The following is a 115,343-nucleotide window of genomic DNA, read 5'->3' as shown; positions in this document are numbered from 1 at the left end:
ATTGATGTTGGAAAGATAACTATGGATGAGGAATACTTTTTTATTAACAATATGGGCGTTGGGTTTGATGCTTTGATATCTTATGAGGTAAACCGCTCTAAAGCGAAACGGATATTGAATAAGCTGTCATTGGGCCGGCTTGTTTATGTATACTTTCTTCTTAAAAAACTTGCCGGATATAAACGAGGGAATATCCAGCTTGAGATGGAGGGAAAGCATTATATTTTTGAGGATGCCTGGTTTGTGAGCGTTTCCAATCAGCCATATTACGGAGGAGGAATGAAAATTGCTCCTAATGCATCCACAGAGGATGGTTTATTTGATATAACAGCTGTACACAAGATATCAAAAATAAAGCTCTTGCTTGTATTTATAAGTGTGTTTTACGGAAAGCATATTTCTTTCAAAGGGGTTAGGACATTTAGAGGAAAAAAGGTATCAATAAGGTCTTCAATACCTCTTTTTGTACATGCTGACGGGGAACATATTGGCCAGACTCCCCTTACGATCGAACTCCTGCCGGGAGCTATCCGTGTGTTAACGAAAGCGTCAGAAACCAAGGATGAAAATTTAAAAGATTGGGGTGCAGAAAGTGGACTTTAAACGTGAATTTTTTGCTTATCTAGATGAAATGCAGAGGGTAACCATTTTACTACCCCTCACCTATCATAACGGAAATTCTTCTGCTTTTTCACTGCAATACGGCTCTTACGGCTTAGAACTGGAAGTAAAAGAAGTTTCGCAAATTGACCAGTATAGGAAATATATTTGTTCGGTCCCGGAGGAGGTAAGTCTGGGTGTTACCTCCTGGATTATTGATGAACATGGGGGAAGAACCGACTTGCAAACAGGTGCCGTTATCCGGACAGCCCGCTTTGAGGAGAAGTTTTATTACGATGGCATTGACCTTGGGGTCTCTATTAAACATGGAGAAACACAATTTAAACTTTGGGCCCCTACTGCTGTACAGGTGAAAATTAAATTATTGTCACCTGACAGCCCCTATTTTGAAATTGTAAAATTGCAAAGGGAAGACAGAGGGATTTGGTCTGCCTCCATTCCTCGCGATCTGGAAGGATTCCGCTATTCTTATTTATTATTAATTGATCAGGAATGGAACGAAGCTGTTGACCCATACGCAGTCTCAGCAACGCCGAATGGGGAGTTTGGCGTGATCGTCAATCTCGAAAAAACAAGAATCAGCCATTCTCCTTTGCCGGCCTTTAACAATCCGGTAGACGCTATTATCTATGAAACACATATTAGAGATTTTACAATACATCCAAGTAGTGGAGCTATGGAAAAAGGTAAATATTTAGGAGCTGCAGAAGCAGGGACATCAGATTTCCAGGGCAGACCAACTGGAATGTCCTATTTAAAGGATCTTGGGGTGACACATGTAGAATTTCTTCCGTTTAACGACTTTGCGGGAGTAGATGAACTTGATCCGGATCTCCAGTATAATTGGGGATATAATCCTCTCCACTTTAATGTACCTGAGGGAAGCTTTAGTTCCAATCCGGTTGATCCCTATTCGAGAATTAAGGAATTAAAAGAGATGATTCGCCGCTTCCATGAAAACGGATTAAGAGTGATTATGGATGCAGTGTATAACCATGTTTATATAAGGGAATCTTCTCCCTTTGAAAAAATAGTCCCTGGTTATTATTTCAGGCACGATGAATATGGCATGCCTTCTAACGGTACGGGGGTAGGAAATGATATTGCCTCCGAACGGCTGATGGCCAGGAAATTTATTCTTGATTCAGTCCGTTTTTGGATGGAGGAATATAGAATCGACGGTATTCGTTTTGATTTAATGGGTATCTTGGATGTCAATACGATGAATGAAATAAAAAAAGTAGCAGAAAGTATCAACCCTGAAGTGATCCTGTTTGGAGAAGGCTGGGATCTTAATACTCCTTTGGAGGCTGGCCAAAAGGCAATTATAAGAAATCAGTCGAAAATGATGGGGATTGGCCAATTTAATGACTTGTTCAGAGATACAATAAAGGGATGCACATTTAATTTATATGATAAAGGGTATGCCTTGGGAAATGAGCACTATTTCGACGCTGCTAAAGAGGTTTTAACAGGCAGTATAGGCTTTAAAAAGAAAGAAAAGGGACTGTTTAGTGAGCCTTCACAATCCGTCAATTATGTAGAAGCTCATGATAATAATACGCTTTGGGATAAACTGCTTGCCTGTTTTCCAGATACAGACACAAATGACCTAAGATTCTATCACCGGCTGGCCACTAGTCTTGTCTTCCTTTCGCAAGGGATTCCGTTTCTTCATAGCGGACAGGAGTTCTTTAGAACAAAGAAAGGCGTAGGAAACAGCTACCGATCTCCTGATGCTATTAATCAGCTGGATTGGGACAGACGGGCCGATTTTAATGAAAACGTGGAGTATATTAAGGGAATAATCAGCCTGAGAAAATTTTTCGGATGCTTCCGAATGAGGACAGCGGATGAAATACGACGTAGAATTACCCAGCTTGAATTACCTTCCCCGTTAATTGGCTTTCATTATAACTTGGTAAATGATGACAATGGGTGGTCAGAAGTACTTCTATTGGTAAACCCTACACTTTCGGCTGCTAAAATTAAGCTTCCTCCTGGGGAATGGACGATTTTTGCAGATAGAGTGCGTGCTGGATTAAATCCTTTATCTGCCTCTGCAAATGAAGATACAGAGCTTGATGCTGTAAGTATTAAAATTTTAGCAAAAAAATAACAGTCCTTTGCTTTTTGTTTATTCTCTGATGGGGTTGACGAAAAAAGCATTTTAAGGATAAAATTTATAAAGATGGCTATTGTGATCGATGGTTTCAATAGCTGTCTTTTTATTTTAATAAAACAATTTCTTTAAATAGATTAGCTAGCCTTTTCGGCTAAGCTGTTAAATTTAGATATATCCTTTATCACATATGATAATTGTTGAACAATTCCGATTTAAACGCCCGGAGGCCCAGATCGTAAAACAGGGAATACTGGCGTTTGAAGCAGGATTAAATGTAGGTGACCAATTTTGGAAGATTTATTAGGACAAGAGTGGGAAATTGTCCCTGCTGGCGGTGCCACTGGAGAGGCTTTCTTTGCTAGATGTGAAGATCAGGAACTGTTCTTAAAACGTAATTCTTCTCCTTTTCTTGCTGTTCTGTCAGCAGAAGGAATCGTCCCAAAGCTTGTTTGGACGAAAAGACTGGAAAACGGGGATGTAATCTCCGCACAGCAGTGGCTAACCGGGAGAGAGCTTAAAGCACCAGAGATGAACCAGGATCGTGTTGCAAAGCTTCTCAGGAAAATACACCGCTCCAAACCTATGCTCGGTATGCTTAGGAGACTTGGGAAAGTACCGCTTCAGCCAGAGAATTTGCTGGAAATGGCCACGACAGATCTGGATGCTGAAATTATCGCTCTTCCTGAGGTACAAAAGGCCCTGGCCTTTGTAAGGAAAGAGGCAGACAGCGTCCAAAGTGATGAGCAGGTTGTTTGTCATGGTGATTTGAACCATAACAACTGGCTGCTTGCAGAAAACAACCAGTTGTACCTAATAGATTGGGATGGTGCCATGGTCGCTGATCCGGCCATTGATTTAGGGCAAATGCTTTATTGGTATATTCCGGAGTCAGATTGGGATAGCTGGATGGACTTGTATGGGAAAAAGATAACCAGCCATCTCAAGCTTAGAATGAAATGGTATGTGACTCTTCAATCCCTTTCATCTATCCAATGGAATAAAAATAAAGGCCGTTTTCAAGAAATGGAACGGCTTATCGAGTTTTTAGCGGTAATTACCAATCATGAAAATTGATCGATACTGCTGACCCAATCAGAAAGGCGATCTTGGTTGGACGTAATATGCTGGTCCAAGTCGGCTGACTGGGCACCATGCTGTCCGTATTCATAGATCTCTTCAAGAATTATTTTTACATTTTGGTTTATCTGAGTATTAACCATAAGAGATTTGACCAAACGCTCCAATTGTTCGCATTCGGCGACGGAACCACAGCAGTCAGTTTGTTGATTGCTTAATATATCTTTTAACAAGTTAACTTGGTCATGATGACTTAAAGGCATGCAAGCACTTCCTTTCGGTTAATAAGGTGATTAAAAGGAATCCACAGATAGGTTGTGGATTCCTTTTGTCATTTATTCACAGACAAAGAATTCCAAATATAAAAGAGGCTTGCAAGGATAGTTTTTGTTTGGTATGTTTTGAACGATATTATTTTTTTGGGAGTTGTAGTTATGCGGCTAAGAAATAAGCCCTGGGCAAGTGAAAAAATAGAGCAGCATCCACAATATATTGTGCCCTCACCTGAAAACTTTAAAGGTAAATGGCACGAAGCTTTTGCTAAAAATCAGGCGCTTCATATTGAAATAGGGACCGGTAAAGGACGGTTTATCACAGAAATGGCCAAAGCGCACCCTGATATTAACTATATTGGGATAGAGATTTACGAAAGTATCATTGTTGCGGCACTTGATCGTTTAATCGAAGCAGATCTTCCCAATCTAAAGCTTTTGAATGTCAATGCCACTGATTTAAAAAACTTTTTTGAAAAAAATGATGTTGACCGGGTATACCTGAATTTTTCCGATCCCTGGCCAAAGGTTCGCCATGTGAAAAGGCGCCTTACCTATAAAGATTTCCTGAAAATATACGAGGATATTCTTGTGGATGGCGGAGAAATCCATTTTAAAACAGATAATCAGGGACTATTTGAATATTCATTAATGAGTTTCTCGGAATATGGACTGTTATTAAAATTCCTGAGCTTAGATCTCCATCAGAGCAATTATGAAGGAAATATAATGACGGAATACGAAGAGAAGTTTTCAAATAAAGGAAACAGAATATACAGATGTGAAGTTAAGTACAGATAGGAAGAAAAGGCCAGGTCATTCGACCAGGCCTTTCTTATTATTTTTAAATTACTAACCTGGATGCTAAAATGGGGAAAAAGGGGTTGAGGGTAGAAGTGGAGACATTAAAATTTGGTGAGGTAGCGCTTACATGGCTGCCTGGTGGTGTAACCAATCTTGATGGTGGAGCAATGTTTGGAGTAGTACCGAAACCATTGTGGGCGAAAAAGTATCCTTGTAATGAAAAGAATCAGATTGAGCTTCGGACTGATCCAATACTTCTTCAGGCACAAGGAAAAAACTTTTTAATCGAAACTGGCATAGGAAAAGGAAAATTAACCGAAAAGCAGTTAAGAAATTATGGGACTACTGAAGAGTCAGAGGTAGAGGAAGCATTATCAAAGCTTGGACTTTCAACTTTTGACATCGATTATATTTTAATGACCCATCTTCATTTTGACCATGCATGCGGTTTAACAAAAAAGGAAGAGGAAGGTTATTCTTCTGTTTTTCCAAATGCAAAAATAGTTGTATCACAGATCGAATGGGATGAAATGAGAACGCCTAATATTCGTTCGAGAAATACATATTGGAAGGAAAATTGGGAATCCATACAGGAGCAGGTAGAAACCTTTGAAGAAGAGTGGAGCCTTGGCCCTGTCAAAATGGTTCACACAGGCGGCCATAGTAATGGACATGCTATCATTGTTATTGAATCAGATGGTGAGACTGTTGTTCATATGGCCGATATTATGCCAACTCACGCCCATCAAAATGTCCTCTGGGTGCTTGCGTATGATGATTATCCAATGGACTCTATTTCGGGAAAACAAAAATGGCTGGAATATGGTAAAAAGAAAAATGCCTGGTTTACTTTCTATCATGATGCATATTATCGGGCAGTAAAGTGGGACGAGGATTGGAAAATAGGCAAGAGTGTAAAAAGAGAAAGATAGGGACAAAAAGTAAAGCAAGTACGAATTCGTACTTGCTTTACTTTTTTAGCTAATCAGAATTTATATCCCTAAATTCTGAACGCACGACGGACAGGAAGTCCTAGTCAGGCGAAAGGCACAGGATGTGCCGATTTGAGCGTGATAAGTAAAACTAGGGCATCCGCCAAAGGGACTTGGCGAATGCCAAGTTTTTCTAATCATTCACTTAGCGACTAATTACAGGATAGCAGCTTCCATAATCGTGCGCCTGTACTATTTTCTTACCATAAGAAAAATGGAATAACGAATCCTGCTGCAAATGGAATGAAAGCTCGAGGTCCCCAAAATGGTCTTGGGCGCAAAAAGCCATAGCCATAGCCATCCTGCCCATCGGACCCACCAAATTCTTCAATTTCCAGCCCGTCTTTTCGAACCTTGACGACCTTTCCGATTGCCCATTCTCCTTGGGCATTTTTATACTTTACCATTTGACCCTCTAAACGGCGTGCTTCTTCATAATTTAAAGACATCTAAATTCTCCTTTCCATTAGACTTGATATAGAATATGGAGAATTCGTAAAGTTGTATAGACAGACAAACTATACTCGTCTTTTTTTGAAATGAGATACAGCGCAAATTTATAAAAGCCAACACTGAGCAGGAAGGTGATAGCAGGTCTTTTAGGCCAAAACTAGGCGGATTCCAGGAGAAATGTCCTTGAACAGTCTCTCAAGGACAAGCCTGATTGTACGTAAAATGTCCATTAGCCGGTCTATTTCATGTCAGCGGATTAACTTCAAGGATTGTCCCGGTAGTTGCATCTGCAATAAACTCATACTGTTCCTGACTGCCCTGGGTAATTCCGCCTTTGTAGACCTTATATGTAAGCTGGTTTTTTACCAAAGGTTCCGCTTCCATATGAATCCAAGAACCGGTGACGGGTCCGATTACTTTAAATTGTTTTTTTACATGGTTAAGGACCTTTTCAGAAGAAATATTTGTTTTTTGGGATAGGGTCTCTTTTATTGCATAACCGCTTGCTATACCAAACGCTGTCCCGATAAAAAAAGATTTCCAATTCAAATTCATCTCAGCACCTCCAAAACTAAATAAATTAATATTTCAATTAACATAGCTATATATACCAACAGTATAACGTACAGGTGAAAAAGATGATAATAGTATTACCTGAGTTCTTAATCAATATGGTGGAAAGAATTCAGATGTTTCTGTAAAATGAATGTATACATATAAGCATTAAATGAAAAGGAGCCTGGACATGAACGAGAAAACATTAAAGCTTTTCCAAACACTTACAGAGCTTCCGGGAGTATCGGGAGATGAACATTTAGTCAGGAAATTTATGAGAGAGCAGCTTGAGCCATATGCAGATAAAATCATTCAGGATAATCTTGGAAGCATCTTTGGAGTAAAGAAAGGCTCTGAAAGTGGCCCTGTGGTTATGGTTGCAGGCCATATGGATGAAGTAGGCTTCATGGTTACTGCTATTACGGATAATGGAATGCTCCGTTTTCAGCCTCTGGGTGGCTGGTGGAGCCAGGTTCTTCTGGCACAAAGAGTACAAATTTTAACAAAAAATGGGCCTGTTACTGGTGTTATTGGTTCTATCCCTCCACATCTTCTCGATGAAGCAAAACGAAACAAGCCAATGGAAATCAAAAATATGCTGATAGATATTGGAGCAGATGACCGTGCAGATGCTGAAAGAATTGGAATTCGTCCGGGACAATCAATCGTGCCGATTTGCCCATTCACCCCAATGGCGAATGAGAAAAAAATTCTTGCTAAAGCATGGGATAACCGTTATGGCTGCGGACTGGCAATTGAACTACTGCAGGAACTAAGTGACGTTCAATTGCCAAATATTCTCTATTCCGGGGCCACTGTACAGGAAGAAGTAGGTTTAAGAGGAGCACAGACGGCTTCTAATATGATCAACCCTGATATCTTTTTTGCCTTGGATGCCAGCCCGGCCAATGATATGTCAGGAAGCAAAAATGAATTTGGCCAACTAGGAAAAGGTACTTTGCTGAGAATTCTCGACAGATCCATGGTAACACACAGGGGAATGCGTGAATTCGTTCTTGATACAGCAGAATCCAATAAGATCCCCTATCAATATTTTGTTTCCCAGGGTGGAACCGACGCAGGAAGAGTCCACACCTCCAATGAGGGAGTGCCGAGTGCTGTTATCGGTATTTGCTCTCGCTATATTCATACCAGCGGCTCTATCATTCATGTGGATGACTATGCGGCTGCAAAGGAATTATTGGTAAAGCTTGTTAAAGCTTGCGATAAAACGACGGTGGATACAATCAAATCTAACAGTTAAAAAATATATAGAAGCGGAGGAGGGCATTCACCATGCCCTCTTTTGCTGGATTTGACGAAAACGAGGTTATTGTTTTTTAAAGGAGAGAATCAGCATGAGAGTAGTCATTGGCTCAAAAAATCCTGCAAAAATTGAGGCAGTTAAAAATGCTTTTTTAAATCTACAGGCAGAGTTTATCTCTTTGGATGTTTCCTCTGGTGTTAATGCCATGCCTTTTTCTGATGAGGAAACAATAAAAGGTGCTGTTAATCGTGCTATGGCATCTTTGGAAAACGCTGATGGCGATTTTGGTATTGGCCTTGAAGGCGGGGTTCAGGAGACAAGCCACGGGCTGTTTTTATCAAACTGGGGAGCGCTTGCGGCAAAAGGGATTCCACCTATTATTGCAGGAGGAGCAAGAATATTGCTTCCGGAAGAAATCGCGGTTAGATTAAGGGACGGAGAAGAACTAGGGCCTGTAATGGATGACTATGCAAGAAAACAGAATGTACGAAAAAAAGAAGGCGCAATAGGTATCTTTACGAATGGGTTTATTGATAGAGCTGAAATGTTTACTCATATCATGAAACTGCTTTTAGGACAATATCAATTCCGTACTAAGTAGACCAAAGAATTTTGTTTTTATTGGAGCCCATGGGGGAAAGATAAAAATGGGTGAAGAGTCCGGTTCAAATATTAGACCCGATACCAAATAGACTGTTATGATGATAAAAAACGAGCGAACAGGAGGAATTGGGATGAAAGAATTAGAATCAATGGAACAATATGAGCAAATGAAAAACGAAGGCAAGTATTTATTTGTATTTTCTGCAGATTGGTGCCCTGACTGCAGGGTGATCGAACCTGTTTTACCTGATATTGAAAAACAATTTGAAGAATTCACTTTCATTCATGTAGATCGTGATAAGTTTATCGAGATTTGCCAAGAACTTGATGTTTATGGAATTCCGAGCTTTATCGGCTTTGAAAATGGAAAAGAGCTTGGCCGTTTCGTAAGTAAGGACAGAAAAACTCCTGAAGAAATTACAGGATTTTTAACGGGCTTGCAATAAACCGAAGCATCCCTCTCCATCTCATTTTGAGGTGGAGGTTTTTTATCGTTAGGTAATTTTAGATTTTTGCCTTGTATATAACTCCGAACTAGGTTATTGTAATCTAGCTCCAGCGCCCAATGTGGGTCAGGAAGGCGTTGCCACGGGACAAGGAAAGCTTCGTCAGCTTAATCATCGCACGAAGGAAAAGCACAGCTTTTTCGAGGACGTGGCGATTTAGCATCTTCCCAGGGCGCTTACGCCTTTTGTTAGCTAATCAGAATTTATATCCATAAATTCTGAACGCATAAGCAAAACTAAGGCATCCGCCAAAAAGGACTTGGCGAATGCCAAGTTTTTCTAATTGTAGAATTACTTCAGAGAAACGAGGGGTAGCAATGAAGATGGACAGTATTGTTATGAAAAAACTGCTGGAAGAGCGTCTTAAGCAGGAAGATAGAAAGATATCCTATGACAGGGAAAAGGACCAGCTAAGAATTGAGAGCAGAGAAACGGGAAAAGGGATTACTGTCTCACTTGGCGGGATTATTGCCAAATGGTACACACAGAAAGAAAAAGCCATTGATGAAGTGGTTTACTATATTAGTGAGGGACTTTCTGCAATGGAAGGGCAGATCCAGCTAACTGAGCATGAAAAAAAGATTTTTCCTGTTATCCGTTCTACCTCATTTCCAACTGAAGCAGAAGAAGGGGTTCCTTTTTTATTCGATGAACACACAGCCGAAACAAGAATTTTATACGCATATGACATGGGAAACACTTATCGCCTGATTGATTCCAGGATTATTAAAAAAGAAGGCTGGGACGAAGCAAGAATCAGGGAAATAGCCATGTTTAATGTCCGCTCTCTTCCTGTACCATTAAAAGAGGATCATGTAGCAGGAAATGTATTCTATTTCCTGAACTCCAAGGATGGGTATGATGCAAGCCGCATCTTGAACAAAGTGTTTCTAAATGAAATGCAAAAAAAGATAACCGGGACGATGGCTTTAGCTGTTCCCCATCAGGACGTCCTTATAATTGCTGATATTCAAAATGATACCGGTTATGACATTTTGGCTCAAATGACAATGGGGTTTTTCGCAAATGGTCCTGTGCCTGTGACTGCTTTGTCCTTTCTATATGAAAATGGAAGTCTTGAACCCATCTTTATTTTAGGGAAAAATCGAAAACGTTAATGAAAGCAGATCACTTTATAGGTGGTCTTTTTTCATTGTCTTATATAACAAAAATTACAGTTTGCAAGTATTTAGGCCTATTCTGCAGTTTTCTGTCGAATTTTTTCGAAATACTGCTAAAATAGAATGATATAGAGGAAAGAAGAAAGAGTGATAATGTTGAGTTGGATTCAAAATATTCTCCAAATGTTTAAAGGACATGAAGATTTGGAAGATGACATACATAGCCAAGCAGCCATCGAGCCTGTTGAGAAACAGGTCCCATTGAAACGCAGCCAAAAGGGTAAGGAAGTGGAAGCTAAGGTTGTTTATCAGTATCCAAAAGGAAACTTCCGATTTCCGCTTATTCCTGATGGAAAATCAAAAATAGTAAGCCAAAGAAGAAGCCGGGAGCCTGTAAAAGAAACGATAAAAGAAGAAAATACTAAAATCCCAAAAGTGCAAAGGCCAAGCCCGCCACCACCCGTTGTTAAAAAACAGGTGACTCCGCAAAAGACTGGACATCCATTTAGACCGACGGAAATTCCTTCTCCTGTTTTTGGATTTGCTAAGCCAAAGCCTATTGAGGTTGTAGAACATGAGCTCACCAACTTTAGCATGGGAGAGACGCTTCAAAATAAAATACCTGCGGTCAATGCAGTTGAAGAAAAAGCAATTCAATTAGTTGAAGAAAAAGTTCTTTCTCGAGAAAACATAGTTTCCGGGAAGGAGACTTATAAAGACATTGTGGAAAACGAAATGGAAACTAAAAGTTCCGTTAATGAGGATGAAGTAATTCAAGGCATAGTGAAATTTCCAACTGAGGAAGAAGCGCCCATTTTGTCTGATGATGAATTTAAAGATGAAGTAATCGAAGGCAAAATGCTCATTCCAACTGAGGAAGAAGCGCCTATCTTGTCGGATGATGAATTTAAAGATGAAGTAATCGAAGGCAATATGCTTATTCCAACCGAGGAAGAAGCGCCTATCTTGTCGGATGATGAATTTAAAGATGAAGTAATCGAAGGCAAAATGCTCATTCCAACTGAGGAAGAAGTGCCTATCTTGTCGGATGATGAATTTAAAGATGAAGTAATCGAAGGCAAAATGCTTATTCCAACTGTGGAAGAAGCGCTCATCTTGTCTGATGATGAATTTAAAAATGATGATAGAAAAATTTCCAGTCAGGTGATTGAAACACTCGTTATTAGGTCTAGTTCAGAGGACACCCCACCTCTATCTGAGAAAATTAATTATTCAGGAGACCAGTCAAATATATCAAAGCAGGATCAAGTCCTTGGAAATATGGAAAACATGGACATTTCGCTAAGCAACTCACTAAGCTTCGTGGAAGAGGAGACACTCAGCGGGGAAACGAAGGAAAATTTCATTCATGAAGAGCTCCCTGAAGAAGCTCAACAAGCAAAGGATGAAACTGTGCCTTCTGCCGCAGAGTTAAAGCCTGAAACTATTAATCAAGAAGCTAATGAAGATTTGCCAATAATAGAAACGGAAGCAAAACAGGAGACTGTTCAGGAACGTGAACAGCCACGACGAAGCCATTTGCCATTTAACGTTATGATGTTAAAGCAGGATAAACGCAAATGGGAACAAAAAAGTATCGGAAGAAGAGAAACCATTAAGCCATCAAAGGAGATTTTAAATAATAAATCTCCAGAAGTCCCAATGAAAACCGAAATGCCTTCTTCTAGTGAACCATTAAATAATGATTTTGAAGATGACAGTGACTTGATGCGATATCATTATCCGGAACGGAGCTTGTTAAATCCTCCTGTTTCAAATGCAATTGATAATGAGTGGCTTAAAAGCCAGGAAGATCTTTTAAATCAGACTCTTCACAATTTCAATGTTGGTGCTAAGGTAGTAAACGTAACTCAAGGGCCGTCAGTCACACGTTTTGAAGTACAGCCGGAGCCAGGAGTCAAAGTTAACAAGATTACAAATCTCTCAGATGACATTAAACTTAGCTTGGCTGCGAAGGATATAAGGATCGAAGCGCCCATACCAGGCAAGCATACGATCGGTATTGAAGTTCCCAACCAAATTTCAAGGCCTGTTCCAATCAGCGAAATTATCGAGACCAGCGTCTTTCGGGACAGCACATCTCCTTTGACAGCTGTATTGGGGCTGGATATCTCAGGCAAGCCAATCATCACTGATTTGAAAAAGATGCCTCATGGCCTGATTGCAGGTGCTACAGGCTCAGGTAAAAGTGTCTGTATTAATACCATTCTGATTAGTTTGTTGTATAAAGCGAGTCCTGAAGATCTTAAATTGCTTCTGATTGACCCCAAAATGGTGGAACTGGCTCCTTATAACCAAATCCCTCATTTAGTCAGCCCGGTTATTACAGATGTAAAAGCAGCTACGGCTGCACTAAAATGGGCAGTTGAGGAAATGGAACGCCGCTACGAGTTATTTGCCCATGCAGGAGTCCGGGATATTGGCAGGTTCAATGAATTAGCTTTACAGCATAAGAGATATTCGGAAAAGCTTCCATTCATTGTTATTGTTATTGATGAGCTGGCTGATTTGATGATGATGTCCCCGGCAGATGTTGAGGAAGCCATTTGCCGAATTGCCCAAAAAGCAAGGGCATGCGGTATTCACCTTATTATTGCTACCCAGAGGCCATCTGTTGACGTTATTACAGGATTAATTAAAGCGAATGTTCCAACAAGAATTGCATTTTCTGTCTCATCCCAAATTGATTCAAGGACGATTATAGATATTAGCGGTGCAGAGAAGCTTCTTGGCCGTGGAGATATGCTTTTCCTTGAAAATGGTTCTTCTAAGCCTGTCAGGCTGCAGGGAACTTTTGTATCAGATGAAGAAATTGATCTTGTTGTTGCCCACGCAAGAGAGCAGCAGGCACCGAATTATTTATTTGAACAAGAGGAACTGCTGAAAAAAGCCCAGATAACAGAAGAGGAAGATGAGTTGTTTTATGAAGCTTGCGAGTTTGTGATTGACCAGGGCGGTGCATCTACTTCCAGCCTGCAGCGACGCTTTAAAATTGGGTACAATCGGGCTGCCAGACTAGTGGATATGATGGAGAAGCAAGGGTATATTTCAGGAGCAAGAGGAAGCAAGCCAAGGGAAGTCCTAATTTCGGAGGCCGATTTGGAATCGATCCAGGAGGCAGGAGCCTTCTAGTAAATCCTTTTCCCTTTCGGTAAGGTGGATTCAAGTACTATCGCATTAATATAATAAGGGGTATCTTTTTCCAAAAAAGACAAATAATAAAAGAAAATATTTTGCCGAAAGAAAATAAAAAACCATCCTAAACCTTGCTGTATCAGTGTTTCGTATAAAAGCAGACAAGCAGCAGGTTTAGGAAAACGTAAAAGGGGGAATATGATTGTTTGCGCAGAATTCCCCGTATTTAAAAGGTTATGCTATAATATTTTAATATGTTAAACCTCATACGCCGAGTACATAACTCTGGTACAATGAGCAATTACAGATAGATGTCATATACTGTTTTACAGATAGACGTTGGTTGGAGGTTCTTTACATGACTACTCACCATTTCGTAGGTATTAAGGGGTCTGGAATGAGTGCGCTGGCACAAGTTCTGCACGACATGAAGTTCGACGTGCAAGGCTCCGATGTCGAAAAGCGCTTTTTTACTCAGCAGGCTCTTGAACAATCAGGAATAAAGATCCTTCCCTTTCAAAAAGAAAATATACAGCCGGGATTGACCATTATTGCGGGTAACGCTTTTCCAGATACGCATGAGGAAATTCAGGAGGCGATGAAGCTTGGCCTACCTGTCGTCCGCTATCACCGCTTTTTGGGAGACTTCATGCAAAACTTTACAAGTATCGCAGTAACGGGAGCACACGGAAAAACGTCCACAACTGGGTTACTTGCGCATGTTATGCAAGGGGTTAAGCCCACCTCTTTCCTGATCGGAGACGGAACAGGAAAAGGTGAGGAAGGTGCTGAATATTTTGTTTTCGAAGCATGTGAATATAGAAGACATTTCTTATCCTATTTTCCTGATTATACGATCATGACGAATATTGATTTTGACCATCCTGATTACTTTGCCAATGTTGAAGATGTGTTCTCTGCGTTTCAGGAAATGGCTCTTCAGGTAAAGAAGGGCATCATTGCTTGTGGTGACGATGAACAGCTTCAAAAAATCCAGGCTAAGGTTCCGGTATTATTTTATGGGCTTGGGGAAGAAAATGATTATCAGGCGAAAAATGTAGTGAATACACCAGAAGGAACTACTTTTGATGTTTTTATCAGAAATACGTTTTTTGATACTTTTTCTATTCCAACTTTCGGAACTCATAATGTTTTAAACTCACTGGCAGTTATAGCTCTTTGCCATTACGAGGAATTGGACACTGAAATTGTAAAAGAACGCCTTACAACATTTCAGGGTGTAAAAAGAAGATTCTCCGAAAAAACAATGGGCTCTCAAATTCTTATTGATGACTATGCGCATCACCCAACAGAAATTAAGGCTACACTCGATTCAGCAAGACAAAAATATCCTGATAGAGAGATTGTTGCGGTATTCCAGCCGCATACATTTACAAGGACCCAAACCTTCCTTCAGGACTTTGCTGATAGTTTGAATATTGCCGACAAGGTATATCTATGTGAAATTTTTGGCTCAGCCAGAGAAAATCATGGTAAATTGTCCATTAAGGATCTTCAGGATAAAGTTAACAATTCCGAAATTCTTAACGAAGAAAATACATCCATGCTCCAGCAACATGAAAACAGTGTCATTATTTTCATGGGAGCGGGAGATATCCAAAAGTTCCAGGAAGCATATGAAAAGTTATTAACAGTGTAAAAAAGAGGGTGTCCGAAAGGACACCCTCTTTTTGCGTTATTGGAGTAAAGAACGGCCAAGTAGTCTAAAAAGGGAAAAGGGGTACTCAGGCCAAACATAGTGCTCCTAAATGAAGTGAAAAGACCAAAAGCAATAACTAAAGCTGAACTTAGTAACTTAATTTAACCCAAAATAGAAGAAGGGGTAACTATAGATTCAATAGTTACCCCTTCTTCTATTATTTTACTTTAAGTTCTCCGGATTTAGTTTTTCTAATTCAGGAATCACAAAGCGGCCGTCCTTGCGGATTAGCACATCGTCAAAATAAATTTCCCCTCCGCCATACTCAGGGCGTTGGATATTAACCATATCCCAGTGAATATTGGAGTGGTTTCCATTAAATGCATCATCGTAACATTGGCCGGGAGTAAAGTGGAAGCTTCCATCAATTTTTTCATCGAAAAGGATGTCCTGCATTGGATTAAGAATATAAGGGTTTACACCAATGGCAAATTCACCGACATAGCGTGCACCTTCATCGGTATCAAAAATTTTGTTAATCCGTTCACTGTCATTTGCCTCAGCTTCAACTATTTTTCCATCTTTGAAGGTTAGCTTAACATTTTCAAAAGTGAAGCCCTGATACGGAGAAGGAGTATTGTAGGTAACAACTCCATTTACTGAATCACGGACTGGTGCTGTGTACACCTCTCCATCGGGAATATTGAGCTGTCCCGCACATTTAATGGCCGGAATGTCTTTAATGGAAAAAGTAAGATCGGTTCCCGGTCCGGTCAATCGGACTTTATCCGTACGATTCATTAGTTCTACTAAACTGTCCATCGCAGCACCCATCTTACCATAATCAAGATTACATACCTCGAAGTAAAAGTCTTCAAAAGCCTCTGTGCTCATTTTAGCAAGCTGGGCCATTGCAGAATTTGGATAACGAAGAACAACCCATTTGGTTTTTGGAACCCGGATATCCCTGTGCACTTTTTTACCAACAGTGGAACCATGTATTTTCATTTTCTCATCAGGAACATCAGCATGTTCGTTGATATTATCGCCTGAACGCAAGCCTATGTATGCATCCATTTTGCTCATAACCTGTGCTTCAAAATCAGCAATCATACTAAACTGCTCTTCCTGTGCGCCCATTAATAAAGAACGATCTACCTGCTGATCCTTTAATAGAACAAAAGGATAACCGCCAGCTTTGTAGGCTTCATTTACAAGCGCAGTCACAAGCTCGCGCTGAAGACCGAAGTTCTCAATCAGTACTTTTTCTCCTTTTTGCAATCGAACTGAATAGTTAATTAAATTTCTGGCCAATGTTTCAACTCTTGGGTCTCTCACTAAATATCTGCCTCCTGAAGTAAATATGTTATACATTACTATTGTAACCGAGTTTTAACATAATGTTTAATACATGGAACTCCATTAAAATGTTTTTTAGAAACCTCGGCAGGAAAATAGGCGAAGGTTATTGAAATAGTTTAAAATTAAAGGTAGCTTATTTGTTCTCTTGTTTCAGCTTAGTATATCGCCCGGTTTATTTCCTGCTTCTATGGGTAATACATAATTGTAGATATAATGGAGGTGCATGAGATGAAAATTATTTTATATTTAAGTGTAGCCCTTATTGCGGTTGCTTTTTTTGTACTTGTCATCTATTTATCAAAAACATTAAAGTCACTTCAGAAAACTCTTGAAAGTGTTTCATCAACTTTAATGGGACTTGAAGGTCAGCTTGACGGAGTTACAAAGGAGACAACAGCACTGCTACATAGGACCAACACGCTAGCTGATGATATAACTAAAAAATCAGAGAGTCTGAATACGGTGGTCGATGCTGTTAAAGATGTGGGAAAGGCAGTCCACAAATTTAACCATTCCATACAGAACATTGCCAATACGGTCGACAAGCAAATTGACCAGAACAAGGAGAAAATCTCCCAGGTAATGCAATGGAGCAATGTAGTCCTTGAGCTTAAGGATAAGTGGAAGTCAAGAAAAGAACAAAAGGTAATGGCCCTGCCAGAACCTGAGTTGACAGTGACAAAACGCGAAAAATTCCGTTCAAGAGAGCAATAGGAGGTTTTAAAATGGCAGGAAAAGACCACGAAACAAGAGAAAATAATAATCAAGTGAGAAACGAAAGCAGTATGGGATCAAGAGAATTCATGGTGGGAGCTGTTATTGGAGGTTTGGTTGGTGCTGCTGCTGCACTATTCCTTGCACCAAAGTCCGGCAGGGAACTCAGAGATACAATTAACCAGCAGGCAGGTTCTGTAAAAGAAAAAACAGTTCAGTTAAAAGATAATGTTGTAAGTAAAAGTACTGATATTGTTAATATGACAAAAGAAAAATCAGCTTCAATTACACAAACTGTTTCTCAACAAAAGGACAACCTGCTTAATAAGGCAAAGAGCCTCACAGGTTCCGAGGATTCTGAAACCAATCAGAAGGAAACTGAGTATATTTCCATTAATCCGGTTCCTGTTCAGGAAAGCACCTCTGCGGACTTTGATGACCTAACACTGGCAGACGATACGGATGTAAGAAGAAAGTTAGAAGAAGCAAAGAAAGCTTTGGATGAGGAAGAAAGCAAGCTGAATCGCTAAAGCTATTCATCGGATTGATCATTTGTATTAAATCCAATGACAGTGATATAGTAAATTTACAGGAAGTGGGGAGTTTCTCCCCGCTTTTTGTTAGTTTGTGTATGATTTATTTTTCAGGCTCCAGTATGGAGCTGTTAGGCCATTATGAATGGAGGAATCAATATGCTTGAAAAAATCGAGTCTGTAGAGGAATTGGATAATTTAATCAGCGATAAAAAAAGCTTTATGTTACTGAAACATAGCTCTACCTGTCCTATTAGTCATGCAGCCTACGAGGAATATCAGAAATTTGCTTCTGACAGTGAAGGGGCTCCTGCCTACTACTTAGTCGTACAAGAAGCACGCTCGCTTTCAAATCATATCGCCGAGAGATTTGGGATTAAACATGAGTCTCCTCAGGCTATCTTATTTTCCGATGAAGCACCTGCATGGAATGCCTCCCATTGGAAAATTACTAATAAAGCGCTTAAAGAAGCATTTAGTGCAAAATAAAACAAAACAGCCGAAGGGGAGTTTTACCCTTCGGCATTCTTATTGTTATGGAAGCTAGATTTAATCTTGTAGATAAACCCAAACAAGGTTTTTAGTGCTCTATTTCTAACCATTAGTGTTTATTAGTTTGTGGCCAGACAATTTCTAGATGATCCCCGGGGGCAAGTGTATCAAAAAATGCTGTTTCTTCCCCATTCTTCAAAAGCTTATAGCTTCCTTCTGCTTTTGCTGGATACTGTATCTCTACCTTATTGAAAAGATCCTGAAAAATAAACGGTTCGGGCTCTTTTTTTTCGAGTGTTAGATTGTCACCGTTAAAGACGATATCTTCCTCACTCAAAATGTGTCCATTTCTTAAAAGGCGAGCTGCAAATTTAGAAAGGACCACTTTTTGTCCATTGAAAAAAATGGGAATGGTTTCGTTTAGTATAATTCCCTGAGACTCTGCCAGTTCTCCTACATTACACTTACCAGCAGGAGAAATTTTAATATCGCTTAAATCCTCAAAGGTATGCTCCTTTGAGACCATTTTTCCATTACTTATAATCCTGCCTGAGAGGGAAGCGACTTTAATTCGTGTTCCATTTATTTTAACTTCAAAGGGTATCAGATCTAAAAGAAGTTTCTCTTTTTGAAGGAGTTTCATGGCCTTTTCAATTGTCTGAGTCTCTTCAATAATAACTTCATCACGGTCTTTTAATAGTCCTTCAGCAGAAGATTCGATGCCATTGCATATAATCCTTTGGCGTACTTCATACCTTTCCCCATTTATAAAAATAGTTTTGGATGGAAGGTGGTCAATCAGGTCTCCGATTTTCATTGGGGTTTCCTCTCCGTCTGTGCCTCTTTCTACACAAAGCTGGTCCCCATTTTCTACATTCTCATTGAGTGAACTTATTTTGCCATTTTTGTAAATGGATGGGGGATCGCCTAATTTCCCCGGAATAGTAATTACTTTTCCATTAAGTGAAACCAATTTGGCCAGCCCTGGTTTTCCGTATAACTGGTTCATTTTGATTCCCGCTGCAAGTAAACAATCACCAATCGTTAATTTTTGAATCTCAAATAAACGGACTGGCTGTCCATTCACATAAACAGATGCATACTGAACAGGGGCATTTTTTGCAGCTACTGCTATTCCAATAGGTGTTACAAGTTCGGGTCCTTTTTGAATGTGCTCAGCTACGGTTAATCCTGAAATTGCCTCTATTCCCCTTACCGCCACACGGTTTTCAGGAAGCTGAAGCTTTTTGGAGATCCTTAAAGGCAGATCAGGTGTAAGGCTGCCGCCTCCAACAAGCATTACGGCTTTTGGTGCCTTCTGATTATTTAATAAAAGAATTTCCTTGCATATTGCCTCTGCAAGCTGGTCCAGTGAGTCAGATATTGCCCTGACAAAATCTTCTTTTGTAATTTCTGCATCAAAACCAAGAATGTCAGTAATGTTGATCAGCTCTTTACTATGTACATCTCTTTTGGCTTTTTCGGCTAGTGGGAAATCCAGAAGAAATTGATCACTTATTGCTTCCGTTATTTCATCTCCCGCTACTGGCACCATTCCATATGCTATCACAGTTCCTTTATCCGTAATGGCGATATCGGAGGTTCCTGCACCAATATCAACTAGAGCAACATTTAGCCTTCGCATGGAAGGCGGAATTAGAACGTTAATGGCCGCAATAGGCTCAAGTGTTAAGGCCTCCATCTCAAGCCCAGCCCTGCTGAGAGCAGACATTAGTGATTCCACAACAACTCGAGGGAGGAAGGTTGCTATAATTTCTACAGAAGCTTCTTTTCCAGACTGGTCGATTAAGCTTCCAATCTCCTGGCCATCGAGACGGTAATAAAGGACGGAATAACCGACACAATAATAGTGTAAATGATTATTTTGTTCAGCTGCTAATGCCTGTGCATTCTGAACGGCGGTAAGCTCTAAATGCAAAATATCATCCCGAGTCATAATGGGTTTGCCATTAATTTCCACATCCACCTTGGCTGCTACAGTTTTAAGGGAGCGGCCAGCTGCTGCCACACATACCTTCTTAAGAGGTCCGTATTTTTTCTCGAGCTCGGACTTTAAATGGCTAATTATTTTGGAGACAGCCGGTATGTCATGAATTTGACCATCAAGCATGGCGCGTTCAGTGTGTTCCAAGGAGAGGATATCAATAACTTTAAAAATATTGCCATCCTTTTCAAGGATAATACCGACTACTGACCGAGTTCCTATATCCAAAGCAAATATTCTATCTGTATTTGTCAATATGTGTTCACCTTCTTTAATCTGAAAACATAAATTACTTTATTACTTAAAAGCGTTTAATTATTAAAGAAAAATGATGACAAATTAAAATGCTTCCTTTATAATAAAGCCTAATTCTAATAAAAATGGTACCACACTTTTATTGGGCATTAAAGAGGATTCAGAATTGAATGGTAAACCCTATCTTAGCATTTTTTTTACTTGTGAGTTAAAATGAATGAATACATTTAGGTAACTTTTAGGCTTTCAATAAAGAAAGGACGGGACGAATAGTGGGCACTAATAATTTGGAACAGCTGCGTACGCGTGTTGATGAATTAAATATGGAGCTATTAAGATTAATTAATGAGAGAGCACAAATCGTCCAGGAGATCGGGCGGGTTAAAGAGGGACAGGGTGAGAATCGCTACGATCCGGTCCGAGAACGTAAAATGCTTGATAAAATTAAAGAAAATAACGATGGTCCATTTGAGAATTCCACCATCGACCACATTTTCAAGGAGATTTTTAAAGCCGGCATGGACCTTCAAAAGGATGACCATGAACGTGCATTACTTGTTTCCAGAAAGAAAAAACCTGAAAACACGATTGTTGATTTAAAGGGCGAACTAATTGGCGATGGCAAGCCACACTTTGTTTTCGGTCCATGTTCGGTAGAGTCGTATGAACAAGTAGCTGCTGTAGCTAAAAATATGAAGGAAAAAGGATTGAAGCTTCTTCGCGGAGGAGCGTTTAAACCTAGAACTTCACCTTATGATTTCCAGGGCCTTGGTCTTGAAGGGCTGAAAATCTTAAAACAAATCGCTAAAGAATATGACATGGCTGTTATAAGTGAAATAGTAAATCCAGCCGATATTGAAACAGCAGTTGAATATTTAGATGTAATCCAGATTGGCGCCAGGAATATGCAAAACTTTGAACTGTTAAAAGCTGCTGGTGCAGTTAATAAACCCGTTCTTTTGAAGAGAGGAATTTCAGCTACAATTGAGGAGTTTATAAATGCTGCAGAATACATTATGTCCCAAGGAAATGGCCAGATTATTCTCTGTGAACGAGGAATCCGGACATATGAGAGGGCTACAAGAAATACTCTTGATATTACTGCCGTTCCAATACTAAAACAAGAAACTCACCTTCCTGTTATGGTCGATGTTACCCATTCAACTGGAAGACGCGATCTTCTTCTTCCAGCTGCTAAAGCTGCATTGGCCATTGGTGCAGACGGAGTTATGGCTGAAGTCCATCCGGATCCGGCCGTTGCTTTATCCGATTCAGCACAGCAAATGGATTTAAACCAGTTTGACAAGTTCTACCAGGAAATATCATCTTTAAATTACGCACGAATTTAAGCTTACTTGTAGCCTTCTGCATCATTAATGCGGGAGGCTTTTATTTAGACATTTGTGAAATTGATTTCTGCTTTTAACGTTTTATTTTTGAAAAAAGAAGTTGTTTATTGCGACTCGAGCCAGCTTGTCGTATCATAAGACATAATGAAGTTTGTTTAATATCTCACAATCTAAAAAAAGTAAATGACTAGGTAACTCCTGGTTGATATAAAATAAGAAAAAAGGTACCGCTTTTAAAGGAGTGTAGAACGTGAATATAACAATATATGATGTGGCCCGCGAAGCGAATGTTTCGATGGCAACGGTTTCACGTGTTGTAAACGGAAACCCGAATGTTAAACCTGCTACAAGGAAAAAGGTTGTAGAAGTAATCGATAGGCTTGGATACCGTCCTAATGCGGTAGCAAGGGGATTGGCCAGCAAAAAGACCACTACAGTGGGTGTTATCATACCCGATATCTCAAGTATTTTTTATGCAGAACTGGCTCGCGGAATTGAGGACATTGCTACAATGTACAAGTACAATATTATCCTTAGCAATTCTGACCAGAATAAAGAAAAGGAATTACACCTTTTAAATACCATGCTTAGCAAACAAGTAGATGGAATTGTATTCATGGGCGGAAATATCACTTCTGACCATGTTGAGGAGTTTGAAAAATCACCTGTACCAATTGTTCTGGCAGGCTCAATTGAGGAAACTGGAAAGGTTCCTTCAGTTAATATTGATTATGAGCAGGCAGCTTACGACTCAGTCAAAGAGTTTATTGAAAAAGGGCACAAACATGTTGCATTTGTGGTGGGTCCTCTTCACGAGCCTAAAAATTCTGAAAAGAAATTAAGAGGTTATAAAAGAGCACTTGAGGATGCAGGAATTGCTTTTGATGAAGAATTGGTGGCTGAAGGTGACTATACTTACGATTCAGGAATTGAAGCTTTTGAAAAACTTCTTGAGGCAAAAAATAAACCTACTGCTATCCTTGTCGGAGCAGACGAAATGGCTCTTGGGGTAGTACATGGCGCCGAGGATAAAGGCTATAGCATACCTGAGGACTTTGAAGTAATCAGTTCAGATAATACAAGGCTTTCCCTAATGGTCCGTCCGCAGCTTACAACGATAGTTCAGCCTTTATATGATATTGGGGCTGTTGCCATGCGTTTACTGACTAAATTAATGAATAAAGAAACGGTGGATGAGCAGACCGTCATTCTTCCGCACCGTCTTGAATACCGACAGTCAACTAAATAAAACAATTAAGCCAGGCCCCATTTTTAGGGGACCTGGCTTTTTTAATAGGGCTATGAACTCTTTATCCCAGTCTTTTTAAACAGACTCGCTTTTCGTCTGGCTTTTGAGAGGGTAGAGTGCTTTTTCAACTGTCCGCAAGTTTTTTTCTTCAATTTCTGCTTTGCGGGGAATGGGTTCGTACATATTTTCTGGATCATCCCAGTCAGTTGGGAGGGGAACTTGAGCAAGATGCTGCCATTCTTCCACCCACTCTTTTGGTAAACTGCCGAAAGAATTGGAGTTTTCAGTCATCTCCATCCAGATAAGTGCCCAGGCTCTTGGTACCACCCTCCATATATCATATCCACCCCCTCCAACTGCAATCCATCTTCCCTGGCAGTATTTGTGTGCTATCTCATGTGCAATCCGGGGAATTTCTCTATAGATTTTCATGGTTGCAGAGAGATGTGTTAATGGATCCAGATAATGTGCATCCGCCCCATTTTGAGTAAGTATGATATCAGGCTTAAAAAATTCAGCAATTTCGTAAATAGATTCTGAATAGGCATAAAGCCAGGAATCATCCTCGGTAAATGCATCAACAGGTATATTGAAGGAATAGCCATATCCTTTGCCTTGGCCTCTTTCATTTACATTTCCCGTGCCTGGAAATAAGTATCTTCCAGTTTCGTGGATTGACAGGGTGCACACATCGGGGTCATCATAAAAAGACCATTGTACACCGTCACCATGATGTGCATCGGTATCTATATAGAGGACGCGGGCATTATATTTTTTTTGTAAATATTTAATGGCAACAGAGCTGTCATTATAAATACAAAAGCCTGAAGCCTTTCCACGGAAGCCGTGATGGAGCCCTCCCCCGAGGTGGAGGGCATGAAGGGCCTGGCCAGACATTACCTGGTCAACTGCTTCCAAGGTTCCCCCAACCAAGAGTGAGCTAGCTTCATGCATTTTCTCGAATACAGGTGTATCCTCTGTTCCCAATCCGTAATTTTCTGCCTTTTCACGGGGCAGTGCATTCATGCCCGCTAGTTTTACGGCATTAATATAATCAGAGTCATGGATTAGGCAGAGTTCTTCTTCAGTAGCCATTCGGGGTGGAACAATCATTTTGTTGTCCAAAGCGTTTATTTTTTTTAAGAGATCAATAGTTAATTTCAGCCGAAATTGGTTAAAAGGATGATCATTGCTAAATTTGTATTTTAGCAGGTCTTCAGAGTAAATTAGAACACTTTTATCGGTCATGGAGCCATCCCCGGAAGATTTGGCCAAAGGACATGGTGGCCAGCACTTTTTAGATCCTGAACTAGACTTACAGGATTCATAGTTTGAACCCGGATTACTAGAACCTTAAAGTGTTCATCCTTTTTGTCCGGGTAAACAAGGATACTTTGAATATTGGCTTTCCGGTTCCTTATGATGGCTGCAATTTCACCAAGTATTCCTGTCTTGTTTGGTACCTTGACCTCAATCTGGGAGCCTGGCTGATTGGCCCCCGTTAATTCAACTAATGTCCTTAACAAATCTGTTTCTGTAACGATGCCTACCAATTTTTTATCCTTTGTGATAGGCATGCAGCTAATATGATGGTCATAAAAAACAGCTGCTGTTTCCTCCACAAAATCCAGTGGATGGCCAGTTATAATATCGGTTTTCATTATTTTTGACAGCGGCTGCTGTAAATCTTCCGATTGTTCCTCCGGATGAAAGATGGAGGGAGCGGCATCGCGTATGTCCCTATCTGAAACAATTCCCACAAGTTCAAACGCATCATTGACTATTGGAATATGCCGAATTTTATGGTCACCCATTAAAGCCAAAGCTTCTGCAATAGTGTTGGACGGACTAAGAGATGCTATAGATGTTTTCATTATTTCTTCCAAAATCATCAGAAAGCCCCCTAAAAATTTTAATACATAAATCGGTTCATGAAGCGAAGGCGGTCAAATTGCTGGATGGATTCGTTATCCACCCGTTTTCCCATACGTGCCATAAGACAGTTGGCTGGATGGGAACAAATTTCAGGATCATCCGTCGCATACCATTCCAACCCACCTGCATTCATCATTTTTTCCATTATCTTTCTATATTCCCATACATTAAGGCCTGTTCCCTTTAAGTCCCAATGCCAATAATATTCCGTTGTAATAATAATGAAGTCTTCCATTGCGTCATCCATCATTGAAACCTTTAGAAGATTCTTTCCGACAGAGCAGCCTCGGTACTTAGGGATAACTTCAATGGCCCCGAGTTCAATAAGGTTATCCATCTTTCCCTCTGACCAGCGTTCCAAAGGATCTGGATATAGATAGGTTACATACCCTACGATGGTATTCCTGTCCCGTGCAATAATAATCCGTCCATCTTCTAGCCCGGCTATTTCTACCAAGGCCTTATGTTGCTGTTCCGGAACACGGAATGCTACCAGTCCTTCATGAAACTCATAGCCTGCAAGTTTTTCAGAAGAAATAGGCCCTTCTATAATCAAACTCCCAAGAGGGGTTTTTAATTCTTTGGCGTTATATGTTTTTTTATGTTCCATTCAGTCACCACCAGGAAAAAGAATCTAGTTATACTCTATTATACATGAAATCTCGTTATTTAAAGCGCTTTCACTAAATTTTCAGTTTTATTTAGAAATATTTATGAATTTTTTTAATGTCTGCCATTAATATTTTTAAAATTGAGAATAAATATTTTTTATACTATAATAATATCATAAATAGGAAAAGGGGGAAAAAAGATGAAAGTGGAAGCGCTGCCAGTTATGCAGGGAGAGCATAATTTAAGTAATTATGAGGAACTGTACAGTCAATTTGACTGGAAGGAAGCTGAAAAGAACTTTACCTGGAGTGAAACCGGGCTTGTAAATATGGCCTATGAAGCAATTGACCGCCATGCTGATTCTTTCAGGAAAAACAAAGTTGCTCTCTATTATCGTGATCAGGAACGTGATGAAAAGTACACCTTTAAGGAAATGAAGGAGCTGTCAAACAAAGCAGCAAATGTCCTTAAAGCTTACGGTGACGTTGAAAAGGGTGACCGTGTTTTCATTTTCATGCCGCGTTCTCCTGAACTTTACTTTGCAGTTCTCGGAGCTGTTAAAATTGGGGCAATTGTTGGCCCTCTGTTCGAAGCATTTATGGAAGGTGCCGTCAGGGATCGTCTTCAGGACAGTGAAGCAAAGGTTCTTGTCACAACCCCTGAACTTTTGGACAGGGTTCCTGTAAGCGAACTGCCTTCATTAAAGCATATTTTCCTTATCGGCAATAATGTCCAGGAGGAAGGACAGTTAATTGACTTTAAGGAGAAGTTCAAGACGGCGAGTAAAGAATTCCAAATCGAATGGGTCGATAAAACTGATGGACTCATCCTTCACTACACTTCAGGATCTACTGGGAAGCCAAAGGGAGTTCTTCACGTTCATAATGCCATGATTCAGCACTATCAGACAGCGAAATGGGTCTTGGATCTTAAAGAAGAAGATGTTTACTGGTGTACAGCGGATCCAGGCTGGGTTACAGGAACTTCTTATGGAATTTTTGGGCCATGGCTTGCGGGAGCGTCAAACGTTATCGTTGGAGGCCGTTTTAGCCCTGAAAACTGGTATAAAATGATTGAAGAATTTGGTGTTACTGTCTGGTACAGTGCGCCTACTGCATTCCGTATGCTGATGGGTGCCGGAGATGAAGTGGTTAAAAAGTTCAATCTTAGCAGTCTTCGCCATATTCTAAGCGTTGGAGAACCGTTAAACCCAGAGGTAGTAAAATGGGGAGTAAAGGTCTTTAACCTGCGTATTCATGATACCTGGTGGATGACCGAAACAGGAGCACAGCTGATTTGTAATTACCCTTCCATGCAAATTAAGCCTGGGTCCATGGGTAAACCAATTCCAGGGGTAAAAGCAGCTATCGTGGATGATCAGGGAAATGAACTTCCACCTTATCGTATGGGCAACCTTGCGATTGAAAAGGGCTGGCCATCAATGATGCATACCATATGGAATAATCCGCAGAAGTATGAATCCTATTTCATGCCGGGGGGCTGGTATGTTTCAGGTGACTCCGCTTATATGGATGAGGAGGGCTACTTTTGGTTCCAGGGAAGAATTGATGATGTTATCATGACTTCCGGTGAGAGAGTTGGACCTTTTGAAGTAGAAAGCAAGCTTGTAGAGCATCCAGCAGTAGCAGAGGCAGGTGTCATCGGGAAACCGGATCCTGTGAGAGGCGAAATTATAAAAGCATTTGTTGCTTTAAGGGATGGCTTTGAAGCATCAGATGATTTGAAGGAAGAAATCAGGCAATTTGTTAAAAAGGGGCTGGCTGCTCATGCTGCACCGCGGGAAATCGAGTTCCGCGACAAGCTGCCAAAAACCCGAAGCGGTAAAATCATGAGACGTGTCCTTAAGGCATGGGAATTAAATCTCCCTGCAGGCGATCTATCCACTATGGAAGACTAATAGATTTCTAAAAAACCGTACTGTCTTTTCAGTGCGGTTTTTCATTTACTGGGAAGCTTTTAAATATTACTGATGATTATTATATAAAAGCAGAAGAGTGAGTCGGATGAAAAGCGGGTTGCCCCTTCATGTGTGCCTCCTTTCCGTGGACGAACCGGTCCTTCTTGCTCGTGCTCCTGTGAGGTCTTGCCAGCCCGTTTTCCCGGAGGATTTTGAAATAGTCCTCGAAAAAATGCCGCACGAAGAAATGCGAATGCAATTTCGATGAGAGTCGGAGATTCCCTTGTTATCAACAACATTGTTAAGAACCACTAGTAAAAAGAAAAGGGAAACGCCTTTGCGCTTCCCTTTTTCTAGCTCGTGCAGCTAACCGCTCTGCGTTCGCCAAGTTTTCTTTATTGTCCAATTTGTACTAGGTTAGAAGGAGCGGATTCTTTTCCGGCAATATCTACAGCCGTTACAAAATAGGATCCTGGGCCTCCAGTAAAGGATAGTCCTGCACCAGTTGGAATGCTTGCCACTTTGGAAATTCCTCCACCTGCCAGGTAAACACGGTACCCGACAAGATCCCTGTCAGGCGCGGCATTCCAGGAAAGTTTATTACCAGCAGCAGCTAGCGTTACCGGATCAGGAGATTTTCCGTTATCAACTAATTTTGCACTTGGTACAAGTATTTTTCCCCATCTGTCTTTTTTCGGAATTAATTGGCTCCAATCTCTAAAATTCTTGCCAACCATATTCGAGATGAAATCAGGGTTTAGCATCAGACCATGCTGTGCAAAGTCATCAGGGGTTGAGCTTAGTGCAAGATAATTGCGCCCTCCAATTTTCACAAACTTTCCGTCAACCAGATTATCATCAACTTTTGTTGGGGCGAATTTGGCATTATAAATATCACTCTGTACGAGACCTGCCTTCGAACATACACTTGAGGCCAATAAACCAGAAACAGCGCAATAGGATTTTCTTACAATTCCGCCTGGCATTTCAAAGTTGGTTTTTGGCGCAATAAGAGCAGGATTTATCTTATATGCTGCGTTCATTAAGTCAGCCCATAAGAAGTTCGTTCTCTGGCTGTAGGACAATCCCGATATTTTTAGAGATTTATTATGGTCATAGCCTGTCCATATTCCAAATGTTACATTTGGATTGGAGGCAACAAACCAGGAATCAAAGTATTGGTTTCCGGTTCCTGTTTTTCCTGCCCAGTCAGCACTAAAATTAAGTTTTCTTTTCACTCCAGCAGCGGTACCAATATTTATAACATCCCTCATCATATCAAGAGTTAAATAAGAAGTTTGCGGGGTAAAGACATCTACTGGCTTCACCTGATGCTGGTAAACAATCTTGCCGTCTTTATCAAGTATTTTATCAATAAGGTAAGCATCGATAAATTTCCCTTGATTTGCAAAAGTGGTAAAGGCATTTGTATTTTCTTCAATCGTAACTCCTACTCCTAAAGAACCAATTGCTGTAGCAGGATTCGTATAATCATCTGGCCGAAGAGAGGTAAAACCCATCTTTTCCAGATACTTGGCAGGCTGTTGCGGCAGGATGTCCTTATAAAGCTTTACAGCCGGTACATTATAAGACTTTGCAAGAGCATACCTCGCAGAAACAAGCCCACTGTATCGTCTATCGTAGTTGGTAGGCCATGGTCTGTTGACTGCCGGAGAAAGTCTCAGGGCAACATCTGGGAGGACCGTTCCCGGTGATGCTTTTCCAAGCTCTATAGCAGGACCGTATACAAGAAGCGGTTTCATGGTCGATCCGTTCTGTCTTAGAGCACTTGTGGCATGGTTTAACTGCTGGCGTTTATAATCCCGTCCGGGAACAAAACTGATAATTTTTCCGGTTTTGTTTTCAATCAGCATAGCGCCCACTTCAACAGGCTCCATAATTGTCTTGTTTCCGCCTGTTGCCGTGTCAGGAACTACCTGAGGTTTATCAGGACCAAAATAAGGGTATTTATCTTTTGCCTGCTCCATTGCATCATAAATATTTTTATCGATGGTCGTATAAATTTTATAGCCTTTTTGCCTTAAGTCACGGTTTGCCATCTCAATATAGCTGTTATTAAGATTTTTATCTTTTGCCAAATCTTTTGTTTCATAACCATCTTTTTTAGCGAGCATTTCTGCCAGGATTTTTATGGAACGCTTTTCTATTTCAAAGGTAAGCCAAGGGTATTTTTCAATCGTGCTCTCTCCAGGCGGTGCAAAGTCCTTTTTAACATCATAAGCAAGTGCCTGATTATATTGGTCTTTATTTATGTAACCGCCATCATACATCCGTTTTAAAACGGTTTTCATGCGGGTTAATCCCGGCTCCAGGTGCTGTTTGACTGTTCCATCCTGGGTAAAGGGAGTGTAGCCGAATGGGCTTTGCGGGAGACCGGCAATAAAAGCAGCCTCAGGAAGGTTTAATTCGCTTGCTTTTTTGCCAAAAATACCGCGTGCAGCTGCCTGTACGCCTGCAATATTGTGTCCAGAAGAATTTCTTCCAAAAGTAGCAACATTTAAATAAGCTTCAAGGATTTGTTTTTTATCAAAAAACTTTTCAAGCCTGAGAGCCAAAAGAATTTCATTGGCTTTTCTCTTAAAAGAAACATCGTTAGTTAGAATTTGATTTTTTATTAATTGCTGAGTAAGCGTACTGCCTCCGGATTGCACGGCAGAATGGGTGGCCTGCTGAAACATGGCACGGAAAATGGCTTTAGGAACAACACCATTGTGCCGGTAGAAGTATTCATCCTCCGTTGCTACAACGGCTTTAATCAGATTATCGGAAATATCATCAATCTTTACTTCTTCTCTTTCAAGATCAGATCGCATTTTGCCAAGGTATACGTCGTTGCCAAAATAAAGATCAGAGGTTTCGGTATAGTCATATATTTCTTTTTTCATGCTGTTGTATGATCTTATAGGCTCATCTTTTACCAGGGATGCAAAAAAACCTGCCCCTGCACCGGTAGCAAAAGCTCCTCCCAAAATAACAATAACGATAAATATAAGAAAGAGGTTCCACATTACGGAATAGGTTACGCGAGCCCCTTTAACGGCCTTCTTACCGGTATTGTGGCTATAGATGGATTGTATTTTTTCTTTCCACGTTCGCCATTTTTCCTTCATTCGCATCATTCCCCCCTAAAATTACATATTATTATACCATATCTCCATATTAGAAAAAGAAAAGCTTTCAGTATTTGACATTTGATAAGGATATATGGTAAAAAGAGCTATAGTTTAAATTTATATTTTATAAGCTGAGAAGAGAATCAGTAGTTTTTCTATCCCTGTTTTAGAGAGCCGGCGGCTGGTGTAAGCCGGTACAAATAGAAGGATGAATTACCTCTCGGAGCTTTCGCCATGAAACCTTGGTCAGTAGTGGCGGACGGAAGAAACCGTTAATTTTGTCGAGTTGGGGGAATTTTTTTCCTCAAGCCGGGTGGTACCGCGCATGTTAGCGTCCCTGCATTTTATGCAGGGACTTTTTTATTTTTGGCTGTGTTAAAGCATATTGTTGATTTTTTGACTATGTTGATTGGAGTGGAAGGCGCGAGACTCCGACGGGAAAAGCGGGCTGGGGGAGACCCCACAGGCGCAAAACGCCGAGGAGGCTCCCGGTTCGCCCGCGGAAAGTGAGCCAGTGAGCGAAAATCAACAGTCCAGTTTAACAGAGCCTTATTTTTAAAGGAGGAATGGGTATGGAACTGTTAGAGGATTTACAATGGAGAGGAATAGTATACCAACAGACAGATGAAGATGGAATTAAGGAAACACTATCTAATGAGAAAATATCTCTGTACTGCGGTGTCGATCCGACTGCTGATAGTATGCATATCGGTCATTTACTTCCATTTTTGACATTAAGAAGATTTCAGCAAAGTGGACATCGTCCTCTTGTATTGGTAGGCGGTGCTACAGGACTTATCGGAGATCCAAGTGGAAAGAGCGAAGAGAGGAAATTGCTTACACTTGAAACCGTTCAGGAAAACGTAAGAGGTCTCCAAAAGCAAATGGAGAAAATTTTCAGCTTCACCGGAGAGAATGCTGCCATTATGGTGAACAACTATGATTGGGCAGGTTCAATGGATATCGTTACATTCCTTCGTGATATCGGTAAGAACTTTGGTATTAACTACATGCTTGCGAAAGATACAATTTCTTCCCGTCTAGATACGGGTATTTCATTTACGGAGTTTACCTATACAATCCTTCAGGCTATGGATTTTCTGCATTTATACGAAAACCATCAGTGCAGGCTTCAAATCGGAGGCAGCGACCAGTGGGGCAACATTACTTCCGGACTTGAATTGATCCGTAAGTTAAATCCGGAAGGAAAGAAGGCTTTCGGTTTAACAATACCGCTTGTAACAAAAGCAGACGGAACTAAATTTGGAAAAACGGAAGGCGGCGCTGTATGGCTTGATCCTGAAAAAACAACTCCATACGAGTTTTATCAATTCTGGATTAACACTTCTGATGCTGACGTTGTAAAATACTTAAAGTTCTTCACTTTCCTTTCAAAAGAGGAAATAGAAGTGTTGGAAAAATCTGTACAGGAAGAGCCTCATCTTCGCAAAGCTCAAAAAGCTCTTGCAGAAGAAATGACCCGTTTAATTCATGGAGAGGAGTCTCTCGATCAGGCAATTAAGATTTCGGCTGCGTTATTCAGTGGCGAAGTAAAAGATCTTACTGCCAATGAAATTCTTCAGGGTTTTAAAGATGTTCCTTCTTACGAATTTGCTGGTGAAGAAAATCTGGTTGACCTTTTGGTTGCGGCGAAAATATCTCCATCAAAACGCCAGGCGCGCGAAGATATTGCAAATGGCGCTGTAACGGTCAATGGTGAACGTATAACTGACTCAGCTTATGAATTAAAAGATACTGACCGAGTGGAAGAGAAATTCACTATCATCCGCCGCGGTAAGAAAAAATACTTCCTTATTAAATACTAATTAAATTGAATTTATACCAGGGACCAGCGGATGATGCTGGTCCTTTTTACCTTAAAAGGAGTAGAAGTTTTGCGAAATGAAGTAGAAGTTTCCATCAAGCAGGCAGAAGTTTAGCGAAATGATGTAGAAGTTTCCTTCAAGCAGGTAGAAGTTTTTTTGAGGCATAAATTTTAGTAAGTATCCGCAGAAATGGGGAGAGAAGAACCGATTCTATTGCTATAAATAAAAAAAACCCTGCCAGGACGGCAGGGTTTTTGCGATAAACTCCCTATTAACGGGAATAGAATTCAACGATAAGAGCTTCGTTGATTTCAGCTGGAAGTTCAGAACGCTCAGGAAGACGAGTGAAAGTTCCTTCTAGCTTATCAGCGTCAAAAGTCAAATAGTCAGGTACGAAGTTGTTAACTTCGATAGCTTCCTTCACAACATCAAGGTTGCGTGACTTTTCACGAAGTGTGATTGTTTGGCCAGCTGCAACGCGGAATGATGGGATATCAACGCGTGAGCCGTTTACAAGAACGTGGCCATGGTTTACTAATTGACGAGCCTGACGGCGTGTACGTGCTAAGCCTAAACGGTAAACAACGTTGTCAAGACGTGATTCAAGAAGAACCATAAAGTTTTCACCGTGCTTACCAGCCATTTTGCCTGCTTTATCAAACAGGTTGCGGAACTGGCGCTCGGTTACTCCGTACATATGACGAAGCTTTTGTTTTTCCTGCAATTGCATTCCGTATTCAGAAAGCTTTTTGCGTTGGTTTGGACCATGTGGACCTGGAGCGTAAGGACGCTTTTCTAACTCTTTACCTGTACCGCTAAGAGAGATTCCTAGACGACGGGAAATTTTCCATGAAGGACCTGTATATCGAGCCATGAGAGACTCCTCCTAAGTGTTTTTATTTTGGTAAAATAAAAACTGTTGTGACGCTTCTTTAATGGACATTTTGTTTTCATGCACCTTCGCCCCAGCAGAATAGGGTTACAAGATGCACCATCAGCTTAGCCCGAGGAACAAAATGTAGACAATAAAGTGTTCACATAGTCTGCAATATTTTACACAAACGCTATTATATAATCTAAATGTACTAAAAGTCAAGTCCATGATGAGATATAAAAAGAATTCCTTTAAAATGTTGATGTTTTTAATTTACAGAAAACTATGCTGCCAATGGCTTATTGTGTGATATAATAAACTAGTTTAGTTATGTTCTTTAAAATAGGCTTTCTACTAAGAGATTGTTGCAATCTGAAGAAACTGTGAGAAAAATAGGTGAGACTCCTCGAAAATGAATCCACATTTTCTTCGAGGTGACGATCACCGATGCAATCTCAACGTTCTGCGGGAAAAGCAGGCCATGCGAGACCTCTCAGGTCGTTAACGGCCGAGGATGCGTGTTCCTTCCGCCAAAGAATATTCGAAGGACCTAACCTTCAGCTCGCCGCAAAGCTGCAAGCAGCTGTACATTGATGCTTATCACGAAATTATTTATAGGCAGTAGCTTGATTGCCCGCGGAAAGCAGTCTGTTTTTGTTTTTATAAACAACAAAGTATACAAAAAAAGTCTTAAAATAAAGCAGAGTTATAAATTCATGGGATTTTTTAAAGATAAATTGCTCGCAAAATTAGGTGATTAATGGGATGGAAAGAATTGAAAGTGATTTGGTTTTGCAGCTAAAAAGCTGTTTTTTTGATATTATTGCCACCCAGTCTGGACCCAACCTTCTCAAAGCAGCTTCAAGTGAAATGGCCAAAGCTGTTAGAAGAATCATTAATGCTGAAGAGTTAACCCTCTTTTGCAGCAATGCTTGGAAACAGCAATTTTATCATGAGATTACCATTTCGGAAAAAGAGCCGTCTATTTCCTCTTTATCAAAGGTAATTCCTTTTGAAGAACTTGAATCAGTATCAGATCTGCACAATATACATAAACAGCCTTTTCCGCTGGAGGGCTTTTCCGAATATGATTATATTGTACTGCTTAAACACGATGAAAGTATTCTTGGTTTTTTGCTGATTACTGAAAAGAAGCAGCTTGAAGCTCAAATCTTAGAGGAACTATCCAAAGAATGCGGAAACTTTTTGTTTAAGCTGGAGGGACTTTCGAAAAAAATTATGGAGGAGAAGCGATATAAGCTCCTTTTCCGGGTTACAGAAAAGTTTCACTCTACAATGGATATGAATGAGGTGCTTGGAGAGATTATTAAAACTCTACAAGAAGTGTATCCTGGTTTTTCTTATTATTTGCTGTTATCACAGGACAACCATAGCCATAGTGAGCTGCCAATTAAGGATCTTGAATACGATAGTGGGAATATTGCTGCCATGCAGGCCTATTTGACTGGAAACATTCAATTTGAAGATTCCGTTCAGGAAAGAAGATCCATTCTATATGCTCCCTTGAAAGGTAAGCAGGGAGTTTATGGTGTACTTCAGGTAGTTGCTCCCAATACACTTGTCTTTCCTAAAAATGAAGTGGAGTTTATTTCACTTTTGGCAGATACAGCAGGGACTGCAGTTGAAAATGCTCAGCTTTATCAGCAATCCAAGAGATTAATTTCTGATTTACAGCTAATCAATGAGACTTCCCATCGCCTAAATTCTAATTTACGGTTAAACGAAACGATCAATTACATGTGCGAGCAGATCATCCATTCGTTTGGAGCAAGTGAAGTAGGCTTTTTTATGGTTGATGGAAATGAATCAAATCCAGAGGTCCTTTCAGGTTCAACAATGTTTTTTCAAACCGATGAGTCTAAACCTTATATAGAATATTTAATGGACAAAATAAGGAAAGAAAATGATTCCCTTTTTATTGGGGATTTAGCTTTGCCGGAAAACGGCATGGAAAGGAAATACCGTTCTGTCTTGGCCGTTCCCATGATACAAAGCCAAACTCTTAAAGGGCTGGCAGTTGTCATTCACGGTGATCCATACTATTTTTCTTTTGATACTTTTAAGTTAATCCAGTCTTTGATTCATCATTCAACCCTAGCTTTTACAAACTCCATATTGAGGGAAGAACTTGAAAAAATGATCATAACAGACCATTTAACCAAACTTCACTCCCGGAATTATTTAGATGAGAAAATTCAGCGTTCTATGCTGGAGGATGAGCAGGGAACCTTTATCCTTATTGATATTGATGACTTTAAGGCAATCAATGATTCGTTTGGTCATCAAATTGGAGATGAAGTATTAATTCAGGTAGCTAATGTGATTAAAGCTAATATCCGCGGGTCCGATATTGGCGCGCGCTGGGGCGGTGAGGAACTGGCCATTTATCTGCCAAAGGTCACTCTCCACTCCGGATTGGCTATTGCTGAAAGGCTGGTTGAGAAGGTCGCGGAAAACTCAAGTCCGCATGTTACCATATCCTGCGGAGTTTCATATTGGAACCGTGACAGGGTGGACTCCTTTAAGTTTTTATTTAAACGTGCTGACGAAGCACTTTATTTTGCGAAAAATTCAGGGAAAAATAAAGTAATATCACAAGGCAATCCTATAAACATATTCTAGGCATTCCCATTTTGGGAATGCCTTTTGTTTAGCTAAACAGAATGTATATCCACAACTTCGCCGAAAAGCGCTAGCCTTTTCAAGATGTCTTAATCAGGCGAAAGGCACAGGATAAGTAAGGCATCGCCCAGTTTTGCCTCGCACGCAGAAAAAGCATAGCTTTTTCAAGAATATGCCGTTTTGATTGGGCTTCCACCAATGGGACTGTCAAGTTTCTCTAATGTCTTAATATAAATCTCTTCCCTTTATTCCAGGTTTATCATATTCTGAAAGATAGAGAGTTGAAAACGCTTACAAGAGGAGGACAGTTTATGAATCAAAAACCGTTTCATTTTGAAACCGAAGTTATTCATTCAGGATATTCGCCAGAAAAATATGAGGGCAGCCTGACACCCCCTTTGTTTCAAACGGCCACTTTCACCTTTGATAATGCTCTGCAAGGAGAAAAGAGATTTGCGGGAGAAGAGGAAGGCTTTATATATTCAAGGCTCGGCAATCCGACTGTAAAAATGCTAGAAGACCGAATGGCGGCCCTCGAAAAAGGAGAAGCAGGACTGGCTTTCTCATCTGGAATGGCGGCAGTTTCTGCTATTTTAGTAGCACTTACCAAGTCCGGTGATCATATTTTATGCTCCCAGGGAGTTTACGGCTGTACCTTTGGATTTCTGGAGTTATTGAAAGAAAAGTATGGAATCAGTCACCAATTTTCACTAATGGATTCAAGAGAAGAAATTGAAAAAAACATTCTGCCAAATACTGCATGCATTTATATTGAAACCCCAATTAATCCTACTATGAAACTAGTAGACCTGGCACTTGTTTCCGAAGTTGCACGTGAAAAAGGAATCCCCGTAGTTGTGGATAATACTTTTTCTTCCCCATATCTTCAGCAGCCAATTTTACTGGGCTGTGATGTAGTTATCCACAGTGCAACCAAATATATATGCGGACATGGAGATGTTATTGCTGGCATTGCAGTCGGTAAAAAGGATTTTATGAAAAAAGTAGCAATGACAACACAAAAAGACATTGGGGGGATTATGTCTCCTTTTGATGCCTGGCTCCTTCTGAGAGGATTAAAGACACTGGCTGTCAGGATGGACCGCCACTGTGAAAATACGAGTAAATTGTTTGGATTTTTAAAGAACCATCCTAAAGTGGAAACAATCTATTACCCTGGAGATGAAGGGCATCCAGACTTTCCGATTATGAAAAAGCAAATGAAGCAGGCTGGCGGGTTAATTTCTTTTTCTATAAAAGGGACAAAGGAAACAGCCCAGGAGTTTATGGATAAGTTAAATTTAATTAGGATAGCTGTTAGTCTAGGAGACGCAGAAACCCTCATTCAGCATCCTGCAACAATGACGCATGCTGTAATTCCAGCAGAGGAACGAGTGAAAATGGGAATTAGCGACACACTTCTGCGGCTTTCTGTTGGTTTGGAATCCTGGGAGGATTTGCAGGCCGATCTTGAGCAGGCGCTCAGTGAGATTTAGTTATAAAATTACTCCAAAAAAGGGAGTCCCAACTTGGGACTCCCTTTTTGGCTTATAGGGCTTCAACTATAACATTTACCATTTCCTCTAGTTTTTCCTGGTCAACTTCATCAAAACGATTTTTCTCAGGAGAATCAATATCCAAAACTCCTAATAGTTTTCCATCTTTTATCAACGGAATGACAATTTCAGATTGTGAAGCAGCATCACATGCAATATGGCCAGGAAATTGATGAACGTCCTCAACCCGAACTGTAACCCTTTCCTGTGCAGCTTTTCCGCAAACACCTTTTCCCAAAGGGATACGGACGCAGGCAGGAAGACCCTGAAATGGACCGAGCACTAATTCACTTTCACCATCCATAAGGTAAAAGCCTGCCCAATTGATACGATCAAGGAATTGATTAAAAAGAGCAGAAGCATTGCTAAGATTTGCAATTAGGTTTTTCTCATCATGGAGGAGAGCCTTTAGCTGGGAAGTTGCTAATTTATAGTTTTCTTCACGGGTTCCCTTATATAATTCGACGTTAAACATTACTTTTCACCTGACTCTCGGATTTTTTAACTCTTATTTTATCAAAAAAAGGAGGAAATGAGGAGAAAATGTCTACAAAAAGATAAAGGAACCCCCGTTCCTGGCAAAGAATTATTGTAATGGGAGAGTATGTATTCCCAAGCCATTGGCAAACAGGGGGAATTCAAAAATGGGAAAAAATTCGAAGGAAATGATTATCAATGCTGCAATTTCACTTTTTAATACAAGAGGATACTCAGGTACTTCTATTCGGGATATAGCCGGTATTGCCCATGTTAATTCGGCAAATATTGCGTATTACTTTCAAAATAAGCAAGGGCTGCTTGAGTATTGCTTTACATCATTCTTTGAGCAGTACATCTCTGAAATTGAAAAGGGTTATTCATTTCTAGAAGAAGGGGCAGAAGCCTGTTTAAAAAAGATTGCCTCCAACCTCCTATTCTTTCAATGCAAAAATATTCATTTGACAAGGCTAATTCTAAGAGAAATGTCACTTGACTCCCAGGTTGTCAGGGAAATTATGTCTACCTATTATCTTAAAGAAAAGTATCTAATCCAAACTGTTCTGGAAAAAGGCGAGGAGTGGGGAGAATTCCGCAGGCACTCGCATGATTATATGGTGATACAGCTAAAAGGAATGCTGACAATGCCTTTTTTGAATTCCCATTATATAACTGAAGTTCTTCATGTTTTTCCTCATGAACGTTATTTTGCTGATAAATATCTGCTTGAAATATATGCATGGATTGAAAGCTGCCTTTGTGTCATAGGGAAGAAGAATAAAATCCCGGCCCTTTTATAATAAGGGGGAAATCATCTCTTTTAGCCCCTGTCCCAAATCTTTACTTTGATGGGCATCTGAACCGTATACGAGAGGAATATTCAAGCGCAAGGCTTCTCTCACAATCCATTCAGGGGGATAGGGTTCACGGCATAAAGGCTTGGCGGTGCCCGCTCCATTATAATCAAGTTCGCAGTGACGTTTCTTCATGGCCAGCAGAATAGCCAATATTTCATCTCTATATTGCTTGCTTTGGGGGAATTTCTTATGAAACTTCCTGATAAGTGTTATATGGCCTATCCGTTTAGGTTTAAAGGCTCCTATATCAGCCATCACAGAAGCTAATACTGTACGAAAGTAATTTTTATAAAGCAAATCAATGGAACCATGTTCACGGATCATGCTTTCAAACAATGTAGGACTGTAATCTACACATTGATAATCCTTTCCGTGTTTAAGAAAGTGTACGGAGAGTACCGCATCATCGATTCTGTTTCCTGCAAAATTCAAAAAAGTTTTTGTTTCTTCCTCAAAACCCTCAATGAAATCAACTTCAAGGCCAGTGTTAATCTTTATTTTTCCCAAATATTGTTCCTTTAGCTTCTCAATGTCCTCAAAATATCCCTCTAAATCTTTTATGTCCATAGCACTGTCTTTTTCCGGAACTGTATCAATGAAACCCTTTGGAAGCGGAGCATGTTCCGTAAAAGAAATCTCCTCAAATCCCATAGATATAGCTTTTTCTATATATTCCTCGAACGAATCTTTTGTCCCGTGCGGGCAATAAGGAGTATGTATATGACCATCTTTCTTTACCATGGAATGACCTCCGCTTTCAGCTTATTAAAAAGAATTGCTTTGTACTTAGTCTGTTGCTTACTGTTTCAGGGACTCGCTTTCCGCGGGCAATTCGGAAGCTTCTCAAACTCCGGCGCTAGCCACTCAAGGTTACCTCAGTCCGGAACTTTTCCGCCATGTCCTCCAGCGCTTGTCGTGGCTGAACAATGCGCTTCCGTTCTAACAATATGAAAGGTTAAAGTCCCTGCATCATCGAAAAGCTGCGCTTTTCCTTCGTGCAATATTTAAGCGGCTGAAGCCTTTCCTGTCCATGTGGAAACGCGCTTCTAACCTTTAATAAAATTAATGTATTAAAAAGTTTTCAAACTCCTTAGAAAGACAAGACTCTTACGACTTTGTTTGTCAGGTAAATTTGTTTAAAAATGATTACTCTCATTACTTTCAATAAAATCTTAAAAAAATTGAAAATAATAGTCAAAAAATGTCGTTTACATGTTATCATAAAAGCATTGAATTTAATATCTAACAGTATATTTACTATAATTATGACGACTTGATAATAAAATATAGAATGTTGCCGGAAAACAGGGGGCTTACCATGGAATATATCATAGGGATTATTATCCTTTTATTTGCTTTGTTTTTAACTGGATATCTGATAAAGAAAAAGTACTATAAAGAAATGGACAGGCTTGAATCCTGGAAAATAGACCTAAACGACCGCCCAGTCCAGGAAGAAATGTCCAAGGTAAAACTGCTCAATATGACCGGCCAGACTGAGGAACTTTTTGAACGCTGGAGAAATGAATGGGATGAGATTGTTACAGTTAAGCTACCCAACCTGGAAGAGCTCTTGTTTGATGCGGAAGAGTATATAGACAAATACCGGTTCAGAAGAGCAAAGGAAGTTCAATTCGCCATTGAGCAAAAATTAAAGGAAATTGAGGAACGAATTAGTGCTATTCTGGAAGAATTGAACAGCCTAGTGGGCAGCGAAGAGAAGAATAGAATTGAAATTGAAGAATTAAGGGAATTATATCGGGAATCCAAAAAAACTCTTTTCGCTCACAGACTTAGTTTTGGAAAAGCGGAAAAGACTCTGGAATTGGGATTCAATGAAGTTTCTGAAAGGTTTCAGGATTTTGAAGAGAAAACGGAGAATGGCAATTACCTTGAAGCTAGAGAAGTTGTTTTAACTATTAAGGATCAGCTGGAAAATATTAAAAAGAAAATGGATTTGGTCCCTCAGCATTTAGTTGAATGTCAATCCATTTTACCGGGGCAGCTTGATGAATTAAATGACGGTTATAGGGAAATGGTCCGCCAGGGTTACTATCTGTCACATCTTCAATTTGAGTCAGAAATGGATAGGCTGAACAAAGAAATGGATTCAATGCTCGTGCTGCTTGAAGAAGCTGAAACTGATCAGCTTGAAAAAGCAATCGGGGAATTGAAAGAGTCTATCGATCAACTTTTTGACCTGCTTGAAAAAGAAGTTCATGCCAAACACCATATTGTACAGAATGAAAATCAAACAGCTTCTTTGCTAGAATCCATTTTTGATGAGAGTAAAGCCCTTCAGGATGAGGTTCTTCATATTCAGCAGAGCTATCATCTTCCTGAGAATGAATTGGATATGCAGCGCCAGCTTGAAAAACAGTTGGGATCCCTATATAAAAGATTTCATATTCTAACTGAAAAAATAAAATCCAATGAAACTCCTCAATCTTCGATGAGCGAGGAGCTTAAGCAAATAAAGGATGAACTTGATGCGGTTCGTGAAGAACAGCAAGGATTTGCTTCTAAACTTCAGGCGTTAAGAAAAGATGAAATTGATGCAAGAGAAAAGGTAAATGACCTTATTAAACGTCTGAATGAAACAGCAAGACTGGTAACTAGAAGTAATATTCCTGGTTTGCCTGAAGATTATAAGTATTTATTCGAAGATGGACACGAAAGTATTAATAATGTGAAGCAAAAACTTCAAGAAACACCACTTGATATTCCTTCTGTCCATCAGTACCTTGAAATTGCTGCATTGACGGTAGATAAATTAATTAATACAACAAACGAAATGATTGAAAATATAGTCTTGGCAGAAAAAATCATTCAATATGGAAATCGCTACCGAAGCAGATACCCATCGATTGCCAAAGGCTTACGTATTGCCGAAGAAGCATTCCGTAAGTACGATTATCGCGGGGCATTGGAGCAGGCTGCTACAACCATTGAAGAAATAGATCCTGGAGCGCTTAAGAAAATCGAATCTAATCTTACAAAAGAATAGTTAAAAGTACGAAACCGGTTCGCCTGCAGGCGGGTCGGTTTGTTTTTTTGCTACTCAGAATTTATCTCCATAAATTCTGAACGCATAAGGTCAACTACGGCTCTGCTCTCACCTAAAGGCTTGGCAGTCGCAGTTTTCTTTAGAAAACCTTTTATGGAATAATGGATAGAGGCCAATGTGAGTATTAAGCTGCGGATGTTTATAATTAAAAAGGTTTGTGTTAACATTTATTGCGGAAAAAAGGTTTTCGGTATGAAAGGAGAAGACCATGATTTATTTTGATAATAGTGCTACTACGAAGCCTTATAAGGAAGTATTGGAATCATATATAAAAGTTTCAAGTGACTTTTTTGGAAACCCTTCATCACTCCACGGTTTGGGGGGGCAGGCGGAAAAACTCTTGTCACAGGCAAGAATGCAAATAGCAAATTTGTTGAATATAAAGCCAGGAGAGTTATTTTTTACTTCTGGAGGAACGGAAAGCAATAATATGGCAGTTAAAGGTGCTGCCTTAATGTATAAAGGAAGAGGAAAACATTTAATAACAACGGAAATTGAACATCCTTCGATTATTGGAGCTATGGAACAGCTAAAGGAATTAGGGTTTGAGATTTCTTATTTGCCTGTAGACTCAACAGGCAGGGTTAAAGTAGAAGAATTAAAAAATGCAATTCGAGAGGATACCATACTTGTTTCAGTTATGCATGTAAATAACGAAGTAGGGACCATCCAGCCAATTAAAGAAATTGGCGAAGTGCTAAAGGAATATCCAAAAATTCTTTTTCATGTGGATCATGTTCAGGGAGTCGGTAAGGTACCACTTAATTTTCATGAATGCGGTATTGACCTATGCTCTATTTCGGGTCATAAATTTCATGGACTAAAAGGAACGGGTGCTCTATTTATTCGTGAAGGCCTAAAATTATCTCCTTTACTTTCAGGTGGCAATCAGGAAAACCGGCTGAGGAGCGGTACCGAAAATGTTCCAGGATTGGTTGCCATGGCTAAAGCTTTACGTTTAGAAATCTCGAACAAAACTCACTATCTAGATCAAATGCTTTCATGGAATGCTTATATCAGAAAAACTCTTGGAAAAATAGAGGGAGTTGCTATTCATACACCGGTTTCGGATTCGGCACCCCATATTATAAACTTTTCTATTTCAGGGATTAAAGCTGAAGTGTTTGTCCATTCTCTTGAAGAAAAGGATATTTTTGTTTCTACAACAAGTGCATGTTCTTCAAAAAAGAATACTCCAAGCAAAACATTGCTTGCGATGGGTGTGCCACGGCCAATGGCTGAGAGCGCTATCCGCATCAGTCTTTCTTTTGATAATACAGAAGAGGAAGCAAGCATTGCAGCAGCAGCCATAGAAGAAACAGCAAGAAAATTAGGAAGGATAATGAAAAAATGAATTATGATCGTATTTTAATCCGTTATGGTGAAATATCCACTAAAGGGAGAAACCGCAGTAAATTTGTCGAGAGACTGAGAAAAAGTATTGCAAGAGCACTTGGAGCTTTTCCTGAAATTAAAATTCAGGCAGACAGGGACAGAATGTATATCCTATTAAATGGTGCCAGTGGAGAAGAAGTTATTTCGATTTTGAAAAATATTTTTGGAATACAATCCTTCAGCCCTGCCATTAAAGTAGACAGGGATATTGAAAAAATAAAAGAGGCTGCACTCGGCCTCGTAAAAAGGTTATATAAAGAGGGAAATACATTCAAGGTTACAGGGAAAAGGGCAGATAAAACCTTTGAACTTAATACAGATGAAATTAATCATGAATTTGGCGGATACTTACTTAAAAATATTAACGGCCTAAAAGTAAATGTGAAAAATCCTGATATTAATCTTCAGATTGAGGTCAGAAGCGAAGCGGTTTATTTAACCTGCGAGAATTTTCCTGGGGCGGGTGGATTGCCAGTTGGCTCTGCGGGAAGAGCAATGCTAATGCTTTCAGGCGGAATTGACAGTCCTGTAGCCGGTTATATGTCTATGAAAAGAGGGGTGGAAATTGAAGCAGTACATTTCTTTAGCCCTCCTTTTACAAGTGAAAGATCAAAACAAAAAGTAATCGATCTTGCAAAGGTACTTTCAGGTATTAGTGGACAGTTATTGCTTCATGTTGTTCCCTTTACAGAAATTCAACAGATGATCAGGAAGCAGGTACCGGAGAATTACTCCATGACAACTACCAGACGGCTGATGCTGCGAATTACAGATGAAATCATGAAGCGGCGAAAAGGGCTTGCTATTATTACTGGTGAGAGTCTTGGCCAGGTTGCAAGCCAAACGCTTGAGAGCATGTATGCGATAAATGAAGTCACCAATACACCTGTATTAAGGCCATTAGTTGCAATGGACAAGTCGGATATTATAAAGCTATCTCAAGATATTGGTACGCACGATATTTCTATTCTTCCTTATGAAGATTGCTGCACCATTTTTGTGCCAGCATCACCAAAAACAAAACCGCGTCGGGAAAAGGTCGAGAGGTTTGAGAGCTTTGTTGACTTTGAACCCCTTATTCAAAAAGCGGTTGAGGGCATAGAAACCATCCAAGTCGGGCTTGATGCAAACAATACAAAAACTGAAATGGATGACCTTTTTTAATAATTTTTTTTAATACTATAAATATCCAATGTTTTTGTGAACAATTTCCAGTTAATTATTTGAATGATGCCATGTGATATTACACATTCTATACTCACAAGGAGGTGAAATCACATGGCAAACAACTCAAACAACTTACTTGTTCCTGGTGTTGAACAAGCTCTTGACCAAATGAAATATGAAATTGCTCAAGAATTTGGCGTTAACCTTGGTGCTGAAACTACTTCTCGTGCTAACGGTTCAGTAGGAGGAGAAATCACTAAGCGCTTGGTTTCTATGGCTCAACAACAATTAAGCGGTGGATTTTCTCGATAATAAAATATAACATGGCTACAGAGAGCGGGTGAAAACCCGCTCTCTTATTTTTGTGCAGAGAATTCTATTTATTATTTTAAATTTTAAAATAGTTCCGTATAATGGAATTATCTAGTAGTAAATGGAGGGATAGGATGAAACGCGAAGACTTGATAGCTCCAGTAAAGTATAATCTTGTTTCTGAAGTAGAACATTTTTCTTCTGATCCTGTACGGATAGCGCTTAAATGGCTAAATGAAGCGGGGGAAAGGGAAGAAATTACATACAGACAGTTAGTCAAAAAAGTAAATCAAACCGCTAATGTTTTTAAAGAAAATGGTCTGGAAAAAGGCGATGTTGTACTTGTAATGGTCCCAAGGTTAATTTCAGCTTATGTTGTATACTTAGCGGCCTTGAAATCGGGAATTGTGGTTATACCGAGTTCTGAACTTTTAAGGGAGAAGGATATCCAATATCGTCTATCACATGGTGATGTAAAAGGTATAGTCAGCTATTATCCTTTTATCAGCCAGTTTGAAAACATACCCGAAATCAACTCGACAAAAGCTTTTTCCATAGGCGGCAGCCATGGAAGTTGGATTGATCTCGATGAAAAAACAAGCAAGGCATCAGAAGAATTCGCTTTCGCTGACACAAACAGAGATGATATTGCATTTTTATCCTATACCTCCGGAACAACGGGAAATCCCAAAGGCGTAGTTCACACACATGGCTGGGCATATGCACATTTGCGTACTGCTGCCTCCACCTGGCTTGGAATTGAAGATGGAGATACAGTTTGGGCTACCGCTGGACCAGGGTGGCAAAAATGGATTTGGAGTCCTTTCCTTTCTGTTATGGGAACAGGGGCAACCGGTTTTGTCTATAATGGAAAATTTGATCCTGTTTCCTATTTAAAGCTTCTTGAAGAATATCAAATAAATGTTCTATGCTGCACACCAACAGAGTATAGAATGATGGCAAAAGCTGAGAACCTTGACCAATATAAACTTGATCATCTTCACAGCGCGGTCTCAGCAGGTGAGCCGTTAAACCGTGAAGTTATTGATACGTTTAAAAGGCATTTTAATGTTCAGGTGCGCGATGGTTATGGCCAGACAGAAAACACACTCCTCGTTGGGGTTACAAAAGGAATGGAACTGCGTCCTGGTTCAATGGGTAAACCAACACCTGGGAATAGAGTAGATATTATTAATGAATACGGTGAAATCTGCAAGCCTGGCGAGGTTGGGGATATTGCTGTCCATGTGGAAACTCCAGCCCTCTTTAAAAATTATTACAAGGATCCGGAGAGAACGGCAATGCAGTTCCGTGGAGAATATTATGTTACAGGAGACAAAGCAAAAAAGGACGAAGATGGATACTTTTGGTTCGAGGGACGTGGAGATGATATTATTATCAGCTCAGGTTACACTATTGGACCATTTGAAGTGGAAGATGCTCTTGTCAAACACCCTCAAGTAAAAGAATGTGCTGTAGTGGCGAGTCCGGATGAAATTAGAGGGCATATTGTCAAAGCTTTTGTCGTGCTAAGGGAAGGCGTAGATGCAAATGATTCCGGATTGGTAAAAAGGTTGCAGGACCATGTTAAAGAATTGACCGCACCTTATAAATATCCAAGGAATATTGAATTTTTAGAAGAACTGCCCAAAACAACATCCGGAAAAATACGCCGGATTGAACTTCGTCAAAAAGAAAATCAGTCAGTAAAGAATTAGACTTTTGTTAGTGCAGGCGGTTCTCCGCCTGCATTTTACATGAAAAGGAATATTTCTCAAGGAGAATGTGATTAATGGGGAAATTATGGTTTGGGACGATATATACAATGGAGAGGGAAGGACAAAAGGCTGAAGCCATTTATTCTGAAGGAGACCGAATTATCAGAGTTGGAGACAAGGCAGCCCTTGAGGAAGAATTTGCACACTTAATTGATGAGAAGATTGACTTAGAGGACAATGTTTTGTTTCCAGGGTTTATAGACAGTCATCTGCATTTAATAGGCCATGGAGAAAAACTTAATCGGCTTGATCTTTCGGGCTTAAGGTCAAAAGAGGCGGTTTTAGATAAGGTAAAAAGCCACTTGGAAAGTGTTCAGAGAGGCGAGTGGCTGATAGGTGAAGGCTGGAATGAGACCGTCTGGGAAACTGATGCAGTTATTCATCGTTCAGAAATTGATTTTGTTTCACCCGATAACCCGGTCATTTTGAAAAGGGTATGCCGACATGCTCTAATTGCCAACTCTGCCGCGTTAAAAAGGGCAGGAGTTAACGAAAATACGGAATGTCCTCCAGGTGGAGTTATTGCTTGTGATAATAACGGTGCTCTCAATGGACTGTTAAAAGATAAAGCGATGGATTTGGTTCTGTCGGCAGTTCCTCAGGTAACAGACGCCTATCTGGAAAGAGCAGTATCATCCTCTATTCAGGATCTTCAGCGGCTTGGCCTGACAGGTGGTCACACAGAGGATTTAAATTATTATGGTGGCTATAGAAGAACCATAAATGCTTTTAAAAATGTAATTGAACAGGAAGGTGTTAGATTCAGAGCGCATTTGCTTGTCCATTATGAAGCAGTCGATGAAATGGTTCAGGACGGGGGAAAATACCTTGGTGGTAATGAATGGATAGAGTTAGGAGCCATGAAAATATTTGCGGATGGTTCTCTTGGAGGAAGAACAGCACTTTTAAGCCACCCTTATAATGATTGTCCGGAAACCAGCGGAATTGCTATTTATACACAGGAGGAACTAAATGGACTCGTTAAACAAGCCCGAGATATTAGCATGCCTGTTGCCGTTCATGCAATAGGGGATCAGGCATTTGACATGATCTTAACTGCCATAGAAAATCATCCTTTGAAAGGAAATGGGAGAGATCGACTGATTCATGCTCAGATACTCAGAAAGGATCTAATAGAGCGAGTAAAAAGGCTGCCTGTTGTATTGGATATACAACCAGTATTCTTGGCATCCGATTATCCTTGGGTTTTGGACAGAATAGGCAAAGAAAATATGGAATATTGTTATGCATGGAGAACCCTGCTGGAGGAAGGATTACCATGTGCGGGAGGTTCGGATGCTCCTATTGAGGTTCCTGATCCGCTGTTTGGTATACATGCAGCTGTTACGAGAACTGCTAAAGAAGATCCGGCAGGCAGGGTCTATCAGCCGGAGCAATGCCTGTCTGTCTTTGAAGCTGTTAGCCTTTATACTTCGGGAAGTGCCTATGCAGCATGCCATGAGAACGACAGGGGGATTATTAAGGAAGGTTATTTAGCTGACTTTACGATTTTTGATTCGGACTTGTTTAAAATTAAGGTTTCTGAAATAACTAATGCATCTGTCCAAATGACCATTATTGGCGGGGAAATTGTTTTCAATAGAAAAAAGACTGGCGGAGGAATCTAATCCGAATTATAATAATATCTATTATTATTTCGAAATTAGAAAGAATAGGGGCTCGAAAAATGAAAAAGAATGATATACAGCTTGGAGCCACTTACGCCGGTTTCTCCTATTTTTTATGGGGACTTTTGCCGATATATTGGAAGTTTATTGATAATGTTCGTGCGGATGAAATCCTTGCCAACCGGATTCTTTGGTCATTTATCTTTATGGTGTTAGTACTGCTTTTCACCAACAAGTGGAGAGCATTTACCCAAACCTTAATAGGGCTGGGCCAAAGGAAAAGGCAACTTTACGCCTTAGTAATTGCTTCCATTCTAATTAGCATCAACTGGTTTATTTATATTTGGGCAGTAAATAGCGGCCAAATGATACAGGCGAGTCTTGGATATTATATAAACCCGCTTGTCAGTGTTCTGCTTGGAATGTTTGTTCTAAAGGAAAAACTATCTTTCATCCAGTACTTTTCCTTTTTGCTTGCCTTAATCGGGGTATTGATCATATCCCTTTCTTATGGTCATATTCCATGGATTTCCTTAGCCCTGGCTATTTCCTTCGGTTTATATGGTCTTGCGAAAAAGCTAATTACAGTAGAATCCTCTATTGGTCTAACGCTGGAAACACTAGTTATTACACCACTGGCAGCAATCTACATGGGTTATCTGTTTTATCATGGAGAGAACTCTTTGTTTTCATCAGATACAAAAACGAACTTATTCCTTATTGGAGCCGGCGCTGTTACAGCAGTACCACTTCTTTATTTTGCTAAAGGGGCACAGAAAATTCCTTTATCTATGCTGGGATTTCTGCAGTATATTGCACCAACATTAACTTTAATCCTAGGTGTGTTTGTTTATGAAGAACACTTCTCAGGTCTTGAACTGCTGGCATTTATATTTATATGGTCTGCTTTGACGGTATACTCTCTTTCAAAAACAAAGCTTTTTACTGCAAGAGGGAAAAAAGCCCGAACAAATTCCTAACCAAAAAATCCTTATCCGTAAAAACCGGATAAGGATTTTTTTGAGGAGAAAGATATTATAGAAATGTTCTTTTGACTTTTTCCCAGAAGGAGTTGTCCTTCAATTTTATGGTTTTAATTCGTTTTTCACTGAGTTTAATGTCTACTTTTTCTACATGGCGAATGCTGAGTGCTTCGTTATCCATTCCCATTGTTGGATGGTCATTGCCTTCAGCAGCAACCTTTAAAGTAAGATTTCGATCATTGCTTAAAATAAAGGACGCACCCAATGTTCGGTAACGGTTATTATTGACAGACGCAATTTCACTCACCTGCATGCAAGGCAGCAAAGGGTCTACAATTGAACCGCTCACCGACTTATTGTATGCGGTACTTCCAGTAGGTGTAGCCACAATCAAGCCATCGCCCCTAAAGGTTTCGAAGTGAAGTTCATCAATGAAAACATCAACAACTAGTGTTTTAATGATAGCCGAACGGAGACTGAATTCATTTAAACATTCAAAGGTAGTTTGTCCATCCACTGTTACCTCAATAACCGGGTAACGGCGCACTTCGATTTGCTGCTGATCAGAAGTACTGGAAGCGGCCTCAATCATTTTAGAAGTATCATCAATTTGGAAATCACAATACATGCTTAGGCTGTTGCCGGTTGATATTCCCGCATAGAGGCAGTCATCCCGAAAACCGGTTTTTCTTACTGCCTGAAGGAAGGTTCCGTCTCCGCCAATACTTGTAATTATGTTTGCCTCACGCGGGTCCTTAACAATCGTAAACCCATACCTTTGAGCCAGATCATATAAATCTTTTGCCTTACTAAGCATTTCCGGATCTTTTTTATGATATAAATACAAGTTACGGCGATTTGACATTCTGATTTCCTCCAATCAAATTTTCCATTAAAGTGGAATTGAACTTAACTTATTTTCAGGCTCATTTTTCGGCTCTTCACCATAGATCTGGTGATTTAAAGTTTTCATTCTTAGTTTTGTACAGCTTATTGTTGAGGCCGAAAGCGAGTCCATGAACGAAGGCTAGTAAAACGATAAACCACATTTTTTGGTGAAGTTCCCTTTTTTACAATATTTCCAAGTTTTTCTACTAAAATTAACAAGTATACAGTAAATTTTGTTAAAATATTGAATATCTATTATAAGTTTATCATTTTTTAAAAATATTTTGAAATTAAGAATACAGCCAAATTAATTAAGGGGGAGTTTGTGTGAGTGGAAAACGCTGGGCTGCACTTGGAATTGCAGCAGGCCTGTTCCTGGTTTCTATTTTAATTAATGTTTTATCGATCTTTGCTTTTAAGGGAGTTAAAGAGGATTTTGGCAGTATTTTTACTGCGGAAGAAGAGCCATTTTCAGAAGAGGTGGTTAAAGATGGAAGTGAAACGAAAAAAATTGCTATTCTCGATGTGAATGGAGTTATCCAGGATTCCGGAGAGGCAGAGTCCTTCTTTCAAAACTCTGGTTATAATCATCAATCTTTCTTAAAAAGGCTCGATTATTTAAAGGAAGATCATTCAGTAAAAGGAATTATTATACGAGTAAACTCACCTGGTGGCGGTGTCGTCGAAAGTGCAGAGATTCATAAAAAGATAAAGGATATTGAAAAGAGCACCAAGAAGCCTGTGTATGTATCCATGGGTTCAATGGCAGCGTCTGGCGGCTACTATATTTCAACGGCTGCAAATAAAATTTATGCCAGTCCTGAAACACTGACAGGTTCACTAGGAGTTATTATGGAGGGCGTAAATTATGGAGAGCTTGCTAAGAAGTATGGGGTAGATTTTGTAACGATTAAAAGCGGGCAATATAAAGATATAATGAGTCCAACAAGGAAAATGACTGAGGATGAACGTCAAATATTACAAAAGATGATTAACAATTCGTACGAAGGATTTGTAAAAGTCATTTCAGACGGGCGGCATATCCCTGCTGATCAGGTCAAAAAGATTGCAGATGGGCGTGTCTATGACGGCCGACAGGCAAAAGACTTAAAATTAATAGATGACTTTGGCTACCTGGATGATGTGATTAAAAAGATGAAAAAGAACGAAAGTCTTCAGGGTGCCAAAGTTATTCGCTATACAGATAATCTGGGCTTTGGATCTCTGTTTAATATGGGTGCACAAAAAATGATGGGAGAGAACCTGGAGATGTCCGGACTCATCAAAGTGCTGTCAAAGCCAGACTCTCCGCGCCTTATGTACTTATATGCTCAATAGGAGGGAAGCCGGATGGAAACAAATAACTTAATCAATGAGCCAGGTAAGGACTCTGAGGCTTTTGAAGAAAATAGCGGCATTTGGACTCCTAAAAATAGTGTCCCACCTCCTGCCCCCCCTTTGCGGTATGCGGGATTTTGGATGAGATTTTGGGCTTATCTTCTTGATTTAATAGTCATTGGCAGTGTGGAAAGGATTTTAATTAATCCTCTGTTTCGTGCTCTTCATCTTTCGCTGTCAGAATCAAAAATATTTGCTCCGGCAGCCATAGCTTCTGCTGTTATTTTTTATCTTTATTTTATTTTAATGACAAAGTTTTTTGGTCAGACGCTTGGAAAAATGGTATTCGGTCTAAAGGTTATTGAACGGGATAAAACGAATCTATCCTGGAACACTGTTCTGTTTCGTGAATGGATCGGCCGGTTCATCTCAGTGACATTAATAATTGGATACGCCTTAGTGGCCTTTTTACCTAAAAAACAAGGACTTCATGACCTCTTTGTAGACACTGCGGTTATTCATGTGGATAAATAATAATAGCTTCTGCAGACTTTAAGGGGTATAAATAAAAGAATGCACACTGAGACTTCAAATCTCGTGTGCGTTTTTTTTTCTATTCACATAGGGCTGGGAAAGGTAAAACCTTTTGGAAAGCATAAAAGCTATGAGGAAAAAGCCAGCTAAGAGAGTTAAGAAAGTGTCCTTCATTAAGGTGAAGTTAGTAGCAAGTTAAAAAACTTGGACCGAAGTATTGATTTTTCTCCTTAAATCATAAGTAACTAGTGTCAGCATGTTTATTTTTGTCCTTTTTGCCAATACTATTAGGCTGAAAGGTTGTGAGCGAAATTGAAATGGCTGCTTCTTGCCCTGCTGGTAATTTTGTTCCTTCTCGTTATCATTCTAATTACTAAAGTCTCGATATATTTTAATTACTGCCATTATAAAGATAATGATGATTTAAAAATTGAGGTAAGGTTTTGGTTTGGTTTAATAAAATTTAAGGTTAAGGTTCCGATGGTCAAAGTTGACGATGACTCTCCTTCACTCGTTGTAAAAGGGAACGCACAGGCTGGAGACCATGACCAAAAGGGTGGAGAAAAAACTAAACAGTTTACTCCCGATGATATACAGAATAGTCTGGATGACTGGAAAAACCTTCTGGGTCATATCTTTGGGCTCCATAAAATCATAAGAAACTTTCTAAAAAAAGTTACGATAAAAAATTGGCAATGGCAAACAGTGGTCGGGATAGGTGATGCGGCACATACTGGAATGCTGACAGGTGCAATATGGGCTTTAAAAGGAAGCATAATTGGGCTGGTCAGCCATTATGTAAAAATGAAAGAAACCCCAGTTGTCCAGGTAATTCCCTACTTTCAGCTGACTGTGGCCCAGACGCAAATCTCATGTATTTTTCAATTCCGAATCGGGCATGCTATTTTGGCAGGAATAAAACTGATTAAATTCTGGAAAGGCGGACGGCCCAAATTTAAATCAAAGCCGTTATCTGCATTGTCCGGCGATAAATCAAAATCTGTTTAATAGAGGAGGAAGCAGCAATGTCTGACCATCCAATACAGGGATTAATGACCACAGCCATGGAAAGCTTAAAGGAAATGATTGATGTTAATACAATCATAGGCGACCCCGTTGAAACTCCAGACGGCAGTGTGATACTCACAGTTTCAAAGGTAGGCTTTGGGTTTGCAGCAGGAGGCAGTGAATTCAAGCTTGAGGGATCTGGAGATGGACAGGGCCAGAGTTCTGGACAAAAAGGGCACCCCTTTGGCGGCGGAAGCGGCGGTGGTGTTTCTATTACTCCAATAGCCTTTTTAATTGTAAATTCACAGGGTGTTAAAATGCTTCACTTGGATGAAAGTACACACCTATATGAAAAGATTTTGGATTTGGCCCCTCAGGCAGTTGAAAAAATCCAAAGTATGCTTTCTAAGAAAGATCAGCAGCAAGGCGGCGGTCAAAAGCCTCAGCAATCCGATCAGCAGCAGCAATCTAATTATCCAAAACAAGATCTTGAATTTTAATGAATAAGGTTAATCTTCCGTGTTTGGGAGGTTAACTTTTTTCCTGTAAGGGACAGGGAATTTAATAAAAAGCGGGGCCTTTTTATAAATCCTATTAATTGCAAAAAAGATTCTGAAAAGATATAGTTATTTCGTGTACATAGAACAAAGGAGGAAGAAAAAATGGCAAATGTAACATTTAAGGGAAATCAAGTAACACTATTAGGTAATGAAGTAAAAGTAGGGGATAAAGCTCCAGATTTTAAGGTTCTTGCAAATGACCTTTCTGAGGTTTCTCTTGAAAATACAAAAGGACAAGTACGTTTAATTACTTCTGTTCCTTCTCTTGATACAGGTGTTTGTGATGCAGAAATTCGCCGTTTTAACCAGGAAGCTTCTCAGATTGACAATGTTAAAATTTTAACCGTCAGTGTAGACCTTCCATTTGCACAAAAACGCTGGTGCGCAGCAGCTGGCATTGAAAATGTTCAGACTTTGTCTGATCACCGTGACCTTTCTTTTGGTGAAGCTTATGGGGTAGCTATACAGGAGCTTCGTCTGTTGGCACGTGCAGTATTTGTTGTCGATTCAAGTGATACAGTTACTTATGTTGAATATGTAAGCGAAGCTACTGAACATCCAAATTACGAAGCAGCAATCGAAGCGGCTAAACAAGCAAAATAATATCGTTCTGCGAGGAAAAGGCTCTCTGCAAAGAGGGTCTTTTTTTGCTGTTAGACTGAGTGTCTAGGCACTCCAGTAATTAATGTGTTACCTGTAAACTTAATGCTGAGGTGAGTCCTGATTACTTGTTAAAGCAGATAATCATGGCTAAAATAGGTAAGAGAATTAAACGGGAGGAAACAGGATGAAAATCTCTCCGGTAGAAAAGTTATTTACCGCATTTAATGAAACAGCCCTTCTTTTACAGGAAGAGCTTTCTTGTACATTTCTGGAGGCGGTTGCTGAAACAGGAGAAAATTTATTTCAGCAGGCCATTCTTCAGGAGGAAATAAGTGAGCTTTCCGTCAGAAGGCTAAAAAAGGTTTATGAAGAAATTAACTTGGACAAGTTTTCAAATGAGGAAATAAGAAAAGCCTACCAGTTAGTTATCCTAAAAGGAATGAAAGAAAGTGTACAGCCAAATCATCAAATGACCCCTGATTCGGTTGGGATGCTTGTAGGTTATCTGGTAGAGAAATTTATTAAAGCGGCTTCCTATAGGATATTAGATCCGGCTGTCGGAACAGGAAATCTTTTAACAACGGTATTGAACCAGCAATCAAATAAAAAAATTGAATCTGTAGGGATTGAGATAGATGATATTTTAATCAGGCTTGCCTACGCAAACTCCAATTTACAGGAGCACTCCGTAGAACTTTTTAATCAGGATAGCCTTGAGCCTTTATTTATTGATCCTGTAGACGCTGTTATCAGTGACCTTCCTGTCGGGTATTATCCTAACGATTTGCGAGCTCAGGACTATCAGCTAAAGACAGAAGAAGGGCATTCCTATTCCCATCATTTATTTATCGAACAAAGCTTTAAGCATACAAAGCCAGGAGGATATTTATTTTTTATTATTCCAAATGGCCTTTTTGAAAGCCCACAGGCTCCCAAGCTCCGAGAATATTTGAAGGAAAATGCAGTCGTTCAGGGAATTGTCCAGCTTCCCCTTACTATGTTTAAGAATAAGAACTCCGCGAAGAGTATCTTTATTCTTCAAAAAAAGGGGGAGGATATTAAGATACCCAAACAAGCAATGCTTGTAAATATGCCGAGTTTCTCTAAGGCAGCAGAAATGGATAATGTTCTTCGGAAAATTGATAAATGGTTTTTGGAAAATAAAATGTGATTACACGCCGGCTTCTGCCGGTTTTCTTATGCTCTTTGGCTGGAAAATTTTAATTCCATTAACTTATGCTTTTATTAAGAGGGAATAAACATTGAAGGATTTTTAATTATGGCAAGTATCTGAAAAGATGTTTATTTCAGTGAAACCGTTAAAAATTTGTGAACTACCTTGAAATGAGCTCTGCACCGTGTTTTAATGAGTAAATTGAGAGATACTCAATTAGGCACCATAAAAGTTGTACTAGATAAAGACATCTTCCAATGATGTTGTGATATAGAAGGAGCGGTTGTTAAATGGCAAAAGTTATTGCAATCAATGCCGGCAGTTCATCATTAAAGTTTCAATTATTTGAAATGCCGGGTGAGGAAGTTATTACAAAAGGTTTAATTGAAAGAATTGGCTTAAATGATGCCATTTTTAATATTACGGTAAATGGGGAAAAAATTCAGGAGATTACTGACATTCCAAATCATGCTGTTGCTGTTAAGATGCTGCTTGATAAGTTAACCAAACTGGAAATTATTAAATCTCTTGATGAAATTGACGGTATTGGCCACAGGGTTGTTCACGGTGGTGAAGCCTTCAATGATTCTATTCTGATTGATGACGAAGTACTTAACAAGATTGAGGCTTTATCTGAGCTGGCTCCTCTTCATAATCCAGCAAACTTAACTGGAATCAAAGCTTTCCAGGACGTTCTCCCAAATGTACCTGCGGTTGCTGTATTCGATACAGCTTTCCACCAGACAATGCCGGAAAGTTCTTACCTATACAGCTTGCCATATGAATACTATGAGAAATATGGTATTCGTAAATACGGGTTCCACGGAACCTCCCATAAGTATGTTTCACAGCGTGCATCTGAGCTTCTGGGGCGTCCTGTCGAACAGCTTCGCCTCATTTCCTGCCACCTTGGTAACGGAGCAAGTATAGCTGCCATTGAAGGTGGAAAATCCATTGATACATCCATGGGCTTTACACCGCTGGCTGGTGTAACAATGGGAACACGTTCAGGAAATATCGACCCTGCATTAATTCCTTTTATTATGGAAAAAACCAATAAAACAGCTGAAGAAGTACTTGATGTTCTCAACAAAGAGAGCGGTATGCTTGGAGTATCCGGATTCTCAAGTGACTTAAGGGATATTGAAGTGCAGGCCAAGCAGGGAAATAACCGGGCAAAGCTGGCACTTGAGGTTTTTGCAAATCGTATCCATAAATATATCGGTTCCTATGCATCACGCATGTATGGTGTAGATGCTATTATTTTTACTGCTGGAATTGGTGAAAATAGCGATGTAATCAGGGAGAATGTTTTAAAGGGCCTTGAGTTCATGGGCGTATACTGGGATCCTGCTCTTAACAAGGTAAGAGGGGAAGAAGCTTTTATCAACTATCCTCATTCTCCCGTTAAAGTATTAATCATTCCTACAAACGAGGAAGTTATGATTGCAAGAGACGTTGTCCACTTTGGTAACATCAAGTAATTTTAAAAAAGCAAAAATCCGATTAGGATTTTTGCTTTTTTTTAGCTAACCAGAATATATATCCCTAAATTCTGAACGCACGACGGACACGATGTCCTAGTCAGGCGAAAGGCACACGATGTGCCGTTTTGAGCGTGATAAGTAAAACTAGGGCATCCGCCAAAGGGACTTGGCGAATGCCAAGTTTTTCTAATAAAACGGCTGCAGCATTTTGATTGGCTGGAATCATTTGCTATACTGAAAGAAAATATAATGCCTATGGATTGGGAGGATACCAGCCATGCAATTAACCAGTCGGGAACAATTGATTCTGCATGAAATTAAAGACTGGGAACAAAGGCTTCTAAGCTATGAGCCAAATGATTTCCAGCTAACATATGAAAAATATCTTGAACGGGGCTTTGCACTATTGCCTGAAAATATTCAACAGCAGTTTTTTTCAGTTATAGACACTTGGCTGTTTCATCTCCATGCTCTCATACAGGGTTCACAGCTTCAAATAGACGCCAAGGAAAGAATACTTTCGGCAGGGAGAGTTTTTAATAGCAGTCTTGAAAAAGTGGAGGATTTAAAATCTCTGGATATTGATCAGCTTCAATATATTGCGCAGCAGCAAATAGCCAGACACCGTTTATATTCTTTTGCTCAGGGTGGAATAGCTGGAACGGGAGGAACTTTGCTTCTTGGAACGGATATTCCTGCCATTGCCATTATTAACCTTAGGGCTGTCCAGTTAATTGCTATGACATACGGGGTAGAAGTGAATACTCCTTTTGAGATGATGACTTCATTAAAAGTATTCCATACTGCAACACTTCCAATAAGAATGCAGGGAGATGGATGGAGAAGTTTGGTGGAAGACACCAACCAAAGACACGAACGTTATTTTTATGAAGGCAACGAGGAATTAACGGATACAAGCTGGCTAGAACAGCCAATCCAGCAAATTTTTAAAGCTATGGTAATTGCCGTTTTTAAAAAGAAAATGATTCAGGGCATACCCCTTATTAGCATGGCAATTGGTGCAGGGGCGAATTATCAGCTTACCCGGAGGGTGACTGAATTCGCCCAAAAATATTACCAGCTCCGCTATTTAAGTGAAAAAGGAGATGATTTGGCTTGAGTCTCGAAGAGCACAAAAGAAAAGCTCCCCACTTGGTTAATTGCAAGATCATAACTGTCAGTGATACAAGGGATAAGCAAACTGATAAAAGCGGCCAGCTAATGATTGAACTGCTTGAAGCGGAAGGACACCACATTATCGACTATACTATCGTGAAAGATGATACGGTAGAAATTCAAGAAGAAATATTAAAAGGGTGCGAGATGCCAGAAATTGACGTAATCCTGACAAATGGTGGTACGGGTGTAGCCAAGCGCGATGTTACTATAGAAACAGTACAAAAACTTTTAGAAAAAGAAATGCCTGGGTTCGGAGAAATATTTAGAATGCTTAGCTATCAGGAGGATATTGGTTCGGCAGCCATTTTATCAAGAGCAATAGCAGGGGTTATCAAAAATAAAGCCATATTCTCTACGCCAGGGTCGAGTGGTGCAGTTAAGCTTGCTATGAAAAAACTGATTTTACCGGAAATGGGCCACGTAGTTAGAGAATTAAAAAAGGACTTATAAAAAAGAAGGAGGGGTGTCCGTGAAAATGGGACAACCCTCCTCTTCCTTTTTTTAACTTTAAAATTATTGTTTTTAGTGACCGCAAATGGGTTCTGAGAGCAAAAGGGATAACTAAACTGGTTACCGAAAAAGATTGTTACTACTTTTTTGATTACTGGTGCATTTTAGCGGATATTCCCTGATTGGTACGGTACCAGAGCCAAAGATCATTTATTACCGAGGCAAGATCGGCTATTTCTGAATTAAGTGCACAGGAACGCGGGAAATTACTTTCATTTGAAAGCTCGGTTTGTTTCTTGTTAATAACCTCTTCGAGGTCAGCAATTCGATCAGGAATTCCTCCGCGAATTTTCTCCCACTGAAACAGTAGCTCCTGCTGTGTTCGTTTGTTAAACTCTTCCCATTCCTTTTCTAAATCTGGAATTGGGATACCAAGCCTTTGATCAAAAATAAAGTAATTTTCCATTTTATCTTTATCCCCCAGGGTGTTAGTGGTTTTATTTTACTATAAAAATACCCATGTATATATTGAAAAGGTTTTTCGGACTAATTTAAAAGCACGCGTCCCAAACAGGAACACGTGCTAATATATTCAATTATTCATCTTTTTCAGTTCTGACGACAAGTACATCACAAGGAGCATAACGAGTAATATGTTCTGAAACACTTCCAATTAAAAATCGTTCTACCGCATTAAGTCCAGTCGCCCCGCAAATAATTAAGTCAACCTTATGTTTTCTGGCTAAATCCTTAGGAATCCTGACTTTAGGTGAACCAAATTCGAGTATATAGTCAATACTGCTAATTCCTGCCTCAATTGCTTGCTTTTTATATTTTTCAAGCAGTTCCACAGCATATTTATCTGCCCGTTCCGCAATAGTACGATCATAAGCCTCTACAGAAGCAAAAGTACGAGTGTCAATCACATGTGCCAGGAAAATCTTTGCATTGTTTCTTTTTGCAATCTCAATTGATTTTTTAAAAGCCCACTCCGCTTCCTTGGAACCATCCACGGCAACTAAAATATTTTGATATTTAAGTCCCATCGTCAATCCCTCCTTACCTAAATTATACAATAATTCGTCACACATAAATGTAACAATATATCGAAAAATAATAAGGTAATTAATCGAAGGGAGACAGGGAAATGAGTAAAAATGAACCTAAGAAACAAACGAATTATTTTGAAATGGATGAGCAGGGATTAAATGAGGTAAGCGAGCAGATTATGGGTGCTTATAATAGTGGTTTTATGGGAGAAGAAGAGGCGAAGCAAAAGGCTCAGCAAACTATAACTTCAGAAGACTTAACTTAACTTTGAAAAGCTGCGTAATTTGCAGCTTTTTTTTAGCTAATCAGAATTTATATCCCTAAATTCTGAACGCAAGACGGACAGGAAGTCCTAGTCAGGCGAAAGGCACAGGACAAGGAAAGCTTCGTCAGCTTTGCCTCGCACGAAGAAAAAGCATAACTTTTTCGAGGATGTGCCGATTTGAGAGTGATAAGTAAAACTAGGGCATCCGCCAAAGGGACTTGGCGAATGCCAAGTTTTTCTAATGTAGAAAAAAACATATATAGAAGGCATATAACCATAATTTTTGTGAAAAGTTGGGTTGTTACCCATACGGTGTTTTGAATTCTGCATATTCTTTAAGTGTAAATAAAAAATATGAGGAGGAAAAACATTGAGCCCAGAAATTCAGGCAATGCCTACTGAGGTTTATTATGATCATTCTTCAATAGATCCTAATGATGAAAGAATTCGTCCATTTGGATTTGGAGGGTTTGGCCGCCCAGGTTTTGGATTTGGAGGGTTTGGCCGCCCAGGTTTTGGATTTGGAGGGTTTGGCCGCCCAGGTTTTGGTTTCGGAGGTTTTGGACGTCCAGGCTTTGGATTTGGCGGTTTCGGTGGTCCATTTGGATTTGGCTTTGGACGTCCTTGGGGCTGGGGCTTTGGTGGACCATGGGGCTGGGGGCTGGGCGGGCTTGGATTAGGACTGCTTGCAGGAGCAGCCTTATCCCCTGCATTATATGGCGGCTACGGATATGGCTATGGTTACCCTTACTATTCGCCTTATTATCCTTACGGAGGTTTTGGGTATTAAAACTAGAAAAATGAAAGCTTCGCGTTTTATCGCGGAGCTTTTTTGGTTTTTATGAAATAGAACATGGCCAAATAAAAGCAGGATGTTAAAAGAAAGGAAACAAATCCAGGAGAAAAGTTTTTGGGAATAAGAAAAAAGAAACAAACACCTGCAGCGATTGCACAGAGGGCCTCCTTGTTTATACGATAACTGCCAGAAGAGATAGCAATCAAATCATTTTCGGATAAGGCTGCTTTTTTAATTACCAGGTAATCAATAATAATGACAGCGGAAAGAGGGATAATGAAGGTTCCCAAATACGAAATATATTTTTGTGCCCCATTTACTAGCTGTGGGAATCCACTCAGAATAATTGCCGCAACGCCAAAGATAAGGGAACTTTTTACTCGCCCTAATTGATGAAAGGTGTTTAACAAACTAAATCCCCCGGTATAAGCGTTATTCATATTAATCGATATCATGGATACACCAACACAAATCATTAAGATCACAAGTATCCACTTAGAATCAATTAGGGATGAGGCGCCGGCAAACGGGTTCCAATTACCAATGAGTGCTGCTGAAAAGGCTGCAAGCATGGAAGTTATTAAAAAACCTACCCCATTTCCTATTAGCAGTCCCCAAAAAGCCTCTTTAGGTGTTCTGCTATATCTTGCCATATCTGAAGAAGCACTTACACCAGATATGTATTGGACAAAGGCTAAGCTAGAATAAAGGAAAAAGTGTGAAGCCTTCCATTGATGGTTAAAAAGTGTTCCTGCTTCATGATGGACAGCTGCATAATGAACAAACAAATAAATCAAAATGAGCTGGCCGATAATTAGGACAGGCATAAATAATCGGGAAGCTTTTTTAACAGCCTCAAATCCAATTAGAGCTAGTAATGCCATAGTCAGTGCCAAAGAAAGAGAAATAGGCAGCAAGGAAAGCTTTGTTCCTGTAAGCTTTTTAACAATCTCAATAAGTGCTATTGTGCCTCCGATAGTTTGGACTGCAAACCAATATAAAGAGGTAATTACCCTGATAGGGGAGGCGATAAATCTGGTGAGGCCCGTTCCGAGAAGTCCGCGAATAGCATACTGTGCAGGAAGGCCGTATATAGCTCCAGGCATTGCCAGTGCAGAAACAAATATAAACGAAGCAATGGCCCCAGCCAAAGTTGCAGCAACTGCAGCGAAGAACGAGAGGTTACCGTTTAGTACTGCAAGGGCTGGAACAAGAAAGTTGCCTGAGTTCACTGAAAAGGAAAGCTGAAGGATAAAGTAATCGAACCAGCTGGTTTTTCTTAGTTCATTGGGAACAGACTCAAGCCCCCATTTTTCAATTTTTGCAGATTTGGATACTTGTACTGTCACGATTCTAATCCTTTCATAATGGATTTCCATTTATTATATTACAGATATTTTGATAATAGGGAGAAGATATTCCTTTTTACTATTAAAAAATGATAGGATAAGCAGCCCAGTTTCGTTAAAATGTAAGTGTTTTCATTTTTGTGCTTTAATATTAACATTTTTCACTTTATTCTCATGGATGAAGGTGTTATATTTAAAGCGGTTTATTCCATATAGATAGAAACATATTAATTGGAGGCATGCGTAATGCAGATCGGGGTACCTAGAGAAATAAAAAACAATGAAAACCGTGTAGCTATGACACCTGCTGGGGTTGTGAACCTTTTAAAGTTTGGCCATCAGGTTTATATTGAGAAAAGCGCCGGGCTCGGCTCAGGATTTACGGATGAGGATTATACAGCCGCTGGAGCAGTTATTGTTGAGACTGCGCAAGAAGCATGGTCCATGGAAATGGTTATGAAGGTAAAAGAGCCTCTTCCAGAAGAATATACTTATTTCCGTGAAGGATTAATTTTATTTACATATCTTCATTTAGCACCAGAACCAGAGCTTACAAAGGCTTTAATCGAAAATAAAGTTGTGGGTATTGCTTATGAAACAGTTCAGCTTCAAAATGGGTCACTTCCATTGCTAACTCCAATGAGCGAAGTAGCAGGAAGAATGGCTCCGCAAATTGGAGCACAATTTCTTGAAAAAGTAAATGGCGGGAAGGGAATCCTTCTTTCAGGCGTACCTGGTGTTCAAAGAGGAACAGTCACAATTGTCGGCGGTGGGGTAGCTGGTACCAATGCAGCTAAAATGGCAATCGGCCTTGGAGCAAAAGTAACTATTATTGATTTAAATCCTGATCGTTTACGCCAGCTTGACGATATTTTTGGAACGGATGTAACCACACTTATGTCCAACCCTTATAATATTGCGGAAGCAGTAAAGGAATCTGATTTGGTTATTGGCGCTGTTTTAATTCCTGGTGCCAAAGCTCCTAAATTGGTAACGGAAGAAATGATTCAGTCAATGTCTCCAGGAAGCGTAGTGGTTGATATTGCAATTGACCAGGGCGGTATTTTTGAAACAACTGACCGGATTACCACTCACGATAACCCAACTTATGTTAGACATGGTGTTGTTCATTATGCGGTTGCGAATATGCCAGGAGCAGTTCCGCGTACTTCTACTATTGCACTGACTAATGTTACAGTGCCTTATGCAATTCAAATTGCGAATAAGGGCTACAAACAATCGTGCCTAGATAATCCTGCTTTATTAAAAGGAATTAACACTTTGGATGGCTTTGTAACCTATGAAGCCGTTGCTGAAGCACACGGTGTTGAATTCTCAGATACAAGATCCCTTCTTGAAAAAATGTAATAAAAAAAATCCGGGATGATTATCCCGGATTTTTTCTCTTCATTTCATCTATACACTTGTAATTCCTTTGGAAACTTAGTTAAAATTTCAGCTCCGTTTGCTGTAATGACAACATCATCTTCAATTCGCACCCCTGCAACATCAGGAACATAAATGCCTGGCTCTATGGTATAGACCATTCCTTCCTGAAGAACAAGCTGGTTTGTTTCTGTCATAGAAGGATATTCGTGTACACTAATCCCAAGACCATGTCCAAGCCTGTGAGGGAAATATTCTCCATATCCGGCTTCTGAAATTATTTTTCGTGCAGTTAAATCAACTTCAGCACAAGTTGCACCAGGTTTGCTTGCTTCAACAGCAGCAAGCTGAGCTTTAAGAACTGTATCGTAAATTTCCTTTTGTTTTTCGTTAATATCTCCGTAAGCTACTGTTCGGGTAATATCGGAGCAATAACGATCAATAACTACCCCAAGATCAAAAAGAACTAAATCCCCTTTTTGAATTTTAGTTAGCCCTGGTGTTCCATGGGGAGATGCTGCGTTTGCACCGGTAAGTACCATAGTAGCAAATGACATCTCGGTAACTCCTTTTTTCTTTAACGCAAACTCAACTGCGGAAAGAATTTCAAGCTCAGTTTTTCCTTCTTTAATTTCCGCTGCACCGAATTCAACAGCATAGTCGGCAAGGGCACAAGCTTCTCTGATGATTTTTAATTCCTTTTCATCCTTGATCATTCGAATCACTCTTAATTTTTCCTCTGCTGAAACAAATTCTGCATTTGGAAAAAGAGATGAGATTTTTTCATAGCGTTCCACATTCATATGCTCTTTTTCTATCGCAACCTTTGAAGGACGCGAAACTCTTCCTGCAATGGACTTGTTAATTAATTCCCATGGATCTTGAATATCACTGTAGGCGATAATTTCCTGGCTCCAGCCAGTCCGTCTGACACTGTGCTTTTCCATTCCGGGACAAACAAGGAATGGCTCGCCTTCCTGAAATACAGCAAGCCCCAGCAAACGCTCATGTGGATCACTATAAAAGCCGCTTAAGTAAAAAACATTTTCAGAAGATGTCAGGAAAGTTACCTGAACATCGTTTTCCTTCATCCACGCTATTAAATTTTCTAATCGCTTGTTCATTTTTATGCCCCCCACTACTTAATATAAAAAGCTTAGCAAGTTAAAAAGAAAAGCGCAAGCGCCCGTTAACTGCCTCGAGCCCCTAGGCGTTGCAGAGGGACAACTCGTAGGAGCATAGCGGTTAGAAGTTTGGCTTATTATCGAGGATGGGATGGACACTAGCTGCATCAAGTATCCCCTTTCGGTATACATGTTGCAAGATACTCGGGAGGATGAAAACTCGCCGGGCGCTGGAGCTAGACAATAAAGTTTAATTTAAGATTTATTTTGAAATCTCATTTTTTGCTAATATAAAATGAACATGATAGTCTAAAACTATTCCGGGTGGTTAAAAGAAGACTCCCTGATTAAAAATTCCAATTGTTAATTCGAAAGGAGAAAAAGTATGAGAGTTTCCTATCATGGCCATTCAGTTGTGAAAATTGAAAGCAATGGAAAAACAATTTTTATTGATCCTTTTATCACAGGGAACGGGCAAACTGATTTAAAGGCAGATGATGTTAAACCTGACGTAATCCTGCTTACACATGCTCACGGAGATCATGTGGGTGATACTGTTGAATTGGCAAAGAAGCATGGATCCCTTGTGGTGGGCAATGCTGAAATTGCTGACTATCTCGGTAGTAAAGGGCTTAATACACATGCCATGCATATAGGGGGTTCCTATCAATTTGATTTTGGAAAGGTGAAATTAACCCAGGCTTTCCACGGATCAAGCTTTTCTACTGAAGATGGACAAATTATTTATGGCGGTATGCCAGCGGGAATTTTATTTATGAATGAAGGGAAAACGGTTTATCATGCCGGGGATACTGCATTATTCTCCGATATGAAATTAATAGGGGAACGTCACCCGATTGATTTGGCTCTTCTTCCAATTGGTGATAATTTCACCATGGGTCCCGAGGATGCCGCATATGCCGCAAAGCTTCTTAATGCAAAAATTGTTGTTCCGATCCACTATAATACCTTTCCTCCAATTAAGCAGGATCCTCAAAGATTCATTGAAATGCTTGATGGCCAGGAAGGAAGAGTGCTTCAGGCTGGGGAATCAATTGAACTTTAAAACTTTTAAAAATTATGTAAAAAGCCAAATTCATTTTGGCTTTTTTTTATTTTAGCTAATCAGATTTTACATCCATAAATTCTGAACGCACGACGGACAGGAAGTCCTAGTCAGGCGAAAGGCACAGGATGTGCCGTTTTGAGCGTGATAAGCAAAACTAGGGCATCCGCCAAAAAGGACTTGGCGAATGCCAAGTTTTTCAATTCAAATCTCCTAGACACGACTTTTTTCCCTTGCTAAAGCATAAAAATGAAACAAGCTTTGTTTTAAGGAGGTTCATATGAAGAAAAACCGTTATTTGCTTTGCCTTTTGGCGGCCGGATTTATGCTTTATTTTGCAATTCCAAGGATGAATTTTTCAGGTGGAGGCTCCCAGGCGTGGTTTGCTTATTCATGGATTTTACTAGCTTTGTGTGTGGCAGCCGGTAACCTTTCCGGATTGCTATACACACCTCGCAGCCGGAAAAATATCGAGGGCATGAACCGAAAACCGCAGAAAAAGGGAAGCCGATCATTTTTGGAATAAAGGGATAAGATGCCATCTTATCCTTTTTCCTTATACAGGCTTAGTTTACTCGAGACTTTTAACACCTTATAATAATAGATAGGAAGAATCTCCGTTGCCGGGGGTTTAGGAAATTGCGGATAAAAAAAGGGTGAGGGTCTTGGCTACAAAGCATGAACAAATTCTGCACTATATTGATGAACTCCCCATTGGAGAAAAAATATCAGTCAGGCAAATCGCAAAGGCGATGAGTGTGAGTGAGGGTACGGCTTACAGAGCAATTAAAGATGCTGAAAATAAAGGGTATGTAAGTACGATAGAAAGGGTCGGCACTATTCGTATTGAAAAAAAGAAAAAGGAAAATATAGAAAAGCTAACGTATGCCGAGGTGGTCAATATTGTTGATGGACAAGTTCTTGGCGGCAGGGCTGGATTGCATAAAACCCTTAATAAATTCGTCATCGGTGCTATGAAGCTTGAGGCTATGATGAGATATACGGGAGCAGACAATTTGCTAATTGTCGGAAATCGGATTAAAGCACATGAACACGCACTAAAAGCTGGGGCGGCAGTTTTGGTAACTGGAGGATTTGATACAGAAGACCATGTTAAAAAGCTTGCGGACAAATTGCAGCTTCCTGTTATTTCAACAAGCTATGATACGTTTACAGTAGCAACTATGATCAATCGCGCTATATATGACCAGTTAATAAAAAAGGAAATTATTTTAGTAGAGGATGTTCTTACCCCAATATCCTCAACTGTCTATTTAAAAACAACGGAAAAAATAGAAAAGTGGCATCTGCATAATCGGGAAACTCTTCACAGTAGATATCCGGTTGTGGATGATAATATGAAAATCCAGGGAATGGTTACTTCTAAGGATATAATGGGACAAGCTTTGGATACATCTATTGAAAAAGTTATGACCAAAAGTCCAATGGCTGTGAGCGGAAAAACAAGCATTGCCTCCGCCGCTCACATGATGGTCTGGGAAGGAATTGAGGTTCTTCCTGTTGTTGACGATTCGAATCGGCTTGAAGGTATTATCAGCCGTCAGGACGTATTAAAGGCACTGCAAATGAACCAAAGGCAGCCACAGGTTGGAGAGACAATTGATGACATTGTAACGAATCAGATGGTACTGACAAAAGGAAGACTAAAGGGTGAGGAGATTTACCGATGCGAGGTAACTCCGCAAATGACGAATTATCTCGGTACTATATCTTACGGTGTTTTTACAACTATAGTCTCAGAGGCAGCAAACCGGATTCTCCGCAGTTATAAGAAGGGTGACCTTGTAGTAGAGAACATGACTATTTATTTCATCAAACCTGTTCAAATTGATAGTGTTCTTGAAGTGGTTCCGAAAGTCCTTGAGGTGGGGAGAAAGTTTGGTAAAGTTGATGTAGAAGTTTTCAATGAAGGAACACTTGTCGGGAAAGCTATGATGATGTGCCAGTTAATTGACCGCGCTTGAGATTCCGGATATGGTATATACAATAAAAGAATAAAGCCGCTGTCCAGGTGCGGAAGCGGCTATATACTGCATAAATTATTTTAAATTCTTTGCTTCTTCAATAGCATATGGCTGATAATATTTATAAGCCTTTACTCCGTTCCAAATGCTTAAGCCGCCCATAATGACAAAAACAACGGCAATAATATAGGTCAGAGTGGTTTGGTAGAGGTAGATCTGGTTAAGGCCGAACAGCGTCACAAAAAGACCGAGTGCAATTGAAGATTTGGCAGACAGCCATTTTTTCTCAACAGGACGGTGGCTTCGTACAAATCTTATTTTATAAAATACATAGAAAACAAAAGAAAGAATAATAAAGAAAACAAACACTGGCATTTTAGTTCCTCCATATTTGGGCAATCTTCTTACATTTTACAACTTCATATCGTAAAATGCCATATATACCTTTTACCAGGTTTGTTCTTTGAATGATTTAAATAAAAATTCAAACAATCTAAGGAGAAAATATGAAAGAGAAAATACTAGAAACAATAAAAAAGTATGAAACAATAATTATCCACCGCCATGTCCGACCCGATCCGGATGCTTATGGATCCCAGGGTGGACTTGCTGAAGTCTTGAAAACGTCATTTCCGGAAAAAAATATCTACACGGTTGGTAAAGAAGAGTCCTCACTTAATTTCCTGAGAAGGCTTGACCAAATTGATGATGGGGTCTACGAGGGAGCGCTTGTCATTGTATGTGATACAGCCAATCAGGCAAGAATTGATGACAATCGGTATTCATCCGGAGATATGTTAATCAAGATTGACCATCATCCAAATGAAGATCCCTATGGAGACCTGCTATGGGTTGATACAGAGGCAAGCTCTGTAAGCGAAATGATTTATGAATTTTATTTATTTGGAAAAGATAAAGGCCTTAAAATGTCTGATGAGGCTGCAAGGCTTATATATGCGGGAATTGTCGGTGATACAGGTAGATTTCTCTTTCCAAGTACAACGGAAAGAACTTTTGCCTGCGCTGGCGAGTTAATTCATTACAATTTTTCAAGAACTGATATTTATAATAATTTGTACGAAATGGAACATAATCTTGTAAAGCTAAACGGTTATGTACTGCAAAACTTTAAGCTTCACGAGAATGGTGCTGCATCGGTTTCCCTGCCAAAAGAACTGCTTAAGCAATTTGACGCTGTGCCTTCCCAGGCATCCCTATTGGTAAGTGTATTGGGCGAGGTGAAGGGAATTAAAGCTTGGGTGTTTTTTATAGAAGAAGAAGACCAGATTAGGGTTCGCCTACGTTCAAAGGGGCCGGTTATTAATGGTCTTGCCCGCAAGTTTAATGGGGGAGGGCACCCGCTTGCTTCAGGTGCATCCATCTATTCATGGGAAGAGGCTGCCTCAGTGGTAGAGGAATTGGAAAGAGTCTGCCAAGGAGCAGAATAATAAAACTGCTGGAACATTTGGCTTCTTTGATGTTAAGAATTGGCCGCCGAAAGTGAGTCTATTTTGCTTTTAAAAACAACAAAGTTTAGGAAATGAACCTAAGAATAAAAGGGGCGGTTGAAAATTCCGCCCCAGTAAATAGATATAATACTAAAAATGCTTGCGCTTTTTCATTCAAGATGAAGATGGATCTGAATAGAAAGTGTGGTATAAATGACAATTTCTTTAACCTCGAGCCGATACCGCTTATCATTAAACTTAACTCCCCGGTTTTCAATTACCTTCTTCAATAGATCCCTGCTTTTAAAAACAGTATCAAGATCCTTGGCTTTCATCATGCCAATATCTTCTTTAATAGCATCTTCAAGCTCAAAAACACTAAAAGAATCAATTCCATATTTCTTATAATTTTCCCAGTTGGTAATCCTTACACTGATATCCTGAATTTTTAATAACTCAATATTCTTCTTGTTTAAAGCTTTGTATTCATCCTGCCAAATTTTAATATCCCCTGTTAAATCCCTAATTGTTTCTTCCTGCATTTCAAGCTTCTTCGTATTTTCTTCCTGAAGTACACCAAAAATATATAAAAAGATAACCCAGCTGATTAAACCGCCGATTACCATTCCTGCAAGCAATCGCTGCCAGGCAGGACTTTTGTATAAGGGAGGAATTCTCATGACGAGATATGCTCCTGTGTCAGCCAGTTAATAATTAAAGCCCCAGTTTGTGCGCCTCCTGTTGCTGACATGATTAACAAAAATTGCTTAAAAAGGTCTTTAGTATCCCCGTTAAACAATCCCCTTTCAAAGCTATAAAAGGTATCAAAGGTTCCGCCAATGGCTGCAACTATGGCCCAAATCCGCAATGAAGCAGACATACGATATATAGCTGTGAATGGGGGCTGTCCTGTTAAAAAAGAGGCAAGACCTCCAACTAAAGAACCTCCCAGGAGAACACCCAGCGCCATAAAGTAACTTTCAATAAACGACGGAAAAAATCCAATTTCCCGCATCACACCAACCGCCTCATTCTGATTTTATACCTCATACTTCATCATATGGACGGCCCCATGTATTTATGTTTTTAGAATGTTTCTTTGATCATAAAGTATATAAGCATTAATTAATGTCTAGCTTAAGGGAACCTTGGAGTATCTTTCATCAAGAATGACCGTTAGGTGATACCTGGTGCAGCTAGTGTGCATCCTGCTTCCCCTTAAGAGAAGTCAACTTCGAATCGTTTTAAGCTTCTGCCGCAACAAGTATTGGTAATGTGCTCCTGCTGCATAGACCATTCAGAGAAGCTTATGATCAGCTCCTCTCTGCTGCTTGATGAATATTTAAAGATGATGAAATCACAGAGTTACCTCGGGCAGTTGCTTCGCCAAACGGTCCCTTTCGCTTTTTAAGTAAAAATGAGAACATATTTTCTTTTTATGACCTTGAGCTCTATAATATAGTAAAGAGAAACAAAAGTAGGGGGTGAGCACAAGTGTCATTTATTCACCTGCAAGTATATAGTGCTTATAGTTTGCTAACTAGCACTGCCCGAGTGGAAGAGCTGGCGAGAGCGGCAAAAGATAGAGGGTTTTCAGCGATTGCCCTGACAGACAGAAATGTGATGTACGGCACCATCGCTTTTTATAAAGAATGTTTGAAGAATAATATAAAACCTATTTTGGGGCTTACTGTTGATGTAGCTAATGCTGAAAATGGCAGTTCTCCGCTTGTATTACTGGCTAAAAACCTTGAGGGCTTTCATAATCTTATAAAAATCTCAAGTGTTGTCCAAACAAAGTCCCCTGAAGGGATTCCATTAAAGTGGTTAAGGCACTATACAAATGGATTAATAGCCCTAACTCCGGGTAAGGATGGGGAAATTGAAAGGCTTCTTCTCCAAGGTGAGAAAGACAAAGCCAGAGAAACAGCGGAGCAATGGGGAAGTCTTTTTGGCAGGGAAAACTTTTATCTGTCCATTCAGGACCATTCCTTAGGGATCGAAAAGGCTCTTAACGAAAAAATATTTACCATTGGAAAGGAATTAGGAATTGGACTTGTAGCATCCAACCAGGTCCATTATCTAAACAAAGAAGATGCTTTTGCCCAGGAGTGTCTGCTGGCAATTAAAAATGGAGATAAGCTTCAGGATGACCACAGAGAAAAACTGGGCAGTGACCAATATTACTTAAAAACTGAAGCAGAAATGGTAAATTATATATCGGAATACCCCGACGCCATTAAGAATTCTGTTCACATTGCTGATAGCTGTAATGTGGTATTGGAACTTGGAAAAAAGCAGCTCCCTAAATACCCTGTTCCTAACGGCAGGAATGCAGAGGAATTTCTAGAAGAAATATGCTTAAGCGGAATGAAAACACGTTTTTCATCCTCTGGAAAGGAATACATTGACAGACTGAATTTTGAGCTAGATATTATTAAAAAAATGAAGTTCAGCGATTACTTTTTAATCGTTTGGGACTTTATGAAATACGCCCGAGAAAATAATATCCTAACAGGTCCAGGACGCGGTTCGGCAGCTGGCTCGCTGGTTGCTTATGTTTTGCAGATAACGGATGTAGATCCCATTGCCCACAATCTCTTGTTTGAACGGTTTCTAAATCCCGAACGGATTTCAATGCCTGATATTGATATTGATTTCCCAGATCACCGCCGCGATGAGGTTATTCAGTATGTTGCCCAAAAATATGGAGAACTGCATGTTGCCCAAATTACTACGTTTGGAACAATGGCGGCTAAAGCTGCTTTAAGGGATACCGGAAGGGCATTCGGTTTAAACCCTAAAGAATTGGACCAGTTGTCCAAGCTAGTTCCATCACGTCTTGGAATCAGTCTTAAAAACGCATTTTCAGAGTCTGAAGCATTACGAAGCTTTGTAAATGAAAGTCCCAACAATCAAAAGCTTTTTAAAACTGCCAGTATGCTTGAAGGACTGCCAAGGCATACATCTACCCATGCAGCTGGTGTTGTAATCAGCGAGTTTCCCCTTGTCGAAATGGTTCCCATTCAGAAAGGGCATGGCCAGGTCTATCTTACACAATATACAATGGAACATCTTGATGAAGTCGGCTTGCTAAAAATGGACTTTCTTGGTTTAAGAAATTTATCCCTCATCGAGTCAATTTTAATGTCAATCCAGCGTAAAGAAGGTAGAAAAATTGATATTAGAAGTCTTCCCTTAGACGACGAGGACACGTATGAACTGCTTGCCAGGGGAGAAACAACTGGAATTTTCCAGCTTGAATCCGAAGGGATGAGGAAAGTTTTAATGAGGCTTAAGCCTACAAGGTTTGAAGATATTGTAGCGGTCAACGCCCTTTATCGGCCAGGGCCGATGGAAAATATTCCTTTGTTTATTGGACGGAAACATGGCATTGACCAGGTGGAATATCCTCACCCTCATCTTAAGCCAATTCTATCCAATACATATGGCGTCATTGTATACCAGGAACAGATTAGTGTGACACGTTTCGCATAAGGAGATAATCCGAAAAGCGACATACTCCGAAAAGGAGTAGAGAACTTATAACTTGAAGTTGGGAATGATTGGGTAACGCCTTGAAACCAACTCCCTAATACTCCAACATGGAATAAAGTTTTAGGAAACTTTGTTTTATGAAGCTTGGTGAAGTCGGCAGAAGCAACCTAAGTCATTGAAAAATACAAGTATAGATTGGTACAAAAGTGGCCAGAGCCCGCCCGTCAGGAAAGTATTGAGTAAGAGATATGGTTTGTGATATGCCGGGGGTCTATAAAATACTCATGGTGAGAATGTTTATATAAAACTGACGAACTTCCGAATGTAAGTGTCTAAAGTTCTAGATAGTCGAAAGGCTATTACCACTTTTTATGTGGGGTTAGTGAGGTAGAGTAAAAGTTGATTTTATGAAATACCTTATAGTGTTACAGGCACTATAAAGCTAACAGGCGCAAAGGAAGCACCTAAAAGTATATGTAAAGATAAAGTTATAGGAACGTGGAAAGCTTAGAACGTGGAGAAAGCCTAATTTCATTGAAACGGTAATAAGGAAAGGCTTAAAGCTATAACTTATTTTTATCTAAGTGAGAGCAGTGCCACAGTACCAAGGAAACCATGATAATAAGTGGTGGAGGGAAAGGCACAAGTCAAGAGTTAAATTCAAAGTTTTAATAAGGTAATCAAAGGTTCGAGTAAGACTAAGAGAGGTAATCCACTTTGAGTAATAGCTCAAAGGAGGTACACCGACTTTGACAATGAATGAAGAAGCAAAGGCTTTAAAGAAGGGTCCACTTAGATTTAATGAGTACTATGATATCCAAAGTGTTTACGATAATCTTTATCATGATTCTCAGAAAAGTAAAGATTTCAAAGGACTAATGAAAATCATAACTAGCAGAGAAAACATTTTGGTTGCTTATAGGAAAATAAAATCAAATAAAGGAAGTCTAACAGCGGGTTGTAATAAGAAAACAATTAAAGACTTAACAAATTTTAATCCAGACGAAATTGTGGAATATGTTAGGAAAAGGCTTAATAACTACCATCCACATAAAGTAAGAAGAGTTCTAATACCTAAAGCCAATGGGAGGATGCGGCCCTTAGGGATACCTACGATAGAAGATAGGATAATACAGCAATGCATAAAACAAGTACTTGAACCTATTTGTGAGGCTAAATTTTATAATTATTCATTTGGATTTAGACCAAATAGAAGTACTAAACATGCAATTGCAAGATGTTATCACCTAATGCAAAGGAATTATTTGCATTATGTAGTGGATATTGATATTAAAGGTTTCTTCGACAATGTGAATCATGGAAAATTACTTAAACAAATTTGGAATATTGGAATCAAAGATAAACAATTGATTTCAGTTATTTCAAAAATGTTAAAAGCAGAAATCATTGGAGAAGGAATTCCAAAAAAGGGAACTCCTCAAGGAGGAATCCTGTCACCACTTTTATCAAATATTGTTCTAAATGAACTCGACTGGTGGATATATTCTCAATGGGATGGATTAAAGACTAGACATGAATATAGTTGCTCAATTGCAGTGAACAGGGCTTTAAGCAAAACTCGACTAAAAGAAATGCATATTGTTCGATATGCTGACGACTTTAAAATCTTTTGCAGAACTCTTACTGAGGCAAGAATAATCAAAGAAGCAACAACGAAATGGTTAAAAGAAAGATTATTCTTAGATATAAGTGATGAGAAATCCAGAATAGTCAACCTTAAAAAGAACTACTCAGAATTTCTTGGATTCAAAATGAAAGTAGTTCGAAAAGGAACAAAATGGAGTTTCAACAAAAAGAGTAGCAAAGATAAATTTACGGTTAAGTCGAGATTGAATGATAAAGCATTGAGCAAAGCATTAGGAAAAGTTAAGTCTGCTGTAAAACAAATTCAACACAGTAAGCCCAATGAATTGCCAAAAAATATAGGAATATATAACGCGACAATTAGTGGTTTACACAACTATTACAATACCGCCTCTCATGTTAGTAAAGATTTTCATAAAGTGGATTACCTAACTTTAAATATAAGGAGAAATCGTTTAAAAGACATTGAAACTCCATCTGGGACAATGAGTAAATTTATTAAAGATAGTTATGGTGATAGCAGAGGAATTCATTACTTATGTAATCAAGCGATAATACCAATTGCTAAAATATCACATAAGGCTCCTATGCAATTTAAGAAGGAAATATGTAATTACACTTACAGGGGTAGAGCACTCATTCATCAATCATTAAATTTTGACATTCAAAGAAAGATTCATTACCTAATGAAAACCCCTATACTAATGGAAAGCATAGAGTACAACGACAACCGATTATCTTTATTCTCAGCCCAACTTGGAAAGTGTGCGATAACCAAAGAAGTATTAGATATTGGAGATATACATTGCCATCATAAAGTGCCTAGAAAATTAGGTGGAGATGACAAGTACCAGAATCTAATAATCATTAAAGAAAAAGTTCACAGGTTAATCCATTCAACAAATCCAAATAAGGTAAAGGAACTGTTAAATGAGTTAAACCTTAATGATGAACAAATTCGGAAGTTAAACACACTGAGAAGGAAATGTAAAATAGAAGCGATATAACCAAATATTTAAAGCCTCAAATTTGAAATCATTGAAAACCTTATTAGATAATAAATGAATTTATTTCTTGATGGAACGCCGTGTGCGGTGAAAGTCGCATGCACGGTGTGGAGTGGGGGAAAAGCTGGAGATTACATCAAATGCTTACCTATCACTATTGCAAATTGCATCTATCATGGCTGGATTTTCTTTGGGAGAAGCCGACTTATTAAGGAGAGCAGTTTCTAAAAAACAAAAGGAAACACTTGACAGAGAAAGGGAACATTTTGTTCAGGGGGCCCTTCAAAAGGGATATGACAAACTGCTTGCAAATGATATTTACGATTTAATCGTTAAATTCGCCAACTATGGATTTAACAGGAGCCATGCAGTGGCATACAGTTTGATTGCTTACCAGCTCGCTTATTTAAAAACCCATTATGCCGTGCATTTTATGGCAGGCCTTTTGAGTACTGCCATGGGAAACGAAACGAAGACTGCCCAGTACATTCGGGAAGCCAGACAGAAGGAGATTACTATCCTTCCACCTTCTGTTAATAACAGCCCTTTTTCTTTTGGTGCTGAAAATGCTGCGATCCGTTTTGGACTTGGTGGAATCAAAGGTGTTGGGGCAACAGCCCTCAAAGAGATTTTTCAGGTTAGAAAAAAGAAAAAATTTGATGATTTATTTGATCTTTGCCTTCGCGTTTCTCAAAAGGTCTTAAATCGAAAAACGCTTGAAGCATTAGTTTACTCTGGATGTCTTGATGAATTTGGGGAAGACCGTGCCGTACTTCTTGCCAGTATTGATGTTGCAATTGAACATGCCCAGCTAGTTAATCCAGATGATGCCAGCCAATTACAGCTTTTTGCAGAAGAAGCCATGATGCTTAAGCCAAAATACGTTAAGGTGGATCCAATTCGGCTTGAGGATAAGCTAAATTTAGAAAAAGAAGTTCTGGGATTTTATCTTTCAGACCATCCTGTTTCTATTTATGAAAAAGAACTTAAGGATAAAGGAGCAATTGCTTTATTTGGTGAAATAAATAAGGGAAAACGCTGTTCTGCAGGTGTTTATATTACTGCTTCCAAAAAAATCCGCACTAAAAAAGGCGATTCAATGGCTTTTTTAACCATAAGTGATTCAAGCGGTGAAATGGAAGCCGTTGCTTTTCCTGACGTGTACCGAAAATTTTCTGCAGTCCTTGTACAGGGGAATTTGGCGGTAATAGAAGGAAAGGCTGAAGAGCGCGGAGGAGAATTGCAATTTATTATCCAGCGTGCCGATCTGCTTACCGATTGGCTTAAGTCCCATGCTTCCTCGCAAACAGTATTATATTTAAAAATTATTAAAGAAATGGAAAAACCGGCATTTCTTCAGGAGCTTAAACAACTTTTAGGCAAGTATAAAGGCAATACTCCTGTTGTTCTTTATTACGGGGGCTCCAAAACAACCGTCAGGCTGACTAAAGAAAGCTTTGTTAATCCAGGGACGGTATTCATTGATCTTCTCAAGGATTTGCTGGGAGAGGAGAACGTTATTTTAAGAGATTAATTCTTTACATCTATACAAGATATGTTATATTGTTTATTAGACATTCGTGGTCTGACCACTAGAATATAATTCATTTAATAATTTAATATTTTGCCTATTACCTTTTTGATAATCAAAGGAGTGACATTGCCTTGACTTTACGTGAAGAAGCTTTGCATATGCACCGCATTAATCAGGGGAAACTGGAATCAAAATCAAAAGTTTCTGTCCAGAATGCAAAGGATTTAAGCCTTGCTTACTCTCCTGGGGTTGCAGAACCTTGTAAAGAAATATATGAAAAACCTGAAACAGTATATGATTATACAATGAAAGGCAATATGGTTGCTGTTGTATCAGATGGAACGGCCGTACTCGGTCTAGGTAATATTGGCCCTGCAGCCGCACTCCCTGTTATGGAAGGTAAAGCTGTATTGTTCAAGAGCTTTGCAGGCGTTGACGCTTTTCCAATTTGTCTTAATACAACAGATGTGGAAAAAATTATTGAAACAGTAAAATTGCTAGAGCCTACCTTTGGCGGGGTAAACCTTGAGGATATTGCAGCACCGAACTGTTTTGTCATAGAGGAAAGGCTGAAAAAAGAAACGAATATACCAGTTTTCCATGATGATCAGCATGGGACAGCTATTGTAACTGTTGCGGGTCTTGTTAATGCTCTTAAAATTACGGGCAAGAAAATGACAGAAATTAAGGTTGTTGCCAATGGCGCAGGAGCAGCTGGTATAGCCATTATTAAGCTTCTTTACAGCTATGGCGTCCGGGATATCATTATGTGTGATACAAAGGGTGCTATTTATGAAGGCCGTCCACAAGGCATGAATGCAGTTAAGGACGAAGTCGCTAAATTTACAAACCGTAATAATATACATGGAAATCTGGAAGATGTCATAAAGGGTGCAGATGTCTTTATCGGAGTTTCTGTTGCAGGTGCTTTAACAAGTGAAATGGTTCAAACAATGAACAAAGATGCCATTATTTTTGCAATGGCAAATCCTGTTCCTGAGATTATGCCGGATATTGCGAGGGAAGCGGGTGCAAGAGTTATTGGAACAGGGCGTTCCGATTTCCCTAACCAAGTAAATAACGTCCTTGCTTTTCCAGGAATTTTCCGTGGGGCTCTTGATGTGCGTGCTACCCATATCAATGAAAAAATGAAGGTAGCTGCTGTTGAGGCTATTGCAAGTTTAATTCGTGAAGATGAACTTAGCGAGGATTACGTAATTCCTGGACCATTTGATCCACGGGTTGCCCCTGAAGTAGCTTCTGCTGTAGCAAAAGCGGCAATGGAGACAGGTGTAGCCCGCTTAAAGGTTGATCCTGCGGAGGTAAAAGAAAAAACGATGAGGCTTGCAAGTATCGGAAAAAGTGAGTAAAGCCATTGTGAAAGATACAAACCAGAGCTCTAAAGTATATATTGAAATTGTTAAACAGTTAAGGGAATTGATCACTGCGAACCGTTTGAATTCTGGTGACAAAATTCCTTCCGAACGCGAATTATCAGAGCGCCTGAATGTTGGGCGATCTTCAGTTCGGGAAGCGCTCAGAGCATTGGAATTGCTTGGACTGATTGAAACCAGAAGGGGAGAAGGTACATTTTTAAGAGATTTTCGCGGACACCATCTTGTCCAGCTCCTTAGTACCTTTATTCTGGAAGATGAAAAGGCAAAAAGAGATGTTATTGAAACTAAATATTATATCGAGATGGATTGCCTTCAGCTTGCATTAAAGCGGCAAAATGCAGATGATCTTCAGGCTTTAAGGGAAAAGGTTGAACACAGTTATGCTGTAAACGATGATGAGTTTTTTTATCGGATCATTGAAATGGCGGACAACCATTTATTCCTCAGAATGTGGATCATATTAAAGGATTACTTTAATTCTTTAATGTTTAAGGAAGAGCAGCATTCAAAAGACGGATATATAAGGCTTATAGAAGCAATCGAAGCAATGGACGTGGCTGAATTGCTGTCTGCCTATCGTCAGCTTAGAAATTTGTCGATTTCCGCCGACAAAATCTAACAGTTTTTTAGAAAGGTTTACTTTATAGTGAACAAGACAAGCCTACTAACAAGCAGGGTAGGCGCTTTTTATACAAAGAGTGGTCTGACCACTCGGGGTTGGAGACGGATGGGAGAAATTTAGCCATTATCTTGGCTTTACGAATGAGGGAGGTTTCACCTTGCTGAAAGAACTTTTCACAAAGACTAAAAAGAAAAAATATGCAACGATTCCTTCAGAAACAGCCAAGCAGGATTTACCTGAAGGAATAATGACAAAATGTCCTGATTGCAAGAAAATAATGTATACAAAAGAATTATTAAAAAATCAAAAGGTTTGTCTGCATTGCGGACATCACCATCAAATGAATTCGGCTGAGCGCCTCGAAAGTTTCTTGGATGAGGGAACTTTTATTGAAATTCATGAAGATATGATCTCCAGGAATCCGCTTAATTTCCCTGATTATTTAGAAAAACTTGAGAAAGACAGACAAAAAACAGGTATCAATGAAGCTGTAGTTACAGGAATGGGAAATGTGAACAACTTTCCTGTAGTGGTTGCTATTATGGATGCCACCTTCCGTATGGGAAGCATGGGTTCAGTTGTGGGAGAGAAAATTACATTAGCTATTGAAAAAGCAGATGAATTATCGGTTCCCTTCATTATCTTTACAGCTTCTGGCGGTGCGCGTATGCAGGAGGGTGTTGTCAGTCTGATGCAAATGGCTAAAACCAGTGTAGCGCTGAAAAGATTCAGCGATAATGGGGGATTATTTATTTCCATTATGACTCATCCTACGACAGGAGGAGTTTCTGCTAGCTTTGCTTCACTTGGGGATTATAATTTTGCTGAACCAGGGGCATTAATCGGTTTTGCTGGAAGAAGAATAATCGAACAAACCATTAGAGAGGATCTGCCGGAAGATTTCCAAACAGCAGAATTCCTGTTAAAGCATGGCCAATTAGATGCCGTTATTTCACGGCTTGAATTAAAAGACAAAATTGGTTCGCTGCTTTCAATCCATCAGCCTGGGGGTGAACTTAATTGGTAGGGGAATTGGAATTTGAAAAGCCGATTATTGAGTTAAGAAAAAAAATAATCGAACTAAGAGAGTTCACTAAAACAGCTGACGTGGACTTTACAGCTGAAATAGAAAAGCTTGAGGTACGCCTTGAAAAGCTGGAAAAAGATATTTATGATCATTTAAAACCATGGGACCGTGTGCAAATTGCCAGACATCCTAACAGGCCAACCACTTTGGATTATATTGGCTTTTTGTTTGAAGATTTCTTCGAATGCCATGGAGACAGGGTCTTCGGTGATGATGAAGCTATTGTTGCAGGTGTAGCAAACTTCCAAGGCCTTCCTGTGACCGTTATTGGACATCAGAGGGGTAAGGATACAAAAGAGAACATACGTAGGAATTTCGGTATGCCTCATCCGGAAGGCTATAGAAAGGCTTTAAGGCTGATGAAACAAGCTGAAAAGTTTAAACGCCCAATTATTTGCTTTATTGATACAAAAGGAGCCTATCCAGGAAAGGCTGCTGAGGAACGCGGACAAAGCGAGGCAATTGCCCGTAATCTATTTGAAATGGCGGGTTTAAAAGTACCGGTGATTTCAATAGTAATTGGGGAAGGCGGAAGTGGAGGAGCATTAGCTCTTGGTGTAGGAAATTATATTCATATGCTTGAAAACTCTACTTACTCTGTTATTTCTCCTGAAGGAGCAGCCGCAATACTTTGGAAGGATGCTTCTCAAGCAAAGCGTGCTGCTGAATCAATGAGAATAACTGCTCCTGATTTAAAAGAACTTGGTATAGTTGATGAAATAATTCCCGAAGTAAAGGGCGGAGCCCAGAAGGATGTTAAACAACAAGCATCTGAAATTGAAAATGTTCTTAAGGGTTCATTAAAAAAGCTGCTGCAGCTCAATGAAAGTGAATTAATTTCCGCCCGGTATGAAAAATACAGAAAAATTGGGGACTTTTCGTTTTCTGAAGAGGTCATTGGGGTAAATTAACAGCGTGCTCTTAGGAGCACGTTTCTTTTTTGATATTCACAAAATGTTAACACATTAACGAAGTGAATCCGCTTACACTCAATTATTAAACGTTTTCATTTAACAAATAATTCCGTCTATTGATTTTAGCAACAGGATAAGGTTGTTATAGGGTTTTCTTCATGTTATTTTAGAAATATTCCCAGTTATTATGTTTATAATAAGAAGATAGAAGATTAAAGAGAAAAATTAAGAATTTTTATTAAAAGTATTTACATATTTTAAATCGACCTACGGGGTGATATGAATGAAAAAAATAGGCGTACTTACTAGCGGAGGGGATTCCCCAGGCATGAATGCAGCTATCCGTGCAGTTGTCCGGAAAGCTATTTATCATGATTTGGAGGTTTATGGAATCTACGGAGGATATTCCGGTCTTATCACCGGAAACATAAAGAAACTTGAATTAGGATCAGTTGGAGATATTATTCATCGCGGCGGAACCATGCTTCAATCTGCACGCTGCCTTGAATTTAAAACTAAAGAAGGCCAGCAAAAAGGAATTGAGCAATTAAAAGCACGTGGTATTGAAGGACTTGTCGTAATAGGCGGAGACGGTTCCTATCGGGGAGCAAAGGCTTTAACAGAACAAGGATATCCCTGTGTAGGAGTTCCAGGTACTATCGATAATGATATTCCTGGCACTGAGTTTACGATCGGTTTTGATACAGCATTGAATACTGTTATTGATGCAATTGATAAAATCCGTGATACAGCAACTTCACATGAAAGAACCTTTATCATTGAAGTAATGGGCCGAGATGCAGGAGATATCGCTCTTTGGGCAGGTTTAGCAGGCGGAGCAGAAACCATTCTGATCCCGGAAGAAAATTATGATATACAAGAGATTGCTGCAAGGCTTCGTAAAGGCCATGAGCGCGGCAAAAAACACAGTATTATTGTGATTGCTGAAGGCGTATGTGGGGCAGTTGATTTTGCAAATAACCTTGAGGAAGCAAGCAGCTATGAAACAAGGGTCTCTGTTTTGGGACACATCCAACGTGGCGGTTCCCCAACAGCTCGTGATCGGGTTCTTGCCAGCCGTCTTGGTGCCAGAGCAGTTGAACTGTTAATGGATGGCAAAGGCGGACGTGCGGTAGGAATTGAGAAAAACAGTCTGGTTGATTATGACATAATTGAAGCTTTAGCTAGAAAGCATACAATCGACCTAGATATTTATAAACTTTCAATGGAATTATCTATCTAAGCTGCTTAGAAGAACGAGGAGGAAACAAAATGTTACGCAAAACTAAAATAGTCTGTACGATTGGCCCGGCAAGTGAAACTGTTGAAAAGTTAACTGAGCTTATCAATGCGGGTATGAACGTTTCCCGTTTAAACTTTTCACACGGGGATTTTCAAGAGCATGGCCAGCGTATCCAAAATATTCGTATAGCTGCGGAAAACACAGGCAAAAAAGTAGCAATTCTGCTCGATACAAAAGGGCCTGAAATTCGTACAAATAATATGGTGAATGGTGCAATAGAGCTGACAAGCGGCAATAATATTATTGTTTCCATGACGGAAGTTGAAGGTACTACAGATAAATTTTCTATTACTTATCCAGGTCTAATTGAAGATGTTCATATTGGTTCGAAAATTCTGCTTGATGATGGATTAATTGGTCTTGAAGTTACAAAGATTGATAATGCTGCTGGGGAAATTCATACACGAATTTTAAACAGTGGTACATTAAAAAATAAAAAGGGTGTCAATGTACCGGGAGTATCTGTTAACCTCCCAGGTATCACAGAAAAGGACACACAAGATATTCTTTTCGGAATTGAACAGGGCATCGATTTTATTGCAGCTTCTTTTGTCCGCAGAGCAAAAGACGTTCTCGAGATCAAACAGTTATTAGAAGAAAATAATGCTGCTCACATCCACATTATTCCTAAGATTGAAAACCAGGAAGGCGTGGACAATATTGATGAAATTCTGGAAGTTTCCGATGGTTTAATGGTTGCCCGTGGTGACTTGGGTGTTGAGATTCCAGCAGAAGAAGTACCGTTGGTTCAAAAGATGCTTATCAAAAAATGTAATGCTCTTGGAAAGCCGGTTATAACAGCAACTCAAATGCTGGATTCCATGCAGCGTAATCCACGCCCTACACGTGCAGAAGCTAGTGACGTAGCTAATGCCATTTTTGATGGTACAGATGCTATCATGCTATCTGGTGAGACTGCTGCCGGGTCGTATCCTGTGGAAGCTGTTCAAACCATGCATAATATTGCTTCCAGAGCTGAACAAGCTCTAGACCACAAAGATATTCTTTCGAACCGCAGTAAGGATACAGAGCATAATATGACAGATGCAATTGGTCAATCTGTTGCGCACACTGCTTTAAATCTTGAGGTTAATGCAATTGTTACTCCGACAGAAAGCGGACATACTGCGAGAATGATCTCTAAATACCGCCCTAAAGCACCAATAGTTGCTGTTACATCAAATGAAGGGGTTTCGAGAAGATTAAATCTTGTTTGGGGTGTTTATCCACAACTGGGTAAGGAAGCCACAACAACTGACGAAATGCTTGATGTAGCAGTTGAGGAAAGTGTAAATAGCGGAATTGTTAAACATGGAGATGTAGTTGTTATTACAGCAGGGGTTCCTGTCGGTGAAGCAGGAACAACAAACTTGATGAAAATTCATGTTGTAGGTGATATCCTGGCTAAAGGACAAGGTATTGGCCGTAAATCGGCATACGGGCGTGTTGTTCTTGCACAAAATGCTCCTGAGGCTTTAGATAAAGTAAAAGCGGGCAGCATACTAGTAACAATTGGGTCTGACCGTGAAATGGTTCCTGCAATCGAAAAATGCAGTGCATTGATAACAGTTGAAGGCGGGCTTACCAGCCATGCAGCTGTGGTAGGATTAAACCTTGGTATTCCGGTCATTGTTGGGTTGGAAAATGCAATGGAATTATTCAGAGATGGCCAGGAAATTACAGTTGATGCTATGCGTGGAGTAATTTACAACGGGCATGCAAGTGTTCTATAATTTATAATATATAAGAAGGGGGAATTCCCCTTCTTTTTCTATAGGTGTTAGCTATAGGGGGGGAAGATCATGCCATTATTAATTTTATTAATTATTCTTATACCTGCTGCAGATATTAGTATCTTACTTTTATCTGGAAAAGCAATAGGTGTTTTTCCAACTGTCTTCTTAATTTTATTCACCGGGGTAGTTGGAGCCTATCTTGCAAAAAGCCAGGGGTTAAGAACGTTGCGGAGAGCGCAGGCAGAATTAAGCTCCGGGCAAATACCGGGGGATGCGGTTTTGGACGGAATCTGCATTTTGGTCGGAGGAACCCTTCTTGTAACGCCTGGTTTTATTACTGATATCCTAGGATTCTTGCTTTTACTTCCCCTAACGAGGGTGTTTTTCAAATATCTTCTCAGAACCTGGTTTAAAAACAGAATTAACAGAGGAAGAATAAAGATATTAAAATAAAACAAAGGCCCTTCTGATCTATTGATCAAATAGGGCCTTTTGTATTAAATGGTCTGGTCTGTTGGACTTGCCTATTGATTTCGCTCCATAAAGGAAAGCTCCCTTGAAGCAACATCGCAAAGACAGGCTGCCTTTTGCCTGTAAATAGTGAGAAGCATCTGTGAACAGCTTATTCGCTGACGAGCGATTGGGCTTTACTCATATTTCACTGCCTTTGATATATATCCATAAATCCCGGAAAACATTGGCTCTTTTTAATGCACTGAAAACAACAAGGACCACAGGCCCGAGAATCAGACCCAAAAAGCCAATAGTTTTAAAACCGACAAACAAGGCGATTAATGTAGCCAGCGGATCCAGGCCGATGCTGGATGAAAGAATTTTTGGCTCCATAATCTGCCGTTGGACTAGGACAATAATATACAGGACACCAAGCCCAATGGCCAGACCCATATTTCCGCCTATTACCTCATAAATAATCCACGGGACAAATACGGATCCCGTTCCCAGATAGGGAATAATATCAACAATTCCGCAAACAAGAGCAATGGTTACTGCATAATCTACACGGAGAATAAGAAGGCCGACTAGAATAATAACGGTAGTAATGGAAATTAAGGTAAGTTGGGCCTTGAAAAAGCCAAAAAGCGCTTTTTTCAAATCAGCAAACACAGTTTGTGTACTCGCGATAGCTCTGTTGGGTAAAATTTTTCCACCGATTGCTGAAAACCTGTACCAATCCTTGCTGATAAAAAAAGTAGCCAGCATCGAGAAAATAGTAATGGTTGCAGCATTTGGAAACCAGGCAATAATAGTTGGTATATTTCCAAAAAAGTTTTTAATAAAGGAACCGATTGTTCCTCCAATTTGTTTTCCTACATTTTGGATATTTTCCATAATAGTTCCCTGCTGGCCGGCATCCAGTTTATTAAAGGCTCCTGCAATCTCGTTATAAAGGGGGATAATCTGTGCTGCTATTGTATCCTCAATAAAAGCTATTAGCGTATCAAGATGGTTTGGTACTACTGAAGCAAGATAATTGGCTCCTGAAACAATTTCTGCAATCAAGAGGGTGACGAGTCCTGCAAAAACAGCGAAAAGTATGATCAGAGCTGCAAACACTGCAAGTGGCCGGGGCATCCTGCTTTTTTTCTCAAAGAAATTAACTAGCGGATTAATTAGGAAAGCCAAAATAAGTCCTATTAAAAATGGGTATGTTACCTTTGATAAAAAATAAAAGGCTAATGCTCCGCCAATTATGACCCCGATAACCAGAAGGAATCGCAAAGTACGGGCTATGTACACTGAATTCAATTCCAATCCTCCTAAATAATTTGTCTCTACTATAGATAGTTGTAGTTTATCATTTTATGAAAAAAATTGCATAATTTTCCACGATTAATATTCATAAGAGTCACAATTTTTTATAGCTTTTGTCATAAATCGGAAGGCAGATCCTATTTAGCTTTTACAGGTGAAAAAATTATGCTGAAATAATTAGATGTTGTATGAAGGGAGTGAAAAATCATGAATCAGCCAACTATTTTTCTGATTCTGCTCTTGGTAATTGGATTAATTGCAAAAAATCAATCTTTAATGATAGCTGTTGGTGTCTTAATTTTATTAAAAATTATTGGATTAGAGGGAAAATCTTTTTCTTTTTTGCAGTCAAAAGGAATAAACTGGGGGGTAACTATCATCACAATAGCTGTGCTAGCTCCCATAGCAAGCGGAGAAATAGGCTTTCGGGATTTGTCCAGTTCTTTTAAATCACCCTTTGCATGGATTGCGCTTATTTCCGGAATTCTTGTTGCATTGCTGGCGAAGGGAGGAGTCTCTTTATTAGCGGAAGACCCTCAAATTACAACAGCTTTGGTTCTGGGCACTATTCTTGCCGTTTCAGTGTTTAAAGGTGTAGCGGTTGGCCCCTTGATCGGTGCGGGAATAGCATATACGGCCATGAGGATCATTGATTTTATAAAGTAGCCATTATCTCCGGGGCAAACCAATATAGAAACTTAGGAAAGAGGCTGCCCAACATTAAAAATAAGTCTCTTTCCCTTTTATTTCCTAAATAGAGTAACTTTGCTTTTCTTGTAAAATAATAATTTTTCACCTTTTTGGAACGTTTTCGTTCACAAAAATCAGATAATTGTTTATAATAGTTCTTGTAAGCGCATCCTTTTTTACATATACTTTATTTATTTGTTATATTACATGGGAATAGTATTTATTCCATGTAAGTATTTAATTGGTTTCCGAGCGCACGCTCAACTAAGATTGCCAGATTAAAAGATTTTGAGAAGGGGTAAAAAGAAGTTATTCATCGGTCTGTGGATCGACAGGATCCAAACCTTCTTCATTTTATAAAGGTGCTAAGGTGGCCCGAAGATATGAAAAGGCATTCTGCTATCAAATAAACGGCTTGGCTGCTTTGCAGCCGATAGATGTTTAAACAGACAAATGGGTAATGGGGAAATACGAATAAAAGGAGAGATTTTTATGACAGTAACAAGGGGTCTTGAAGGGGTAGTGGCAACAACTTCATCCATCAGTTCAATTATCGATGATACACTTACCTATGTAGGCTATAATATCGATGATCTTGCGGACAATGCCAGTTTCGAAGAAATAATCTACCTGTTATGGCACCGTAAACTTCCAACATTGAATGAACTAAAGGAATTAAAGCAGCAGCTTGCTGAAAATATGGAGCTTCCAAAAGAATTGCTGGAGCACTTTAAAATGTACCCAATCCAAAAAGTGCATCCGATGGCAGCGCTTAGATCTGCTGTTTCACTGCTTGGCCTCTATGATGAAGAGGCTGACGTAATGGAGGAAGATGCAAATCTAAGAAAAGCCATCCGCCTTCAGGCTAAAATGCCTGCCATTGTGGCAGCTTTTTCCAGGGTCCGAAAAGGGCTGGAGCCAGTTGCGCCAAGAAAAGATTTGGATTTTGCCGCTAACTTCCTGTATATGCTCTCTGGAAAAGAACCTGAAGCAATTGCCGTTGAAGCATTAGATAAAGCATTAGTCCTTCATGCGGATCACGAATTGAATGCATCTACATTCACTGCTCGTGTCTGTGTTGCTACTTTATCAGATATTTATTCAGGTATAACAGCAGCTATTGGAGCGTTAAAAGGACCTCTTCATGGCGGTGCCAATGAGGCTGTTATGAAAATGCTTAAGGAAATTGGTACGGTTGAAAATGTTGAGCCTGCAATCCGTGAAAAACTTAACAACAAAGAGAAAATTATGGGATTTGGCCACAGAGTATACCGTTTGGGCGATCCTCGTGCTAAGCATTTAAGGGAAATGTCCGAGAAGCTTACCAAGCTTACTGGCGAGCCACACTGGTTTGATATGTCTAAAAAAATTGAGGCCATTGTGACTAGCGAGAAGAATCTTCCGCCAAACGTGGACTTCTATTCTGCATCCATGTACCACAGTCTTGGTATTGACCATGATCTGTTCACGCCAATTTTTGCTGTAAGCCGTGTATCAGGTTGGCTTGCACATATTCTCGAGCAGTATGAAAACAACCGCCTAATTCGTCCGCGTGCAGAATATACTGGCCCAGGAATGCAGAAATACGTTCCTGTTGAAGACAGAGGGCTTTAATATTTACTTTTTTCGAAAAAATTGTTGTAATGGGAATGTACTGTAAAAGGTTAGGGGCTTTTGCCTCCTAACCTTTGATTAAGTATAAGATAACAGCAGTGGTGAATCTTGAGGCTAAAGGAATAAACTATTTCCGGGTTTGGCCATTACTAGACAAGCTTTCAGCCGGGGATTCACGTTTTTACTGACATTGAAGGGAGAAAAAAACAATGCAAGGTGAAAAAATTACGGTAACAAACGGTGTATTAAACGTACCAAACAATCCAGTTATTCCATTCATCGAGGGAGACGGAACTGGTCCTGATATCTGGGCAGCTTCTGTACGAGTACTTGATGCAGCGGTTGAAAAGGCATATAAGGGAGAACGCAAATTTGTCTGGAAAGAAGTTTTAGCAGGTGAAAAAGCGTTCAATCAAACAGGTGAGTGGCTTCCAAAGGAAACACTTGATGTCATTAATGAGTATTTGATTGCTATTAAGGGTCCTTTAACAACTCCTGTAGGCGGAGGAATCCGTTCCCTGAACGTTGCTCTGCGCCAGGAATTAGATCTATTCGTATGCTTGCGTCCTGTTAGATGGTTTGAAGGAGTTCCTTCTCCTGTAAAACGTCCAGAGGATACTGATATGGTTATTTTCCGTGAGAACACTGAAGATATCTATGCAGGTATTGAGTATGAAAAAGGATCTGAAGCAGTTAAAAAAGTAATCAGCTTTCTTCAAAATGAAATGGGAGTTAATAAAATCAGATTCCCAGAGACTTCTGGTATTGGTATTAAGCCTATATCACAGGAAGGAACTACCCGCCTTGTACGTGCTGCCGTTAACTATGCTCTTAAAGAAGGCCGCAAATCTTTAACTATAGTACATAAAGGGAATATCATGAAATATACAGAAGGCGCATTTAAAAACTGGGGTTACGAGCTTGCTGAAAAGGAATTTGGAGACAAGGTATTTACTTGGGCTCAATATGACCGCATCAAAGAAGAGCAGGGTTCCGAAGCTGCAAACAAAGCACAGGCTGAGGCTGAAGCAGCAGGAAAACTCATCGTTAAAGATGCAATCGCTGATATTTTCCTACAGCAAATCCTTACACGTCCAAAAGAGTTCGACGTGGTTGCTACAATGAACCTGAACGGAGACTATATTTCTGATGCTCTTGCAGCACAGGTTGGCGGAATTGGTATTGCTCCTGGAGCAAATATTAATTACGAAACTGGCCATGCTATTTTTGAAGCAACGCACGGAACAGCTCCGAAATATGCAGGTTTAGACAAAGTTAATCCATCTTCTGTTATTCTTTCAGGAGTACTTATGCTAGAACACCTTGGCTGGACCGAAGCTGCAAATCTTATCGTGAAGTCCATGGAAAAAACAATTGCTTCTAAAGTTGTAACTTATGACTTTGCAAGATTGATGGATGGAGCTACTGAGGTTAAAGCTTCTGAGTTCGGCGACGAATTAATCAAGAACATGGAATAAGAAATTATCCCGCTTAATACCATAAACTAAATGTTTCTATTCAAAAGGGGCCTGTTTCGCAGAGGCCCCTTTACATAAGATTCTTTCTATAACATATTTACTTTCATTTCAAGGAGGAGAATAAGATGACGAATACACGTAAAAAGGTATCAGTTATTGGTGGTGGATTTACTGGAGCAACAACTGCATTTTTACTTGCCCAGAAAGAACTTGGCGATGTGGTTTTAGTTGATATCCCACAGGCTGAAAACCCTACAAAAGGGAAAGCTTTAGATATGCTTGAAGCTAGTCCGGTCCAAGGATTCGATGCAAATATCACTGGTACTGCCAATTACGAAGATACTCGTGATTCCAATATTGTCGTCATTACTGCTGGTATCGCCCGCAAACCTGGAATGAGTCGTGATGATTTAGTTCAAACAAATCAAAAGGTAATGAAGAGTGTAACACAGGAGATTGTGAAGTATTCTCCTAACTGTACCATTGTGGTATTAACCAATCCTGTTGATGCTATGACTTATACAGTATTTAAGGAGTCAGGTTTCCCTAAGAACCGTGTAATTGGTCAATCAGGAGTGCTTGATACTGCACGTTTCCGCACATTTGTGGCTCAAGAATTAAACCTTTCAGTAAAAGACGTTACAGGCTTTGTTCTTGGCGGACATGGAGACGATATGGTTCCTCTTGTACGTTACTCCTATGCTGGGGGCATTCCTTTGGAAACATTAATTCCCAAAGAGCGTCTTGATGCTATAGTTGAACGTACACGCAAAGGCGGCGGCGAAATTGTTAACCTTCTGGGCAATGGAAGTGCCTATTATGCACCTGCAGCTTCCCTTGTTGAAATGTGCGAAGCAATTCTAAAAGACCAGCGCCGCGTTCTTCCTACCATTGCTTATCTTGAAGGTGAATATGGATATGATGGAATTTATCTTGGTGTACCAACCATCCTTGGCGGAAATGGTATTGAAAAGATAATTGAACTTGACCTTAAGGAAGACGAAAAAGCAGCATTAGATAAATCTGCGGATGCAGTACGTAATGTAATGGCTGTTTTAGCATAATAAAAGTTTACAAACTGTCATCGGCGGAAAGATACAAGAACAAAAAGCGCAAGTGCCCTACTTTAATGATGAAAGGCTAAAATCGCCACATCCTGTGGCAACGCCTTCCTAACCCACATCCTGTGGGCCTCCGACAGGCATAAGACGAATCACGTAGTCTGAAGTGATTTGGCTTATGACCCCGAGGGGCTGGGCGCTGGAACTGGATTACAATAACCTAGTTCGGAGTTATCCGCAAGGTAAAAATCTATAATATCCTAAACGATGAAAAAAATTCGGGGAGAAATATAGCCCCGAATTTTTCTTCTGTTATATTGTAAACGTTTACAATGAAGGGGTGAGACTAAAATGGTTTTGGGAAAGAAAAGAAAGATCGGTAGAAGAATAGAAGAAATGTCTGTTGGCGAGAAACTGTCCTTTACGGAAAAAATAGAAGATAAGGATCTTCTTTTATACCTTGGATTAACTGATGATGCCAACCCTTTATATATCCAGCATGATTATGCATCACAGACACCTTACCTAAAGCCAATTGTCCCCGGTATAATGCTTACAGGTATGATAACCTCTGCTGTTTCGAGGTATTTGCCAGGCCCTGGAAGCCATATTTTAAGCCAGCAACTCGAGTTTCCGAAACCAGTTTTTCACTATGGAACGGTGGAGTTTCTTTTTGAAGTAACCGAAGTAGACAAGAAAAACCATTGGGTTGTCATTAAAGTTTCGGCTGAAAATGAAAAAAATGAAAAGGTAATAGAAGGCCAAATAAAAGTATGCCCACCGTTTAAGCTGCGTACAATGGATGGCGGAGCACTTGAAAACTTTTAATTCTTCGATTGCTATGGCAGGGCTCCAGGAAAAGGCGCCCTGCCTTTTTGCGTCCTTAAAACTTATCTCCAAAACGCTTTTTTTGATTAAGCTGTAACAGTATTTAACCGCACCAAGTTCAAACCAAGCTTCTCCACGTTGCCCTCTTTCTTTTATTTATTATATTATAGTTATGAAGGGGTACAAAAAGGGGTTAATTCTTTTAGCGGAGGCTTTTATGAAAAACAAAGTGCTTGTTGTTGATGATGAGCAATCAATTGTTACTTTGCTACAATATAATTTGGAGCAGGCAGGTTTTGATGTAATAACAGCGATGGATGGCGAGGAAGGAAGAGAACTTGCTCTGACAGAAAAGCCAGACATTATTGTCCTTGATTTAATGCTTCCTAAGATGGATGGAATGGAAGTCTGCAAGGAACTGCGGCAGCAAAGAGTCATGACTCCTATTTTAATGCTGACAGCAAAAGACGATGAATTAGATAAAATTCTTGGCCTTGAACTGGGTGCAGACGACTATATGATAAAACCGTTTAGCCCGAGAGAGGTAATTGCAAGGGTAAAAGCAATTCTTAGAAGAACACAGAATCTGCCTGATAAGAACGAGGCAGAAACTGTAAAAGAAGATACAATTATTATCGGAGATCTTCACTTATTTCCAGACCAATATGTAGCTGTGTTTAAAGGAGAGACCCTAGAACTGACCTTAAAAGAGTTTGAGCTTCTTTTATTCCTGGCTCAAAATAAAAACCGTGTACTAACAAGGGACCAGCTGTTGAGTGCTGTGTGGAACTACGATTTCGCTGGGGATACAAGAATTGTGGATGTTCATGTTTCTCACCTTAGGGAAAAAATTGAGGCTGACACAAAAAAGCCAGCCTATATCAAAACAATCCGCGGGCTTGGATATAAGCTGGAGGAGCCCAAAGGGGAATGACCAGATTTCGCACAAAGCTTCTTATAGCCATTATTACATTAATCGCAGGAGTATTTTTGGGGCTTGGCATCCTGCTGGGACAATTGTTCAAAAATTATTATGTTCACTCTTTTAATGAGAGGCTGAAAAAGGAAACAGCCCTTTTAGAAAAGGAAGTTATTGATAAAGGCGGTATTTCTTCTTTTAACAGGAAGGATATTAATGAAATCAGCAACATGCTGGGGACAAGGATTACTCTAACAGACAGTCAGGGTAAAATTTTAATAGATACAGGAACAAAAGAAGGGGCCCAGGAAGGTCTTCATGAAGATATAATAAGAAAATCTATTCCAAAAAAGTCCTCGCGGCAGACCAGGCTAGAAGTTCAGGACGGAACAGATCTTCACTATTACTGGAAACCAATTGTAGAAAACCACATAATTACTGGCTATGTGTTTATCAGTACGGAAACTGGTGAACTCAAAAAGGCTTACAGAGGTATATGGTGGCTGATCTCGGCCAGCCTTGGGATTGCCCTTGCTGTCATTTTCCTGCTGGGATCGAGGGTTGCTGCGAGGTATGCGAAGCCAATTGAATCCGCTACTCAGGTTGCTATCGAATTGGCAAAAGGAAATTATAGAGCGAGGACATATGAGGATAGTATGGATGAAACCGGAATGCTCAGTTCATCTATAAATGCGCTGGCACGAAATCTTGAGGAAATGGTGAGAGCCCAGGAAATGCAGCAGGACAGGCTTAGCGCCCTCATAGAAAATATGGGAAGCGGGCTTATTCTTATAGATAGCCGGGGATATATTAACCTGATTAACAAGGGCTACAAGGAAATTTTTCATATCAATCCGTCAGATTATTTATATCAGCTTTATTATGAGGTAATAGAACATAAAGAAATTTGCAGACTAATAGAAGAAATCTTTATGACAGAACAAAAAGCCAGCAGACAGATGTATCTTAATATTGGAATTGAAAGAAGATCCTTTCAGGTATATGGTGTTCCTATAATCGGTTCAAATCATGTATGGAAAGGTGTATTGCTGGTTTTTCATGATATTACCGAGCTTAAAAAATTGGAACAGATGAGAAAAGATTTCGTAGCAAATGTTTCCCATGAATTAAAAACGCCTGTAACTTCTATCAAAGGGTTCTCGGAAACTCTTCTTGAAGGGGCGATGGATAACAAAGAAACCTTGGAAGCTTTTTTGTCGATAATTTTAAAAGAAAGCGATAGGCTTCAATCGTTAATACAGGACTTGCTTGATCTTTCAAAGATAGAACAGCATGGCTTCGCACTTAATATCACCCAGTTTAATCTACTGGCCATTATTGAGGAAGTCATCACTATGTTAAGAAACAAAGCTGATTCTAAAGAAATAGAGCTGCAAGTAGAGTGTTCGGAAGATCATCTATTTATAGAAGGTGATGTATACCGGCTGAAACAAGTGTTTATTAACCTTATAACCAATGCAATTGCTTATACTCCAACCAATGGATTGGTAAAAGTGAAAATCCAGGGAGTAAAAGAAAAAGTTTTTGTAAGCGTAAAAGACACTGGAATTGGGATAGAAAAAGAGGAAATACCTAGGGTATTTGAGAGGTTTTATAGAGTAGACAGGGCGAGAAGCCGAAACTCTGGGGGGACAGGCCTTGGACTGGCAATCGTGAAGCACATCATTGAAGCCCATCAAGGTAATATAACTGTTAAAAGCAAGGTAGGGACTGGAAGTCAATTTACCATTGAATTATTTAGGGATTGTCCAAGGAAATTAAAGTAATGGTTTTAGTGGAGGAAGGGAAAATTTACAGAATCTTTACAGAGAATTCATTTTCTATTAATACTTCTTCTGTAAGATAATAGCTGTAAGCCCCTTCATCCTAGGAGCCAAACAAGAAAGAGCGAAAGCAGACCCCGCTTTCGCTCTTTCTATTTATGAAAGTGCACGGACCTTATAGGTGGAGCAATCAATATGTTGTAAATGACCCCTACGCATTTCCTTCAACCCTCAATTTTCCTTTCCCTTTCCTGTCATGATAAAATATTAAGGAATCTTTAACATAGAATAATTCTCTTTAAATAGATGGCTTACTAAACAAGTATAAGAGGAGGAAACATTATGGAAAAAAAGAAACTAGTTCTTATTGACGGGAACAGTATAGCTTACCGTGCTTTTTTTGCCCTGCCGCTGCTTAATAACGATAAGGGAATACATACAAATGCAGTATACGGTTTTGCGATGATGCTAATGAGAATACTTGAGGATGAAAAACCAACTCATATACTGGTTGCTTTTGATGCCGGTAAAACAACATTCCGGCATAAGACCTTTAGCGAGTATAAAGGCGGAAGGCAAAAAACTCCTTCTGAATTATCCGAGCAATTTCCATTTATTCAGGAGCTCCTTGATTCGTACGGGATTTCACGATATCAGCTCGAAAACTATGAAGCTGATGATATTATTGGTACATTGTCCCTGCTTGGAGAAAAAGAGGGCTTCGATGTTCGGGTAATTTCTGGAGACAAGGACTTAACACAGCTGGCCTCGGATAAGACTCGGGTTGGAATTACCAGAAAAGGGATTACCGATATTGAAGAATATACCCCTGAGCATATTAAGGAGAAGTATGGGTTAACCCCTGATCAAATTATTGATATGAAAGGTCTGATGGGAGACGCTTCCGATAACATTCCTGGTGTTCCTGGTGTTGGAGAAAAAACAGCCATTAAGTTATTGAAGGAATTTTCTACTGTAGAAAATCTTTTGAATTCAATTGAGAGTGTAAGCGGCAATAAACTTAAAGAAAAGCTTTCAGAGTTTAAGGAACAGGCTATCATGAGCAAGGAACTCGCTACCATCACCAGAGAAGCTCCTGTAGAAGTTGATTTGAGCGAGCTAGAGTATGAGGGAATGATACGCGAAAAGCTGATTCCGCTATTTAAAGAACTCGGCTTTAATTCACTGCTGGACAAGCTTGGCGATGAGCCAGTTGAGATTCAAAAGGAAGATCTTGATGAGATTGAGTTTGTCATTGTAAATGAAAATGATATTAATGCCGGCATGTTTACTGATGACAATTACTTTTATGTAGAAATGCTGGAGGATAATTATCAAACTGCAGATATAATTGGCTTTTCGCTTGTCAATGAAACGGGTCATTATTTCCTCCCTGCAAAAGCAGCATTAAACTCCCCAGTATTTAAGGAATGGGCTGAGGACGAAAGCAAAACTAAAACAGTTTACGACGCGAAAAGGTCTGAGGTTTCACTCCGAAAGAGAGGAATCCATTTAAAAGGAAGTACCTTTGATGTATTTATTGCTCCATATATTCTTAACCCTTCTGAAGGACTAGAGGATATCGCATCCATTGCAAAAAGGTATGGAATAAACCTTGTGGATTCAGATGAAAGTTTTTATGGAAAAGGTGCAAAGCGAAGAATCCCGGAAGAGGAGAAGCTTGCAGAGCATCTTGTTAGAAAAAGCCTGGCCATGCAAGAACTGAGGGAAAAGCTCGAAAAAGAATTAATAGAAAACCAGCAGGAAGAATTGTTTCGCAAGCTTGAAATGCCCCTCTCCCTTATTTTAGCCGACATGGAATATACCGGCATTAAGGTTGATGTTGAAAGGCTTAAAAAACAGGGACAGGAAATTAACCAGCGTCTGAATGAAATAGAAGGCAGAATTCACGAGCTTGCTGGGGAATCCTTTAATATTAATTCTCCAAAACAGTTAGGTGTAATTTTGTTTGAAAAATTAAATCTTCCTGTTTTGAAGAAAACTAAAACTGGATATTCCACATCGGCGGACGTTCTTGAAAAGCTGGCCGGCGATCATGAGATCATCGAACAAATCCTTGAATATAGACAGCTCGGAAAGTTGCAGTCTACCTATATAGAAGGTCTTTTGAAGGTAATAGACCCTAAAACGGGGAAAATTCATACCAGATTTAATCAGGCTCTGACTCAAACAGGAAGATTAAGCTCTACCGATCCAAACCTGCAGAATATCCCTATCAGGCTGGAGGAAGGCAAAAAGATTCGACAGGCCTTTATTCCTTCAGAAGAGGGCTGGCTGATCTTTGCGGCTGACTATTCTCAGATTGAACTGCGTGTGCTTGCCCATATTGCAAATGATGATAAATTAATACAGGCCTTTAAAGAGGATCTCGATATTCATACTAAAACAGCAATGGAAGTTTTTCATGTTGAAGCAGACGAAGTAACCTCCAATATGAGGCGCCATGCAAAGGCGGTAAACTTTGGTATTGTCTATGGAATCAGTGATTTTGGACTGTCTCAGAGCCTAAGTATTACACGAAAAGAAGCAGGAAGGTTTATAGAAAGATATCTGCATAGCTATCCTGGCGTACAGGAATATATGGATGACATTGTTAAGCTTGCAAAGCAAAAAGGCTATGTATCAACTTTGATGCAAAGAAGAAGATATATTCCTGAGATTACAAGCCGTAACTTTAACCTGAGAAGCTTTGCAGAAAGAACTGCAATGAACACGCCAATTCAAGGCAGTGCGGCAGATATTATCAAGAAAGCTATGATAGAGATGGCTGACAAACTCGCTGAACAAGGTTTAAAATCACGACTTCTGCTCCAGGTGCACGATGAATTAATCTTCGAAGCACCAGAGGAAGAAATTGAGATACTAAAAAAAATCGTTCCAGAGGTCATGGAAAACGCGATCGAATTAAATGTACCTCTAAAGGTAGATTATTCTTATGGTCCAACCTGGTTCGATGCAAAATAATTAAAAGCAGCAATGAATTAGCAGGAGGAGATAAATATGCCGGAGCTTCCTGAGGTTGAAACGGTAAGAAGGACACTGCAACATTTAGTTCTTCACAAACAAATTAAAGATATCACTGTTCTCTGGCCAAAGATTGTTAAGAAGCCTGAAGAGGCCACGCAGTTTATTGATGCCCTAAAAGGAGAAACCATCCTTGACATTGGCAGAAGAGGTAAGTTCCTGATTATTTATACTGACCACTTTGCCTTGGTTTCTCATTTGAGAATGGAAGGAAAATACGGACTGTATACAGAAGATGAACCTGTTGATAAACATGTACATGTTATTTTTTATTTTAGTGATGGAACAGAACTAAGATACAAGGATGTTAGGAAATTTGGAACCATGCATCTATTCAAGAAAGGGGAGGAATTTTCTATTCCTCCTCTCAGCCAGCTTGGCCCCGAGCCTTTTTCTGAAGATTTTACTCTTGAATTCCTGAATAGCAGACTCAAGAAAACGAACCGTAAGCTAAAAACCGCCCTTTTAGATCAAACAAACCTTGTTGGACTTGGTAACATTTATGTCGACGAAGCACTTTTCAGAGCGGGGATTCATCCCGAAAGGTCTGCTAACGAACTTACGGAGGAGGAAACAACCAGGCTGCACAGAGAAATTATTTCAACACTAAACGAGGCAGTGGAAAAAGGAGGAAGCACGATTCGCTCCTATGTAAACTCCCAGGGACAAATGGGAATGTTTCAGCTTGATTTACTTGTATACAGCCGTAAAGGTGAAGAATGTAAAACCTGCGGCAAACCTATTGAGAAAACGGTTGTGGGAGGAAGGGGTACCCACTTTTGCCCTAACTGCCAAAAGCTTTAAATTTATAGCTGAACAAGATATAGCCGTAGTCCTGGCCAGGTCCATTGACTTGATAATCCCAATTTTTGCTGTTGCTTTTTGAATGACACGGGAAAGGCTCCTTTCATATACTATCGTGATGATTGACAGGAAGGAGCTCTTTTCATGGTTCACATTCTTTCACTTTTTATTCTCGCTTTTGCTGTCAGTCTTGACAGTTTTAGTGTTGGCTTTACCTACGGCCTCCGGAAAATGGTCATGCCCTTTAAGTCTGTTTTAATTATTGCCGCATGCTCAGCTGTCTCCCTTATGCTTGCGGTAACCATAGGGCATGGTCTTCAAAGGATACTTTCGCCTGGGATTACAGCGGGACTTGGCGGTATGATCCTTATTATTTTGGGAGTCTGGGTATTATATCAATTTTTTAAGCCAGAAAAAAACAGAGAACAGGAAAATCGCGAAAAAACAATAGTTAACTTTGAGATCCGTTCTCTGGGTCTTGTCATTAATATACTGAAAAGGCCACTATCAGCTGACTTTGACCAATCAGGGACCATAACAGGCATAGAAGCACTTTTGCTTGGAACAGCACTGTCCATGGATGCTTTTGGTGCAGGGGTGGGGGCAGCAATGCTTGGATATTCCCCTTTTTATCTGGCTGGTTCTGTAGCGGTAATGAGTTCGCTTTTCGTCATTATGGGAATCAAGAGCGGCACCTTTTTTTCAAAAAGCGATTGGGTGCAAAAGCTTACATTCCTTCCAGGAATATTATTAATTGTGATTGGAATATGGAAATTATAACACTGAAAGGAATTATCAATGGCACTAATAATCGGACTAACTGGCGGTATTGCCAGTGGAAAAAGCACAGTATCCACTATGTTAAAAGAAAAAGGAATTACGGTTGTTGATGCAGATGTTGAAGCACGTCTTGCGGTGGAAACAGGCGAACCTGCATATCTTAAAATTGTTGAAAACTTTGGTTCAGATATACTCTTGCCAGATGGGGGTATTGACAGGCCAAAGCTTGGGTCCATTATATTTCATAATGAAGAGAAGCGCCGGGTGTTAAATGAGATTGTTCATCCTGATGTTCGCAGGCGAATGAATGACAAAAGAGAAATAGCCGTTAATAGAGGAGAAAAAGCAGTTGTTCTGGATATCCCGCTATTATTCGAAAGCCGCTTGGAATACATGGCTGATAAGACTATTCTTGTTTATGTGGATGCCCCAGTGCAGTTGTCGAGGCTGATGAGCAGGAATGGTTTATCTAGGGAAGAAGCTGAGGCTAGAATAAAGTCACAAATGGATTTAAAGATAAAAATTAATTTGGCAAATGCCGTTATTGATAATAACGGTACAATAGAAGAAACAAAAAAACAGTTAGACTCTATCCTGGAAAGCTGGATAAAGTGAATAAAGTATAACACATTGAGAAGGGTGGCCTTCTCTTTTTTTGTTCCCATTCCTGTTAAACGAAGTTTTTTATAGTGGGAATATGCGATGTTCCTATAAAGTGGATTAGCTTTTTCATGGGAATGGCGACATTAGCCTAAAAGGGGCTTGCATCTTTTTAGCTAATCAAAATCTATATCCATAAATGCTGACCGCACGACGGACAGGTCACGAAGGCTTCTTCAGCTATATCACCGCACGAAGGAAAGGCTTCTGCTATTCAAAGGAAGTCCTAGTCAGGCAAAAGGCACAGGACTAGGCAAGCTTTGTCTGCTTCCTCGCAGGAAGAAAAAGCAGCAATAAAAGATAAAGATTTTTTTTAAAAACCTAAATAAACCCTTTAAAGTTCAGAATAGTGGAACATTTTGATAATTCCACTCTTTTGGTATCGCAAAAGCTTTTAAATATGTTATACTAATTACTAATATACAAGCGATTGAGTATAACATTAATACGGAAGGGGCCGTACAATGAAAGCAAGAATAGCAATAAACGGTTTTGGGAGAATTGGAAGAATGGTTTTTAGGAAAGCCATTCTTGAAAATAGTCTTGAGGTAGTGGCAATTAATGCTAGTTATCCGGCAGAAACATTAGCGCATCTAATTAAATATGACACAACCCATGGCCAGTTCGAAGGCGAAGTGGTTCCTTTTGATAATGAATTGATCGTTAATGGCAAAAGAGTTCAATTGCTCGATAATAGGAATCCAGAATTGCTCCCTTGGAAGGAAATGAATATTGATATAGTAATAGAAGCGACAGGAAAATTTAATTCTTATGATAAAGCAAGCCTTCATCTTGAAGCGGGTGCCAAAAAGGTTATTTTAACAGCACCTGGAAAAAATGAAGATATCACGATTGTTATGGGAGTTAATGAAAATAAATTGGATCCGTCTAAGCACCATGTTATTTCAAATGCGTCCTGTACAACCAATTGCCTTGCGCCGGTGGCTAAGGTACTTGATGAAAAATTCGGCATAGTTAATGGACTCATGACAACTGTTCATGCTTATACAAACGATCAGAAAAATATTGATAATCCTCATAAGGATTTAAGAAGGGCTCGCGCATGCGGTCAGTCAATCATACCGACTTCCACAGGTGCGGCAAAGGCATTATCTCTAGTTCTTCCCCAGCTCAAAGGGAAAATTCACGGAATGGCTCTTCGTGTCCCTACACCAAATGTTTCTCTTGTTGATTTAGTTGTAGATTTAAAGAAGGAAGTAACTTTGGATGAAATCAATGATGCTTTTATTGAGGCAGCAACTGGGCCATTAAAGGGCATTCTTGGATTTACTACTGAACCGCTAGTTTCAGTAGATTTCAATACTGACGAACATTCAGCTGTTATTGATGGTCTTTCTACTTTAGTTATGGGCGGTCAAAAGGTGAAGGTCCTAGCCTGGTACGACAATGAATGGGGCTATTCTTCTCGTGTAGTAGATCTTACTATGTATGTTGCTGAAGCAATGGCAAGTGAATCACAGGTGAAAGTCGGATAATATAAATATTAAAAATAAGAGATTGCTGCCTAACAGGGCAGCAATCTTTATGTGTTAAAGGGATATCCATTCAGTACAGGAAGCAATTAATCGGGGAGGCTTCAGAAATGTCTCCCCACTATTTTTTGGCTTACTCTATACAAAAAAAATCTCGCACAAATCCTGTGATCTGAAACTGTGCTTATTGCTAAATGCCCGTGCAAATTATTTTGAAAAATTAATGTGAAAAATTTTAATATGATAGGTTGCAAAAAAAATATAAACAAAGTATACTAGTCAACGTGAACTTCTTGAGATTAGGTATAGGTTAATTACTTAAAGGGTTAGGACCTCTCTGGACTAACTTTCCCCCGTGGTAGTTAGAAGATACCGTCAATATCAGGGTTTCAGGAAGAACAAAAATGTACGAGGGGGAAAGTTATTATGGAAACAATGGGACGCCACGTCATTTCCGAACTATGGGGATGCGACTTTGAAAAATTGAATGATATGGATTTTATTGAACAAACATTTGTAGAAGCTGCTTTAAAATCGGGTGCTGAAATTCGCGAAGTTGCTTTTCATAAATTCGCACCTCAAGGTGTAAGCGGAGTTGTTATTATTTCTGAATCACATCTAACAATTCACAGCTTCCCTGAGCATGGTTATGCAAGCATTGATGTTTACACATGTGGAGATTTAAACCCAAATATTGCTGCTGACTTTATTGCGGAAGCATTAAATGCACAAACACGCGAAAACATTGAAATTCCTCGTGGAATGGGTCCTGTGCATGTAAAGCAGGCAAAAGTTCTTTAATTATTATAATAATAATGTGAAATTGACCGTAAAGAGGTGTATTTTGAATACACCTCTTTTTATTTGCTAAACGGAATTTATATTCATGAATACTGAACGTACGGCAGGACAAGGAAAGTTTCGTCAGCTTTGCCTCGCACGAAGAAAAAGCAAAGCTTTTTCGAGGATGTGACTTTGGAACATGATAAGAAGGGCATCTCGAAAAAAACTGGCGAATGCGAAGTTTTTCTAATATGGGTTCTTAAGGTAAAATATAAAGAAAAGACGTAAAGGAAGAGGTTAATGGGCATTTTTAGCAGTATTTTTAGCCGCTATCAAAAACAAATTGAAACAGCTGAAGGCCAAACAGATGAGCAGCTAAGGACTCATTATTACAAAGCTAATTTTCATAAACTTTTTCAATCGGTTGAAGAAATGTTCCGCAATGATCCAAACTGCAGGATAATCAGTGTTTCCAAGGAACATGGCGAAATAGCAGTCGAGGTAAAAAGTCCCTTGCAAAGCTTTCTGATTGCAACAGTGATATCTGTAAAACCTCTTGAAACTGCTGTGGATTTTAATATATCATCCGAAAAAATGTCCCTAACCGGCTTGCGCCCGGCTCTAAGGAAGCAGATTGCGGGTTATTACAACCGCCTCAGTAAGCTCCATACATATACGGGAGCAGGGAAAAACGTATAATAGTAAGTCTTGTATAAACTAATTCTTTTTTATAAAATAATATTAAAGAAGCGTATTGAAGAAATATTTTTTATTAGGTTTACCGCGACTCTTATAGAAAAGATGGAGCTGATGGAATGAAGTGCCCTTCATGTCAAAATATCGGAACACGCGTGCTTGACTCCCGTCCGGTTGACGAGGGGCGGGCAACGCGGCGCCGTCGTGAATGCGAGGAATGCGGTTTCCGATTTACTACTTTTGAGAAAATAGAAGAAATACCGCTAATTGTGGTCAAAAAAGAAGGAACACGAGAAGAATTCAGCCGGGATAAAATTTTGCGGGGGCTAATTAAAGCCTGCGAAAAGCGTCCGGTTGCATTAAAAGTTCTTGAAGACATTACTGCAGATGTAGAAAAAGAACTGAGAAGCCAGGGAACCTCCGAGATAAACAGTGAAATAGTAGGTGAGATGGTAATGGACAGGCTCGCCACTGTCGATGAGGTTGCCTATGTCCGGTTTGCTTCTGTTTATCGTCAGTTCAAAGATATTAATGTATTTATAGATGAATTAAGGGATTTGATTAAAAGAGGGCAATCCTAAGAGCTGAAGCATCAATCTTTGGCTCTTTTTTACTCTTTAAGAAAGGTTTGAAACAGATGGCGCAGCACTGGCAGGAACTTGTTCCTATCGATAGGTACATCGTTGCAGCAGATGGGCTCCTCCATGACTATGACCGGAAAGTCCTGACGTTTTTATATCAGCCGCTAATTGGCAGCAGCTGTTTTAGCTTATACATGACACTTTGGGGTGAACTTGAAGCAAATCGTTTATGGTCCGAATCTTCATCCCATCATCTTTTAATGAATTTAATGGATATGAATTTGAAAGATATATATGAGGCACGGTTAAAGCTTGAAGGCATCGGTCTTATAAAGACATATGTCAAAACTGAAGATGGTGAGCGGGCTTTTATCTATGAACTTCAATCGCCACTAACTCCGGAGCAGTTTTTCCTTGATGGCATGCTGAATATTTATCTATATCGCAAAATTGGAAAAAATCATTTCGCACGGTTAAAACGCTTTTTTAGCGACCACAAAATACCAGACGAACATGAATATAAAGAAGTAACAAAATCCTTTCAGGATGTATATGTATCAGCAGCTCCAGGTTCTATACAGTATATGCAGGATAATTCCCGAGAGCTTGAGGCGGAGGATGAACAGGTTTTTGTAGGGAGACATGGGCAAAAAGGGGTACAAGTTAATACTGCATCCTTTGACTTTGATCTGCTGTTATCTGGTTTAACCGATTCTCTTGTTCCAAGAAAGGCCTTAAATCAAAAGGTAAAGGATGTAATCAGTAACCTTGCTTTTTTATATGGAATCGACCCCATGCAGATGAAAAATATTGTTTTAAGTGCTGTCGATGAAGAGAATGAAATAGATGTCGAAGAGTTAAGAAAGGCAGCCAGAGACTGGTATCAGTTTATACACTATGACGATCTTCCATCTTTAATTGAAAGATCCCAGCCCGCTATTCATAAAGTTCTCCATGACGAGCCAAAGACAAAAGAAGAAAAGCTGATGCATTATATGGAAACAGCTTCACCTCTCCAATTTTTAAAAGATCTTTCAGGCGGCGGAGATCCCTCGAAGTCAGATATGCAAATAATTGAAGAAGTCATGTTCAAGCAAAAGCTTCTTCCAGGAGTTATTAATGTACTTATTCATTTTGTTATGTTAAAAACGGATATGAAACTGACAAAAGGCTATGTTGAAAAGCTGGCAAGCCATTGGAGCAGGAAACAGGTTAAAACGGTAAAAGAAGCAATAGAGCTCGCTAAAAATGAACACAGCAAGTACATTAGCTGGACTGAGAACAAAACGGCAGGGAGGCCCGCTTCGAAGAAGAAACCGATTCGGACTGAATTTCTTCCTGACTGGTTTGATGAGACCACCGAGAATAAACCATCGGTTAATACGGCTGACCAAAATGATATTGATTTGAAGAAACGGGCTCTTGAAGAAAAGTTAAAGGCTCTTCGCAAATAGGAGGTGATTGGGTATGGAGAGAATTAACCAGACATTAAAAAGGCTTGCTTCGAATGAGAATTTTCAAAAGAGATACGAAAAAATGCGGAACGATACCTTAAATCATCCTGATGTGAAATACTTTTTAATGGAGCATCAGGGCGATATTACCTCAGAAATGATTGAAAAAAGCATTGGTAAGCTGTTTGAATATACTAATCAGAGTAAAGAATGCAACCGTTGTCCAAGCCTGGAGGGCTGTATAAATATCATGCAGGGTTACCATCCAAGGCTTGTTTTGAATAGAAACTCCATTGATGTACAGTATGACCGCTGTCCAAGAAAAGTCATGCACGATGAAAAACAGAAAAACCAAAAACTAATTAAAAGTATATACGTACCTAGAGAAATCTTAACTGCAACCTTTGACTCACTTAAAATCAGTGAAGGTAAAATGGACGCTGTTGATAAAGCCGCTTCGTTTGTGATGAATTACAAGCGGGGGCAAAAACAAAAAGGTTTATTTCTTTATGGGAAATTTGGTGTTGGAAAGTCTTATCTTCTGGGTGCCATCGCCAATAAGCTGGCAGAGGATCAAATTTCTTCCATGATCGTTTATGTTCCAGAATTACTGCGTGAAATGAAGAGCTCTATCGCTGATGCAACCTTAAATGAAAAAATTGAGAAGCTGAAAAGGGAACCAGTGCTAATGTTAGACGATATTGGTGCGGAGGCTATGTCTAGCTGGACCAGGGATGAAGTTATTGGACCTATTCTACAGTTCCGTATGCTTGAAGATCTTCCCACTTTTTTCACTTCAAACTTTGACTTTCAGGGGCTTGAGCATCATTTAACTTACAGCCAGCGTGGAGAAGAAGAAAAAATGAAAGCAAAGAGGATTATGGAACGTATCCGTTATTTAACAGAGCCAATACAAATAGACGGGCCAAATCTGCGGAATTAATATATTAAGCCGAAAAAACTGCTGGAGAGGTCCGGCAGTTTTTTCGTTGTCGACCGAAAGGGGGTTCGGAATGCTATTCCGAACCCCCTTTTTGACTGGATAGGAAAGTATAAAGTTTTACCTATTAAATTGTCTAGCTCCAGCACCCAGCGACTAGTGTCCATCCCGCTTCTCCCTACGATAAGTCAACATCGAAATGCTTTGCATTTCGTGTATCCTTTATCTCAGTCGAAGTGGGCCCCAGTCCATACGTCGCTGAACGGGCGCTTGTGCTTTTCTTATTTTATTGAGATATCCTATTGGATTGGACATTCTTATTCACCGTTTCAAGGCCAGTACTGTACCTAGCCGTGTCCTCCAGTTGGCCCTCATTTCAAATTCAGGCCTGCTCTACAAAAAAATGACTGTAAGCAAGCTCGATTTTCATCAAGTTTTTTTACTATCGTTCCCCATTCTAATTTCGGACAATCCCCCATATACATTAAACAGAGATTCTGGAAGATGGGGGGATCTGGTTGATCGAAATTACTTTTCAAAGCAAAAATGATGCAATTAGCTTATTTAAAATAATTAAACAGCAATTGCCGGAAGAGGAACAAGAAAAAATTCTTCTTGGTGAAGATCGATATATATTTACAATAACACTGCCGAATAACTGTGACAGAGTACTCACAGATGGTCTTTGCCAGTTTATATATGGACCTAAAAAAGATGATTGGTTCATAAATGTCCTTAAACAACGTTTTTATTACGAAGATCCGGAAGAGCAGCAGGAAATTACTTGCATTTTCTATTCTATTTTGGAAGGAAACAGAAAGGGTCTAAAATCTTTTTTGTGCAATCCTGAGGATGAAAATATAGTACCTGAAGCTGTTGGCCAAATGGTTGTGGAGAACGCTTGCTTCTCATTTGATTCGTTTGTCCAATTTCGTCTCCGGCAATATCTTAAACTTCTTGAGAATTATGCGGAAATAGCCATTGATGAATATAAAATGGAACAGGAATATCAAATGTTTGTCCAGACTTTAAGAGACTTTTTGTCGAGGCAGCCATCTTCCTATACCTGTATTCATGCTGTCTTTGACGATGAAATTACCTTTTATACTGGACAGTTTATTCCTATCAAGAAAAATGAACTGATAAAGATGATCGACAGACGATTACTAATCAATCATCCGGTTTATGTAGATTCTGTTTCGATTGCGCCGCTTCTGTCGATTGCACCTGAGTCCATCCTTGTCTATACGAAGGATAGAGATCAGCCGTTAATTCGGACAATCCAAAATATTTTTGAAGAAAGGGTTGTGATTAAGAATCTATCTGAGTTTCCTGAGAGCATTGCAGCTGACAGGGAAACCTCTGCAGCCAATGACACGAACTAAAAATTTAAAAGTGGATGCCAGAAGCAACTTTTATAACACCTATTTTTAAAAAAATACTTTTGTCCGCTTGATTTTTCCATTTATAATAATTATAATTACGTACATAGTAATTAGAAAAGCGTAAGCTCTTGTTAAGCGACGTATGCATCAAGAAGTATTTCTGAGATGTAAACTCGCTGGGTGCTTAAACTGGACAGTAATTAACTTTAAACATTAAAAGTGATGATAAGGACATGGGTATTCATTTACGGTTTCCAGAGAGGGAAGAGTGCTGAAAACTTCCTAACACGAATTGAGTGCTTACCGCCTTTAAACTTCGGCTGTGAAAGTTCTGTTTTATACTGAACGACTAATAGCTGACGGATGCAGCCGTTACACTGCCCACAAGCCGGTGATTTTACATGCCGGAAAATTGGGTGGAACCACGTGTTTATTAAAACTCGTCCCTTTACCAGGGACGGGTTTTTTTATTTTTATTTTTTTTGTTGCTGGGATAACCGTCAATAGTTCCGGGTTTATCAGCATCCATAATGAAAAGGAGGAGTTACCATGTCAGAAGTTGTGAAAATAGCGTTTCCAGATGGAGCAGTAAAGGAGTTTGCTGCGGGTACAACGACTGAAGACATCGCTGCTTCCATTAGCCCGGGCCTCAAGAAAAAAGCAATTGCGGGGAAATGGAATGGACAACTGTATGATCTTCGCCGTCCAATCAATTTGGATGGTTCCATAGAAATTGTGACACCAGACTCAGGAGATGCCCTTGAAGTCCTTCGCCACAGCACAGCCCATTTAATGGCACAAGCGATTAAAAGAATTTATCCTAATGCTAAATTAGGAGTAGGTCCAGTGATAGAAGGCGGTTTCTACTATGATATCGATCTTGAAGAGTCCCTGACACCAGAAGACCTTCCAAAAATCGAAAAAGAAATGGCAAAAATCGTTAACGAGAATATTGAAATTGTGCGCAAGGAAGTCAGCCGCAATGAAGCTAAAAGGCTTTTTGAGGAAATTGGTGACCAATACAAGCTTGAATTGATTGACGCGATCCCTGAAGATGAAACAGTAACAATTTACGAACAGGGCGAATTTTTTGACCTTTGCCGGGGGGTACACGTACCTTCAACAGGTAAAATTAAAGAGTTCAAGCTTCTGAATATTGCTGGTGCGTACTGGAGAGGTAACAGTGATAATAAAATGCTCCAGCGAATTTATGGCACAGCCTTCTTTAAGAAGGAAGATCTTGCAGAACACCTTCGACTTCTGGAAGAAGCAAAAGAACGAGACCATCGGAAGCTTGGTAAAGAATTAAGCCTGTTCACTACATCTCAAAAGGTTGGGCAGGGGCTTCCACTTTGGCTTCCTAAAGGTGCAACTATCCGCCGGATTGTAGAACGTTACATTGTCGACAAGGAAGAAAGACTTGGATACAGCCATGTTTACACTCCAATAATGGGAAGTGTGGACCTTTACAAAACTTCAGGACACTGGGACCATTACCAGGATGATATGTTCCCTGTCATGGAGATGGATAATGAGCAGCTTGTTCTTCGTCCAATGAACTGTCCTCATCACATGATGGTTTATAAAAATAGCATTCACAGCTATCGGGAGCTTCCTATTCGAATAGCTGAACTTGGCTTAATGCACCGTTATGAAATGTCCGGTGCCCTTTCAGGACTACAGCGGGTTCGCGGAATGACTTTAAATGATGCACATATCTTTGTAAGGCCTGACCAAATCAAGGAAGAATTCCAGCGTGTTGTCAGCCTGGTTCTTGATGTATATAAGGATTTTGATTTGAAGGATTATTCTTTCCGCCTTTCTTATCGCGATCCTCAGGATAAAGAAAAATATTTTGATGATGATGCAATGTGGGAAAAAGCTCAAAGCATGCTGAAAGAAGCAATGGATGAACTCGGCCTGGAATACTTTGAAGCTGAGGGAGAGGCAGCCTTTTATGGCCCTAAACTAGATGTTCAGGTTAGAACAGCTCTGGGTAAGGATGAAACTCTTTCAACTGTCCAGCTCGACTTCCTTCTACCTGAAAGGTTTGACCTGACTTATATCGGTGAGGATGGCAAGCAGCACCGTCCGGTTGTCATCCACCGCGGTGTTGTATCTACAATGGAACGCTTTGTTGCTTTCCTTATCGAAGAATATAAAGGAGCTTTCCCAACATGGCTTGCTCCGGTTCAAGTGCAGGTTATCCCAGTATCTCCTGATGCCCATCACGATTATGCTAAAAAAGTTTTGGAGCAGCTTCATAGTGAAGGTTTTAGGGTTGAAATGGATAGCCGGGATGAAAAAATCGGCTACAAGATCCGTGAAGCTCAAATGCAAAAAATTCCTTATATGCTTGTAGTTGGGGATAAAGAAGTGGAAGAAAACGCAGTCAACGTAAGAAAATACGGTGAACAAAAATCCGAAACTATTCCATTTGACCAATTTATTGCTTCTTTGAAAAATGAAGTAAAAAGATAATATCAACATATCTTGAGAGGGAGCCTTTTCCCTCTCTTTTTGTTTAAGGATTTTTAGAAGGTTATAAAGCAATTTGTTTCTTTACGCTAAATTGATTGGGACAAAGGTGGGAGACTCCCAGACCGCCCGTGGAAAGCGAACGTCCGGAGCGAAAATCAAGAAAGTATTTTAAGAGAATTTTTATTCAAAAATCAGCAGCAAAAATAAAAAATGTAATAAAGGTATTGTAAAATGTATTTTATTTTGATATGATACAAAGCGTTGTGATGAAAGTGATTCGTTTGACATCTAATGTTTCTATATGATATAGTTACAAAGGTAAAATTGAATACGAGTTTTTGGGAAAAGAAGAAGCACCCGCTTCTCACCTGATTGACGCGATCTTAGCAGTTGGCAGGTTTTACGTAAACGAACTAGAACCTTTAATGTGTTTTCGTAAAGTGTGGGTGTCTTACATCCGCACTTTTTTGTTTGTGAAGGGAACGCTGGAATATCCGGCCATATATAGCCTGCGGCTGCTGGCTTTTGTGATCAGCCTGGTGTCTGGCGGAGTAATGCAGGGATAATAGCTTATCCTATTAATTTCTTGACCCGGACATGTATTCGTTATAAAACCTTGGAGGTGGCTAATTATTAGTAAAGATATGCTGTTAAACGATGGTATTCGTGCTCGCGAAGTCCGTCTGATTGACCAGAACGGCGAGCAGCTTGGCATTAAGTCTAAAAATGAAGCTCTAGAAATAGCCGGACGCGTTAATCTTGACTTGGTGCTTGTTGCACCAACTGCCAAGCCACCGGTAGCCCGAATTATGGATTATGGAAAGTTTAAATTCGAGCAGCAAAAGAAAGATAAAGAAGCTCGTAAAAATCAAAAGATCATCACTACTAAAGAGGTTCGTCTGAGCCCTACAATTGATGAGCACGATTTTAATACTAAGCTTCGCAATGCAATTAAGTTCCTTGAAAAGGGCGATAAGGTAAAAGCCTCGATCCGCTTTAAAGGCCGGGCAATTACCCATAAAGAGATCGGTCAGAAGGTACTGGACCGTTTTGCTGAAGCGTGCAAGGAAGTTGCTACAATTGAGTCCCATCCAAAAATGGACGGACGGAGCATGTTCCTCGTTTTAGCACCTAAAATCGACAAGTAATAGGGAGGAATTCCAAAATGCCAAAAATGAAAACACACCGTGGCGCTGCAAAGCGTTTCAAGAAGACTGGCTCTGGCCAGTTAAAGCGTGACCACGCTTATACAAGCCACTTATTTGCAAACAAATCTACTAAAGCAAAGCGTAAGCTTCGCAAATCATCACTTGTTTCTAAAGGTGACTTCAAACGTATTCGTCAATTATTAACAAACATGAAGTAATCTCGAAGATCGAGTCATATATAGGAGGGAAATTACATGCCACGTGTAAAAGGCGGTACTGTAACGCGCAAGCGTCGTAAAAGAGTTCTTAAATTAGCAAAAGGTTATTACGGTTCTAAACATACATTATACAAAGTTGCTAACCAACAGGTTATGAAATCATTACAATATGCATTCCGTGACCGTCGTCAGAAAAAACGCGACTTCCGTAAACTTTGGATCACTCGTATCAATGCAGCAGCTCGTATGAACGGTCTTTCTTACAGCCGTTTAATGCACGGTTTAAAGCTTGCTGGTATCGAAGTAAACCGCAAGATGCTTGCTGAATTAGCAGTTAGCGATGCAAATGCATTTGCTCAATTAGCTGAAGCAGCAAAACAACAAAACAATAAGTAATTAATATATAAGCCATTCTCTTAGATGAGAATGGCTTTTTATACATTAGGGGGAAGGGGAAAAATGGACGGTAAAACATTAATACTGGCGGCTTATGTACTAATGAATTTCATAGGGCTGCTTACCATGAAGGCAGATAAACAGAGGGCTATTAAGCATCAGTACAGGATTCCAGAAAAAACTTTATGGCTTGTAGCTTTATTTGGGGGTGCCATAGGCACTTTAATGGGAATGCAAATGTACAGCATAAAACAAAGCATTTATCTTTTATGATAGGATTTCCTCTGCTTGCAGTTATTGAATTTTTGGCATTTGTTTATATTAACCTAAAAATGGTCTAACAATTCTATTATGGAATTCTCGATTCCTTTTAACGAAGGTGAATTTCAACCTCAAAGGAACTCTTTAATGGACCAACATATTTTTCAACTTCAAAAAGAACACCTTTATAAGTAAGAAGGAAATTACTTTCAATACTAGAGGGAAAATCCATCATACAGTATTGCTTCTATTTGAGAGCTTTATTATGCTGCATTTCCGATCGTAATCGTTTTAAAAGCAAGAAAAAGTAAAAGAAAATGAGCATGATTAAATTAATGCGCAAAACCTTAATCAGCTTTTTTTCTCCTTACGAAAGCGTAGGAAAAAAGGTTCAATTAAAACAAGAAATGGGCGATACATATGAATTTAGAAAAATTGTTTGAAATGCAAAAATCACTTGATGCACATATCGAAAAGAAACATGGATTAGAGAAAGAGGATTTATTTGAAAAAAAACTTCTTGCCCTGCTCGTAGAACTGGGAGAATTGGCAAATGAAACCCGCTGCTTCAAGTTTTGGAGCTTAAAACCCTCTTCATCAAGAGAAATTATACTTGAAGAATATGTAGATGGAGTGCATTTTATATTATCACTTGGAATCGAAATGAAGTTCGATAAAATGGAGTTTTTGGTTCCAAATGAGGTTCAGGGCAATTCAGTTACAGCCCAGTTCTTGGCCGTATATCAAACAGCTAATGAATTTGCAAGAACTCGTAATTTAGAACAATTTGCAAAACTTTTGACAGATTACCTAGGCCTTGCCGCCAGACTGAACTTTACCACTAAGGAAATAGAAGAGGCATATTTCCGAAAAAATGAAGTAAATTATGAAAGGCAGAAAAAAGGCTATTAGCCAGAAAATTTGTACATCTTCTTCGGGATTCGTTATAATTAAGAATGTACATATGAAGGGGGTAAAAAAATGGCACAATTAGATGAAACTCTAACAATGCTTAAGGATTTAACAGATGCCAAAGGCATACCAGGTAATGAACGAGAAGTGCGCGAAGTAATGAAAAAATACATAGCTCCATTCGCTGATGAAATTACTACCGATGGGTTAGGAAGCTTAATTGCCAAAAAAACAGGTAAAGAGGGCGGTCCTAAAATCATGGTAGCGGGTCACCTTGATGAGGTTGGCTTTATGATTACTCAAGTTGATGATAAAGGATTTTTGCGCTTCCAGACAGTTGGAGGCTGGTGGGGACAGGTTATGCTTGCCCAGCGCGTTACGATCGCAACAAGAAAAGGCGATGTAACTGGAATCATTGGTTCCAAGCCACCTCATATATTGCCTGCTGAAGCACGCAAAAAACCGGTTGATATCAAGGATATGTTCATTGATATCGGTGCATCCAGCCGCGAGGAAGCAGAATCTTGGGGAGTCCGCCCTGGAGACATGGTAGTTCCTTATTTTGAATTTACTGTTATGAACAATGAGAAAATGCTGCTTGCCAAAGCATGGGATAACCGCATTGGCTGTGCCATTGCAATTGACGTCCTTAAACAATTAAAAGATACTGACCATCCAAATGTGGTTTACGGTGTTGGCAATGTTCAGGAAGAGGTTGGACTTCGCGGTGCACGTACAGCCGCAACTAAAATTAATCCTGACATCGGTATTGCTGTCGATGTAGGTATTGCTGGAGATACACCGGGGGTTTCGGAAAAAGAAGCTATGGGCAAAATGGGAAATGGACCACAAATCGTACTTTACGATGCGTCCATGGTAGGACATAAAGGGCTGCGTGATTTTGTAACAGATATTGCAGATGAATTCCATATCCCTTATCAATTTGAGGCAATTCCTGGCGGCGGTACTGATGCAGGAACTATTCACCTTACCCATAATGGTGTACCAGCGCTTGCTATTTGTATTGCAACACGTTATATCCATTCACATGCTGCAATGCTCCACCGTGATGATTACGAAAACACAGTGAAACTGATTGTTGAAGTAATCAAGCGTTTAGATCGTGAAACTGTTGATAAATTAACATTTGAATAAGAATAGATGCAGCTGATTCTAAAGGATATTATTTATCCTAAGAATCAGCTTTTCTTTTTGTGGAAAGTATACTTTTTTATGTAGAAAACCTTCTTAAATTGTAAATGATCCCCTTGGACAAAGAAATTGTAGAAAGCCCCACTATTTTTGTAGCATAGGTATGAAATAGTTCCAATTCATATTCCAATAAAAAAACTGCCAACATGAGCTGGCAGTCATAAGTCCTTACTGTTTTAAACCATTTTCAAGTGTTTCAAGCATTTCTTTCTTGTCGTCTTCGGAAGAATTTTGCCAGATTACTTCAAAAAGGACTCCCAATCCAGGAAGCATTTTTTCTTCCCCATTCTGAATGGCGTCCACAATTGTATCTTCAAGTTGATCCTGTGTGTTTCCGGTTACATTGTGTATAATGGCATTTCGTAAATTGAAATTCAATTTGATTCACTCCTTTTACTTTTTTCTTTTTAGTATCAAATTACTCGTTATCAAACTTGATAATGTTTGCTCCAGCACCCTAAGAAAAGCCCATTTACCCCATAGTGTTAAAAGGGTGCTTCCGCATTTCTTTTCATAGCTTTTTCTGATTTAGGTTTTATTATGTATTGTGGTTAAGATATAATTAGAAAATCATGAAAAGGAAAAAGGAGAGACTGTGTTGAATCATATTCACTCTTCAAAGAACCCTAAGGTTAAACAATGGAAAAAACTTCATACGAAAAAGGAACGGGATTTAACCGGGACATTTATAATGGAAGGTTTTCATCTTGTAGAGGAAGCATTAAAACAAAAAGAAATGGTGGAAGAACTGATCTATTCAGAGGAGACTGATCTGCCTCACAGCTGGGATTATGAATCCATTCCGGTAACAATCATTACGGAGGAGGTAGCAAAAGCTATTTCTGAAACAGAGGCACCACAAGGGGTATTTGCTGTATGCAAACAAGCTGAGGCTTCCATAACTGATGCGAAAACCTTCCTGCTGATTGATGCAGTGCAGGACCCCGGGAACCTCGGGACTATGGTCCGGACGGCTGATGCGGCTGGTATTGACGCCGTTATTGTTGGACAGGGCAGTGTTGATATTTATAATTCCAAAGTTCTCCGGTCGGCGCAGGGCAGTCACTTTCACCTTCCGATCATAAGAGGGAATTTATCTGAATGGATTGACCAGCTTTTAAGCAAAGAAATCCCTGTATACGGAACAGCCCTGGAAAATGGGAGTATATATACGGAAACCGCTCCTTCAAAAACCTTTGCTCTCGCAGTAGGTAATGAGGGCAGTGGGGTTAGCAAAGAGGTTCTTTCTAAAACAACAAGGAACCTATATATTCCTATTTACGGCAAAAGTGAATCACTTAATGTTGCTATAGCCACTGGCATCCTTTTATATTACTTAAGAAAGTCGTAAATCAGTTTGAAACCAAACTAAACTTATTATATAATTAACAACAAAATCAATATTCTAAATGACCAAGACGGAGAAAAGTACCTTGTGTGAAACCATTCAGGGAGAAAGTGCCCGGGACTGAGAGCACTTTTATGGAGGATACAGGGGAAGTTCACCTCCCGAGTTGGCATCGGGACCACAAAAAGCAGCTGCTTTTTGTGTAAAGATGCACCGGCATAAGCCGTTATCCGAATGAAGCGAACACAATGTTATGTATACATAGCGTGTTTACAAGGGTGGTACCGCGAAATAGAACCTCGTCCCTTTCCAGGGAGGAGGTTTTTTGTTTTTTTTCAGGGATCTTCTATTCGGAATACATAAAAGAAAAAGGAGGATTTATTGATGCAGGAACGTTTACAGGAATTGCAAACTGAAGCACTTCAAAAGATTGAGCAATCTGGAAACCTAAAAGAGTTAAATGAAGTACGAGTGGCCTATTTGGGGAAAAAGGGACCAATTACAGAGGTTCTGAGAGGAATGGGAAAGCTTTCGGCTGAGGAACGCCCTAAAATGGGTGCGCTTGTCAATGAAGTGCGCGAGGCTATATCTGTGAAGTTGGAAGAAAAACAAAAGGAACTGGAGGAAGCTGAGGTTCTTGAAAAACTAGCATCTGAAACAATTGATGTTACCCTGCCAGGACGTCCAGTAAAAACTGGAAGCCACCATCCATTAACCAAGATCATTGAAGAAATTGAAGACTTATTTATCGGCATGGGCTATCAGGTTGCCGAAGGCCCAGAGGTTGAAAAAGATTATTATAATTTTGAGGCACTTAACCTTCCAAAAGGCCATCCGGCAAGGGATATGCAGGATTCCTTCTATATTTCAGAA

Annotated in this window: 105 protein-coding genes and 3 other annotated features (2 of these 108 running past the window's edge); of the genes, 82 read left to right on the top strand and 23 right to left on the bottom strand. The window is 39.7% G+C overall.

All coding sequences use genetic code 11. From position 1 onward, the window contains the following. From AC3WR0_RS03105 to AC3WR0_RS03095, 3 genes are all read left to right on the top strand, one after another. Positions 1-603, top strand: the 3' portion of a protein-coding gene (locus AC3WR0_RS03105) for a diacylglycerol/lipid kinase family protein (RefSeq protein ID WP_492550928.1). It extends 378 nt beyond the left edge of the window; 603 of the gene's 981 nt are visible here — the last part of the coding sequence; the start codon falls outside the window, past its left edge; its stop codon occupies positions 601-603. Then, a complete protein-coding gene (pulA, locus tag AC3WR0_RS03100) occupies positions 593-2,740 on the top strand; it encodes a type I pullulanase (protein WP_492550927.1) in 2,148 nt (715 codons plus the stop codon). Before AC3WR0_RS03105 ends, pulA begins: the two co-directional genes overlap by 11 nt. Before the next feature lie 294 nt (positions 2,741-3,034). Then, a complete protein-coding gene (locus tag AC3WR0_RS03095) occupies positions 3,035-3,820 on the top strand; it encodes a phosphotransferase (protein WP_492550926.1) in 786 nt (261 codons plus the stop codon). On the opposite strand, the gene AC3WR0_RS03090 is transcribed toward AC3WR0_RS03095, so the two are convergent. Then, the gene (locus tag AC3WR0_RS03090) at positions 3,808-4,086 is read right to left on the bottom strand and encodes a YtzH-like family protein (RefSeq protein ID WP_492550925.1); all 279 of its coding nucleotides are present in this window, start codon (positions 4,084-4,086) and stop codon (positions 3,808-3,810) included. The genes AC3WR0_RS03095 and AC3WR0_RS03090 overlap by 13 nt on opposite strands. Before the next feature lie 171 nt (positions 4,087-4,257). On the opposite strand from AC3WR0_RS03090, the gene trmB reads away from it, so the two are divergent. Together trmB and AC3WR0_RS03080 are read left to right on the top strand one after the other, a co-directional pair. Next, positions 4,258-4,896, top strand: a complete 639-nt coding sequence (gene trmB / locus AC3WR0_RS03085) for a tRNA (guanosine(46)-N7)-methyltransferase TrmB (RefSeq protein WP_492550924.1) — start codon at positions 4,258-4,260, stop codon at positions 4,894-4,896. A gap of 95 nt (positions 4,897-4,991) precedes the next feature. Further along, on the top strand, positions 4,992-5,831 hold the full coding sequence (locus AC3WR0_RS03080; RefSeq protein ID WP_492550982.1) for a YtnP family quorum-quenching lactonase: 840 nt from the start codon (positions 4,992-4,994) through the stop codon (positions 5,829-5,831). Between the two features lie 260 nt (positions 5,832-6,091). Here the strand turns inward: AC3WR0_RS03080 and AC3WR0_RS03075 are convergent, their stop codons facing one another. After that, entirely contained in the window at positions 6,092-6,340 is a 249-nt protein-coding gene (locus AC3WR0_RS03075; protein WP_492550923.1) for a hypothetical protein, read from the bottom strand. Positions 6,341-6,587: 247 nt separating this feature from the next. Next, positions 6,588-6,899 carry a PepSY domain-containing protein gene (locus AC3WR0_RS03070; RefSeq protein WP_492550922.1) on the bottom strand — a complete coding sequence of 104 codons (312 nt, stop codon included), beginning with the start codon at positions 6,897-6,899 and terminating at the stop codon, positions 6,588-6,590. Between the two features lie 190 nt (positions 6,900-7,089). Here AC3WR0_RS03070 and AC3WR0_RS03065 point away from each other — a divergent pair, with 190 nt between their 5' ends. The 6 genes from AC3WR0_RS03065 (at position 7,090) to murC (ending at position 15,212) form a co-directional block, all read left to right on the top strand. Continuing rightward, positions 7,090-8,163, top strand: a complete 1,074-nt coding sequence (locus tag AC3WR0_RS03065) for a M42 family metallopeptidase (RefSeq protein WP_492550921.1) — start codon at positions 7,090-7,092, stop codon at positions 8,161-8,163. A 94-nt stretch (positions 8,164-8,257) separates the two neighbouring features. Next, complete coding sequence (locus tag AC3WR0_RS03060) at positions 8,258-8,767, top strand: DUF84 family protein (RefSeq protein ID WP_492550920.1); 510 nt, start codon at positions 8,258-8,260, stop codon at positions 8,765-8,767. Positions 8,768-8,900: 133 nt separating this feature from the next. Next, entirely contained in the window at positions 8,901-9,215 is a 315-nt protein-coding gene (locus AC3WR0_RS03055; RefSeq protein ID WP_027322078.1) for a thioredoxin family protein, read from the top strand. Between the two features lie 377 nt (positions 9,216-9,592). Further along, a complete protein-coding gene (locus tag AC3WR0_RS03050; protein ID WP_492550919.1) occupies positions 9,593-10,393 on the top strand; it encodes a DUF1444 domain-containing protein in 801 nt (266 codons plus the stop codon). Between the two features lie 159 nt (positions 10,394-10,552). Further along, positions 10,553-13,549, top strand: coding sequence for a DNA translocase FtsK (locus AC3WR0_RS03045; protein ID WP_492550918.1), 2,997 nt, complete (start codon positions 10,553-10,555; stop codon positions 13,547-13,549). 361 nt (positions 13,550-13,910) lie between these two features. Beyond that, the gene (murC, locus tag AC3WR0_RS03040) at positions 13,911-15,212 is read left to right on the top strand and encodes a UDP-N-acetylmuramate--L-alanine ligase (protein ID WP_492550917.1); all 1,302 of its coding nucleotides are present in this window, start codon (positions 13,911-13,913) and stop codon (positions 15,210-15,212) included. 222 nt (positions 15,213-15,434) lie between these two features. Here the strand turns inward: murC and AC3WR0_RS03035 are convergent, their stop codons facing one another. Beyond that, entirely contained in the window at positions 15,435-16,550 is a 1,116-nt protein-coding gene (locus tag AC3WR0_RS03035; RefSeq protein WP_492550916.1) for an aminopeptidase, read from the bottom strand. A 252-nt stretch (positions 16,551-16,802) separates the two neighbouring features. Between AC3WR0_RS03035 and AC3WR0_RS03030 the strand changes: the two genes are divergently transcribed. The 3 genes from AC3WR0_RS03030 to ytxJ all read left to right on the top strand — a co-directional run bounded on the left by AC3WR0_RS03030 (position 16,803) and on the right by ytxJ (position 18,310). Continuing rightward, a complete protein-coding gene (locus tag AC3WR0_RS03030) occupies positions 16,803-17,288 on the top strand; it encodes a DUF948 domain-containing protein (RefSeq protein ID WP_027322073.1) in 486 nt (161 codons plus the stop codon). An 11-nt stretch (positions 17,289-17,299) separates the two neighbouring features. After that, positions 17,300-17,818 (top strand): YtxH domain-containing protein, encoded by a 519-nt coding sequence (locus tag AC3WR0_RS03025; protein ID WP_492550915.1) that lies wholly within the window; start codon positions 17,300-17,302, stop codon positions 17,816-17,818. Between the two features lie 162 nt (positions 17,819-17,980). Further along, on the top strand, positions 17,981-18,310 hold the full coding sequence (gene ytxJ, locus AC3WR0_RS03020; RefSeq protein WP_492550914.1) for a bacillithiol system redox-active protein YtxJ: 330 nt from the start codon (positions 17,981-17,983) through the stop codon (positions 18,308-18,310). A gap of 112 nt (positions 18,311-18,422) precedes the next feature. Here the strand turns inward: ytxJ and AC3WR0_RS03015 are convergent, their stop codons facing one another. After that, positions 18,423-20,573 (bottom strand): cell division protein FtsA, encoded by a 2,151-nt coding sequence (locus AC3WR0_RS03015; RefSeq protein ID WP_492550913.1) that lies wholly within the window; start codon positions 20,571-20,573, stop codon positions 18,423-18,425. A gap of 272 nt (positions 20,574-20,845) precedes the next feature. Between AC3WR0_RS03015 and AC3WR0_RS03010 the strand changes: the two genes are divergently transcribed. Further along, positions 20,846-21,922, top strand: a complete 1,077-nt coding sequence (locus AC3WR0_RS03010; protein ID WP_492550912.1) for a bifunctional 3-deoxy-7-phosphoheptulonate synthase/chorismate mutase — start codon at positions 20,846-20,848, stop codon at positions 21,920-21,922. 250 nt (positions 21,923-22,172) lie between these two features. Next, complete coding sequence (ccpA, locus tag AC3WR0_RS03005) at positions 22,173-23,171, top strand: catabolite control protein A (RefSeq protein ID WP_492550911.1); 999 nt, start codon at positions 22,173-22,175, stop codon at positions 23,169-23,171. Positions 23,172-23,246: 75 nt separating this feature from the next. Here the strand turns inward: ccpA and AC3WR0_RS03000 are convergent, their stop codons facing one another. Genes AC3WR0_RS03000 through AC3WR0_RS02990 form a run of 3 tightly spaced genes read right to left on the bottom strand, consistent with a single transcriptional unit; the run spans position 23,247 to position 25,716 of the window. Continuing rightward, entirely contained in the window at positions 23,247-24,419 is a 1,173-nt protein-coding gene (locus AC3WR0_RS03000; RefSeq protein ID WP_492550910.1) for an acetoin utilization protein AcuC, read from the bottom strand. Next, entirely contained in the window at positions 24,416-25,063 is a 648-nt protein-coding gene (locus tag AC3WR0_RS02995) for an acetoin utilization AcuB family protein (RefSeq protein WP_492550909.1), read from the bottom strand. Before AC3WR0_RS02995 ends, AC3WR0_RS03000 begins: the two co-directional genes overlap by 4 nt. A 20-nt stretch (positions 25,064-25,083) precedes the next feature. Continuing rightward, complete coding sequence (locus AC3WR0_RS02990) at positions 25,084-25,716, bottom strand: GNAT family N-acetyltransferase (RefSeq protein WP_492550908.1); 633 nt, start codon at positions 25,714-25,716, stop codon at positions 25,084-25,086. 201 nt (positions 25,717-25,917) lie between these two features. Here AC3WR0_RS02990 and acsA point away from each other — a divergent pair, with 201 nt between their 5' ends. Next, positions 25,918-27,636, top strand: coding sequence for an acetate--CoA ligase (gene acsA, locus AC3WR0_RS02985; protein WP_492550907.1), 1,719 nt, complete (start codon positions 25,918-25,920; stop codon positions 27,634-27,636). 395 nt (positions 27,637-28,031) lie between these two features. On the opposite strand, the gene AC3WR0_RS02980 is transcribed toward acsA, so the two are convergent. Then, the gene (locus tag AC3WR0_RS02980; RefSeq protein WP_492550906.1) at positions 28,032-30,767 is read right to left on the bottom strand and encodes a transglycosylase domain-containing protein; all 2,736 of its coding nucleotides are present in this window, start codon (positions 30,765-30,767) and stop codon (positions 28,032-28,034) included. A 127-nt stretch (positions 30,768-30,894) separates the two neighbouring features. Beyond that, positions 30,895-31,112 (top strand) — a binding site (T-box leader). Between the two features lie 230 nt (positions 31,113-31,342). Here AC3WR0_RS02980 and tyrS point away from each other — a divergent pair. Beyond that, complete coding sequence (tyrS, locus tag AC3WR0_RS02975) at positions 31,343-32,596, top strand: tyrosine--tRNA ligase (protein WP_492550905.1); 1,254 nt, start codon at positions 31,343-31,345, stop codon at positions 32,594-32,596. A gap of 271 nt (positions 32,597-32,867) precedes the next feature. Here the strand turns inward: tyrS and rpsD are convergent, their stop codons facing one another. Next, complete coding sequence (rpsD, locus tag AC3WR0_RS02970; RefSeq protein WP_492550904.1) at positions 32,868-33,470, bottom strand: 30S ribosomal protein S4; 603 nt, start codon at positions 33,468-33,470, stop codon at positions 32,868-32,870. A 447-nt stretch (positions 33,471-33,917) separates the two neighbouring features. Here rpsD and AC3WR0_RS02965 point away from each other — a divergent pair, with 447 nt between their 5' ends. From AC3WR0_RS02965 to megL, 3 genes are all read left to right on the top strand, one after another. Next, positions 33,918-34,064, top strand: a complete 147-nt coding sequence (locus AC3WR0_RS02965) for a hypothetical protein (RefSeq protein ID WP_492550903.1) — start codon at positions 33,918-33,920, stop codon at positions 34,062-34,064. 171 nt (positions 34,065-34,235) lie between these two features. Beyond that, complete coding sequence (locus AC3WR0_RS02960) at positions 34,236-36,113, top strand: sensor domain-containing diguanylate cyclase (protein WP_492550902.1); 1,878 nt, start codon at positions 34,236-34,238, stop codon at positions 36,111-36,113. A gap of 311 nt (positions 36,114-36,424) precedes the next feature. Continuing rightward, positions 36,425-37,609, top strand: a complete 1,185-nt coding sequence (megL, locus tag AC3WR0_RS02955) for a methionine gamma-lyase (RefSeq protein WP_492550901.1) — start codon at positions 36,425-36,427, stop codon at positions 37,607-37,609. 52 nt (positions 37,610-37,661) lie between these two features. Here the strand turns inward: megL and AC3WR0_RS02950 are convergent, their stop codons facing one another. Further along, entirely contained in the window at positions 37,662-38,144 is a 483-nt protein-coding gene (locus tag AC3WR0_RS02950) for a GAF domain-containing protein (RefSeq protein WP_492550900.1), read from the bottom strand. 169 nt (positions 38,145-38,313) lie between these two features. Between AC3WR0_RS02950 and refZ the strand changes: the two genes are divergently transcribed. Continuing rightward, positions 38,314-38,946: a forespore capture DNA-binding protein RefZ gene (gene refZ / locus AC3WR0_RS02945; RefSeq protein ID WP_492550899.1), complete on the top strand. Its 633-nt coding sequence runs from the start codon at positions 38,314-38,316 to the stop codon at positions 38,944-38,946. Here the strand turns inward: refZ and hisJ are convergent. Next, positions 38,941-39,744, bottom strand: coding sequence for a histidinol-phosphatase HisJ (gene hisJ / locus AC3WR0_RS02940; protein ID WP_492550898.1), 804 nt, complete (start codon positions 39,742-39,744; stop codon positions 38,941-38,943). The genes refZ and hisJ overlap by 6 nt on opposite strands. Positions 39,745-40,321: 577 nt before the next feature. On the opposite strand from hisJ, the gene ezrA reads away from it, so the two are divergent. The 7 genes from ezrA to rarD all read left to right on the top strand — a co-directional run bounded on the left by ezrA (position 40,322) and on the right by rarD (position 49,330). Continuing rightward, positions 40,322-42,010 (top strand): septation ring formation regulator EzrA, encoded by a 1,689-nt coding sequence (gene ezrA, locus AC3WR0_RS02935; RefSeq protein ID WP_492550897.1) that lies wholly within the window; start codon positions 40,322-40,324, stop codon positions 42,008-42,010. Positions 42,011-42,278: 268 nt separating this feature from the next. Beyond that, positions 42,279-43,424, top strand: a complete 1,146-nt coding sequence (locus tag AC3WR0_RS02930) for a cysteine desulfurase family protein (RefSeq protein ID WP_492550896.1) — start codon at positions 42,279-42,281, stop codon at positions 43,422-43,424. Further along, positions 43,421-44,629 (top strand): tRNA uracil 4-sulfurtransferase ThiI, encoded by a 1,209-nt coding sequence (thiI, locus tag AC3WR0_RS02925; protein WP_492550895.1) that lies wholly within the window; start codon positions 43,421-43,423, stop codon positions 44,627-44,629. Before AC3WR0_RS02930 ends, thiI begins: the two co-directional genes overlap by 4 nt. 114 nt (positions 44,630-44,743) lie before the next feature. After that, on the top strand, positions 44,744-44,944 hold the full coding sequence (locus tag AC3WR0_RS02920; RefSeq protein WP_027320277.1) for an alpha/beta-type small acid-soluble spore protein: 201 nt from the start codon (positions 44,744-44,746) through the stop codon (positions 44,942-44,944). Positions 44,945-45,078: 134 nt separating this feature from the next. Beyond that, on the top strand, positions 45,079-46,662 hold the full coding sequence (gene mbcS, locus AC3WR0_RS02915; RefSeq protein ID WP_492550894.1) for an acyl-CoA synthetase MbcS: 1,584 nt from the start codon (positions 45,079-45,081) through the stop codon (positions 46,660-46,662). 74 nt (positions 46,663-46,736) lie between these two features. Beyond that, positions 46,737-48,350: an amidohydrolase gene (locus AC3WR0_RS02910; RefSeq protein WP_492550893.1), complete on the top strand. Its 1,614-nt coding sequence runs from the start codon at positions 46,737-46,739 to the stop codon at positions 48,348-48,350. Positions 48,351-48,409: 59 nt separating this feature from the next. Then, the gene (rarD, locus tag AC3WR0_RS02905; protein WP_492550892.1) at positions 48,410-49,330 is read left to right on the top strand and encodes an EamA family transporter RarD; all 921 of its coding nucleotides are present in this window, start codon (positions 48,410-48,412) and stop codon (positions 49,328-49,330) included. A gap of 55 nt (positions 49,331-49,385) precedes the next feature. Here rarD and AC3WR0_RS02900 read toward each other — a convergent pair whose 3' ends face one another. Next, positions 49,386-50,198: an NAD kinase gene (locus AC3WR0_RS02900; protein WP_492550891.1), complete on the bottom strand. Its 813-nt coding sequence runs from the start codon at positions 50,196-50,198 to the stop codon at positions 49,386-49,388. A gap of 350 nt (positions 50,199-50,548) precedes the next feature. Here AC3WR0_RS02900 and sppA point away from each other — a divergent pair, with 350 nt between their 5' ends. The 9 genes from sppA (at position 50,549) to AC3WR0_RS02855 (ending at position 58,554) form a co-directional block, all read left to right on the top strand. Next, complete coding sequence (sppA, locus tag AC3WR0_RS02895; RefSeq protein WP_492550890.1) at positions 50,549-51,559, top strand: signal peptide peptidase SppA; 1,011 nt, start codon at positions 50,549-50,551, stop codon at positions 51,557-51,559. Between the two features lie 12 nt (positions 51,560-51,571). Then, complete coding sequence (locus AC3WR0_RS02890) at positions 51,572-52,093, top strand: RDD family protein (protein WP_492550889.1); 522 nt, start codon at positions 51,572-51,574, stop codon at positions 52,091-52,093. A 312-nt stretch (positions 52,094-52,405) separates the two neighbouring features. Continuing rightward, positions 52,406-53,101: a DUF2953 domain-containing protein gene (locus AC3WR0_RS02885; protein ID WP_492550888.1), complete on the top strand. Its 696-nt coding sequence runs from the start codon at positions 52,406-52,408 to the stop codon at positions 53,099-53,101. 17 nt (positions 53,102-53,118) lie between these two features. Continuing rightward, positions 53,119-53,601 (top strand): GerW family sporulation protein, encoded by a 483-nt coding sequence (gene ytfJ, locus AC3WR0_RS02880; RefSeq protein WP_027320270.1) that lies wholly within the window; start codon positions 53,119-53,121, stop codon positions 53,599-53,601. Positions 53,602-53,763: 162 nt separating this feature from the next. Beyond that, on the top strand, positions 53,764-54,264 hold the full coding sequence (tpx, locus tag AC3WR0_RS02875; RefSeq protein ID WP_492550887.1) for a thiol peroxidase: 501 nt from the start codon (positions 53,764-53,766) through the stop codon (positions 54,262-54,264). 184 nt (positions 54,265-54,448) lie between these two features. After that, positions 54,449-55,435: a class I SAM-dependent methyltransferase gene (locus AC3WR0_RS02870; RefSeq protein ID WP_492550886.1), complete on the top strand. Its 987-nt coding sequence runs from the start codon at positions 54,449-54,451 to the stop codon at positions 55,433-55,435. A 293-nt stretch (positions 55,436-55,728) separates the two neighbouring features. Then, the gene (locus AC3WR0_RS02865; protein WP_492550885.1) at positions 55,729-56,922 is read left to right on the top strand and encodes an acetate kinase; all 1,194 of its coding nucleotides are present in this window, start codon (positions 55,729-55,731) and stop codon (positions 56,920-56,922) included. 280 nt (positions 56,923-57,202) lie between these two features. Continuing rightward, positions 57,203-58,045: an EcsC family protein gene (locus AC3WR0_RS02860; RefSeq protein WP_492550884.1), complete on the top strand. Its 843-nt coding sequence runs from the start codon at positions 57,203-57,205 to the stop codon at positions 58,043-58,045. After that, on the top strand, positions 58,042-58,554 hold the full coding sequence (locus AC3WR0_RS02855) for a MogA/MoaB family molybdenum cofactor biosynthesis protein (protein WP_492550883.1): 513 nt from the start codon (positions 58,042-58,044) through the stop codon (positions 58,552-58,554). Before AC3WR0_RS02860 ends, AC3WR0_RS02855 begins: the two co-directional genes overlap by 4 nt. A gap of 151 nt (positions 58,555-58,705) precedes the next feature. Here the strand turns inward: AC3WR0_RS02855 and AC3WR0_RS02850 are convergent, their stop codons facing one another. Beyond that, complete coding sequence (locus AC3WR0_RS02850; protein WP_492550882.1) at positions 58,706-59,020, bottom strand: hypothetical protein; 315 nt, start codon at positions 59,018-59,020, stop codon at positions 58,706-58,708. A 130-nt stretch (positions 59,021-59,150) separates the two neighbouring features. Further along, the gene (locus tag AC3WR0_RS02845; protein WP_027320263.1) at positions 59,151-59,600 is read right to left on the bottom strand and encodes a universal stress protein; all 450 of its coding nucleotides are present in this window, start codon (positions 59,598-59,600) and stop codon (positions 59,151-59,153) included. A 101-nt stretch (positions 59,601-59,701) separates the two neighbouring features. Between AC3WR0_RS02845 and AC3WR0_RS02840 the strand changes: the two genes are divergently transcribed. Next, positions 59,702-59,869: a hypothetical protein gene (locus AC3WR0_RS02840; RefSeq protein ID WP_492550881.1), complete on the top strand. Its 168-nt coding sequence runs from the start codon at positions 59,702-59,704 to the stop codon at positions 59,867-59,869. 391 nt (positions 59,870-60,260) lie between these two features. Continuing rightward, positions 60,261-60,659 carry a hypothetical protein gene (locus AC3WR0_RS02835; RefSeq protein ID WP_492550981.1) on the top strand — a complete coding sequence of 133 codons (399 nt, stop codon included), beginning with the start codon at positions 60,261-60,263 and terminating at the stop codon, positions 60,657-60,659. A gap of 26 nt (positions 60,660-60,685) precedes the next feature. Here the strand turns inward: AC3WR0_RS02835 and AC3WR0_RS02830 are convergent, their stop codons facing one another. After that, positions 60,686-62,014 carry a cytosine permease gene (locus AC3WR0_RS02830; RefSeq protein WP_492550880.1) on the bottom strand — a complete coding sequence of 443 codons (1,329 nt, stop codon included), beginning with the start codon at positions 62,012-62,014 and terminating at the stop codon, positions 60,686-60,688. A 246-nt stretch (positions 62,015-62,260) separates the two neighbouring features. On the opposite strand from AC3WR0_RS02830, the gene ald reads away from it, so the two are divergent. Further along, a complete protein-coding gene (gene ald, locus AC3WR0_RS02825) occupies positions 62,261-63,382 on the top strand; it encodes an alanine dehydrogenase (protein ID WP_492550879.1) in 1,122 nt (373 codons plus the stop codon). Between the two features lie 44 nt (positions 63,383-63,426). Here ald and AC3WR0_RS02820 read toward each other — a convergent pair whose 3' ends face one another. Beyond that, complete coding sequence (locus tag AC3WR0_RS02820; RefSeq protein ID WP_492550878.1) at positions 63,427-64,524, bottom strand: M24 family metallopeptidase; 1,098 nt, start codon at positions 64,522-64,524, stop codon at positions 63,427-63,429. A 385-nt stretch (positions 64,525-64,909) separates the two neighbouring features. Here AC3WR0_RS02820 and AC3WR0_RS02815 point away from each other — a divergent pair, with 385 nt between their 5' ends. The 3 genes from AC3WR0_RS02815 (at position 64,910) to AC3WR0_RS02805 (ending at position 67,575) form a co-directional block, all read left to right on the top strand. Next, a complete protein-coding gene (locus AC3WR0_RS02815) occupies positions 64,910-65,590 on the top strand; it encodes a metal-dependent hydrolase (RefSeq protein ID WP_027320260.1) in 681 nt (226 codons plus the stop codon). A 280-nt stretch (positions 65,591-65,870) separates the two neighbouring features. Further along, positions 65,871-66,116 (top strand): hypothetical protein, encoded by a 246-nt coding sequence (locus AC3WR0_RS02810; protein WP_492550877.1) that lies wholly within the window; start codon positions 65,871-65,873, stop codon positions 66,114-66,116. Between the two features lie 139 nt (positions 66,117-66,255). After that, positions 66,256-67,575: a DRTGG domain-containing protein gene (locus tag AC3WR0_RS02805; RefSeq protein ID WP_492550876.1), complete on the top strand. Its 1,320-nt coding sequence runs from the start codon at positions 66,256-66,258 to the stop codon at positions 67,573-67,575. A gap of 75 nt (positions 67,576-67,650) precedes the next feature. On the opposite strand, the gene AC3WR0_RS02800 is transcribed toward AC3WR0_RS02805, so the two are convergent. Next, a complete protein-coding gene (locus tag AC3WR0_RS02800; protein ID WP_492550875.1) occupies positions 67,651-67,950 on the bottom strand; it encodes a YtpI family protein in 300 nt (99 codons plus the stop codon). 131 nt (positions 67,951-68,081) lie between these two features. Between AC3WR0_RS02800 and AC3WR0_RS02795 the strand changes: the two genes are divergently transcribed. Further along, positions 68,082-69,023: a DHH family phosphoesterase gene (locus tag AC3WR0_RS02795; protein ID WP_492550874.1), complete on the top strand. Its 942-nt coding sequence runs from the start codon at positions 68,082-68,084 to the stop codon at positions 69,021-69,023. A gap of 170 nt (positions 69,024-69,193) precedes the next feature. Here the strand turns inward: AC3WR0_RS02795 and ytrI are convergent, their stop codons facing one another. After that, entirely contained in the window at positions 69,194-69,703 is a 510-nt protein-coding gene (ytrI, locus tag AC3WR0_RS02790; protein WP_492550873.1) for a sporulation membrane protein YtrI, read from the bottom strand. Next, the gene (ytrH, locus tag AC3WR0_RS02785; protein WP_027320254.1) at positions 69,700-70,038 is read right to left on the bottom strand and encodes a sporulation membrane protein YtrH; all 339 of its coding nucleotides are present in this window, start codon (positions 70,036-70,038) and stop codon (positions 69,700-69,702) included. The genes ytrI and ytrH overlap by 4 nt, the downstream gene beginning before the upstream one ends. 479 nt (positions 70,039-70,517) lie before the next feature. On the opposite strand from ytrH, the gene dnaE reads away from it, so the two are divergent. The 10 genes from dnaE (at position 70,518) to AC3WR0_RS02735 (ending at position 84,179) form a co-directional block, all read left to right on the top strand. Next, entirely contained in the window at positions 70,518-72,521 is a 2,004-nt protein-coding gene (dnaE, locus tag AC3WR0_RS02780; RefSeq protein ID WP_492550872.1) for a DNA polymerase III subunit alpha, read from the top strand. A 755-nt stretch (positions 72,522-73,276) separates the two neighbouring features. Further along, positions 73,277-75,133 carry a group II intron reverse transcriptase/maturase gene (ltrA, locus tag AC3WR0_RS02775; RefSeq protein WP_492550980.1) on the top strand — a complete coding sequence of 619 codons (1,857 nt, stop codon included), beginning with the start codon at positions 73,277-73,279 and terminating at the stop codon, positions 75,131-75,133. 112 nt (positions 75,134-75,245) lie between these two features. Then, entirely contained in the window at positions 75,246-76,667 is a 1,422-nt protein-coding gene (locus AC3WR0_RS02770; RefSeq protein WP_492550871.1) for a helix-hairpin-helix domain-containing protein, read from the top strand. A 131-nt stretch (positions 76,668-76,798) separates the two neighbouring features. Then, a complete protein-coding gene (ystJ, locus tag AC3WR0_RS02765; RefSeq protein WP_027320252.1) occupies positions 76,799-78,037 on the top strand; it encodes an NADP-dependent malic enzyme in 1,239 nt (412 codons plus the stop codon). 7 nt (positions 78,038-78,044) lie between these two features. After that, positions 78,045-78,683 (top strand): FadR/GntR family transcriptional regulator, encoded by a 639-nt coding sequence (locus AC3WR0_RS02760; protein WP_492550870.1) that lies wholly within the window; start codon positions 78,045-78,047, stop codon positions 78,681-78,683. Between the two features lie 160 nt (positions 78,684-78,843). Beyond that, on the top strand, positions 78,844-79,713 hold the full coding sequence (gene accD / locus AC3WR0_RS02755) for an acetyl-CoA carboxylase, carboxyltransferase subunit beta (protein ID WP_027320250.1): 870 nt from the start codon (positions 78,844-78,846) through the stop codon (positions 79,711-79,713). Next, positions 79,707-80,684: an acetyl-CoA carboxylase carboxyl transferase subunit alpha gene (accA, locus tag AC3WR0_RS02750; RefSeq protein ID WP_492550869.1), complete on the top strand. Its 978-nt coding sequence runs from the start codon at positions 79,707-79,709 to the stop codon at positions 80,682-80,684. The genes accD and accA overlap by 7 nt, the downstream gene beginning before the upstream one ends. A gap of 286 nt (positions 80,685-80,970) precedes the next feature. After that, the gene (gene pfkA, locus AC3WR0_RS02745) at positions 80,971-81,930 is read left to right on the top strand and encodes a 6-phosphofructokinase (RefSeq protein ID WP_492550868.1); all 960 of its coding nucleotides are present in this window, start codon (positions 80,971-80,973) and stop codon (positions 81,928-81,930) included. Positions 81,931-81,959: 29 nt separating this feature from the next. Continuing rightward, positions 81,960-83,723: a pyruvate kinase gene (gene pyk, locus AC3WR0_RS02740; RefSeq protein WP_492550867.1), complete on the top strand. Its 1,764-nt coding sequence runs from the start codon at positions 81,960-81,962 to the stop codon at positions 83,721-83,723. Positions 83,724-83,792: 69 nt separating this feature from the next. Beyond that, on the top strand, positions 83,793-84,179 hold the full coding sequence (locus tag AC3WR0_RS02735) for an FxsA family protein (protein WP_027320246.1): 387 nt from the start codon (positions 83,793-83,795) through the stop codon (positions 84,177-84,179). A gap of 198 nt (positions 84,180-84,377) precedes the next feature. Here the strand turns inward: AC3WR0_RS02735 and ytvI are convergent, their stop codons facing one another. Continuing rightward, the gene (gene ytvI, locus AC3WR0_RS02730; protein WP_492550866.1) at positions 84,378-85,493 is read right to left on the bottom strand and encodes a sporulation integral membrane protein YtvI; all 1,116 of its coding nucleotides are present in this window, start codon (positions 85,491-85,493) and stop codon (positions 84,378-84,380) included. 213 nt (positions 85,494-85,706) lie between these two features. Between ytvI and AC3WR0_RS02725 the strand changes: the two genes are divergently transcribed. From AC3WR0_RS02725 to AC3WR0_RS02615, 23 genes are all read left to right on the top strand, one after another. Beyond that, positions 85,707-86,165: a DUF441 domain-containing protein gene (locus AC3WR0_RS02725; RefSeq protein WP_027320244.1), complete on the top strand. Its 459-nt coding sequence runs from the start codon at positions 85,707-85,709 to the stop codon at positions 86,163-86,165. A 516-nt stretch (positions 86,166-86,681) separates the two neighbouring features. After that, positions 86,682-87,803 (top strand): citrate synthase, encoded by a 1,122-nt coding sequence (gene citZ / locus AC3WR0_RS02720; RefSeq protein ID WP_492550865.1) that lies wholly within the window; start codon positions 86,682-86,684, stop codon positions 87,801-87,803. Between the two features lie 209 nt (positions 87,804-88,012). Beyond that, positions 88,013-89,281: an NADP-dependent isocitrate dehydrogenase gene (gene icd / locus AC3WR0_RS02715; RefSeq protein WP_492550864.1), complete on the top strand. Its 1,269-nt coding sequence runs from the start codon at positions 88,013-88,015 to the stop codon at positions 89,279-89,281. A 125-nt stretch (positions 89,282-89,406) separates the two neighbouring features. Beyond that, positions 89,407-90,345 carry a malate dehydrogenase gene (gene mdh, locus AC3WR0_RS02710; RefSeq protein ID WP_492550863.1) on the top strand — a complete coding sequence of 313 codons (939 nt, stop codon included), beginning with the start codon at positions 89,407-89,409 and terminating at the stop codon, positions 90,343-90,345. Positions 90,346-90,693: 348 nt separating this feature from the next. After that, positions 90,694-91,170 (top strand): MaoC/PaaZ C-terminal domain-containing protein, encoded by a 477-nt coding sequence (locus AC3WR0_RS02705; RefSeq protein ID WP_492550862.1) that lies wholly within the window; start codon positions 90,694-90,696, stop codon positions 91,168-91,170. A gap of 217 nt (positions 91,171-91,387) precedes the next feature. Continuing rightward, positions 91,388-92,104, top strand: coding sequence for a winged helix-turn-helix domain-containing protein (locus AC3WR0_RS02700; RefSeq protein ID WP_492550861.1), 717 nt, complete (start codon positions 91,388-91,390; stop codon positions 92,102-92,104). Continuing rightward, on the top strand, positions 92,101-93,876 hold the full coding sequence (pnpS, locus tag AC3WR0_RS02695) for a two-component system histidine kinase PnpS (RefSeq protein ID WP_492550860.1): 1,776 nt from the start codon (positions 92,101-92,103) through the stop codon (positions 93,874-93,876). The genes AC3WR0_RS02700 and pnpS overlap by 4 nt, the downstream gene beginning before the upstream one ends. Positions 93,877-94,212: 336 nt before the next feature. Continuing rightward, entirely contained in the window at positions 94,213-96,858 is a 2,646-nt protein-coding gene (gene polA / locus AC3WR0_RS02690; RefSeq protein WP_492550979.1) for a DNA polymerase I, read from the top strand. Positions 96,859-96,894: 36 nt separating this feature from the next. Further along, on the top strand, positions 96,895-97,722 hold the full coding sequence (mutM, locus tag AC3WR0_RS02685) for a DNA-formamidopyrimidine glycosylase (protein WP_492550859.1): 828 nt from the start codon (positions 96,895-96,897) through the stop codon (positions 97,720-97,722). 144 nt (positions 97,723-97,866) lie between these two features. Next, a complete protein-coding gene (gene ytaF / locus AC3WR0_RS02680) occupies positions 97,867-98,502 on the top strand; it encodes a sporulation membrane protein YtaF (protein ID WP_492550858.1) in 636 nt (211 codons plus the stop codon). An 18-nt stretch (positions 98,503-98,520) separates the two neighbouring features. After that, the gene (gene coaE / locus AC3WR0_RS02675; RefSeq protein WP_492550857.1) at positions 98,521-99,117 is read left to right on the top strand and encodes a dephospho-CoA kinase; all 597 of its coding nucleotides are present in this window, start codon (positions 98,521-98,523) and stop codon (positions 99,115-99,117) included. A 509-nt stretch (positions 99,118-99,626) separates the two neighbouring features. After that, positions 99,627-100,658: a glyceraldehyde-3-phosphate dehydrogenase gene (locus AC3WR0_RS02670; protein WP_492550856.1), complete on the top strand. Its 1,032-nt coding sequence runs from the start codon at positions 99,627-99,629 to the stop codon at positions 100,656-100,658. 423 nt (positions 100,659-101,081) lie between these two features. Continuing rightward, complete coding sequence (gene speD, locus AC3WR0_RS02665; RefSeq protein ID WP_027320232.1) at positions 101,082-101,456, top strand: adenosylmethionine decarboxylase; 375 nt, start codon at positions 101,082-101,084, stop codon at positions 101,454-101,456. A gap of 282 nt (positions 101,457-101,738) precedes the next feature. Beyond that, the gene (locus AC3WR0_RS02660; RefSeq protein ID WP_492550855.1) at positions 101,739-102,137 is read left to right on the top strand and encodes a hypothetical protein; all 399 of its coding nucleotides are present in this window, start codon (positions 101,739-101,741) and stop codon (positions 102,135-102,137) included. Positions 102,138-102,253: 116 nt separating this feature from the next. After that, positions 102,254-102,715, top strand: a complete 462-nt coding sequence (gene nrdR / locus AC3WR0_RS02655; RefSeq protein WP_027320230.1) for a transcriptional regulator NrdR — start codon at positions 102,254-102,256, stop codon at positions 102,713-102,715. A 56-nt stretch (positions 102,716-102,771) separates the two neighbouring features. Next, complete coding sequence (locus AC3WR0_RS02650; protein ID WP_492550854.1) at positions 102,772-104,169, top strand: replication initiation and membrane attachment family protein; 1,398 nt, start codon at positions 102,772-102,774, stop codon at positions 104,167-104,169. Between the two features lie 13 nt (positions 104,170-104,182). Then, positions 104,183-105,112, top strand: coding sequence for a primosomal protein DnaI (gene dnaI / locus AC3WR0_RS02645; RefSeq protein ID WP_492550853.1), 930 nt, complete (start codon positions 104,183-104,185; stop codon positions 105,110-105,112). A 515-nt stretch (positions 105,113-105,627) separates the two neighbouring features. Beyond that, positions 105,628-106,494 (top strand): sporulation protein YtxC, encoded by an 867-nt coding sequence (ytxC, locus tag AC3WR0_RS02640; protein ID WP_492550852.1) that lies wholly within the window; start codon positions 105,628-105,630, stop codon positions 106,492-106,494. 549 nt (positions 106,495-107,043) lie between these two features. Then, positions 107,044-108,975, top strand: a complete 1,932-nt coding sequence (gene thrS, locus AC3WR0_RS02635; RefSeq protein WP_492550851.1) for a threonine--tRNA ligase — start codon at positions 107,044-107,046, stop codon at positions 108,973-108,975. Positions 108,976-109,314: 339 nt separating this feature from the next. Next, positions 109,315-109,450: a sequence feature (ribosomal protein L20 leader region), on the top strand. 169 nt (positions 109,451-109,619) lie between these two features. Next, complete coding sequence (gene infC / locus AC3WR0_RS02630; RefSeq protein WP_027320225.1) at positions 109,620-110,123, top strand: translation initiation factor IF-3; 504 nt, start codon at positions 109,620-109,622, stop codon at positions 110,121-110,123. Positions 110,124-110,140: 17 nt separating this feature from the next. Next, positions 110,141-110,341, top strand: a complete 201-nt coding sequence (gene rpmI, locus AC3WR0_RS02625) for a 50S ribosomal protein L35 (protein ID WP_027320224.1) — start codon at positions 110,141-110,143, stop codon at positions 110,339-110,341. A 36-nt stretch (positions 110,342-110,377) separates the two neighbouring features. After that, positions 110,378-110,737, top strand: coding sequence for a 50S ribosomal protein L20 (rplT, locus tag AC3WR0_RS02620; RefSeq protein ID WP_027320223.1), 360 nt, complete (start codon positions 110,378-110,380; stop codon positions 110,735-110,737). Between the two features lie 63 nt (positions 110,738-110,800). After that, positions 110,801-111,010: a DUF1294 domain-containing protein gene (locus AC3WR0_RS02615; protein WP_492550850.1), complete on the top strand. Its 210-nt coding sequence runs from the start codon at positions 110,801-110,803 to the stop codon at positions 111,008-111,010. Positions 111,011-111,107: 97 nt separating this feature from the next. Here the strand turns inward: AC3WR0_RS02615 and AC3WR0_RS02610 are convergent, their stop codons facing one another. Further along, a complete protein-coding gene (locus tag AC3WR0_RS02610) occupies positions 111,108-111,233 on the bottom strand; it encodes a hypothetical protein (RefSeq protein WP_492550849.1) in 126 nt (41 codons plus the stop codon). Between the two features lie 185 nt (positions 111,234-111,418). Here AC3WR0_RS02610 and AC3WR0_RS02605 point away from each other — a divergent pair, with 185 nt between their 5' ends. Continuing rightward, positions 111,419-111,910, top strand: coding sequence for a dUTP diphosphatase (locus tag AC3WR0_RS02605; RefSeq protein WP_492550848.1), 492 nt, complete (start codon positions 111,419-111,421; stop codon positions 111,908-111,910). Between the two features lie 69 nt (positions 111,911-111,979). Then, on the top strand, positions 111,980-113,065 hold the full coding sequence (locus AC3WR0_RS02600) for a M42 family metallopeptidase (RefSeq protein WP_027320220.1): 1,086 nt from the start codon (positions 111,980-111,982) through the stop codon (positions 113,063-113,065). 225 nt (positions 113,066-113,290) lie between these two features. Here the strand turns inward: AC3WR0_RS02600 and sspI are convergent, their stop codons facing one another. Continuing rightward, on the bottom strand, positions 113,291-113,500 hold the full coding sequence (sspI, locus tag AC3WR0_RS02595; protein WP_492550847.1) for a small acid-soluble spore protein SspI: 210 nt from the start codon (positions 113,498-113,500) through the stop codon (positions 113,291-113,293). Positions 113,501-113,720: 220 nt separating this feature from the next. On the opposite strand from sspI, the gene AC3WR0_RS02590 reads away from it, so the two are divergent. Both AC3WR0_RS02590 and pheS read left to right on the top strand, forming a co-directional pair. After that, a complete protein-coding gene (locus AC3WR0_RS02590; RefSeq protein WP_492550846.1) occupies positions 113,721-114,473 on the top strand; it encodes a TrmH family RNA methyltransferase in 753 nt (250 codons plus the stop codon). A gap of 55 nt (positions 114,474-114,528) precedes the next feature. Beyond that, positions 114,529-114,780: a binding site (T-box leader), on the top strand. 74 nt (positions 114,781-114,854) lie between these two features. Continuing rightward, positions 114,855-115,343 carry the 5' portion of a phenylalanine--tRNA ligase subunit alpha gene (gene pheS / locus AC3WR0_RS02585; protein WP_027320217.1) on the top strand. Its footprint extends 549 nt past the window's final position, so only the first 489 of its 1,038 coding nucleotides appear in the window; its start codon is at positions 114,855-114,857; its stop codon lies off the right edge, out of view.

The sequence above is a fragment of the Neobacillus sp. FW104-15D2 genome (assembly GCF_058790155.1).
The sequence above is the reverse complement of the archived record's forward strand: the minus strand, read 5'-3'. Positions and strand labels throughout refer to the sequence as shown.

Coding starts and splice junctions, on each gene's coding strand:
- AC3WR0_RS03060 (WP_492550920.1), top strand. CDS start 8,258: ATGAGAGTAGTCATTGGCTCAAAAAATCCTGCAAAAATTGAGGCAGTT.
- AC3WR0_RS02930 (WP_492550896.1), top strand. CDS start 42,279: ATGATTTATTTTGATAATAGTGCTACTACGAAGCCTTATAAGGAAGTA.
- AC3WR0_RS02660 (WP_492550855.1), top strand. CDS start 101,739: ATGGGCATTTTTAGCAGTATTTTTAGCCGCTATCAAAAACAAATTGAA.
- nrdR (WP_027320230.1), top strand. CDS start 102,254: ATGAAGTGCCCTTCATGTCAAAATATCGGAACACGCGTGCTTGACTCC.
- AC3WR0_RS02990 (WP_492550908.1), bottom strand. CDS start 25,716: ATGGAACATAAAAAAACATATAACGCCAAAGAATTAAAAACCCCTCTT.
- ytaF (WP_492550858.1), top strand. CDS start 97,867: ATGGTTCACATTCTTTCACTTTTTATTCTCGCTTTTGCTGTCAGTCTT.
- ytrI (WP_492550873.1), bottom strand. CDS start 69,703: ATGAGAATTCCTCCCTTATACAAAAGTCCTGCCTGGCAGCGATTGCTT.
- AC3WR0_RS02820 (WP_492550878.1), bottom strand. CDS start 64,524: ATGAACAAGCGATTAGAAAATTTAATAGCGTGGATGAAGGAAAACGAT.
- icd (WP_492550864.1), top strand. CDS start 88,013: ATGCAAGGTGAAAAAATTACGGTAACAAACGGTGTATTAAACGTACCA.
- AC3WR0_RS02995 (WP_492550909.1), bottom strand. CDS start 25,063: ATGATTTTGGAAGAAATAATGAAAACATCTATAGCATCTCTTAGTCCG.
- mbcS (WP_492550894.1), top strand. CDS start 45,079: ATGAAACGCGAAGACTTGATAGCTCCAGTAAAGTATAATCTTGTTTCT.
- AC3WR0_RS02725 (WP_027320244.1), top strand. CDS start 85,707: ATGAATCAGCCAACTATTTTTCTGATTCTGCTCTTGGTAATTGGATTA.
- pnpS (WP_492550860.1), top strand. CDS start 92,101: ATGACCAGATTTCGCACAAAGCTTCTTATAGCCATTATTACATTAATC.
- citZ (WP_492550865.1), top strand. CDS start 86,682: ATGACAGTAACAAGGGGTCTTGAAGGGGTAGTGGCAACAACTTCATCC.
- AC3WR0_RS02860 (WP_492550884.1), top strand. CDS start 57,203: ATGCAATTAACCAGTCGGGAACAATTGATTCTGCATGAAATTAAAGAC.
- speD (WP_027320232.1), top strand. CDS start 101,082: ATGGAAACAATGGGACGCCACGTCATTTCCGAACTATGGGGATGCGAC.
- ytrH (WP_027320254.1), bottom strand. CDS start 70,038: ATGCGGGAAATTGGATTTTTTCCGTCGTTTATTGAAAGTTACTTTATG.
- AC3WR0_RS02950 (WP_492550900.1), bottom strand. CDS start 38,144: ATGTTTAACGTCGAATTATATAAGGGAACCCGTGAAGAAAACTATAAA.
- infC (WP_027320225.1), top strand. CDS start 109,620: ATGCTGTTAAACGATGGTATTCGTGCTCGCGAAGTCCGTCTGATTGAC.
- AC3WR0_RS02835 (WP_492550981.1), top strand. CDS start 60,261: ATGCCTACTGAGGTTTATTATGATCATTCTTCAATAGATCCTAATGAT.
- AC3WR0_RS02610 (WP_492550849.1), bottom strand. CDS start 111,233: ATGATGGATTTTCCCTCTAGTATTGAAAGTAATTTCCTTCTTACTTAT.
- hisJ (WP_492550898.1), bottom strand. CDS start 39,744: ATGGTAAAGAAAGATGGTCATATACATACTCCTTATTGCCCGCACGGG.
- AC3WR0_RS02960 (WP_492550902.1), top strand. CDS start 34,236: ATGGAAAGAATTGAAAGTGATTTGGTTTTGCAGCTAAAAAGCTGTTTT.
- tpx (WP_492550887.1), top strand. CDS start 53,764: ATGGCAAATGTAACATTTAAGGGAAATCAAGTAACACTATTAGGTAAT.
- dnaI (WP_492550853.1), top strand. CDS start 104,183: ATGGAGAGAATTAACCAGACATTAAAAAGGCTTGCTTCGAATGAGAAT.
- pfkA (WP_492550868.1), top strand. CDS start 80,971: ATGAAAAAAATAGGCGTACTTACTAGCGGAGGGGATTCCCCAGGCATG.
- AC3WR0_RS02965 (WP_492550903.1), top strand. CDS start 33,918: ATGCAATCTCAACGTTCTGCGGGAAAAGCAGGCCATGCGAGACCTCTC.
- ytfJ (WP_027320270.1), top strand. CDS start 53,119: ATGTCTGACCATCCAATACAGGGATTAATGACCACAGCCATGGAAAGC.
- AC3WR0_RS02700 (WP_492550861.1), top strand. CDS start 91,388: ATGAAAAACAAAGTGCTTGTTGTTGATGATGAGCAATCAATTGTTACT.
- AC3WR0_RS02615 (WP_492550850.1), top strand. CDS start 110,801: ATGGACGGTAAAACATTAATACTGGCGGCTTATGTACTAATGAATTTC.
- AC3WR0_RS02840 (WP_492550881.1), top strand. CDS start 59,702: ATGAGTAAAAATGAACCTAAGAAACAAACGAATTATTTTGAAATGGAT.
- AC3WR0_RS02650 (WP_492550854.1), top strand. CDS start 102,772: ATGGCGCAGCACTGGCAGGAACTTGTTCCTATCGATAGGTACATCGTT.
- rpmI (WP_027320224.1), top strand. CDS start 110,141: ATGCCAAAAATGAAAACACACCGTGGCGCTGCAAAGCGTTTCAAGAAG.
- AC3WR0_RS02815 (WP_027320260.1), top strand. CDS start 64,910: ATGAGAGTTTCCTATCATGGCCATTCAGTTGTGAAAATTGAAAGCAAT.
- AC3WR0_RS02705 (WP_492550862.1), top strand. CDS start 90,694: ATGGTTTTGGGAAAGAAAAGAAAGATCGGTAGAAGAATAGAAGAAATG.
- rplT (WP_027320223.1), top strand. CDS start 110,378: ATGCCACGTGTAAAAGGCGGTACTGTAACGCGCAAGCGTCGTAAAAGA.
- AC3WR0_RS03070 (WP_492550922.1), bottom strand. CDS start 6,899: ATGAATTTGAATTGGAAATCTTTTTTTATCGGGACAGCGTTTGGTATA.
- AC3WR0_RS02605 (WP_492550848.1), top strand. CDS start 111,419: ATGAATTTAGAAAAATTGTTTGAAATGCAAAAATCACTTGATGCACAT.
- ald (WP_492550879.1), top strand. CDS start 62,261: ATGCAGATCGGGGTACCTAGAGAAATAAAAAACAATGAAAACCGTGTA.
- AC3WR0_RS03065 (WP_492550921.1), top strand. CDS start 7,090: ATGAACGAGAAAACATTAAAGCTTTTCCAAACACTTACAGAGCTTCCG.
- AC3WR0_RS02670 (WP_492550856.1), top strand. CDS start 99,627: ATGAAAGCAAGAATAGCAATAAACGGTTTTGGGAGAATTGGAAGAATG.
- rpsD (WP_492550904.1), bottom strand. CDS start 33,470: ATGGCTCGATATACAGGTCCTTCATGGAAAATTTCCCGTCGTCTAGGA.
- AC3WR0_RS02870 (WP_492550886.1), top strand. CDS start 54,449: ATGAAAATCTCTCCGGTAGAAAAGTTATTTACCGCATTTAATGAAACA.
- ezrA (WP_492550897.1), top strand. CDS start 40,322: ATGGAATATATCATAGGGATTATTATCCTTTTATTTGCTTTGTTTTTA.
- AC3WR0_RS02850 (WP_492550882.1), bottom strand. CDS start 59,020: ATGGAAAATTACTTTATTTTTGATCAAAGGCTTGGTATCCCAATTCCA.
- AC3WR0_RS02910 (WP_492550893.1), top strand. CDS start 46,737: ATGGGGAAATTATGGTTTGGGACGATATATACAATGGAGAGGGAAGGA.
- AC3WR0_RS03000 (WP_492550910.1), bottom strand. CDS start 24,419: ATGACCGATAAAAGTGTTCTAATTTACTCTGAAGACCTGCTAAAATAC.
- AC3WR0_RS02800 (WP_492550875.1), bottom strand. CDS start 67,950: ATGCCAGTGTTTGTTTTCTTTATTATTCTTTCTTTTGTTTTCTATGTA.
- AC3WR0_RS03025 (WP_492550915.1), top strand. CDS start 17,300: ATGGCAGGAAAAGACCACGAAACAAGAGAAAATAATAATCAAGTGAGA.
- coaE (WP_492550857.1), top strand. CDS start 98,521: ATGGCACTAATAATCGGACTAACTGGCGGTATTGCCAGTGGAAAAAGC.
- AC3WR0_RS02845 (WP_027320263.1), bottom strand. CDS start 59,600: ATGGGACTTAAATATCAAAATATTTTAGTTGCCGTGGATGGTTCCAAG.
- acsA (WP_492550907.1), top strand. CDS start 25,918: ATGAAAGTGGAAGCGCTGCCAGTTATGCAGGGAGAGCATAATTTAAGT.
- AC3WR0_RS03090 (WP_492550925.1), bottom strand. CDS start 4,086: ATGCCTTTAAGTCATCATGACCAAGTTAACTTGTTAAAAGATATATTA.
- mdh (WP_492550863.1), top strand. CDS start 89,407: ATGACGAATACACGTAAAAAGGTATCAGTTATTGGTGGTGGATTTACT.
- ltrA (WP_492550980.1), top strand. CDS start 73,277: ATGAATGAAGAAGCAAAGGCTTTAAAGAAGGGTCCACTTAGATTTAAT.
- pyk (WP_492550867.1), top strand. CDS start 81,960: ATGTTACGCAAAACTAAAATAGTCTGTACGATTGGCCCGGCAAGTGAA.
- AC3WR0_RS03075 (WP_492550923.1), bottom strand. CDS start 6,340: ATGTCTTTAAATTATGAAGAAGCACGCCGTTTAGAGGGTCAAATGGTA.
- megL (WP_492550901.1), top strand. CDS start 36,425: ATGAATCAAAAACCGTTTCATTTTGAAACCGAAGTTATTCATTCAGGA.
- AC3WR0_RS02600 (WP_027320220.1), top strand. CDS start 111,980: ATGGCACAATTAGATGAAACTCTAACAATGCTTAAGGATTTAACAGAT.
- tyrS (WP_492550905.1), top strand. CDS start 31,343: ATGGAACTGTTAGAGGATTTACAATGGAGAGGAATAGTATACCAACAG.
- trmB (WP_492550924.1), top strand. CDS start 4,258: ATGCGGCTAAGAAATAAGCCCTGGGCAAGTGAAAAAATAGAGCAGCAT.
- thrS (WP_492550851.1), top strand. CDS start 107,044: ATGTCAGAAGTTGTGAAAATAGCGTTTCCAGATGGAGCAGTAAAGGAG.
- rarD (WP_492550892.1), top strand. CDS start 48,410: ATGAAAAAGAATGATATACAGCTTGGAGCCACTTACGCCGGTTTCTCC.
- AC3WR0_RS02735 (WP_027320246.1), top strand. CDS start 83,793: ATGCCATTATTAATTTTATTAATTATTCTTATACCTGCTGCAGATATT.
- AC3WR0_RS02890 (WP_492550889.1), top strand. CDS start 51,572: ATGGAAACAAATAACTTAATCAATGAGCCAGGTAAGGACTCTGAGGCT.
- AC3WR0_RS02810 (WP_492550877.1), top strand. CDS start 65,871: ATGAAGAAAAACCGTTATTTGCTTTGCCTTTTGGCGGCCGGATTTATG.
- refZ (WP_492550899.1), top strand. CDS start 38,314: ATGGGAAAAAATTCGAAGGAAATGATTATCAATGCTGCAATTTCACTT.
- AC3WR0_RS03055 (WP_027322078.1), top strand. CDS start 8,901: ATGAAAGAATTAGAATCAATGGAACAATATGAGCAAATGAAAAACGAA.
- AC3WR0_RS02980 (WP_492550906.1), bottom strand. CDS start 30,767: ATGAAGGAAAAATGGCGAACGTGGAAAGAAAAAATACAATCCATCTAT.
- mutM (WP_492550859.1), top strand. CDS start 96,895: ATGCCGGAGCTTCCTGAGGTTGAAACGGTAAGAAGGACACTGCAACAT.
- AC3WR0_RS03050 (WP_492550919.1), top strand. CDS start 9,593: ATGAAGATGGACAGTATTGTTATGAAAAAACTGCTGGAAGAGCGTCTT.
- AC3WR0_RS03030 (WP_027322073.1), top strand. CDS start 16,803: ATGAAAATTATTTTATATTTAAGTGTAGCCCTTATTGCGGTTGCTTTT.
- murC (WP_492550917.1), top strand. CDS start 13,911: ATGACTACTCACCATTTCGTAGGTATTAAGGGGTCTGGAATGAGTGCG.
- AC3WR0_RS02795 (WP_492550874.1), top strand. CDS start 68,082: ATGAAAGAGAAAATACTAGAAACAATAAAAAAGTATGAAACAATAATT.
- AC3WR0_RS02865 (WP_492550885.1), top strand. CDS start 55,729: ATGGCAAAAGTTATTGCAATCAATGCCGGCAGTTCATCATTAAAGTTT.
- ytxJ (WP_492550914.1), top strand. CDS start 17,981: ATGCTTGAAAAAATCGAGTCTGTAGAGGAATTGGATAATTTAATCAGC.
- AC3WR0_RS02920 (WP_027320277.1), top strand. CDS start 44,744: ATGGCAAACAACTCAAACAACTTACTTGTTCCTGGTGTTGAACAAGCT.
- thiI (WP_492550895.1), top strand. CDS start 43,421: ATGAATTATGATCGTATTTTAATCCGTTATGGTGAAATATCCACTAAA.
- AC3WR0_RS02900 (WP_492550891.1), bottom strand. CDS start 50,198: ATGTCAAATCGCCGTAACTTGTATTTATATCATAAAAAAGATCCGGAA.